Source organism: Vibrio sp. 10N.247.311.12 (genome assembly GCF_041467515.1).
Taxonomy (GTDB): domain Bacteria; phylum Pseudomonadota; class Gammaproteobacteria; order Enterobacterales; family Vibrionaceae; genus Vibrio; species Vibrio crassostreae_C.
In genome coordinates, this window is sequence record NZ_JBFSUV010000008.1 from 1 (window position 1) to 115343 (window position 115343).

The following is a 115343-nucleotide window of genomic DNA, read 5'->3' on the forward strand; positions in this document are numbered from 1 at the left end:
CAAGCAGAGTAAAGGTGTATTCACCCAACGTACTCGTAGAGAAAGCAATCGTGAACACTGGAACTTCAGTGCCCGAACCATTGGTAATAAAGCCGATGTAAGTACCCGGATTAGCCGAATCTTCTTTTATCTCAACCGCAAATCCATTCGATTTCAGTGCACCGCCCACATTAAACTCTGTTGGTTCAATACGGAAACTTGCTACATCATCACTGCCTGCAGTAAAGGTAATCGTCTCGGTTGCGCTAACTGTACTTCCGCTGGGCGCAGAGCCGTCAGTTAGATTAGTTTCAGAGAGAGTAACAGGCGGAACCAAATCAATGATTGGATCTTGGCCATCGGTAATACTTAACTCAAGCGTCGAACTATCAGTATCCCCATCACCATCTTCGGCTAAAAATGAGAACTGTTTGACGATAGTTTCACTGCTTGAGTGGTCGATATCACGAGTGACTTCAAAACTGAAGTCACCGTTTAATGAGATAGTGACGACACCTTCAGTAAAACTGAAAGTCTGGGTAGCATCGGGGAGCAGGCTTTGATCGAGTGAGTAATCAACACCGTCGTAGTTAAACGATTGAATTGTAGAACCATCTGCGCCTTCAAAATTGAACAGGTTATACGAAACAATGGTATCACCCGCTAAAGTGGGTTCCGTTACTGACTCAACCTTATCAACGAGTTCAACGACATCGTCTTTAACATTGACGAGAATCTCAGCAGCTTCTGGGGTGTTCGAACCTCCAGACAGTGCAGAGCGGTCACCATCCGCATCAACGGCATAAATTGGCAATGCAAAGGTTAGCAGCACATCTTCAGCACCTTGGTGAGATAGCTCTTCGTATAGAGTGAATTCATAGTTCCCCAATGACGGGCTATCCACTTTAACGTCAAAGACTGTAATTCTAGAACCATTGACCTCAACATAGCCTTCGTAAGTTCTTACACCGTTAGTTTCATCAATCAACTCAAGTAGCACAGCCTCGCCATTTGAAACCAAGGTGCCATTAGTATTAAATTCAGTGGGTTCTAGCTCATAATGGTCAATGATGTCACTTTCAAAAATGTCCGCGGTGATACTGCCAGTGCCAGACACTGGCGCCGTGCCCTCTTGTGAGCCGCCAACAATGCCCGCTTCATCAACATCAATACTGTCAACATTAGTAATAACAGGGCTATCGCCATCAGTAATGGCAATATTGATGGTATTGGTTATAACATCTTGGTCAAAATCGGTAATCGTGATTGGCAAAGCGAACGTCAGTGAATCGGTACCCACTTGTTCTATCGGATTAGACTGCTCGAATTTATAGGTGCCATCGGTATCTAGAGAGATAGTGAGAACAACCTCACCTCGACCTTGGATGGACAGAGTAATCGTTGTTCCATCGTCAGACAGTCTCGCAAGCGTGTTTTGATTGTCACTGAGCAACCCATCAAACTGGTCGAGTGCACTTGCATCAAATACAACTGATTGAAGATTATCACTACCAATATTGGAGAACGTTCCTTCGATTGCCGCGCTGCTAGTTTCAACGTTAGTGATATTGACACTTTCAGCTGACGGATCTATCCCATCAACCACGGTAACTTGCGCATTGATTGGTGTTGCTAATGGGTTTCCGGCGGAGTCTTCACCTTGAATATCAAAAGTGATGTTAATTTGATCGCCTGTATAAGAAACCTGACCACCGCCAACCGACGGTACATGATCAATCGGTTGAGAAATCGTTGTGGTTAGAGAAAGCTCAATGTTATTGCCAACACTGACGGCATCAATGTCGATACGTAATACTTCGTCGGTACCTTGAACACCAACGATAGAATTGGTCGTCGCGTCATACGTGAAGATAACGGACTGACCACTTGAAGTAATGTCGCTGTTTAATTCACTAAGTAGTGAAGCGAGGGATAAAGTTTCTGGAATGAAAGAGTCAGGGGCGAGAGATAAACTACCAGCAGTAATCGTTTCTGTCGTTGTTATAGATTGGGGATAGGTATTGCCAGATATGGAGCCTTCAGTCAGTGTTTCACTGATTGATTGGCCACCTGATGAACGAGTGATAGATCTGAATTCTTCTCTGTCTTCATCAACAGTTTGTTCTGCTAGACCAGCGGTCTCAAAGAAAGTCGATGGATGAGTTTCAGTGTAGTTATAGTCAATCGTCACAAAGCCAGCATTTGCAGAACCTAGTCCGCCACCAGCAGCCGTTGCTTCTAAGATTTGAGTCGGATCGGCACCACCTAAAATGGCTTCTTGAATTGCAGCAAGGTCGTCTTCAGTAAAGGTTTCTGCATCTGATTGCTGTAAGTCAAAATTAACCTCACCAGCTATTGGGGCATCTACCCATGCAGCGTTGTCATCAACACAACCGACGCAATTCTCTGCAACCGGAATCGAATCATTCTGAACGCCTAATACAAGCTCTGACTTGTTGGCCGTAATCACGATCTCATTTTCACGGATGGTATCGCCAACTGAAACTTTTCTTGCGCTGCCGTCTGGCTTAACTACGACTACATCTCCACTCGTTGCTTCAACTACCGCAACCTGGCGCGAAACTTCAATATCCATACATCCCCCGTTGTCACAAAGCACTATTTTTAAGCGCTGTGAAAATTATTTGTAATAGCAATTTCAAGTTTTAATTGAACGCATACTTAGCTCTCATCAATGGCAATCCATCGTTATGCCCAATCGGCTTGAAAAGAGAGAAGTATTTCACCTGTTTTTTTATAGTTTACTTACCCTTAAGCCTAGTCTTCCCCATAAAAAATGCCATGTCTGTGCGAAGAGACATCTTTTCGCAAATCCAAGTATTCTTTCAAGGCTTAAAAACCCTAGTAAAAAGTTAGTAGGATGCTGATTAATATGCAAATGAGCGCGCAATATAAATACACATCTTCGTTTTATAAATATATACAGTAACAAAGTGGATAAATCATTAGCGAATACAGGGCATTAATAGCGGTAAGCTCTGCATCCTTAGTAAAGCAGAGGCAAGTCCCATCTTTGAGACACCTCTCAGAATCAATGTGATGATTTTTCGCTCACAAATCATGAGATAGACCGTAGAATACGAGCCTTTTAGCCTATTAGTTCACAGCCAAGAAAAGACTACTTACTGAGATGCGAGAATAGAATTTTTGTTGCTCGGCAAAACAAAAAAGCCCACTAAGTTGAAACTTAGTGGGCTTTAAAATCAGTATGTAGCGTTACGCTTTTAACAATCAAACACTATGATTTAGCGAGGCGATTTGCCGTCCAAACATAAAGCAGCTCAAGTGCGATAGTTGCACCAGCCAGTGCTGTAATCTCGCTTTGGTCATACGCTGGAGAAACTTCTACAACGTCCATACCAACCATGTTGATGCCCTGCAAACCACGGATAATTTTCAGAACTTTATCTGAATTCAAACCGCCGCATACCGGAGTACCTGTACCCGGAGCAAAAGCAGGATCCAGACAATCGATATCAAACGTTAGGTAAACTGGCTTATCACCAACAATACCTTTCACTTGAGCAATGATATCGTCCACACTCATGTCGTTCGCTTGCATCGCGTTAATAACGTTAAAGCCGTGGCCTTCCTGCTTGTACTCTGTACGAATACCAATTTGCACTGAATGTTCAGGCGAAATTAAACCTTCATTTGGCGCATGGTAGAACATAGTGCCGTGATCGTAACGACTGCCCTGACTGTAAGTGTCAGTGTGCGCGTCGAAGTGAATCAGAGCCATCTCACCGAACTTCTTGCCGTATGCTCTTAACAAAGGCAGTGTAATGAAGTGATCGCCACCTAAACCTAACAAAGTTTTACCACTGTTTAGAATCGCATCAGCAGCCGCTTCTAAACGCTGAGTTAAATCTTCAGCATCACCGCAATCAAACACAAGATCGCCAGCATCAATCACCGAGGTATGTTCAAATACATTGAAGTCCCAAGGAAATTTTTTGCCTTCCCACGCCAAGTTTACAGACGCACGACGAATCGCATCAGGGCCCATACGAGCACCCGGTCGACCAGACGTCGCCATATCTAACGGCACGCCCAACACAACCACATCAGCATCGTTATCAATTGGGTTCTGTACCAATGGACGACGCATAAACGTCATCGCATTGGAATACAGCGAGTAATCTGGTTTGGTAAATAGATCGTTCATTAAAAATCCTCAAGATAGGTGTAACCCATCAAGCCTTGCTCTAACTCTTCAAGTACGCTTTGCTGCTCTTGCGCTGGTACTTTCGCCGTTACTAATTCTTTGTAGTTCTGACGAATTAGGTCCATATCGATATGAACATAACGCATCATGTCTTCAACCGTGTCGCCTTCGTTGATGTAGTCGATATTCGCTTGACCACTTTCATCAACATTCACCACAACACTGTGCGTATCACCAAATAGGTTATGCATATCACCCAAGATCTCTTGGTATGCGCCTACTAGGAAAAAGCCCATCAGGTAAGGTTCGTCTGGGTTCCATGCTGGAACTGGCAACGTTGTTTCAATGCCCTGGCCGTCAACATACTGATCGATCGTACCGTCAGAATCACATGTGATATCCAGTACTACCGCGCGTCGCTCGTCCGCATTGTCCAAACCACTTAGAGGCAATACAGGGAACACCTGATCGATACCCCAAGCATCTGGCAACGATTGGAACAAAGAGAAGTTCACGAAAAACTTATCAGCCAAACGCTCACTCAACTCATCCAAGATTGGACGGTGGTAGCGGTTCTTAGTACTCATACGAGAGCTAAGTTCATAGTTAATACGCAAAGACATCTGTTCTGCCCAAGCACGGTGCTGAAGGTTCAGCATGCCTGTCGCAAATTGGTTGTGTGCTTCTGCGATATCACTTTGCGTGTCGTTGTAGATCTCAATCAGCGCGCGGTCATCATTACCTGCATCTAACTCCAAGAAGTTCTTCCACATGTTGTTTAGCAACAGTGGTGCGTCTGCTTCTGGCGCAGCCATATCTTCCGGTGAGTAGCTTTCAGTACCAATCACGTTGGTGATCAACACAGCATGGTGCGCAGTCAGTGAGCGACCAGACTCCGAAATAATCACAGGTTGTGGCTGATTGTAGAGTTTACAAATATCCCCTACTGTCATCACGATGTTACGAGCGTACTCAAGCAAGCCGTAATTCATTGAGTTTGAAGATTGGCTACGCGTGCCGTCGTAATCGACTGCCAAGCCACCACCAACATCTAAGAACTTCAGTTGAGCGCCAATATCACGCAGTTCACAGTAGAAACGAGTCGCTTCACTCACGCCATTTCGCACGTCACGAATGTTTGCCATTTGTGAACCTAGGTGGAAGTGCACGAGTTCAAGTACATCCAGCTGGTCTTCGGCTTTCAAGCGTTCGATAACAGTAAGCACTTGTGATGCAGACAAACCGAATTTCGACTTCTCACCACCACTTGCTTGCCATTTACCTGCACCTTGAGAAGCAAGACGAATACGTAAACCCAAACGAGGTTTTACGCCAAGTGCTTTCGCTTCAGAAAGAACAAGATCAAGCTCAGACAACTTCTCTAGAACGATAAAGACTTTGTGGCCTAGCTTTTCGCCAATCAGTGCAAGGCGGATGTATTCTCTGTCTTTGTAACCGTTACACACGATCACAGAGCTCGCTTTTTGAGCCAACGCCAGTACCGCTAATAGTTCAGGTTTGCTGCCCGCCTCTAGTCCTAGCTGCTTTTGCTCTAATTGAGCTTGGCTCGCTAAGATCTCATCAACCACTTCTTTTTGTTGGTTAACTTTAATCGGATAAACAAGTAGGTAACGATTGTCGTACTGATATTCGTCGATCGCTTGGTTAAATGCGTTACAGATATTGTGCACACGTTGATGCACTATTTGAGGAAAACGCACAAGAGCAGGTAAACCAATATTTCTTTGCTCTAACTGTTTTACGATCTTACTTAGTGGGACTTGATGATCCGTCTCGCTCGGTGAAACATACACCTCACCGTTATCATCAATTCCATAAAAACCTTGGCTCCAGTGCTTTACATTATACTCAGCACGGATGCGTTCCAAATTAACCGAATTTTCCAATTCTAGAGACCTCACACTATAGGGCCATCGACAGAAGATACCTCTTTGGAATAGCGAGGTATAACCCAACAAAAAGCGTTCAAAAACGATTTGTTGGCTGCATTAACCGATATTATTAAGAGCGAGTCCAACCATTGATATTTGTGGTGACGATTACGTTTTTTTATCGACAGATCGACTTAAAATGACAGGTAAGGAATTACAAGGTTTTAGGGTAAAAAACAGGCTGAAGCGCATTAAATATAAAGCAATTTCTCACATTAAATTAGGGAGAAAAAATGTGCAGAAACCAAAAGATTTTTAGTAAATTGAGTGAGGTTAAGTCAGAGTTGTGACAAATATAAGCACTTCACAATCTGAACTCTCGCTATCACCAACACAGCTTGTGTCCCGCGATTCGATGCCGATAAACACTTCATTCTTCCTACTAGAACTCGCTCACTTCAATGTTGTAACCGCTCAATTTTTGAACTTTTCTCGCGCATATCTTGTATTCGGTTCAATCTTCTTGTAATTTTAACTGACCAACCAATCGGTCAGCCTTCGAATTTAGGGGATACTATGAGCCATAATCTAGACCTTGAACCAAACACGTCGAGCACCAACGACATGGATCAAATATTCAACCGACAACAAGATCACTACCGTAACAACGTTAATCCAACACTTGATCAGAGACGAAATGATCTCTCAGTCTTGAAAAAACTATTAATGCGCTACCAAGAGCAGTTAATTGAAGCGGTATCAGAAGATTATGGCCATCGAGCAGAGCACGACAGCTTAATTGCTGACATCACCCCTTCCCTACACCAGATCAATTACAGTGATAAAAACCTGAAGAAGTGGTTGAAGCCTTCACGTCGAAAAGCCGGCTTGATGCTAACACCAGCCAAGATTACTGTGCATTATCAGCCAGTAGGTGTGGTTGGTATCATCGTGCCTTGGAACTTCCCAGTCATGCTCTCTTTAGGCCCTCTGATCACAGCGTTAGCAGCGGGCAACACGGCGATGCTCAAGATGTCGGAGTTTACTCCAGCGACCAACCGAATTTTAAAAGCGATGTTGGCCGAAGGCTTTAGTGAAGATCAGGTTGCGATTATCGAAGGCGAAGCTGACGTTTCCGCTAAATTTAGCCAACTGCCGTTTGACCATATCCTTTTCACAGGCTCAACCGCTGTGGGTAAACACGTTATGAGAGCAGCGGCTAACAACTTAACACCAGTTACCTTGGAATTAGGCGGCAAATCTCCAACCATCATTGCCCCTGACTTTGATGTAGCTGACGCTGTTGAACGTATCTTGTTTGCCAAGAGTCTAAACGCTGGCCAGATATGTGTAGCGCCTGATTACATCTTATTGCCGCGAGAAAAATCAGACGAGTTCATCACAGCCTATAAGCGTTATTTCAAGAAGCTTTATAAAGCCGGTATTGAGAGCAAAGACTTAACCTCAGTGATCAACATGCGCCAATACAATCGCTTGAAAGGTGTCATTGAAGACGCACAAGCCAAAGGCGCGGTTATTCACACGGTAACCGAACAAGCACAAGACGATGTAAACCACAGAATGACGCCGCACCTTCTCACCGAAGTGAACGATGAGATGCTCGCGATGCAAGAAGAGCTGTTTGGTCCTGTTTTGCCTATCGTGCCTTATGATTCCATCGAAGAAGCAATCAATTACATCACAGAGAGAGAACGCCCACTGGCTCTGTACCTAATGAGCCATAATAAAAAAACCCAAGACAAGCTTTTATCAGACACGCACTCTGGCGGCGTGTGTATTAATGATTCTTTGGTGCATGTGGCTGCAGAAGACGCACCATTCGGTGGCATCGGCCCTTCAGGCATGGGACACTATCACGGCATTGAGGGCTTCAAGACCCTTAGCCATGCCAAAACCGTTCTAAGTAGAGGAAAAATCAACTTCACCAAGTTAATGCATCCTCCTTACAACAACCCAATCAAGAAACTGATGTTCAAAGTACTCAATAGATGATCACCAAAAGACAAAAAATCCTAGATGCTGCACTCCTGCTCTTCTCTCAACAAGGGCTAGAGGGCACATCTACCGGACAAATAGCGAAAACAGCCGGCGTGGCAAAAGCGACGTTGTTCCACCACTTCGAGAATAAATCTCTATTGATTGATGAACTGTTTCGCGAGCTGAAGCTAGAGCTATTCTCGACCCTTCAACCGCACACTGATGTGGCTGTAGAAGATCGCTACCAAACCTTTAAGTTCATGTGGATCACAGGAATTGAGTGGGCATTAGAGAATCCGGTTGCGATGAAGTTCTTCACCAATGTTCATTTCGACCCAACGACTCAAACTCGAGAAGTGATTGTTTCACAGATGTTCGCATCGCTAGACGAGATCATTTTGAAAGGGCAACAAGATGGTGAATTGATGGTGTTGGACATTAACCTTGTTAGACACTTCATTCATAGCCACTTTCTGATTTGTGCAAACTGGCTGATTGAACAAAGCGAGTCTCCACCAGAGCAAACATCGAAGTACATCAACGATAGCTTTGATATGTGTTGGCGCGCCGTTGGTGGGCAAACCAAGTAGCTTTAGCTTTAAGCCCAAGGCTCTAAGCTCTAAACCCTAAACCCTAAACCAAAAAATATAAATTCTAGATTCAATTTATTTCCAATAATGATCACTAAAGCGCCACACAGGTGCTTTAATTATTTGAACACAATTCAATCACTTGGACATAGACTCGAAGCAAATATTGGCTTCGGCTCTGCGTGAATACCAGGGTGCATTCATCTTGGTCAGTCATGATAGCGACTTTGTTGAGGAAGTCGGCGTTAGCCAAAACCATATCCAGCTTTAACCTTCGTAAATTCGTTCACTTAGTTTAGTTAAGCGAGTATTCTTCCGGATACTCGCCTTTCTTGATTGAGACAAGTAAACTACGCGCCTCGAACATCTATTCATAAGGCTAAGGTTTGCATACTCTAGAACAATTAAAATCAGGGCAACTTAAAGGTATTAAGCGCTTAAAACTGTCAGAAAGTCTCACCGAGTTTCCTCTAGAAATCATAGAGCTTGCAGATTCTCTTGAGATCCTAGACCTTTCAGGTAATCAGCTGTCAGACCTACCAGCCGAGTTATCACAGCTGACTAACCTGCGTATCATCTTCGCGTCGAATAACCTGTTTACGCACCTGCCTGATGTTCTAGGGTCACTTCCTAAGCTCGAAATGGTTGGCTTTAAAACCAACCAAATCAAAACCGTCAGCGAGCAGTCTCTGCCTACTCAACTACGTTGGTTGATCCTGACCGACAATGAGATTGAGGCCCTGCCTAGCTCACTAGGTGAAAGACCGCGACTACAGAAACTGGCATTGGCGGGTAACAAGATTCGCGTGTTACCAGAAAGCATGGAAAACCTATCCAACCTTGAGCTAGTTCGCCTGTCTGCAAACCAGTTGACTGAATTCCCAGAGTTCCTTATCAAGCTACCAAAACTGGCTTGGTTAGCGTTTGCGGGTAACCCGTTTTGCAAACACCCTAGCAGCTTAGATAGCGTGCCTGCGGTTAGCTCTCAAAGCTATTCACTGAATCAAGTACTTGGCCAAGGCGCATCTGGCGTGATCTCGCATGCAAGCTGGCTAAACAGCGACTTCGATTTTCCACAGGAAGTGGCGGTTAAAGTGTTTAAAGGCGAAGTCACCAGTGACGGCTACCCACATGATGAACTGGAAGCGTGCTTGCAGGCTGGACACCATAACAACTTGGTAAAATCTATCGCCCAAGTAGAGGAACAAGATTACCTAGCTTTGGTGATGGAACTCATTCCAAACAGCTACTACAACCTAGGGCTACCACCAACACTCGAGACTTGCACGCGTGATACTTTCCCAGAAGGTTTCGAACTTTCAATTGCTCAAATCAATAGCATTACAGAGCAGATGATTGATGTGTTTGAACACCTTCATGCCAATAAAGTCTCTCATGGTGATCTATACGCTCACAACACTTTAGTGAACGAACAAGGTCAGATGATCTTTGGTGACTTTGGCGCTGCGACTATCTACGGCTACCTAACTGAAGAACATCAACAAGGTATTCGCCGAATTGAAGCTCGCGCATTAAAGTACTTTATTGAAGACCTACTGACGATTTGTGCAAAGCAAGATCAAGCCCGCGAGCTTTATACTCGATTGGCGAACTTCGAAGCTTAATAGAAGTATTCAGTCAGATTGAAGACAACAAAGCCAACATCACTGTTGGCTTTTTTATATGCTAATTAAACGAACCAGCGTTTAGCTTTCAACTTGAACAAGCTTCAAGTACGAATGCAGCTCTCCGCTCTTATACTCAACCGCAGAGTGAATATTAAGGTCAGCACGAGCCACAACAGCAAACTGGTAGCAGTTCTCACCCTTCAGAATCTCGACGTGTAACAAACCGTCTTTTAGTTGCCACTGCCCTGTTGTTTCAAATCGGTCGAACAAACGATATTCAATCAAAGAACCGTCAGCATTGAAGTGCACTTCAGTGATGTAACCGCCGGGGCAGCTCTTCACCCAAACTCGATTCTCGATATCACTGACCGTAAAGTTACGCCTTGTGTCACGCCACGCTAGAAAGCCTTCGCTATCATAAAGAGCAATGTCGAGATCAGTTCTAGAGATTAACGGCTGCTCATTTTGCTCACGACAATAAAGTTGAAGCAAAATTTGCTGAACTGTTTCGCTCTGTAATTCACTCATTGTGGCTTCCCTTTATCATTGCTCTGTGTTAGACGCAGTATTGATCAACAAATTCTATTTAAAGCGGGCTACACAAGCTCGTAATAAACCACATACAGTTGAGAGATACCCGGGTAGATATCTTGAATCACGTCTTTCAGTACTTGCAGCGTCATGTTCTCTTGCTGAGCATGGAACTCACCTAAGTCATCAAACAAAATTGGCTCAACGCTGATGATCTTAAGATTACAGAACACACGGTCTTGCTCTAGCGTCGATACTTCCACAACACTGCCTGGCTGGTAGTCTCGCTCAGATTCATCACGAATAGTAATCGTCTTCTTGCCAGATAGGATGTCAGTTTCAAAACGTTCGAAGAACGTCATAGTGGTCGGTGCGGTCATTTATTTCGGTCGCTTTACATTTAAAGGTTAGGTAAATGTTTATATACCAGAATGCGTGTTCAAGCGAATAAAAATTAGGTGCGGGATGCGAGATGCGAGATGCGAGATGCGAGATGCGAGATGCGAGATGCGAGATGCGAGAGAGTATGGCAAAGCCAAATTACAGGCAATAAAAAAGGAGAACCGAAGTTCTCCTTTTCTTAAACCTTTAAGCTAACTCTAAATTATAGAGATGCTTTCGCTTTTTCAACTAGAACAGCAAATGCTGCTTTGTCGAATACTGCGATGTCAGCAAGAATCTTACGGTCGATCTCGATAGATGCTTTCTTTAGGCCATTGATGAAACGGCTGTAAGATAGACCATTTTGACGAGATGCCGCGTTGATACGTGCAATCCAAAGTTGACGGAATTGACGTTTCTTGTTGCGACGGTCACGGTAAGCGTATTGACCAGCTTTGGTAACTGCTTGGAAAGCTACGCGGTAAACACGTGAACGTGCTCCGTAGTAACCTTTAGCTTGTTTTAGAACTTTCTTATGACGTGCACGAGCTTGTACACCACGTTTTACGCGAGGCATTATGCTTCTCCTAAACTAAACGAATTTATAAACTAAAAAGAATTAAGCGTATGGCATCATACGTAGAACTTGAGCAACTTCACATTTAGGAAGGATCGAGTTCGGACGTAGCTGACGCTTGTTCTTAGTAGTACGCTTAGTCAGGATGTGACGTTTACCAGCGTGCTTAAACTTAATACCACCAGCAGTTTTCTGGAAACGCTTAGCAGCACCTTTGTTGGTTTTCATCTTAGGCATGATGAATAACTCCGCATTGTTGAGTTGTTAATAACATAGTAATTAGGGCGAATAAAACCCCGCAACCTGAGGCTGCAGGGTTCAATTACTTGCAAAGCCGTTAATTACTTCTTTTTAGGGGCCAACACCATGATCATCTGGCGACCTTCAATTCTCGTTGGGAAAGATTCGACTACTGCAAATTCTTCAGTATCCGCTTTCAAACGATTAAGAACGTCAACACCGATTTCTTGGTGAGCCATTTCGCGGCCACGGAAGCGAATTGTTACCTTCACTTTGTTGCCGTCTTCTAGGAAACCAGTCAGGTTGCGTAGTTTTACCTGATAGTCTCCAATATCAGTTCCAGGTCGGAATTTAATTTCCTTGATCTGAACCTGCTTTTGCTTCTTCTTCTGCTCTTTCGCAGCTTTGCTCTTCTCGAAGAGGAACTTACCGTAGTCCATCACACGACAAACTGGCGGCTCGGCGTTAGGGCTGATCTCTACAAGATCCATACCAGCTTCATTTGCAGCTTCCATCGCTTCAGCGATTGATACTACACCAACAGCTTCGCCGTCTGCGCCAGTTAGACGCACTTCACGAACGCCACGAATGTCACCGTTTAAACGGTGCTGGTTTTGTTTGGCCGGTTGTTGGCCACGTCTTCCGCCTTTAATAGCTATTCCTCCAGATTGAGCTTACGGCTTGAAACCTCGGCTTGGATGTATGAAATAAAGTCATCCACTTTAAATTTGCCAAGGTCCTTACCTTTACGTGTACGTACTGCAATTTCGCCGGCTTCCATTTCTTGGTCACCACACACAAGCATGAACGGTACACGTTTCAAAGTATGTTCGCGGATTTTAAAGCCAATCTTCTCATTTCTCAAGTCTGCTTTGACTCTAAATCCACTTTTTTGCAGTTTTTTCGTAATTTCTTGTACATATTCAGACTGTTTGTCTGTAATGCCCATTACAACTGCTTGTTCTGGCGCCAACCACGTTGGGAAGAAGCCAGCGTATTCTTCAATAAGAATACCAATGAAGCGTTCTAGTGAACCTAAAATCGCGCGGTGGATCATAACTGGCGTGTGACGCTCGTTATCTTCACCTACGTAAGTAGCACCTAAACGTTCTGGTAATGCAAAATCGAGCTGCACTGTACCACATTGCCAAGCGCGGTCCAAACAATCATGCAAAGTAAATTCAATCTTAGGTCCGTAGAACGCACCCTCGCCTTCTTGAATCTCGTATGCAATGTCCATTGCCTCTAGCGCTTGCTTAAGGTCAGCCTCTGCACGGTCCCACATTTCGTCTGAACCTACACGCTGTTCTGGACGAGTAGATAGCTTAACAACGATACTTTCGAAGCCGAAAGTTGTGTAAGTATCGTAAACCATTTCAATACAAGCTTTAACTTCTTGTTGAACTTGGTCTTCAGTACAGAATACGTGAGCATCATCTTGAGTGAAGCCACGAACACGCATAATGCCGTGAAGTGCGCCAGACGGCTCGTTACGGTGACATGAGCCGAACTCAGCCATACGTAGCGGTAGATCACGGTAAGATTTCAAACCTTGGTTGAAGATTTGAACGTGACCAGGACAGTTCATTGGCTTGATAGCGTATTCACGGTTCTCTGAAGAAGTAGTGAACATCGCTTCAGCGTACTTATCCCAGTGACCAGAGCGTTCCCAAAGAACACGGTCCATCATTAATGGGCCTTTAACTTCTTGGTAATCGTACTCAGTCAGTTTTTGACGAATAAATACTTCTAGCTCACGGAAGATAGTCCAACCGTTGTGGTGCCAGAACACCATGCCTGGTGCTTCTTGCTGCATGTGGAATAGGTCAAGCGCTTTACCGATTTTACGGTGGTCACGTTTAGCCGCTTCTTCTAGGCGCACAAGGTGAGCTTTAAGTGCCTTCTTGTCGTGGAATGCAGTGCCGTAGATACGTTGAAGCATCTTGTTGTCACTGTTACCACGCCAGTATGCACCCGCTACGTTAAGTAGAGTGAAGTGCTGGCAGAAGCTCATGTTAGGCACGTGTGGACCACGACACATATCGATGTATTCTTCGTGATGGTACAGGCCTGGACGATCGTCTTTAGAAACGTTCTCGTCCAAGATTTCAATCTTGTAAGTCTCGCCGCGAGCTTCGAATGCGTCGCGCGCTTCCTGCCAGCTAACTTTCTTCTTAACAACCTGGTATTTGGTCTTCGCTAGCTCTTTCATGCGCTTTTCGATCTTTTCTAGATCGTCTTGCGTTAGAGAGTGCTCAAGATCGATATCGTAGTAGAAACCGTTATCGATAGTAGGACCGATCGCCATTTTCGCTTCTGGAAAAAGCTGCTTAACCGCGTGGCCTAAAAGGTGAGCACAAGAGTGACGAACGATTTCAAGGCCATCAACTTCATCTTTAGCTGTGATGATTTCTAGGCTTGCATCGTTTTCGATAAGATCACAAGCATCAACACGCTCGCCGTCTACACGACCAGCAATGGTAGCTTTCGCAAGACCAGGACCGATTGATAGGGCAACATCTAGAGTTGATACAGGGTTGTCAAATTGACGCTGACTACCGTCAGGAAGAGTAATAATTGGCATTATTTGTCCTTTACAGTGGTGTTGCACACCAAGCAACACATGAAAATGTTTAATATATGTCTTTCAATCAACGAGTACGCTGATTGGGGATATATGCATAATAAATATACCCACATAGAAGCAAATACAGATGCCCTATTTGTAGGTATCCGAGCATTGTAACGAAATAATATAAAATGACAATGATGCGCTGTGGGTATGGCGCCGAAGCCGCCCCTCTCCCCTGCAGTCAAATTCAGGCAATTCGCACGCCTATCGTGTTATAGACGCAATAAGTCTTCTTTCATAGGATTGATGAAGCGAAACAAAAGAGGTAAATGTAGGGTATTGATATTCTGAGCCTCAACCATTCTTTTTACTCTGAACAAAAATATAGACTCATAAGAGTAATTTTTGGGAGTATTTTCGTCAGTGGTTTGGCAAATGACTTATTGGCAGGGAACACTATTTGGGGCTGTAATACATCTAACCTAGAGATTAAATTTAGCCCCGATGCATTAAATCGCTTCTTCGCACAATTTTGCTGACTTTGATTTAGACAGACTAGTTTCTTTTTTTATCATAGCTGCACATTTTTCACCGATCATAATAGACGGTGCATTAGTATTTCCCGACACAATAATAGGCATGATAGATGCATCCGCTACTCTTAAGCTTTTTAGCCCATGAACTTTTAGCTCATTATCAACGACTGCCATTGCATCATTGCCCATCTTACAAGTACCAACGGGGTGATAGATGGATTGACTGTATTTTGTCGCAGCTTCCAACAATTGTTCATCCGTTTGATACTTTGAACCTGGTACAAACTCTTCAGAAATAACCGAAGATAAAGGACTCGCATCGGTGATTTCTCTCGCTACCTTTATCGCGTTTATTGCAACAGCTTTATCTTTAGGGTGCGAGAGATAGTTAGGTTGGATACTAGGGTGCACGGAGTAGTCTTTGCTGGTGATCTTCACACGACCTCGACTTTCAGGACGCAATTGACAAACCGAAGTAGTAAAGGCCGAAAATGGGTGCACTCCTTCTCCAGGTTTGTCCGCACTGAGTGGCTGCATATGAAACTGTATGTCAGGCCTTGTTAAGTCAGAGGAAGACTGAGTGAAAATACATACCTGACTAGCAGCCAACGTTAAAGGACCTTTGCGAAACAGAGCATATTTAACTCCCACTGTCAGTTTATGCAAAGGTGTTCTCAACTCATCGTTCAGTGTTGTACAACTAGTTTTGTAGACCAGACGAATTTGTAAATGGTCTTGAAGGTTTTCTCCAACTCCAGGTAAATGATGAACGCAATCAACACCTACTGCTTCTAACTCCGCTCTGTTGCCAACTCCAGACAACTGTAATATTTGCGGTGAGCCAATTGCACCAGCACTGACAATAATCTCTTTAGCTGCCGAAACATACATTGCTTTTCCATTGCAAAAAAATTCAACACCTTTTGCTGTCTTATCGACAATATCAAGCTTGGAGGTATGTGCATGAGTCAATATTGTTAAATTATGGCGCTTTCGAGCCGACGTTAAAAAAGCTTTTGCACTGCTGCACCTCAACCCATTAAATGCTGTCTGCTGAAAATAGCCTACTCCTTCTTGGTTCTCACCATTAAAATCATCATTCCAAGGAATACCTACCTCTTGAGCTGCCTCCACAAATCGTTCGGCAATATCCCGTTTCAGTCTAAGATCTGACACTTTCAACGGCCCATCCACGCCATGGTACTTATCTTTTCCTCGGCTTTGACATTCAGACATTTTAAAATAGGGAAGCACGTCGTCATAACTCCACCCCTCATTACCAAGTGACGCCCAGTCGTTATAATCTTCTTTTTGCCCACGTATATATAGCAACCCGTTCAAGGAGCTGCTCCCACCAAGTACTTTGCCTCTAGGCCATTGTAATTGTCGATTATCAATACCTTCATCACGATCGGTTAGATAACACCAATCAGTTGACGGGTTGTGCATGGTTTTAAAATAACCAACCGGGATATGAATCCAAGGATTCCAATCTCGACCACCAGCCTCAAGTAATAACACTGAAACATCTGGATCCTCACTTAAACGACTAGCAATTGCGCACCCAGCCGACCCCGCCCCTACAACAACATAATCAAAGACACCCACATCCTTATGTAACCTTCCCATAACAAAATTTCCTTTGTATTTTCATAAATCGAGACACAGCGTCCCAAAAAACATAAACCAATAACAATAATTAGTAAATATCGAGAGAATATGAATTGTTTTTTGTTGACTTATCGCACACTAATAACAACCCAACTTGGACATTTAACATTTTTTAAACAAGTGTGATTGGGCTATTTACATGAATCAGGATGGGTACATGAGAACTTCAAAAGACAAACCATATAGCCGACGCGACTTTTTTAATGTTGCAAAGCGTGCCGGGCTTACATCAGCTTTATTCGCTGCAGGGACATTAGGGACAGGGGCTACCTTAAGTAGCCTGGCAAATGCGTCGGAAAGCGTATCTCGAACTCGAGAAAAGAAAAAACCAATCGTAGTCTTAAAGTTTGGAGCCTCTGGCTTTAATGAACAAAACTTAGATATCCAAAAGTCGGGACAATTATTTTTCGCTAGAGATCTTGAAGAAAGAACAAATGGTGAAATACAAGTTGAATTCTTTGGCTCCAATCAACTATGTGGGCAATTGGATTGTATAAGAAAAACTCAGCAAGGAATCGTTGACATATATTCCGCATCTACACAAAACTCCGCTGCTGGTGCGCCATACATGAATGTTCTTGATTTTGCATACATGTTCCCTACGCGAGCTTCGCAATTTCATTTTTTTTATGACAAACGAAGCGAATCATTGTTTCGTGAACCATTACGTAAACGCCACAACATTCAATTCCTATTCACGCACTGTGACTTACGTGGACTCATGTTAGGCAACAAATGGAAAGACAAACCCTTGGTTACGTCGCTAGCCGATATTCAAGGCACCAAAAACCGAGTAACAGGAACCCAGTTAGGGCGTATCGCCATGGAGCAACTCAATCTCAACCCTGTACCAGTTGCCTGGGCTGAAACAATTGATGGGCTCCGACAAGGACTACTTGATGGTGCGGAAACTTGGATGAGCGCAGCGGCATATTCAGGAATGACATCAGTAATATCTCAAGCGATCGATTTACGCATGTTCTCTGGCAACGAGAGTACAGCTATGAATTACGACGTTTTTGAAAAGTTAAGCGATAAACATAAAGAAGCGGTCATGGAATCTGCATATTGTGCACAAATTTTTACTCACGGAATGAATGAAGGTGGGTTGTACGAAATTATTGGTGCACAAACTCACCCTAACGAGAATACGCAATTCCGACAAAATAATATCCGCTTTGCTGCACTTTCAGATGAAGAGAGATTTAAGGCTGAACAAATATGCTCACCGGAATATAACCCAGAACCATGGCAAAAATGGCGTAATCGTTTAAATGCTTGGGCAGGCGATATTGATATCTATAAAGAAATTCACGGGATTGCTAGAGAACTCCCTAAAGACGCAGCGGTAGTCAACGTCAAACCACAACGTTGGTGGTTAGGTTAATACTCTGACAACCCATTAAATAAAATTAAGGCATGACATCATGAATGAAATCATCAGCACTGCCGTCCACCCGGCAACCTCAGTCAAAAAGTGTTTGTATTGGCTAGATAACAACATAGAAAAATATCTCATTGTGAGCAGCTACTCTATAATGACTGTCATTATCTTCGTTGAAATAATCAGACGTTTTTTCTTTAGTATTCAGGCTCCGTGGAGCACTAGTATCCCTGTACTACTATTTTTATGGCTTACCTGGGTCGGCGCAGCTGTCAATGTCAAAAACCGTACTCACTTATCGCTCACCGAAATTAGATTACGCCTCCCTTATCAAGCGCAATTTGTATGCCTCATATTAGATGCCGTTCTCTGGCTAGTTTTTGCGGGCGTCGTTCTTTATTTTGCAACGGATCAGGTAAGGATCGCTTACGACAATTTTGCAATTGTTCAAGGAACTGACGATGTCATGCAGTGGTGGTTTTATATGGCAACACCAGTAGGCTGGACATTAATAATCTATCGAGTGATACAGAACTTCTTCCAAGATTGTAAACGGTACATAAATAATGAGCCATTGATAATCCAGACATCATTAGCGGAGAAAGAAGCATGAGTGAAGGTGATTTGATTAGCATTATTAGTGTCATCGTTTTGGTTCTATTTCTAGCAGGCATCCCTATATTTTTAATCATTGGGCTATGGGTTGTTGGGGTTAGTATCGTCATTGACTTTACCCTCGCTAACATCGGTGTAACGCTATTTGAGGGGTTAAACTTTTTCGGCTTACTAGCATTACCTCTTTTCATTCTAACCGGCGATCTAATTAATGCTGCAGGCATTGCAAAACGACTCTCTGATTTTGCGTACTCTATTTTGGGTTCCATTCGTGGTGGTATGGGTATGGCTGCGATTGGAGCTTGTGGGATGTTCGCAGCCATTTCCGGGTCTAATGCTGGGACAACAGCCACAATTGGCTCAATAATGGCTCCAGAAATGAAAAAGAATGGTTACGACGAAAGATTTTCTGCAGCCACAGCAGCATCAGGAGGAACTGTTGGAATTATTATTCCGCCGAGCGTGATATTCATTGTGTATGGCTTCATGATGAACCTTTCCATAACGGATCTGTTTATTGCAGGAATGCTGCCAGGTAGCCTCATGGTATTAGCGATGATGTTCGCATGCCATCTAGTTGCTCGAAAACAAGGATGGGGAACAGTTATTCCTTTTGTCGCAAAGACCAGTTTCAAATATGCAAGACGCGCTTACCTCGGCTTCATTACTATTGGTGTAGTCGTCTACGGCATTTACTCTGGAGCGTTCTCACCAACAGAGGCCGCTGCATTCACCGTTGGGTTCACAATTATCGCAGGCTGTATTCTGACCAAAGACTTACATTTCAAAAACATCCCTTCTGTGATGCTCAAATCAGGGCAGATTACAGGGATGCTAGCACCATTAATCGCGATTTCTGTCGTCATGCAACAATTACTTTCCATGATGGGAGTCGGTGAAATAATTGGTAACGCACTTAATGGATTCGGAAGCTATTACGCAGTCTTATTTATGTGTATGGGGATTATACTTTTAGCCGGGATGCTCTTAGAAAGCTTACCGGTTACCATTATTTTAGCTCCAATTCTCGCACCTATTGCCACAGGCATTGGCGTCGATCCGATTCATTTTTCAGTTATCTTCTTAGTCGGAGCTGCAATTGGTTTTGTCACACCACCGTTCGGCTTAAATTTATATGTCGCAAGTAGCGTAACCGGGATCCCTTATGGTAAGTTAGTTCGGTTTGTCATTCCTTACTTCACAGCGCTATTTATCTCGTGGGTTTTGATTGCTTTATTACCGAGCATTTCATTATTCTTGGTTCAATTTGGCGGCTAAAGTAGATTAACCGAATTTGCAAGCAATGACCCATTGCTTGCAAATTTATCAGAAAAAACAAAGGAGAAGCAGCATGAGCAATAACGAATCGTCAAGTAATTCAGCACTATCACGTGCATTTAAGATTACTGAGTTCATCGCTAGTGAGACACGCCCCGTTACAGCGGTTGATATTGCTTTGTTCCTAAACCTTCCTAAGGCCAGCGTACACCGGATACTCAGTCAACTTGAAGATGAGGATATTATTGCGAGAGATCTCCAAGGTCGCTTCTTGTCTATCGGTTCTCGATTTAAAAAAATGTCTCTAGACGTCCTGTCACATTTTGATGGGCGCGCACCTCGCCAGATGGTTTTAAAAGAATTAACAGACGAAATACAGGAAACCTGTAACTTATCCGTATTAGATGGATATGAATTGTTGTATTTTGAGCGTGTTGAGGCTAATTGGCCTATGATGGTCAACTTAAAATTAGGCTCGAGGTTGCCTCTGCACTGTACTGCTAGTGGCAAGCTATTTTTGGCCTTAATGCCAAGAAATAAACGAAAGCAGATACTTTCGACCCTAACACTAGAACCACAAACAAAACATTCGATTACCAACGTCGACGACCTAAACAGAGAGCTCGACGAGATTGGGATTCGTGGTATTAGCATCGACAATGAAGAGCTCATTGAAGGTATGGTTGCCATTGCAGTCCCAGTTTGTGATCAAGACGGAAATATGATTGCAGGCATGGCAATACACGCACCTACATTGAGGTTGAGTGTTAGTGACTTACTCACTAAAGCCGGTAGGTTGAAGCTTGCAGCAAAAAAACTAGAAAGCCTAATGACATTTCAATCCCAGATTACCGATGAGGCGGTAGAGTAACGTGACACGAATAGATGTATCCCAATAGGCCTAAATACCGAGTTCACAAACGAGCACAAGTTAAAATAACAAAGTAACAGGTAGTATTACTTCAATGACTCTTCATTAATCTACAGTGCCTTTGAGCACCGTGGTCTTCATCTCTCTACTTTTAAAACTCACCTTTCGAACTAAGCTATAGATAAGCAACGGAATGCAGATGAGGTACATATGGAGAAACGGGCTACTTGTATATCGCTCATACGACCTTTACCGCTAGTAATAGCCGCCATGTTTTCTGCGCCAAACGCATGGGCCAACAAAGATTACGGCCCCTTAATCAGTTATACCCAAGCACCACTGCAGTCGGTTCGCCTCACCCCGTCGCTCCGTTCAGGCTTCCCTCTTGAAGAGAATAAGGTTGAAGTATTTACAGCCTTAACTGCTGCGAGTATCTGGGCTAACTCCCACGGCTATCACTTAGACTATTATCAAAACCAACTTCAAACAGGCCTGCGATGGCAATTGACTACAGCGTGGCAAGTAGAGCTCAATTACCGCTGGTTATACGCCGCCAATAATCATCTCGACAAAATCACCATTAACTTTCACGACCTATTTAGCATCGACCAAGCAGGTCGAGATCAGAAAGAGAGACACCAATTCGACATCTATGCACCAGACCATGGCGTCAATAATCGAGACTTCTCCGGCGACACATTGACTAGCGCTTTCACGCTCTACACCCAATATCAGATCATAGATATAGAAAACCATGGCTTATCTTTTGGCGTCTCCCTTTATCATAACAAAGTCAGCCACGGTGCATTTAAGGGAAACAGCACCGAACAAAGCGCTCAACTCAATTATGCATACCAACTCGACATCAATACCTTCTATACAAGCTTAGGATTAGCGAATCAGTCCAGTAGAGAAGTGGAGAATAGCTTTTCACATAAAAAAACGACATGGTCATGGATGGGAGGATATCAACTCACGCTATTTGAAAATCATGAGTTACACCTAGAGTATCGTTGGTATGAAGGCGCAGAAGACGGTGAAACTGAGTTTTCAGAAGCCGCGAATGAAATGATGTTTGGCTATCGCTATCTCATGCAACGCTCGGCAATTGAGATATCCATAATCGAGAACATTTTCAATATGGACAACTCCACCGATGTTGCTTTTCAATTGGCCTATCGGCACCAGTGGTAAACCCATTTCAGGACGGGGCAGATAGTAGAATCAAAAAAGCCGAATGGTTAAGTTCGGCTTGAAAAGTTGTATTGTCTCTATTAATTAATAGACAGAGCGACTGCTAACAGAGAGGGAACTACGCACTCATGATTCTTGATACAGCGTTGCGAATGTCTGAGTCGGCCGCATTAGCAGGTAAGCTGAATGAGATGTATTGGTCGCCGCGGAAGCTCATTGAGCGGTCGATTTCTGCTAGGCAGTGAACCATTGAGCCTTCAACGATGAATGACAGTTCGATCTCTTTGTTGTTCATGAAACCGCCGCTGCGAAATTCAATCTCTTGGTAACAGCCCGAACGAGAAGCAAAGCTGTTGCCTTTCAGGAAGCCCTTCTCTACGTCTGCTTTCACCATTGCCATTCCCGATGCTTCCACACCTTGGATGATTTTAGCGACTGTTGGCAGTGGGTGAACCGAGATAAAGTCGCGGTCTTTAGGATCAATCGCGAAGCCGATATCTAGGTTGGTTTCAACCCACACATGGCATTGGTTCATTTGTGCATTCAATGCGGTGACTGGCGTTTCATCATTTAACTTAAGGCGGAATGGCACCAATTTGGTTTCACCCGGTTGGATAACGAAAGGCTCTACGGCCTGAATACGACCCAGCGAAAAGGTTTCGTAGCTGGTGCTGCCTTCCGTTTCTACTTTTACTTCGGTGTTGAGAACTAAGTTAATCAGGTCGATTTGTTGCTCAACGTCGCCGCCAACAATGTGAACGTTGCCAGACAACTCTCCACCTTGGAAAACTTCAATATTATCTAAGACGGTATCAACCTTTGCTGCACCGATGCCCAACGAGGCCTTTAATTTCTTAAACATATTATTTCCCTTTCTAATTATCTGATTTACGAATAGTTATTGCGTCACAATTTGCGACACTTGCCTCACAGAATCAAGCAATTTGCCCCATCTATGTTGAATAAAGTCACATTGCCCGAGGAAATGTTGAAATCGTGAATAAATCCGTTACTCTATTTGTATAGTCAAATAAGGTTTCATTATGTCGAAAGCGCCGCTCTACCTTCAGATAAAACAGTTTATAGACGACAATATCACTAGTGGTCACTGGCCAGTGGGTTACCAGATAACCACAGAGCTCGAACTCACCGAGCAGTTCAAAGTGAGCAGAATGACGGTCAATAAAGCCATTCGAGATCTGGTGTCTGAAGGCAAGCTCATTAGGAAACCAAGGCTAGGTACTTTTGTTTGTGAACCAGACGAAAAGGCGCAATCTCCGCTGCTTGATATCAACAACATCGCGCAAGAGATCAAAGACCGTGGCCAAACGTATACTAGCCAAGTTATCAAACACAAGAGCATCAAGGCAGATGAAAGCACCGCCACACGGTTAGGTGTGATGATCAATGCTGAAGTGTACTATAGTGAAATCATACACTTTGCCGACAACGCACCGATTCAATTGGAAGCGCGCTGGGTGAACTCTCAAGCCGCTCCAAAATACCTAGAGCAAGACTTTTCAACCTCTACACCTAACGAATACCTTTCAAAAAGCTGCCCGTTGAGTGCTATAGAACACACGGTTGAAGCCATTATTCCAGACTTACAAATCAGAACGTCACTAAAGCTTTCTGAATCAGAGCCTTGCCTTCTTTTAAATAGAAGAACATGGAGCAAAGAACGGCTTATCAGCTTTGCATTGCTCTACCATCCTGGCTCTAAGTACAAATTAAGCTCCAAGATACTTCTAGATTAAAGAACATCATCCTGATCGCCGATCACATTTTTGCAACATCGACTTGATTCAGGTCAGAGTTTAGCCTATTTATTTGTATATACATTTAATGTTTAGCAAAGATCTAGGTGATTATGAATTTGATCCTCAAAAACGCACGAGTGGTCTCGATGAGCTCGGGAGCTGACGGTTATCAACCTTCTTCCCCGCAAGATATCGTTATCGAGAACGGTAAGATCGTATTCCTGTCACACTCAAGCGATGAGTCACTTCATTGTGAAACGGCGAGTGCTAGCCGCTCTGTTGATCACATCATCTACGACTGCAAAAACAAGCTCGTCACACCAGGACTGATTGATTGCCACACTCATCTGGTGTTTGCAGGTAATCGTGCCAATGAATTTGAACAACGGTTAAATGGTGTCTCCTACACCGACATCGCAAAACAAGGCGGTGGTATTTTAGCGACGGTAACGGCGACACGAGCCGCACAAGAAGCCGAACTGGTTGAGATGGCGCTGCCTAGATTAGACGGCCTGCTAAGAAGTGGTGTCACCAGCGTTGAAGTAAAGTCTGGCTATGGTTTAACACTTGATGACGAGCTTAAGATGTTACGTGCTGCTAAAGCCTTAGAAAACCACCGTCGTATTAAAATCACCACCACACTCCTTGCAGCACATGCTGTACCACCAGAATATAAAGAACAGCCAGATCGTTACGTTGATCTGGTATGCCAAGAGATCATCCCTAAAGCCGCAGAGCAAGGACTAGCTGACACGGTCGACGTATTCTGCGAATCGATCGGCTTCAACCTAGAACAAACCGATCGTGTATTTGCGGCTGCTAAAGAACATGGGTTAGTGATCAAAGGCCACACAGAGCAGCTTTCTAACATGGGCGGCAGTGCGCTCGCAGCTAAATACGGTGCACTCTCTGTCGACCATGTTGAATACCTTGATGAAACAGGAGTAAAAGCACTGGCTAAATCAGGAACAGTCGCCACATTATTACCAGGTGCTTTCTACTTTTTGAAAGAGACACAGCAGCCGCCCATTGCCCTACTTCGTGAGCACAACATCCCAATGGCAATCGCGACCGACTTAAACCCCGGCACTTCTCCTTTTGCTGATTTAACACTGATGATGAACATGAGCTGCACCCTATTTGGCACAACCCCAGAAGAAGCATTACGTGGGGTAACTTGCCATGCAGCCGCTGCCATTGGCGAGTCGCAAAACAGAGGCAAAATTGAAGTAGGTTACTCTGCTGATTTGGCTATCTGGAATATCGAGCACCCTGCCGACTTAAGCTATCAAGTTGGTGTTCCTCACCTGCATAAGCGCATTGTTAATGGCGAGGTGTGTCATGACTCAATCTAAATCCAACGCTATCCAAGAGAACGCAACAACCATGCATAACTTTGTGTGGACCGGACGTAATGATCTTGAAGATGGCCCACTCGGTACTCGCGTTCATCACATTACCAAGCAAGTGCAAAGTTGCGAGTTAAGTGACGAGCTGACTGACGGTGGTATCGCCTTGGTAGGCTTTGCCAGCGACGCCGGTGTTGCAAGAAATAAAGGACGTGTTGGCGCAAAACAAGCACCTAATTTGATTCGCCAAGCGTTAGCTAATATGGCTTGGCACTGTGATACACGCTTTGCTGATCTTGGCGATATCGAATGTAACGATGATCAATTAGAAGTGAGCCAGAAGCAGTGCGCTACTGTGATTGCCAATGCGCTATCAACCAACAAAGTGATTACCCTTGGCGGCGGTCACGAAGTCGCTTGGGCTTCTTTCCAAGGCCTAGCTGAGCATCTTCACAGAACTCAATCAGATCACAAACCTAAGATAGGTATCGTTAACTTTGATGCTCACTTTGATCTTCGTGAATTTGAAAGCGACATCGCTGACGTCAAACCAAGCTCAGGCACACCCTTTAATCAGATTAGCGAATACTGCCACACACATCAGTGGCCATTTCATTACGCGTGTCTCGGTGTAAGTGCCGCCAGCAATACCAAAGCACTTTTCAACAAAGCCGACCGACTTGGTGTGTGGTATGAACACGACCGCAACATGACCCAAGTGAACCAAGTCGCTCAACTGGTTAAGTTACAAAAATTCATCGCTGAGTGTGATTACCTCTATCTCACTATCGACCTTGACGTATTTCCAGCAGCGACAGCGCCGGGCGTCAGTGCACCAGCGGCAAGAGGCGTGAGCTATGAAGCACTCGCTCCTTTTCTAGAACAGATTTTCAAACACAGTGAAAAACTCATTATCGCGGACATTGCGGAATACAACCCAGACTACGACATCGATAGCCAAACTGCTCGATTGGCGGCACGTTTGTGTTGGGATATAGCCAGTGCAATGGCCAGCGACTAATCCAGCTATACCGATAACTACAACTACAACTACAACTACAACTACAACTACAACGATATAACGTGAAACAGAAGGAATTCCAAAATGACGGAACACCACAACAGTGACCCTCGTCTCGACACGACTCGCGAAATTCGCGCACCTCATGGCACCACTTTGCGCGCTAAATCTTGGTTAACAGAAGCACCACTGCGTATGCTGATGAACAACCTAGACCCTGATGTGGCAGAACACCCACATGCACTGGTTGTGTATGGCGGTATTGGTCGTGCAGCACGTGATTGGAAATGTTACGACAAGATTGTTGAAGTATTAGAGCGTTTAGAGGACGACCAAACGTTACTTGTTCAATCCGGTAAACCTGTGGGCGTGTTCCCGACTCATAAAAACGCACCTCGCGTACTGATCGCTAACTCGAACCTTGTTCCACACTGGGCGAACTGGGAACACTTCAACGAGCTCGATAAAGAAGGCTTGATGATGTACGGCCAAATGACCGCGGGCAGCTGGATCTACATTGGTTCACAAGGCATCGTTCAAGGTACTTACGAAACCTTTGTCGCTATCGCGAAGAAGCACTTCCAAGGTGAAGTAAACGGCAAGTGGGTTCTAACGGGCGGTCTTGGTGGAATGGGCGGCGCTCAACCTCTTGCTGCAACGATGGCTGGCTTCTCAATGATCGCAGTGGAGTGTGATGAATCACGAATCGACTACCGCTTGCGTACTGGCTATGTAGACAAAAAAGCCACCAGCTTAGATGAAGCGATGGCAATGATTAAAGAGTCAGACACGCCAATCTCTGTTGGCTTATTAGGTAACGCCGCAGACGTCTTCCCAGAGTTAGTTGAACGCAATATCACACCTGATGTGGTGACTGACCAAACCTCTGCCCACGATCCTCTTAACGGCTACTTGCCGCAAGGTTGGACGATGGAGAAAGCCGCACAAGAGCGCTCCATTGATGAAGCAAAAGTGGTGAAAGCCGCTAAGCAATCTATGGCGATTCAAGTACAAGCGATGTTAGACCTGCAATACCGCGGCGCAGCGACCGTGGATTACGGTAATAACATTCGCCAAATGGCACTGGAAGAAAGCGTAGAAAACGCGTTTGATTTCCCAGGTTTCGTTCCGGCTTATATTCGACCTTTATTCTGCGAAGGTATTGGTCCTTTCCGTTGGGCGGCACTATCTGGTGACCCAGAAGACATCTACAAAACAGACCAAAAAGTAAAAGAACTGATTCCAGACAACCCACATCTACATAACTGGCTAGATATGGCGCGTGAACGCATTCAGTTCCAAGGCCTGCCAGCGCGTATTTGTTGGGTTGGCTTGAAAGATCGTGAACGCTTAGGCCAAGCATTCAATGAAATGGTGAAAAATGGCGAACTGAAAGCACCAGTTGTTATCGGTCGTGACCACCTAGATTCAGGTTCAGTAGCAAGCCCGAACCGCGAAACAGAAGGCATGATGGATGGATCAGATGCCGTATCAGATTGGCCTCTATTGAATGCCCTTCTGAACACAGCGGGCGGCGCAACTTGGGTTTCTTTGCACCACGGTGGCGGCGTTGGTATGGGCTTCTCGCAACACTCAGGCATGGTGATTTGTTGTGACGGCAGTGAAGATGCATCACAGCGTATTGCTCGCGTACTTCACAATGACCCAGCAACCGGCGTTATGCGTCATGCTGATGCAGGTTACGATATTGCCAAGCAATGTGCCAAAGAGCAGAAGCTTGATTTACCTATGCTAAACGAAGAACTTCGTCGCCTTTAATGTCTGGAGATAACATGTTGAATTTATTACTTAAGCCAGGACTACTAGGCCTATCTGAACTGCGTAAAATCAGCCGTAGCCCTGTGAACCTGTCACTCGACCCTGCAGCTATCCCTGATATTGAAGCGAGCATGCAGGTTGTCGAGCAAGTGATTGCTGAAGATCGCACGGTATATGGCATCAATACAGGTTTTGGCTTATTAGCGAATACTAAAATAGCCCCTGAAGATTTAGAAGTACTACAGAAAAGTATCGTGCTTTCTCACGCGGCGGGCATTGGTAAATTCATGTCTGATGAAACTGTGCGCTTGATGATGGTGTTAAAAATTAACAGCTTATCTCGCGGTTACTCGGGTATCCGCCTCAAGGTGATCAATGCACTTATCGATCTTGTGAACGCTCAAGTTTACCCATGTGTACCACAGAAAGGCTCAGTAGGCGCATCTGGAGATCTTGCTCCCCTCGCCCACATGAGTACCGTTCTGCTAGGTGAAGGCCAAGCACGCCACAACGGCAAGATCATCACTGGCTTAGAAGCAATGCAGATCGCAGGTCTTGAACCAATCACACTTGCGCCGAAAGAAGGCTTAGCGCTGTTAAACGGCACACAAGCATCGACTGCCTTTGCATTAGAAGGTCTGTTCGCAGCGGAAGACTTGTTTGCGTCTGCAACCGTATGTGGTGCAATGTCTGTTGAAGCTGCACTGGGTAGTCGTCGTCCGTTTGACCCTCGAATTCATCGCGTTCGTGGTCATCGTGGTCAAATGGATGCCGCGCTTGCTTATCGCCATATGCTTGATCAAAAGAGTGAGATTGGTGAATCACACACTTGCTGTGAAAAGGTTCAAGACCCTTACTCGTTGCGCTGTCAGCCTCAAGTGATGGGTGCTTGTTTACAGCAGATTCGTAACTCAGCAGAGACTTTAACGATTGAAGCGAATGCAGTATCCGACAACCCGCTGGTTTTCGCTGACGATGGCGACATTATTTCAGGGGGTAACTTCCACGCAGAACCTGTGGCAATGGCTGCCGATAACCTTGCATTAGCAATAGCTGAAATCGGTAGCTTGTCAGAACGAAGAATGGCGCTGCTGATTGATAGCGCGCTAAGCAAACTTCCACCTTTCTTGGTCGATAACGGTGGCGTGAACTCGGGCTTTATGATTGCTCAGGTTACCTCTGCAGCATTGGCGAGTGAGAACAAAACCTTAGCGCATCCTGCGTCAATAGACAGCCTTCCGACATCAGCAAACCAAGAAGACCACGTATCAATGGCAACCTTCGCAGCACGTAGACTTAGATACATGGCTGAAAATACCCGTGGGATATTGGCTGTAGAATATTTAGCAGCAGCACAAGGGCTAGACTTCCGCGCTCCGAATCTATCTTCTCCTCGTGTGGAAGAAGCGAAACAGATTTTGCGTGAAAAAGTCAGCTTCTACGACAAAGACAGATATTTTGCACCGGATATTGAACAAGCGAACTTATTGCTCAAATTATCCGTTCATAATCACCTAATGCCAGAAGGCACTTTGTGTAGCTTTTAAAGCAAAAACATTCTGAACAACACTCATTAGAGTGTCATATAAACAAGGGCTATCGATTAGCCCTTGTTGCATTGAGCCAGAGGCCATATCTCTCTTAAAGTCGTCACATACCATCCAACGTATTTATCTAATTGACTGATATATAAGCAAAGTTAACTGGATAGACCATTAGATCGAAGTTAGTTAGCTATAATCCACCCCAGATTTGATGACTAATAGCGATACTATGTTTCTGACACCTTACTTTTCTACTGAAGACAATCAATTTCAATTCACTCGTGAACAAGCTAGCCACTTTGCTAAAAAAGTAGCTGCTGACTTCAACCCAATTCACGATGAAGACAACAAGCGCTTCTGCGTGCCTGGCGATCTTTTGTTTGCAGTTCTTCTGCAGAAAGAAGGCATCAGCCAAAAAATGCGTTTTGATTTTTCAGGTATGGTGGGTAACGGTATTGCGCTTAGCGTTGACAACAAATGTGAGAAAGAAAGCTCACTGGTTGACGAGAAAGGCAAAGAGTACCTCCACATGTCTTGTGAAGGTGAAAAGAGCCACGACCAAGCATTCATCGAGCACGTGGTAACAAACTACGTTAAGTTCTCTGGCATGAACTTCCCACACATCATGGTTCCTCTTATGGAAGAACAACAAATGATGATCAACTGCCAACGTCCTCTAGTGATTTACGAGAGCATGGAAGTTGAATTTACTCGCCTAGACCTGTCTCACCCAGAAGTTGAATTCTCTGGCGCGACTTTTGATGTTGAAGGCAAACGTGGCATCGTGACCCTGAACTTCGATTTCAAAGAAGACGGCGAAGTAGTAGGTAAAGGCGTGAAGCGTATGGTAGCAAGTGGCCTTAAGCCATACGACCAAGCTTCTGTAGACGACCTAGTAAACCGCTTCAACGAACGCAAAGAGATGTTTCTAGCTCAGTTCACAGCCGCTGCTTAATCAGCTCTAGAACAAGATCAATAAAGCCCAGCTTGATAATCTCAAGCTGGGCTTTTTTATTTCGATTACTAAGCCAGCACTCAAATCATCACTAAATCCAGCGTCTAACCTTTTGTTTGTAATCAACATATTCTGCGCCGAATAATTGTTCTAGTGCTCGCTCTTCGGGTTTGATTTGGAAGTAATTCATGTAGATTACGAAGCCAAAGCTAAGTAGTACACTGAAGATATTCTGGAAGAAGTAGCCAAAGCAAAATAGCAGGATGAACAACCCTAAGTACATTGGGTTTCGCGTGTAGCCAAAAATTCCACTGTCCACGACGGCTGAAGCGGTTTCTACTTTGATCGGGTTAACGGTGGTTTTCTGTTTTCGAAATTCCAATATGCCGGATATTCCGATCACACCACTCAATGTGACTCCGATTCCTAACACAATCATTCCATAAGGCAATGCCAGTGTCCCTTGGCTCAACTGTTGAGCGCAGAAGTATGATGCTACGAATACAATAATGAACAGTGCAACTGGTGGTACTTTTAATTCTAGAAATTTCATACTTTTCCTTATTAACATTCCTTTGTTAGTTTAGAAAAAAGCCCAGCAATTGCTGGGCTAAATGTATTAGAGAATTTTTGCTAGCGCCTGTAATGGGTGAGCAAGCTTCTCACCTTCAAAACGCTTCACTTGGCTGCGGCAAGAATAGCCCGTCACCAAGCAACGATCTTTTGGTAAGTCCTGCATTTGAGGCTTCCAGCTTAAACCATATATGTCTTTCGACATTTGTAGCTTATCGACTTCGTGGCCGAAAGTTCCCGCCATACCACAACAGCCGACAGGAACGCTGGTTAACGCCGCCCCAAAGTGTTTGAAGATAGTACCCCACTCTTTTTCAGCGTTCGGCATTTTGGTTTTCTCAGTACAGTGAGCAAACAAGTACCACATATCTTCACTTGCTGAGCGTGCTTCGAACTCACCTAGCGATGGCATTAACCATTCATGCACAGTAAGTACATCAAAGTCGCCGCGCTTGTCACCTAAGATCTCGACATATTCATCGCGGTAACAAAGCACAAGAGCAGGATCAACACCGACCAAAGGAATTCCGATATCCGCCACCATCGACAAGAAATCCGAAGTCGATTTCGCCTCACGTGCAAAACGATTTAAGAAGCCCTTGATGTGCAACGCTTTACCATTCGGTTTGAACGGCAGCAGTACCGGAGTTTTGCCAAGTTTTTGAGCCAGAGTGACGAAGTCTTCAATCACCTCGGCATCATAGAAGCTGGTAAACGGGTCTTGAACGATCAGCACATGCTGTTTCTTCTGTTCAGAAGACAAGCCTTCTAAATACTGTAAATCGAAGAGTTGCAGCTCTTTACTCGCTAGACGATTTTTGAGCGTAGGCACCGACATCAATGGTGCATCAACATAACCGACCGTTTTAGCTGTTGCCGTTTGGATCCACTTTTGACCCAATGCAGCGTTGACTATTTTTGGCGCTTTCGCCATCAGCGGCAGCATGGTTTCAATGTTGGCAACTAGATAATCTTTTGCAGGGCGCTGGTAACGCGAGTAGTAGATGTTCAAGAATCGAGAACGGAAACTTGGTACATCGACTTTGATCGGACATTGACTCGCACACGCTTTACACGCCAAACAACCGTTCATCGCCTCATGAACTTCATGCGAGAAATCGTACTCATGGCGTTTGTTCATCGTATTGCGAACACGCTCAATCATAGTCTTAACGGGTGTGTTGTCTTTCAACGCTTCTTGCTCAAGGTCGAGAATATCAACGCCTTGTTCAGTCAGTTGACGCAACCACTCTCTTACCAAGCCTGCGCGGCCTTTGGGTGAGTGACGTCGGTCAGCCGTAACTTTCATTGAAGGACACATTGGCGAGCTAGTATCGTAGTTGAAACACAAGCCGTTACCGTTACATTCCATTGCTTGCTTGAAGCTGTCACGAACTTGTACGTCGATCTGACGGTCGTAGAAACCACGCTTGGTATCGGTGACTTTCACCAATTCAGCGTCACTTTCTAAAGGCGTACAGATCTTGCCTGGGTTCATCTTGTTGTGCGGGTCGAATGCTGCTTTAATACGTCTTAATTCGGTAAACAGCTCTTCACCAAAGAAGTCTGGGCCATACTCAGAACGGAAACCTTTACCGTGCTCGCCCCACATTAAACCGCCGTATTTCGCCACCAGCTTAACTACTTCATCAGAGACTTCATGCATCAATGCTTCTTGCATCGGGTCACACAGATCCAATGCTGGACGAACGTGTAATACGCCCGCGTCAACGTGACCAAACATGCCGTAATTCAACTCTTTTGAATCGAGTAACACTCTAAATTCAGAGATGAAATCCGCGAGGTTTTCTGGTGGTACACAAGTATCTTCAGCAAAAGCGACTGGCTTAGCTCGGCCTTTCGCCGCACCTAACAGACCCACTGCTTTCTTACGCATGTTGTAGATTCGGCCAATGCTCGCCAAATCGCTACAAACTTGAAAACCAATCACGCCGGCTTCTTCGCTTTCAACCATGGTTTCAAGGCGTGCAGTCAGCGCTTGAACTTGCTGTTCAACTTCCGCTTCATCTTGGCCTGCAAACTCAACCATGTTGATGCCAAGCATCTCTTTGTTCGGAACATCAGTCAGCAAATCGCTCACGGTATGCCAAACGATGTCTTGCTTCGCTAGGTTCAATACTCTTGAATCTACCGTTTCAACAGACAGTGCTTTCGCTTCCACCATGAACGGCGCATTACGCAGCGCAGAATCAAACGTGTTGTATTTCACGTTAACCAGTGTGCGCGCTTTTGGAATCTTGGTTAGGTTTAACTTTGCTTCCGTGATGAATGCTAAAGAACCTTCAGCGCCACATAGAACGCGAGTTAGGTCAAAGCTGTCATCTTGTTCGTTGATTGCATTCTTTAGGTCATAGCCTGTTAAGAAGCGATTCAGCGGAGGGAATTTATCTAAGATTTGAGCGCGTTTGTCTCGACAAACCGCCTCTGTCACCGCAAGTGCATGGTGAGCGAATTCACCCTCTACAGGTAAGCCGTGTGATAAATCAGATTCTAGACATGAACCATCTGCGAACACCGCTTGCAGCGACAATACATGGTCAGACGTTTTGCCGTACTTCAATGACCCTTGGCCCGAAGCATCGGTATTGATCATGCCACCCAAGGTTGCTCGGTTACTGGTAGAAAGGTCTGGAGAGAAAAAGTAACCATAAGGGCGAACAGCCTCGTTCAATTGATCTTTAACGACACCAGACTGAACTCTTACCCAGCCCTCTTTCTCGTTAATCTCAAGAACCTTATTCATGTATCGCGACAGGTCAACCACGACACCTTTTGTTAAAGATTGTCCGTTGGTTCCGGTACCGCCGCCACGAGGGGAAAAAGTCACGCGTTCGTAAGCGGATTTAGAAACCACTTTACCGATAAGCACAACGTCTTGCGTTGTTTTAGGAAGGATGACCGCCTGCGGCAATTGCTGATAGACACTATTATCAGTCGCCACAGCCAAACGGCTAGAATATTGAGATTCAATGTCGCCAGTAAAGCCCGCTGTTTTTAGTTCATCTAAAAAGCGTACAACAACTGGATCGACATCAGCATTGAGTTGAAGTCTTGGTAACATTTGCTTCCTGCCCCTACTTCGCTGATCCTATCAGCATTGGGTTATCTGAGATTTTTAATAATTTTCTTTGAATTTCGTCACTTTACTACTATTAAGATCATATAAAAAGGTGATCAAATCAGAATCTCAGTGCAAGAATGGAGAAATAGTCACTTTCGTCTTAATTCAGTAACAATATACTGAATAACATTTTGTTTAAGACATCTCCACGAGCACATCACAATGAAAAAAAACAAAACAGTCACAACTGAAGATATCCTTCTTAAACTATGCCAATCAGTCTCAAGCGTACTGACTTCAGCGACGGCTTCTCAGGTGTCCTATTCAGCCATGGTTCAAAAGATCAACAAGACAAGCCTAAAGCCAGATTTTGGTTGCTTCGTTCTGTTTGACGGCGGCTTTTCTGGTCTCGTTGTTATTAATTTTACGTCCAAAGCAGCGCTAGAGATCTACACCAATTACATGCGCAATATGGGCATGCCTGAAAACGAGCTTGCTGTGCTTCATACTTCAGACGAAGTGGGTGATGTATTGGGTGAGTTGATGAACCAATTAGTTGGCGATTTCACCAATAAAATCCGCAAAGAGCTGCAAACCAACATCACACAAAACCAACCGAAAATGCTGGCTCTGAACAAGCAAGTTAACCTTTCTGTTGATACCAATCTCGACCGTCCACAAGCTCGTCGTGTGACCTTCTCTACCGCTAATAACAACATCTTCTACCTTGAGCTTGCGATGGATAAGACTGAGTTCATTCAATTAGAAGAATTTGAAATCGCAGAAGACGAATGTCCAGATAGCATTCTTGAGGCGACTCAGAAAAAAATGCAAGAAGCGAACAAGCCAGCTCAAAGCTCTGGCAATGATTCTGCGGCAGATCTACTCGATGAACTGGGTATCTAGTTTACGAATGCTCTAGACATATTGAAAAAACGTGTCACTAACGCCATCAATACGCTTGATGGCGTTTTTGTTTTTACCGCCAACTGGGCTCATGCAGTTCAATGTTCACCGCCTTCCTTGTTCATCAAACCAGTTTTGCCTTTCTGTTACCCGCGAAAACATGTAAAATGTTGGACTTTTAAAAATTTGCGGTACTGATTAAATTGTCGATGGATAAGAAAAAAGCCCTAAAGAAAATTGCCAAGTGTCTTGAGCTTGGAAATTCTGCGAACGTCAATGAAGCTGCCAATGCGATAAAAATGGCGCATAACTTGATGCTGAAATATGGTCTCGAAAAAGACGATATTGAATTTATCAAGATGGGGAAAACTCAGTCCAGTCACCTGTTACCTGCAAATATCAGTTCTACACTGCTGCGTGTTATTCGCGGTATCAACACCAAATTTGGCGTAGAAGCCGTATTGCTGAATCATAAAGGCCTCAAGCGTGTTGAGTTCATTGGTGAAGCCGACCGCGCGATCTTCGCAGCGTTCGCTTTCGATATCATTTATCGTGAACTGAATGAACACACCGGCCAATTCAGAAATAGCTTTGCTGGCTCTGGCACAGGGTCCTTAGAAGTGACACGCCGCGTGAACTCGTTTGTTTCAGGCTGGGTTGAAGGTGCGCTTGAAAAGCTCCCAACCATTACTCCCGACGACGAATCAAACAACAAGATCAATAACTACATTGATAAAGAATTCAAAAATATCGACCGTGAAACGTTCAAGCAGCAACTGAGAGAAGCGATGAAAAACCTCACCGCCGATTATGAAGTTGGTTTGAAGAAAGGTCGTAAATTGTCTGTTAATCGACCAGTTGGCGGTACCCAGGCAGCTAAAAAGATAACTAAATCATAGAGCCGATGCACATTGGCTTAGGGTATTGATAGTGATTACTTTAGTCGTATCACTCGCCGAAGAAGATACGACTTAATTGACAACCACATATCGTATTAGACTTAACTATGAGGTCCCATTGTTTATCGTGTCCAATTTTCCCCCCTCATCATTTCTTAGAACACTATTTCTAGCCCTCATCTTTTCCACGATTCAACTGTCCACCACACATTTCGTGCACGCAGCAAGCAGTGATGAATTTTCACTAGAATCACAACCTCAAGATCCAGTTTCTCAATACCAATTGGCTCAAGCTTATGAATCGGGTGTCGACGTTCCTGTTAGCACCAGTGATGCATTGTATTGGTACACGCAGTCAGCAGAAAACGGCAACCCAAACGCGCAATTTAGACTGGGTGAATGGTACTTGGCAGGAACAGGTGTTGAACAAAGTAACAAGCTTGCTTTGGAGTGGTTTATTAAAGCAGCGTTGCAAGGTAACCAGCGCGCACCTATCGAGGTTGCCAAACTCTACGAATCCTCGCTAGAACAAGACCTCCTTCAACCATTAGATAAAGCGCAGCTATGGTATGAAGCAGCCTTAAAAAACAACCCGAATGCAGAAGATGGCTACAACCGTGTTCTAGAAGCGCAATTCAACCAGCAACGTGCAAAACAGATCTCTTCAATTGAACAGCTCGATGACAGCATCGACTCTGAAATAGACACCAGTCAGGGGTTATCTCAGCACGTACAATCTAACCAAGCATCACGCTCTAACCTCTCCAGTTCTAACCTAACTAGCTATGACTATATGATTAGTGCTGCGTTGGCCGTGTTGATTTCAATTATCAGCATTATTGCGACTCTCGTTATCTCAAGAAGAAGACAAGCTCTAGAGTCGGGTGATTCGCGACAGCAACAACAATCACTTGAAGCGCAGCTTAGCTCGCAGGACCTTACGATTAAGCAGCAAAAACGTCAGCTGCACATCATGTTCCACGAATTGAAGAAGCAAAAAAACAGCAAAGGTTTAAGTCATTTGCAGGTGGCTTGCGCGCTATTTGGCTACACGCCTAGCTCAATCCCCGACCAGAAAAGCATCAAGATCCGATACAAACAGCTATCAAAGATCTACCATCCAGATGGTCACGGATGTGACGAAGAAATGAAACGTTTGAACAATGCGCTAAAAACCATTTTACAAAATGTTACAAAACCGTAAACAAACACACATCTTCATTTTCCTAGATCTCAAAGATATCGATTTTATTGGTGTTGCAATCGATCCCCCTCTCAAAAACGGGTAACAAACTATTAACTAATGGGTCTTACTTGTGTCATAATTTGCGCCGAAAATACACCTGACTTAAACGGGTGAGGAGAGAATATGTTCACAATAGAAGGCGTTTGTGATTGGTGCAAAAAGCCAAGCCTAGTTAAAAAGCACGACTACCTAGATGGTAAGTGTCATCATGCATGTAACGAGTGCAATGATATTGCAACCATTGATGTTCGCCAGTTCAATATTGGTGAAATTGAAATGAGAGCAAAACTCTCCCAAGCGACATTGAGATAAGCAACACCGTGAAATATAAGAAAGCGCCTAAGGCGCTTTTTTTGTGCCTGTGGTTTTAGATCTTCTTTCTTCTTTCTTCTTTCTTCTTTGTTCTCTCTTCTATACAGGTATATACAGTACTTTTCTGCAAAAACCAGTGTATACACCTGTATAAAGCTCACATTTATTCAACTTATGATACAAAACAGCAGATTCATTCAAATTTAATTTATCGAATACTTTCAATGATTTAATCATTTACCATCCATAACCTCAGACGAAATCGTCCAATAATCCCGCAAAAAACGCTTGATCTTATAAGTAACTAAAACTACTGTATACACATACAGCATGTATATAAGGACAGCAAAATGATTCAAGCACACGTTAAAGCACAACACTCTAGCCCGCTAGTTCACTGCGCATTTACATCAGTTTCTCGTAAAAGCAAAAATTCAAACGAGGAAGCGTTGTTTGCAAGAATGGCGTTGCTGTCCAATCAACATCAGTGGTTACTGTTTACGGCTCAAACACCAAGACCATCGGCTAAGCAGCTTAAGCAACATAATGTTTGCTGCGACCGTGTTATTCACATGAAAGCCTCTCATCAAATGACTGAGGTAGAGACTGTTGAGAAAGCAATCCGTTCTAAGAATGCGAGTGCGATTGTTGCAAGTGCATCGATTGATCAGTTCAGTCAACAGTACCTAAGAACATTAGGGTTACGCTTTCAATGTGAAGTCTTCTTTATGGATGCAAATTCAGAGCGTATTCACTAAGCCACCTTGCTTAATAACATGTTGGCTTAATAACATTTTGGCTCAAAAACATGTTCCACAAACATAGCTTAATCTTTTAGCTAACAAACTTAATTTAACTTAAGAAACAATTCGCCAAAACACAGTCCAAACATACTGCCTTCCCCTGCCCTACAATTCGCCCATTTTTTAGCGGATTGTTAGGCGGGGGTTTTTATTTAAACAACAGATTTAGCAATCGTTTGCTTTTTCTCTGGAAGCAAATAGTAGATTGGGTATAATGCCCGTCTAATCATGTGCACACCGCACTTCTCTGTATGACGTTTGATAAAAGATAGGAATGTCTAAATGAGCCTTGCTGATCAAGTTCTTGCCGTAAATGATGACCTACCAATCCGTACTGATAAACCTGTCCACAGCGGCAAGGTTCGTTCAGTCTACTGGTTAACTGAAGAAGATAGCCAACGACTAATTAAAGAGAAAGGCTACGATGTAGCACCAGATGCGCCTTTAGCAATCATGGTGATCAGTGACCGTATCTCTGCATTTGATTGTATCTGGCGTGGTGAAGGAAATCTTAAAGGTGTTCCAGGTAAGGGAGCGGCTCTGAATGCTATCTCTAACCACTGGTTCAAATTGTTTAAAGACAACGGACTTGCTGACAGTCATATTCTTGATATCCCTCACCCGTTCGTATGGATTGTACAAAAAGCTCGCCCAGTCATGATCGAAGCGATTTGTCGTCAATACATCACTGGTTCAATGTGGCGTGCATACGCAAACGGCGAACGTGAATTCTGTGGTATCGAGATGCCTGAAGGCCTTGAGAAAGACAAGAAGTTGCCTGAGCTACTGATCACGCCTTCAACAAAAGGGATTCTGAAAGGTATTCCTGGCGTTCCAGAAGCTGACGATGTGAACATCACACGCAACAACATCGAAGATAACTTCGCAGCATTCAACTTTACTCAAGCAAGCGACATCGCGCATTACGAAAAACTTCTTAAAGAAGGCTTCAACGTAATCAGCCAAGCGCTAGCAAAAGTAGACCAAACCTTTGTTGATACCAAATTTGAGTTTGGCTACGTCAACGATGCTCAAGGCAAAGAAAAGCTTATCTACATGGACGAAGTCGGTACTCCAGATTCATCTCGCATTTGGGATACTCAGGAATATAACAACGGCAACATCGTTGAGAATTCAAAAGAAGGCTTCCGTCAGTTCTTGCTTAACTACTTCCCTGATGCCGACATTCTTTTGAATAAAGAGCGTATGCCAGAACGTGAAGCATTGGCTCGTGACAATGAACTTCCACTGGATTCTCTAATGTCTCTGTCTCGCACTTACCTTGATATCGCAGCGAAAATCACAGGTGCGGAGATCGTACTGAGCGAAAATCCTAAGCAAGAGATCATCGATGTACTGCGCGCTGACTATGGTCTAATCGACTAGTCGCTTAATTGCTAATTGCTTAATCGCTTAATCTCAAAATAAAAAGCTCGAAAGCTAATAAGCTCGTAGACTCAAGTTTTAGATACTAAAAGGGCCTCAATATTTGAGGCCCTTTTTACGTGTACGTTTTTACTATTCCTCGAGAGAGATTATAGGCGAGCTGAAGTTACAGCTTAATCGTGAACTCTTCTCCAGAATTACCCGCAATCACTAAATGACTGCGCGATTCAATATACTCGATCTGCTCTTCTTCAAGTGAATATGGCATCACCACTTTGAGCTCATTGATCCCTTCCAGCTTAGCGAGCTTGAGTAAGGTAACAATGTTCGACTCATCACTTTTACGCGTCGACATTGATTTCAATGCCATCTGCCATAAACGATCCTCTGGGGTGCCCAACTCTTTAATGCTATCTCGCCAGACGGTACTGAACACTGGCGCAATTGTGGTGAGTGCTTCCAGAAAAGTCCATTTTTTACTGCATGAGGCGCCAAGAAATGTTGTGTAATCGAACTCTACACGCGTCTCTTCCTGTTTATCCATGATGTCCCCCGACACTTTGGCAACACAATATACTCAATATCTATCAACTCTTTCTTTATAGCAATAGGATATAGAAGAATAGTCTTTTATGACCTTTTGATTGGTTAAAAAGGAATATAAAAATCAAACTTGTAACAAAATAAGCACTGAAAAATCATATATGCATCTATTTGATTAATATTTTAGAGATAAAACTTATCCATCTATTTGATATCAATTATTCGACTCGCTTTTTTGAACTGAATACGCCAACCAGACCATGTCGGTAGCTCCCAACGTTTTGGCGATAACTTTCGGCTACCCGACTGATAATGGACGTAAATCAGCTTTCTTGCGGGCAAGTATTCAACATCGAGTTGCAAGTCGGCAAGGCTCAATGCAAACGGGTATTTTTCCGAAAATTCTGAGTAGAGCCAAGTTGGAATGCCATCGAACGGTATGTCTGCATGATCGAACATTTCCAATTCGCTGACATCAGTAACACCTAGTACTTCAAGCTGCTCTATAAACCATAGCTCAAAGTTAATGTTCTCAATTTCTGGTGTGTATTTAGTTTGTTCATCGAGACCAAGTTTCACATACAACTGCCAGTGTTTGATTTCTTGAGTGCGAGCCTTTGCAAAACCGGGAAGCTGCTCTCCATTTAACACAAGGTCGACGATAGGTTTTAACGATAGTTGCCCTTCAGCGGCGACGAGTTTGGTTGTAATCGTGCGGCCTGCGTACACCAATGCCATCTCGGTAAAAACACCATCATCATTCACAACGGTTTCGCCTTGCTCCCACTCTCCTAGTTCAGCATCAATGAGAAGCTCAAGAGGAATGGGTGTCGTGACCGTCGCTAAGGTCAGTGTTTGCTTAACGCCTCTTCCCGGCAAGCTGTGAGTATCCAACACCAACATCGCTTGTGCATTATCAGGGAAACGGTTCTGACGACCGAGCACCACTTCTAAAACACCATTGGCAAAGGCTTCTTTCCTTTTCAGTCGGCGCACAAACACCAGTTCAGGATGCAGATTCACAATGGTCTTGAGCAATTCAATGCGTTGGAAACGTGACGCGACTTCTAGCTGAGGAAGTTCAAATACCTCCCGCATTTGCTTCGCCAATCCTTGAGCTTCATTCAGAGCCTGTTGGTCGATGTCTAAATGCGGATATTCTCGACCGCGCACAATCTGAATCAACAGGCTTAAATCACACCCTTCCTTCTCTTGTTGCGCGAGCGCTTCAAGATGTTCTGCATTGTTTGGTAACTGATACAAGCGAGCAGGAACGGACAGCGCCGCAGTGAGATCAACCATCGCCTCTTTTAATGCTTTGGTTTTGATTCGAGTAACGATATCGGCATACAAAGCATCAATCGGCAACGGATACAGCTTTTTACCATGCTCGGTAACTTGATGGTCGGCGTTAATCGCTTCCATCGTCAGCAAGGTTTGAGCTGCACTGTTGAGTGATTTCTCTGGAATAGGGTCAAGGAAGGACAAGCTCTCAAGCGGAGATCCACAACATGCTGCGGCCAACATAGGTTCGGTCAGCTCTTCACGCTGCAATTCAGGCGGTGTGACTAACTCTAACGCCGCATGCTCTCCATATAGACGCACACAAACGCCGTCCATTACCCTACCCGCGCGGCCAGCTCGTTGTTTGGCACTCGCTCGTGATATGGATTTAAGCATCAGTGTGGTTCTGCCATTACGCTGAACGGTGCGTCTTTCTAACCCTGAATCTATCACCACACCTATGTCGGGTATAGTTAGTGAGGTTTCAGCAACGTTGGTCGCCAAAATGACTTTTCGTAAACTGTCGCCGTCATTTTTAGTATCGATATTACGACCAGAGAGCGCTAAACCTCGTTCTTTATCACTCACTGATGCATGCAATTTAACAACTTGGATATCTGGATTCTTTGCCAAGGTTTGCTCACAATGCACGATCTCTTTTTTACCCGGCAGGAAAACCAAAATATCGCCACGAGAAGCGATCAGTTGGTGATTCACTTCTTCAGCAATACGTTGCTCTAGATGTCGAATATCGGGTAATACTCTTGATTCATTCGCCCTATTTTCAATAGCAACTTGATAAGTTCGGCCTTCACAGCTTATTCGATTCGCATTCAGATAGTGAGCAAGGCGCTCACCTTCAATGGTGGCAGAAGTGATCACCAAACGATGACTCGCTTTTTGTTTCAGAATCGCCACCAGCAGATCAATATCCCAGCGCCTCTCGTGAAATTCATCCACCACAATGACATCGAAACTAGCAAGTCCATCTTCAGATAACCAACGCAATGCGATTCCGGGAGTCACAAAAACCACATCGGTTTGCTCGCTATATTCAGATTCAAGCTTAATGGCGTAGCCGACCTTGCTACCCAACTTCTCACCCGATTGCTGTGCGAGGTATTTAGCTAATGACGTACAGGCGATTCGTCTTGGCTCTACCACAAGTACTCGCCCATGCTGAGACGCCCACACCGGTAAACGTGTTGATTTGCCCGATCCGGTTTCTGCTTCGACTACGAGGTGAGAACTGCCGATTTGATCGTGGAATGCATTTTGATAAGAATCGATGGGAAGTAGAGACATAAAAAGGAAGCGTCGCGAAAAAATGTGAGCAAAGTATAACGAATTATGGCATTCAAATTCGATAAGTGTGGGACATAGGTAAGAATATCATTTTGTTTGCTCAGATCGGAGGGAAACTATTTACAATTGAATAACTAAACCGTTATCATTTTTCAGTTACCCTTTCTCCCATATTAGGCATCCAATGAACAACGATAAACGCCCTCTGTATATCCCTTATGCTGGTCCTGCTTTACTAAGTACCCCTCTTCTTAACAAAGGCAGCGCATTCTCTGCTGAAGAGCGCAGTTCTTTCAACCTTGAAGGCTTGTTACCGGAAACAACCGAAACAATCCAAGAGCAAGTTGGACGTGCATACAAACAATATTGTAACTTCGAAAGTGATATGGATAAGCATATTTACCTACGTAACATCCAAGACACTAATGAAACGCTTTTTTATCGTTTAGTTCAAAACCACATCTCTGAAATGATGCCTATCATTTACACGCCAACAGTTGGCGCAGCATGTGAGAACTTCTCAAATATTTATCGTCGTGGCCGTGGTCTGTTTATCTCATACCCGAATCGCGATCGTATCGATGATCTACTGAATAATGCGACAAACCACAACGTTAAAGTTATCGTGGTTACGGACGGTGAACGCATTCTTGGTTTGGGAGACCAAGGCATCGGTGGCATGGGTATTCCAATTGGTAAGCTAGCGCTTTACACAGCTTGTGGCGGTATCAGCCCAGCTTACATGCTACCAATCGTGCTCGATGTGGGTACTAACAACCCTCAACGTCTTGCAGATCCAATGTACATGGGTTGGCGTCATCCTCGTATTACAGGTGCCGACTACGACGCATTCGTTGAAGAGTTCATCCAAGCGGTTCAACGTCGCTGGCCAGATGCATTAGTTCAGTTCGAAGATTTCGCACAAAAGAACGCAATGCCTCTACTTGAGCGTTATAAAGATCGCATCTGTTGTTTCAACGATGATATCCAAGGTACAGCAGCGGTAACGGTTGGTTCTCTACTTGCAGCATGTAAAGCAGCAAACAGCAAACTTTCAGATCAACGCATCACCTTCTTAGGTGCGGGTTCTGCAGGTTGTGGTATTGCTGAAGCTATCATTGCCCAAATGGTGTCTGAAGGTATCAGCGATGCACAAGCTCGCTCTCAAGTTTACATGGTTGACCGTTGGGGTCTGCTACAAGAAGGCATGCAAAACCTGCTTGATTTCCAACAGCGTCTGGTTCAAACCAACGAAAACACCAAAGACTGGGAAAGCGATGGCACTGGTTTCTCTCTACTAGACGTAGTTCGCCACGCGAAACCAACCGTATTGGTTGGTGTGTCTGGTGCTCCAGGTCTATTCAGCAAAGAAGTCATCAAAGAGATGAACCTACACAGTGAACGCCCTATCGTGTTCCCACTGTCGAACCCAACAAGCCGTGTTGAAGCGACGCCAAACGACATTATTCGTTGGACTGATGGCCAAGCACTTGTTGCGACAGGTAGCCCATTTGAGCCAGTCGTTCACAACGGCACAACTTACCCAATCGCTCAGTGTAACAACAGCTACATCTTCCCAGGTATTGGCCTTGGTGTATTGGCTGTGAATGCTTCACGCATCACTGACGAAATGCTAATGGAATCAAGCCGTGCACTTGCTACGTGTTCTCCACTAGCAATCAATGGCACAGGTGCTCTACTTCCACCATTGGAAGAGATCCACACGGTATCTAAGAAAATTGCTCTTGCGGTAGGTAAAAAGGCGATTGAACAGGGCGTTGCTCTAGAGATCACTGAAGAAGCACTGCAACAAGCGATTGACCAGCACTTCTGGCAGCCAGTTTACCGTCGCTACAAGCGCACGGCATTCTAATAAAGCGTACTGCGCTTGGAATAAAGAGCGTTAACGACTCTTATATGAGCCTCTGCAATTGCAGGGGCTTTTTTCTTTAAACTGTCTTGTCTTTTTAACTGATTTTTCTCATTTTTATTTGGTATTATCGAGCACTCAAAAATTAATGCTCAGTGAAAGGACCATACCGAGAGTGAAATTTGATTCTCACATTATCCGTAGCTACATAAAAAAAGCTTACAAAAAACTGCAAGGTTTTCTGTTTGGCGCTTTCCTCGTGTTCTTAGTAGGCAGCGCTGCGGTTATTGCGATCGATTATTGGGTTTCATGGCAAGCGGAAGATCGCATCATCTACGATATAGATGAAGTGCCCGAGCTTGAGGTCGCCGTTGTGCTTGGCACGAGCAAATATTTGGGTCGAACACTCAACGACTATTATAAGCACCGAATCGAAGCCGCGATTGAGCTGTTCGACCGTGAAAAAGTCGACCAGTTTCTGTTAAGTGGTGATAACGCTCATCGCTCTTACAATGAGCCGTGGACGATGAAACGCGACTTGCTGAAAGCGGGTGTACCCGATGAACGCATTAACCTCGATTACGCAGGCTTTAGAACCTTAGACTCGATTGTTCGCGCTAAAAAGATCTTCGACACCGACAACTTCCTGATCATTACTCAGAAATTCCACTGTGAAAGAGCACTATTTATCGCTAATTCTTACGATATTCATGCACAATGTTTAGCGGTTTCAGGTCCTACTCATCATTCAGGCACCTCTATCCGTTTGCGTGAAGTTTTTGCGCGTACCAAAGCCTTCTTAGATTTGTATATTATGGGGACAACGCCAAAGTTCCTTGGACCTAAAGAGCCCATTCAATCGAGTCCAAAACCGGAATCATTTCCGATTCCAAACCCTATGACTGACCCCTCTGTAAACCCTGTTGTAGATCCTACAACAAACCCTATTGCAGACCCAGCAGAGACAGATGTGTAGAAAACTACACATTTTGAATTTGTTGCCTCACATTTCCCCACTGTTACACAAAAACACACCAACACGCCTTTATTAACTTAAGTAACATTCTCCCAACAAAGTCTGACCCTACATCAAGCTATATACCTCGAAAATAATAAGCACGACTCAATGAAGTCGTGCACCAATAAAACGAGGATAACAAAAGGAGCGTCTTATGACGGCACTTGTTACTACACTGAAACACTGGTTGTTCACCCGCAACAGCATGATATTAATTGGTAATTTCACGCTATTCGCACTCTTGCTCAACACCCTTCCTTTCGAATCACAAGTCAATACTGGTTTGAGTATTCTCGTGTTCGTTGCGGTTCTATGGTTAACCGAAGCTATTCATGTCAGCATCACCGCTCTGCTCGTTCCACTCTTGGCTGTCTTGTTTGGTGTGTTCAATACGCCCTCTGCATTAGCGAACTTCTCGAACCCAATCATCTTCCTATTCATGGGTGGTTTTGCCCTTGCTGCTGCGCTCAACAAGCAAGAGCTCGATAAGGCGATTGCCGACAAAGTTCTGCTGATTGCAAAAGGCAGAATGTCGGTGGCGGTGTTCATGCTATTCGGTGTGAGTGCAGGCTTGTCGATGTGGATTTCGAACACAGCAACGACTGCAATGATGCTTCCCCTTGTTCTTGGCATCATGAACAAAGTTGACCAAAGTGAAGACCGCAACACGTACGTGTTCGTACTGCTGGGTATCGCTTACTGTGCATCGATTGGTGGTATCGCAACCTTAGTGGGTAGCCCACCGAACGCAATCGCCGCTGCAGAAGTTGGCTTGAGCTTTACTGAGTGGATGGCGCTAGGTCTTCCAATCTCAATGATCTTACTGCCAATCGCGATGATTATTCTTTACGTGATGACTAAGCCAAAGCTTGACCACAAATTCGAGCTAGACCATGCCCCAGTTGAATGGACAAACAGCAAGAAAATCACACTGTCTATCTTCCTTCTAACCGTAACGCTTTGGATATTCGGTAAACCAATCAACGCAATGATTGGCGGATTCTCTAAATTTGATAGCTTGGTAGCGATTGGCGCAATTGTACTGCTTGGCGCTTCTAGAGCGGTGGAATGGAAAGACGTCGAGAAGACAACGGACTGGGGTGTTCTTATCCTGTTCGGTGGCGGTATCTGTTTAAGTAACATTCTGAAAGCGACAGGAACCAGCGTATTCCTAGCACACTCACTAAGCGGATTTTTAGAAACAGCTGGCGTACTGCTTACGATTCTAGCCGTGGTAGCGTTCGTGGTATTCCTAACGGAATTTGCGAGTAACACAGCGAGTGCAGCACTTCTGGTGCCAGTATTCGCAACCATCGCTGAAGCACTTGGTATGTCGCCAGTTATTTTGTCTGCACTGATCGCTGTTGCTGCGTCTTGTGCCTTCATGCTTCCTGTTGCAACACCACCAAACGCAATCGTGTTTGGCTCGGGTCACATCAAGCAGAAAGAGATGATGCGAATCGGTATGGTGTTGAACCTAGTTTGTATCCTAGTTCTGACTCTGTTCGCTTGGATCTTCTGGTAAACACTAACGTTCTATAAGCGCATGCTTACAGGAATGCTCCCCTAAACTGGTTGAACTTCCCCCGGTTTAACCAAGACAAAAATGCCCGTTCAGCGTAAGCAAGCACTGAACGGGCATATAAAAACAAGAAACGCTTTCCCTTTTGGTGGCCCCGCGCCACCTTTTTTGTTTTGGCTTTTGGGAGAAGAACCATAAAAACGCCACACGTCACATATGCACGTGTGGCTTATAAACTCATCAAAACAATTTTCAGATTAGTGACTCAAGATCACCTGGTTTCGACCTGAATGCTTTGCTTGATATAAAGCTTCGTCCGCGCGAGCAATGGTCTCTGTCACTCGCTCTTGCTTCATCTCGGCTACACCAATACTGCATGTCAGTGGATCGCCATGAACCCAAAGGTGCTGGCTGACTAAAAGTCGGATTTTCTCGGCCTTTCTTTGTGCTTCGCCAAGATCAGTCTGTGGGCAAAAAACAATGAACTCTTCACCACCCCACCTCACCAACTTGTCAGTAGCGCTGATCGAACTGCCCACCACCATGCTGAACTCACGTAAGATGTGGTCACCCATTTGGTGTCCGTACTTGTCATTCACGCTCTTGAAGTAGTCGATATCGAGATACAACATACCCAGCTTGCCATGCCCTTGCTTCACATGTTGTGACTGCATTTTCAACCAATCACGAATCGCGTGGCGGTTTAGTATTCCGGTTAATTCATCGCGATGGGCCTTTTCAGAGAACTCAAAGTTTTGCTCTCTCAATGCTCGGTTGACGTTCTTTAGATGGTTGTGTCTCTTTTCAACAATCACCATGCGTTTCCTAGAACGGTGCAATTCTGAAATCAAGAACACGGTGCCCGTCCCCACCCAAACAAACAGTAAGATTAAGAACAAGCTCTCGCCTGTGATGTAAGAGCCTTCAAACTCGATGCTACGGATAACGATTCTATGATGGCCAAGCTTCGCACCAGATGCGGTAGCAAACTCAACCATATTCACATTCGAATACTCGGGTGCTGAGTGCTCTAGCGCAATGTCGTTATCAGCTAACCACCATGTCATTACTTGCAGGTTTTTGATCGGAATCTCAATCACACCACCATCAACGCCCGGAGAAAACTCCATCCCGTTGTACTTATGTGTGTACTCGTTATCCGGAACTGAATAAGCAGGGTTATAGTTACGTAGGTAGGTTCTCAAACGGCCGCTTGAGTCAGCCTCAGCATGGTAATCGATGTTCACTCTAAAAGTGTGATACTGGGAAAGGTCAAGACCTGTGGTTATATCTGGATCGATACGAATCGATAAGCCGCAGTAAGGCCAAGGATACTCTGATTCCTTTAGCTCACAGTTAAGAACATATTGGCCATTTTCATAGGATAATTGAGAGGTACTGACACCCCTGTCAACTTGATCGCTGGTCGCAATAAACTCATATTTATCTGGCGTAATTGCCGTTATCACACGATTTCCGCTCACACGGTAATACTGCACAATGGCAAGTGTTGCGATAACTAGAAAGATAACAATCTTATGGATCCACTTCACGTCTAAGCTTCCGGCTTATATCCCTAGAGTTGGGATTTTACGATATAAAATAAGTTACGTGAATTAGTGAGCTTAATACCAATAATTCACTAAAAAACGTTATATCACGCCTGAACAAAATGTCATACTATATTTTTATGCTTACATTTCATGCTGATTATTTACGCCGAGAATCAAGTATTATTGCGTATAAAAATAGGCTCCATTTGTTATACTCATCGCATAATCATCGTTAACCGAACAGGCTGCTTACAGAGCATTCGAGTCGACGAAATAATAATCAAAATACAACGAGTAATGTCATGTCTTTATTAGCGAAAGGAACACTCAAGAAGATGAGTGCTTCCCTTGATGGTGCGGTAACCTACCGTTTGCCTGTAGGCGAAGAGTTTGTAGAACTAAACCCTCTGATTGGTAAAACCATCAACCTCACTCACACGGGCAATATTTTTTGCTGCTCGTGTGGCAAGAAAACCAAGAAGAGCTACTCTCAAGGCCACTGCTTTGTGTGCATGAAAAAGCTAGCCAGCTGCGATATGTGCATCATGAAACCGGAGACTTGCCACTACGATGAAGGCACATGTCGTGAGCCTCAATGGGGTGAAGAGAACTGCATGGTTGATCACTTCGTTTACCTATCAAATACATCAAGCCTAAAAGTAGGTATCACTCGTCATACACAGATCCCTACCCGTTGGATTGATCAAGGTGCGACTCAAGGCCTACCAATCTTGAAGGTAAAAACGCGTCAGATCTCTGGCCTGATCGAAGTTGAGTTAGCGAAGCACATTGCAGACAAAACCAACTGGCGCACGCTGCTAAAAGGCGATGGCGACGATATGGAGTTGGTAGAAAAAGCCAAAGAACTATTGCCATTGGTTGAAGATAAGATCCAAGAGATCAGAGCGAAGTTTGGTGACGATGCAATCGAGATTCTGAGCGAAAACATCACTTCACTGAGCTACCCGGTTGAGCAGCACCCAGTGAAGATTGTATCGCACAACTTTGATAAGAATCCTGAAGTATCTGGTGTGCTGCAAGGTATTAAAGGCCAATACCTAATCTTAGATACGGGCGTGATTAACATCCGTAAATTTGGTTCTTACGAAGTGGAAGTGTCTGCATAACTTGTAGAACTTAAACGTTTCTTATAGTTAGAAGCGCTTAGTGAATAGCCAAAAAATAAAATGCCCTCAAGTGATGACTTGAGGGCATTTTTCGTTGTCGATCCTATTCGCTTTCGATGACGATTTTAGGCGTTAGAGCGCAACCACATCTCCGTCTACACAATTCTTGCCGTTGGCTTTCGCGCGATAGAGAGATTGATCGGTTAAATTCACGAGTGCATCAATCGTGACACCGTCTTCACAGGCTTGGCTATCACTGATTCCGATACTGACACTCGAATTAAATCGTAACTGTTCATCGATTCTGAATTCAACTTGATTGAACTGTTGGCGAATCTCTTCTGACACTTCGTGTGCTGTTTCAAGAGACGTGTTTGGGATAAATATAATGAACTCTTCGCCCCCCCAACGGCCTGCGACTCCGCCGGCTTTCTCGGCACTGCGCTTGGTAATGTTAGCCAAAGCACAAATAACTTCATCACCTACCATATGACCGTAAGTATCATTGATCGATTTAAAGTCATCGATATCAAGTAGCATACATACAACATGATTATCGGAAGCAAGATACGCTTTCAGCCAATCGTAAATCGCTCTTCGATTGAGCAAATTGGTCATTTCATCGTAATTCGCTTGATGAAGTAACTGTTTCTCCAACATTACTTTTTGAGTCACATCTTCGAGCACCACCTGAACCGCTGGCTGACCTTTCCAAGTAATCGCATTGTCGTAAATATTGAAGAACCGGTGAACCTCGTCGAACCCTATATTTTCAACCACGGTACTAGTTCCTGACAACTCACCAGACACAATCGCTTGATAATGCTTACTGATACCATCCGTATTCTGTTTTGGTACCAATTCAAGAATCGACTCTAGCTCTAATACTTGCTCGATGGACGTGCCGCCTTGCATGTTGACCCAAGATTGATTGACCATCAACGGTTTGAAATCTCGATGAACCAAGATGCCCTGTCCTGATTGCATGATCATATCGTGATACATCTTATCTTGCTCACGCACCGCATTTTGCAACTGAATAGCAGGAGATAGATCGATAACCGTGACTTGCAGTGCAGGTCTTCCCTGCCACTCCGTAACATGGTCGATAGAAAACACTGTGAACTCTCTACCGTTACGATCAACATTGGTATAAGTATGAACCTGAGGATCTCGTTGACCGCTGACCGTTTCAAGGTAATTTTGATAAGCTAAAACATGGTAATCTTCTGAGATTAAATCTAGAAAGCTATCGATATTAGAAAGTAGTTCTTCGGGTGATTGGTATCCATAAATACGAGCATAATTAGCGTCAACACTAACTACATTCATATCTTGAATAGTTATTACACCGTACGTGGATTCGAAATTTATTGAAGACATTGCCAACTCCGCATTATAGCTATACTTCACGAACTGGAGCATAACAACACATCCTGCCAACGCTTCCACACAATCTATCACGCGCTAGGGACATTAATATGCCATCTAGTATATCGTACTGTTGCGGCCTTCTCTACAACTCAATTGCCAACACGAGTTAGTAAAAGTAGACAAGCATCTCAATCCCATTATTCGCGTCAAAAAACAGAAATAGATAACCTATACCAATGTAACCATTATCTTTTTCTACTTTTGGCCTTGAACTGATGAAAGAATCCGCTCCCAACCACTTCAAATCCTGTTCGCTATTCTTTTAAACCTGCGCACTATTCTTTAAACCTACGAACTATTCATTCCAATCAGAGAAATATGAGACTAAGAAGTCGATAGCTAACCGTGCTCTCTGTGGAAGAAAACGACGGTTCTGATAAACAATCCAACTGCTTGTGCCCGCTCCCCAATACTCTTCTAACACAGGGACGAGTTTTCCATTGCTAAGACTGCCATTGAAACTGCTTTTAGGAAGATAAACGATGCCAAGCCCCTCTTCGCAAGCTTTCAGTACAGCGCTTGAATTGTTGCTTTTCCAACGGCCATGAACTCTGACTGCGGTTAGCGGATTTCCATCGTTCTCGAACAACCACTGGTCACTGTTGGCGATAATACAGCTGTGCAGCTTGAGTTGTTCTGGATTCGCTGGAGCACCAAACTCAGCAATGTAATCTTTGCTTGCTGCCGCTGCCATCGGGCGATCAACCAGCTTTCTTGCCACCAATCCTGAATCGTCCAATCGACCATAACGAATCGCGAAATCGATGCCATCTTCGATGAAGTTAACCATCTTGGTATTGAAATTCATTTCTATGGTGAGCTCAGGATGATCTTTAGCAAACTCCATCAGCGCCGCTGCGACATGATTTTCTGCAAACGCGCCTGCAGCACTAACACGTAATGTACCGCTAAGCTGAGTTTGTTGAGACGTGACTTGTTCATTCGCTTGTTGCAGCCCAATGACCAAGTCTTTGCACTGCTGATAATAGGTATGACCCGATTCGGTCAGGCTCACCATCCGTGTTGAACGCGCAAGCAACGCCACGCCAACTCTCTCTTCCAACCTTGAAACTTGGCGACTGACATGACTAGTACTGCAACCCAACTGTTTTGCTGCTGCAGAAAAGCCGTGACACTCGGCTACCGCAACAAACTCATTAATACCTTCAAAGCTGTCCATACTTAATCTACCCGTATCTTATCTTTGCTATATAGCAACAATGTTTTGCCTGTTTCGTATATTATCACCTAATCAGTTTGGAACTAGTATTAGATACAACAAGGCGGCGATAGCTAAGTAACAACGCGATACCTAGCGCCTAACGAAAAGCTTCAGTGCTTAACGAAAAGCGTCAGCACCTAAATAAAAAAAACAGCAGCTCAAAGGGACGAATCATGAAAAAAATACTAATACCTGTAACTAACCACGCAACACTAGGCGATACAGATCAAGCGAATGGTACTTATGCGCCTGAACTGACTCATGCTCTCAAAGAGATCATTGCTGCGGGTTTTGAGTACGACATCGCTTCTATCAATGGTGGCAAAGCCCCACTCTACGGAACGGATATTGAAGGAGATGTGGTTAACGCTGATATCTTGGCGGATGATGACTTCCAGAACCGCATCAACAATACGATTCCAGTAAGCCAAATCAATACTGAAAGCTACGATGCTATCTTCTACCCAGGTGGATTCGGTTTGCTTTCAGATTTAGCAACCAATGAACAGTTCGCTAGCATCGCAGCAAAGCATTATGAAGATGGTGGTATTGTCGCGGCAGTATGTCACGGCCCTGCGGCGCTGCTTCCGATTGTTCTGAGCAACGGCGAGAAGCTACTAAGCTCTAAATCGGTGACTGGCTTTACACGTGAAGAAGAGATCGACTTTGGTACGATCGACGACATTCCATTCCTACTGGAAGAGTCGCTTGCTCGTGGCGCAGCGCGTTTCAACAAGGTTCAACCGTGGCAAGAACTTGTGATTGTTGATGAGCGAGTAATTACTGGCCAGAACCCAACTAGCGCACACGCAGTGGGTGTAGCAATTGTTGAGCAGCTTTCTTAGTCGAATCGCTGTATTGATTAGGTCACAGGCGATAACTAAATAAGCGCGCTGAAACGAAAAAGAGCATATTTCCTACTCACTATTCATGAGAGAAGTATGCTCTTTTCTAATTCTGTCGCTATTAAGTGCTCGTGACTTCTTGCTAATTACTTCTACTAATGGCTTCGCAAGATCCCTTCAAGCACATTGAACAGCAAGTCGATCTCTTCAATCGAGTTGTAATGCATACAACCAATACGCACCACGCCCTGCTCTTCAATACCCAACTGTTTCACCAAACCTAATGCGTAGAAATGTCCGTTCCACACACAGATATTATGTTCACCCAGCTTCTTGGCGATGAACTCTGGAGAATGGTTTTCAAAGGTAACCGCAAAGGTTGGCGTTCTTAGGTTCGAATCAAACTCTGTTTTCCCGTAAAGCTTTGCCCCTTCAAGATCAGACAAGCGTTTAAGGAAGTACTCACTGAGCTGGCTTTCATGCTTATTATAAAGCGCGTAGCTTTGCTCTAAACGAGAACGCAATGAGTCGGTTGGCTCACCGAATTGCGCCAAGTAATCTACCGCCGCAATCACACCTGCAAGGCCTTCAAAGCTTTGTGTTCCGGTTTCAAAACGGCCTGGGCCGATATTGGTTGCAGGCTCAACCTTGTAAGGCTTTAACGTGTGTAGCCATTGAGGTGCAACATAAGCAATGCCCACATGCGGGCCGAAGAATTTATACGCTGAACACGCTAAGAAATCACAATTCAGCTGCTGAACATCGATCAAGTGATGTGGCGCGTAATGAACGGCATCGACATAAACCTGCGCACCATGCTGATGTGCAAGCTCAATAACTTTTGCCATGTCGACAATAGAGCCAGTCGTGTTCGAAGCAAACGTCACCGCGACAAGCTTGGTTTTCTCGTTCAACAGTGACTCAAAATGCGCCATATCCAAACTGCAATCTGACTCGTCGACACGAACCTGGCGAACTATCGCGCCTTTGTCGTCTGCCGCTTGCTGCCAGCTCGATACGTTCGAGTAGTGGTCTAGCGCCGTGACGATAACTTCATCGCCCTCTTTCCAATCGCGGCTGATCGCTCGGCTAAGTTGGAAGGTCAGCGAGGTCATGTTCGCACCGAACACAACGTTGCCAGAAGACTCAGCATGGAGTAGCGCTTGTGCCGCTTCTCTCGCTTGCTGCATTAAACCTGTGGTCTTCTGGCTAGAAAAGTAATGACCGCCTAGGTTTGAATTAAAGTGCCCAAGGTATTCCGTCATGGATGCTAAAACATTTTCAGGAACCTGAGAGCCACCCGGCCCATCAAAAAAGGTCACCGGCTTACCGTTATGGTATTGGCCTAGCGCGCTAAACTGCTGGCGCACATCATTAAGAGTGAAGGACATTGCGCGCATCCTTAGCCGTTAGAACAAACACATCCATGTAACCCATCTCGTCGTGCTCTATGGTGCGAATTGGCTGTGCGTTGTGCCATAGCTTACTGTCTGCAAGCATTGCAACTTCGCCGTCTTCAAGCACTTTTCTAAAGAACGGTGCTTCATGAGAATCTTGGTACAGCATGATCTCGCCACCCACAATGTTATGACGGTTCACACCAATTAACGCGATGTGGTCGAAGCCATCTTGGTGCACGCCTTCTGGCGCAACCTGCGTCTCTTCATAAATGGCAGCGATACGAATTTGGTGGATTTCGATTTCTTGTCCGTCTTCAAGCCCGTTGGTTTCAATAAACAGTTCACACATCTCTTGCATGCCTTGGCTGCTTAGAATTGGTGCTTCAATCGGCTCGAACTGACGAACAACATCACCTTGAAAGTGATTAATGTTTTCAGACTGAACAAAGTTATGTTTGTCTAGCTCAACGACTTGTCCATTACTGAATTGAACCACCGAGTACCTTCTCAATCGAAACTGGCCATCCGCATGCTCTGTACTTGGTAGCTTAGAGAATGAAGGTGACAACTCCTCAACCGCGTGGTTACTGAGGTGGGTAATATGTAGGGTATTTTCGTGAGCATGTAACATCATCGACTCCTTAATGATTGTTAATTTACTTTCGATATTTAACGTTTTGTTTACATAAAGGATACTTGAAGATCTTGTCAAATCAACATTAAACAATCATTTATCCCGTCAGAAATAATAATTCAGATAGTAAAACTAACTTTAAATTCAAAAGCAGTGCATAACACCAGAATAAAAGATGACCAACTCTTAAAACTAGCACACTCCACTAGCTAGTTATAAATCCCTGCAAATTTAAATTTAACGATATTATAAACTAGCAAGCTATGTTTCATATTGTGTCAGCCCTTTCCCTTTAATACGCCAGCCTCCTTGCCTGAGTTCAGGCATCACACTCGCCATCATTCATTTCTATGCTTTTGCACCGCGAAATACGACCTACCTATCAATTGCCAAACTATTGATTATTTACACAACAAACTGAAATTGGTTAATTTATGAGTACGCCAGAAACCAAACGCCTTTGCTTGCGCGTCTGGAACAGGTCGAGTTCGGGGGGAACTCGGCCGCCCTCAAATAGAGTGCTTTCTAATAAAACCTACAATTATAAATGATGCGTTTATTTGGAATATGATGGTCTGCCTTTATGTCCTAACTTAGAATTCGTTAAAAATAGGCGACTATAAAGATTGGGAATGTTCTACACAAAACAGATGAGAGGGTAAGCAAGCTTGAAAGGTTGGTTGCTAAAAGAGCCACCTTTGGTGACATTTACACCAAAAGTCAAAACGAAAATAAGTTAACTAGACTTAAAACGATTCACTTAGAAAATAGGGAATTTAGCTAACACTCAATTTCACTGGACTGATTTTTAAAACCGTTCTTCGAGCGCTTCTGCTGGTACATTCGCTGGTCAGCTAAGCTCAAACACTCAGAAAAATTGACACATTCAAAACTAGATGCGCTTCCAAAACTGAGGCCAGACTGAGGCCAATCAGCACTGCGAATTTGCTCTTCCACCTGAGTCACTCTAAGCTCAATCTGAGAATAGAGAGCCTCAACTTGTTTCTCTTTATCCACTTTCAACAACCAGATAAATTCGTCGCCACCAGCTCGATAAACCATTCCAAGGTCTGTAAATTTTTCTCGCATCATGCGGCTGGTGTATTCTAAAAAGCGATCCCCTTCATCATGACCATAAGTATCATTAATCGATTTAAGGCCATCACAATCGATGAAGACGATACAATAGGAATGATGTACTAATTGTTTACTCGCATCATTAAAATCCAGCCGGTTTCCAAGCCCCGTTAAACTATCCACCCTCGACTGGATATAGGTTTTCTGATGTTGATGTTGTTGAATCCGCAACCATTCAGTCAGTGACAATAAAATGCAGGTACAATCTATTGCTAATGCAACAACAACGATGACTTCTGTCGATCTCTGAGTCGGCAATGGTGCAAAATGCGCAAAAATGTAATATACCAAAGCCGTGCCATAACAAAGACCACCGATCAAATAATATTTAGCGACAAAGTTTCGTTGATAAACCATCAATACGCCAGTCACTATCATTGTCGGCACCCAGATTGCCGCAATTAAATGGGACATAACAAAAGTCAACGAAAACGGGGCAAAGACATTAATAAACCCGATAATGACACACAGCCAACTAAAGGCCTGAAAGGTAAGATTAATACGAATAAAATGCTGCGGAAATCCAAACAATAATCTTGTGTAATAGCAAGAAAAAGCAACCGCAAACGGAAACAATACCATTCCAAAATAAACTGGGTTCCAGCTTTGGCTTGATAATAAGTACCCCCAAGCGCCTGAAGCGGCGAACCATCCCAGGCCATGTAGCCCAACATAACCAGCACAAGCCAGTGTGACTGGATGTTTAGTTTGAAAGTAACAAAAAAGAGCGAAAACTCCCAACGTTAGCATGACAGTAATAGAAGCTAATGTGAGCGTATTGTTGCGGAAAACGTGAATATAAAATGGATATTCAGGTTGAAGAGTGAAGTTAACTGCCTTTGGAAATTTCTTTGCTTCCAAGTAGAGCCAAAGTGTTCCAGATTCCTCCGCATTCAATATTAACGGGAAGCTTTGCCTATGCAGATGCAAGATACTCTTGTTACTTAATTGGCCAAAATCAAGTATTCGCCTTACTTGACCATTTGTTGATTGCCAGTACCCCCAACCTTGATCCAAATAGTTTGCACGGAGTGTAACTATTTGTTGTGACGACTTGATATCGGAGTTGGCCAAATCAACTCTCAACCCAAACGCCCCTTCACCACCAAATATCGTTTCAATCCTTGGAGAGGATTCAATGTGTTTTTTTAATATGGGAAAATCGACTGGATCAGATAACAAAGGCATTTCATACCATCTTACAGCTTCATTAGCTAACACAGATTGTTCCCCGATGACCTGCAGCGGAGAAGCAAAAACCGAATTCAGGCACACAATAAACACATTGATAAAAAGGATTAGAATCTGCATAGAGTTCAAATGATTCCGCGAAATATATAAATATCAATAATAACACATACAAAAAAATAACAACTGAGGAACACTCAACAGTTCAAGTATTAACCAACATTACACCTGTTTGTAATCATGCCGTTCATACTAAAAGTGCGTCTTGTGGTCGCTTATCTGCACGCTAATTTTGATGAATTCTTGCAGCGTCTTTTAACGCAAACTTTTTAAAATAAAACATAGGATTCAGGTTCTCTTGTTTTTCTACTCATCAATGTATACGCAAAAAAGTAAATACTGCTATAGAAACACCATGATCAAGAAGGCCCTAAAAGTGAGCAATATGCATAGCTGTTTGCAAGAGCACTTTCCTTGACTTATCGCTATTGATCTAAGACACAGGATTACAAGACCATCATTTAGTTCGGTTATGTTCTAACGTATAACGATTAATTACACTTCTGCCCTTGTTTAACCTTTTATTGCCTCCATATTTTCCATACAATCCTAAGCGATTATAAATTAAAACAAATTCAATTTCGGAGTCCTCATGAGCGACGTAAAGCACTGTAATTTATTGATTCTTGGTTCTGGCCCTGCTGGCTATACAGCTGCAGTTTACGCTGCTCGTGCAAACCTAAACCCAGTTCTGGTTACTGGTATGCAGCAAGGTGGTCAGCTTACAACCACAACAGAAGTGGAAAACTGGCCGGGTGATGCTGAAGGTTTAACGGGTCCAGCTCTAATGGATCGCATGAAAGAGCACGCAGAGCGCTTTGAAACAGAGATCCTGTTCGACCACATTAACGAAGTCGACCTTTCAAACCGCCCTTTCCGTCTTAAAGGCGATTCTGGCGAGTACACTTGTGACGCGTTGATCATCTCAACAGGTGCATCAGCTAAGTACCTAGGTTTAGAGTCTGAAGAAGCATTCAAAGGCCGCGGCGTTTCTGCTTGTGCAACGTGTGATGGTTTCTTCTATCGCAACCAGAAAGTGGCGGTAGTTGGTGGTGGTAACACCGCTGTTGAAGAAGCACTTTACCTGTCTAACATCGCATCTGAAGTTCACCTAGTTCACCGCCGTGACACGTTCCGCGCTGAAAAGATCCTAGTGAAACGTTTAATGGACAAAGTAGAGAACGGCAACATTGTTCTTCACACTGATCGCACGCTAGACGAAGTTCTGGGCGACGACATGGGCGTAACGGGCGTTCGTATTAAAGATACTCAGTCTGATAAGACAGAAGATATCGAAGTAATGGGCGCGTTCATCGCTATTGGTCACCAGCCGAACACTGAAATCTTCAAAGGCCAAGTGGATATGAAAGATGACTACATCATCGTTCAGTCTGGTCTTGAAGGTAACGCGACACAAACCAGCATCCCAGGCGTGTTCGCTGCGGGTGATGTAATGGACCACAACTACCGTCAAGCAATCACTTCTGCTGGTACAGGTTGTATGGCTGCACTGGATGCTGAACGCTTCCTAGATGGCCTTAACGATAAGTAAATCTGAGATTGCAGATTTGATTATCGGTGCTCTCGCCTCAGTAGATGCAGGGCGTCATCACATTTTGTTGTAAATCCCTAAAGCCCAGTGGTATATCCACTGGGCTTTCTTTTGTATACTACCCGCCCTCAACAAATAATAATTATCATTAAGCCTTCATAATGGATAAGAAAAAACAACGCAGCTTGAACAAGTGGCTTAAGCAACAGAGTAAGTTAGCGAAACGCTGGCTTATGATTGCGATTAGCCTTGGCGTACTTTCAAGCGTGTTTTTAATTGCTCAAGCAGCTCTTCTCGCCTCTATTCTTCACCAGTTGATCATCGAAAATGTCGATAAATCTGAACTGGTTGGTCATTTTGCTGGCTTGGCACTATCGGTCGTTGGCCGTGCGGGCTGTACATGGGGTCGTGAAATCGCAGGTTATCGCTGTGGTGAACAGATCCGTGTTTACATTAGGCAGCTCATTCTCGACAAGCTACGCGAACTTGGCCCTGCTTACATCAAAGGTAAGCCTGCCGGTGGGTGGGCAACGCTGTTGTTAGAGCAAGTTGAAGACATGCAAGACTTCTTCTCTCGTTACTTACCTCAGATGTCTTTGTCGGTAATGATTCCGTTCATTATTTTGGTCGTGGTATTCCCAGTCAACTGGGCGGCTGGCCTTATCTTCTTGCTGACTGCGCCACTGGTGCCGATGTTCATGGCACTTGTAGGTATGAAAGCGGCCGATGCAAACCGTAAAAACTTCAAAGCGCTCCAGCGTCTTTCAGGTCACTTTTACGACCGTTTACAATCCATGACAACCATTCGTCTTTTTGACCGCACTAGCGCTGAAACCGAAGTATTGAAAGGTGCATCAGAGGTGTTCAGAACGCGCACTATGGATGTATTGAAGATCGCTTTCTTGTCTTCTGCTGTGCTTGAGTTCTTCACATCTATCTCGATTGCGATGACGGCGGTTTACTTCGGTTTCACTTACATCGGCGAGCTTAACTTCGGTCACTACGGCGTTGGCATTACGCTATTCGCAGGTTTGTTTATCCTTATCTTGGCGCCAGAGTTTTACCAACCTCTGCGTGATTTAGGTACTTTCTACCATGCGAAACAACAAGCGGTTGGCGCAGCGGAAAGTATTGTCGAGTTCCTAGAAACAGACATCACTAAGGTTAAATCAGGCGACACTCAGCTCGACCCGGCTCAAGGCATCAATATTGAAGCTCAAGATCTCAAAGTGTTAAGCCCTGAAGGTGTTCAATTGGTTGGTCCTATTTCGTTCGCACTTAACACTCGACAGTCGACTGCGTTAGTTGGCCCAAGTGGTGCGGGTAAAACGAGTTTGATCAACGCTATTCTTGGTTTCATGCCTTATGAAGGAAGCTTGAAAATCAATGGCATTGAACTGCGTGACCTAGACTTAGCCTCTTGGCGTAAAACCATTAGCTGGGTTGGTCAAAACCCGTTGCTACTGCATGGCACAATTCGTGACAACGTCACCCTTGGTAAGCACGATATCACTGACCAAGTTGTCGCGAATGCACTTGAGCAGTCTTTTGCTAACGAATTCGTAAATGAGCACGGCTTGGATTATATGATCTCTGATCGCTCTGGCGGTCTGTCTGTGGGTCAGTCTCAGCGTTTAGCTCTGGCTCGCGCAATGATTCAAGACGGTCAGTTCTGGTTGCTCGATGAACCCACTGCCAGCTTAGATACTCGTAGCGAACAGTTGGTAATGAAAGGCATCAATAGCAATATCGAAAGCCGCACTGCCCTACTTGTGACGCATCAACTTGCCCCGCTTCAATCGGTCGATAACATTCTGGTTATGCGCGATGGTGGTCTGGTTGAACAAGGTCATTACTCTCAGCTTTCGACTGCGGGTGGTTTATTCGAAGAGATGCTTAACGCGAACTTAGCTCAACAAGATAATAAGGGTAATTTAGATGCGTGATTTACTGCCTTACCTGAAACTCTATAAAAAGCATTGGTTTGGCCTATCGCTAGGCATGCTATTGGCTTTTGCTACTCTGTCGGCTTCTATCGGCTTGTTAACGCTATCAGGTTGGTTTATTTCAGCTTCCGCGGTTGCTGGCCTGACGATTGCACGTGAAACCTTCAACTACATGCTACCGGGTGGTGGCGTACGTGGTTTGGCAATGAGCCGTACTGCGGGTCGTTGGGGTGAACGTGTTGTGAGCCACAATGCGACATTCAAACTGTTAACTGATTTACGTATCTTCTTCTTCAAGAAGCTGGCTCCGCTGATCCCAGGTCGTATTTCAAACCTTCGTGACGCTGACCTTCTGAACCGTTTGGTTGCTGATGTCGACGCCATGGACCACGTGTACTTGCGCTTAGTAAGCCCTGTGACGGTGGGTGTGTTCGGGATCTTCTTCCTAACTCTGTTCTTAATGTGGTTCGATAGCTCACTAGGTTTAATCTTAGGTTCTATCCTTCTTATCATGCTGTTGGTTTGGCCAATCTTGTTCTACAAGCTGGGTAAACGTAACGGTGGTGAGCTGACACAAAACAAAGCGGATCTTCGTGTCACTACGCTAGATTGGATAGAAGGCTACAGCGAACTGACTCTGTTCGGTGCTGAAGAGCGTTACCGTAATGCGATTCTAGAAACGCAACGCAAGCTGATGGCGAATCAGTTTGTGAACGCTAACCTAACCGGTATGGCGTCAGCAGCACTGATGCTGTTCAACGGTTTGACGCTTGTTCTTATGCTTTGGCTTGCGGCTGACGGTGTGGGTGGTAATGCACCAGACCCGTTCATCGCGCTAATGGCGTTCGCTACTATGGCTAGTTTTGAACTATTAATGCCAATTGCAGGTGCGTTCCAGCATTTAGGTCAAACTCTGTCTTCTGCTCGTCGCTTGAACGAAGTGATTCTGTCTGAGCCTGAAGTTCAGTTTGCTGAAGAGAAGCTCGACATCAACAAGCCACTGGATATTACGTTCTCAAACGTGACGTTCAACTACCCTGACTCTGAGCGCAGTGTTCTGAACGCTGTCGACCTAACGATCCCTGCAACGAACAAGGTTGCGATTGTGGGTCAAACGGGTTCTGGTAAATCGACTCTGATTCAGCTTCTGACTCGCTACTGGGATCCTAAGAAGGGTTACATCTCAATCGCGGGCATTGAACTGACGCAGTGGAATGAATCACAGCTTCGTGAATCAATCAGTGTGGTAAGCCAACGTGTCGACATTCTAAATGGTACTTTGCGTGACAACTTGTTGATTGCAAGACCAGAAGCGACCGATGATCACTTAGCGAATATCCTTAAAGATGTTGGCCTAGAAAAACTGCTTGAGAATAATGCACTTGATAGCTGGTTAGGTGACGGTGGTCGTCAACTGTCTGGTGGTGAGAAGCGCCGTATTGGCATCGCACGTGCGATTCTTCATGATGCCCCTATCCTGCTTCTCGATGAGCCAACAGAAGGCTTAGATAAGCAAACAGAGCAAAGCATCATGACGCTGTTCGAGAAGCACTTCGAAGGCAAGACGGTTATCTTCATTACACACCGTTTGATTGGTTTGGAATCGATGGATTCGATCGTTCTGATTGAACAAGGCGAGATTGTTGAGCACGGCTCTCACGAGACACTATTAAACGAAGAAGGACGTTACTTCCAACTTCGTCAGGCAATCTAGCTCCTTCATAAGTTATAAAGAAAACCATTCAAAGCCCGAGTTCATACTCGGGCTTTTTGTTGTCTGTAATTCTAGTATCGAGCAACCATTCCCCCTTAAACGGTTGTTCATGCGCTGATTAGTTTTGCCCTTTCCTACAAAAACTTACCATTTATAAAGCAACGAGTTGCACATAATTCAAGTCGTAGCACATTACTATGATCATCTTTCTAGGATAATACGTATCGATCAACCTCATGGAATAACCTCCCCCTAAAATAATGGAGAACAGTGTATGTCTTTACGATTAATCGCAACAACGATAGCGCTTGTAGGTGCTAGCTTTACCGCTCAAGCGAGCTCGGAATGTGAAGTATCGATTGATGCTAGTGATCAAATGAAATTTTCAACTGACACATTAAGCGTTCCAGCGAGCTGTAAAGAAGTGAAGCTGACGCTAAACCATACTGGTTCTATGCCAGCCCAATCAATGGGTCACAACGTCGTTATAACAGACACTGCGTCGCTACAAGCAGTGGGCATCGATGGTATGTCGGCAGGTATCGACAATAACTACGTAAAACCTGACGACAGCCGCGTTTACGCCTTCACTCGTGTTATCGGTGGTGGCGAGTCAACCTCAATCACTTTCAGCACAGAGAAAATGACAGCCGGTGGCGACTACTCTTTCCTATGTTCATTCCCGGGCCACTGGGCAATCATGAAGGGCAAATTTGAGTTTAAATAACTCGTTAGTCTAGATTGTACAGATACATCAAAGCCCCAACCTAGGTCGGGGCTTTGTTATATTGGCTTCGATTACAGCTTGAAGCGGCTGATTTCGCTTTCTAGCTCGTGAGACAGTTCAGAAAGCTGCGCAGCTTGCTCTGCAGCTTGGTGTGCTTCGTCTGCTAGCTCGTTAGATACGTCACGGATTCCTTCAGTGTTACGAGTAATCTCAGACGTTACTGACGCTTGCTCTTCTGCAGCAGAAGCAATCTGTGTTGCCATGTCGCTGATGCGTTCAACAGCAGCATGGATTTGCGTTAGGCTTGCAGCCGCTGAGTTCGCGTCATCAACACTGGTTTCAGCAAGAGTACGGCTATCGTTCATGATGTTAACCGCCTTGCCTGTTGTACCTTGCAGCAACTCAATCGTTTGTTGAATTTCTTGCGTTGAACCGTGTGTACGTTGGCTCAGAACTCGAACTTCATCCGCTACTACTGCGAAACCACGACCTTGCTCACCGGCACGTGCTGCTTCAATAGCGGCGTTAAGTGCAAGTAGGTTTGTTTGTTCTGCAATACCTTGAATGTTAGACAAGATAGCGTTGATGCTGTTGCCGTGCTCTTCAAGTTCTAGAATCACGTTGGTTGCGATTTGAACTTCTTGAGCCAGGTTTTGGATAGAGCTTTGAGTCTGTGTCACTTGACCAGTACCGTGCTCACACGCGCCAACCGCTTCAGATGAGTTCTGTGCAGTATGGTCTGCGTTACCTGCGATCTCTTGTGTTGCTGCAGCCATTTCGTTAACGGCTGTTGCTACCATGTTGATCTCGTCTTGTTGCATTTGGATACGAGCACTACGTTCTTCAGCTTGAGAAGCCGTTTGACGTGCTTGGTTGCCTAGCGCAGCAGATACTTCGCTTAGCTTGATCACCATGGTGTGCATGTTACCCACAAAGCGGTTGAAGTTTGCTGCAAGCTGACCAATTTCGTCGTCGCTCTTAGGCTCAAGGCGTTGAGTAAGATCGCCCTCACCTGAAGCAATTTCTTCAAGTGCTGCTGAAACGCGGTTTAGGTCGCGGAATAGGAAGCTTACTAACCAAGACACGAGTACGATTACGATGAGCGTAATAACGACAGCAGTGATGATCAGCTGAGTAAGTAGCGTTGAGTGGTTCGCTTCTTCTGTTGCTTTGTCCATCTGAACCGCGAAGATCCAGTTAGTGTTAGGCACCTTCGTGAAGTAAAGCAGCTTGTCTGCGCCGCGCTCTTTGATGATCTCGATGCTACCCGTACGCACTGCGTTTTCGATGATAGGCATAGAGATATCGTTTGAAAGCTGGCTTACCGGCTTCAAGCTTAGTGCTGAATCTGGGTGTGCTAGGAATGTGCCGTCAGAGGCATCAATTAGCATTGCGTAAGCGTTGTCACCAACATCAAGGCTGATTACATCGTTAACCAACTGGTCGATCAGTACGTCTGCACCAACAACACCAACAAGTTGGCCGTTGTGGCGAACAGGTTCTGCGATCGTTACTAGAAGTGCTTTGGTGATTGCATCTTGGTAAGCCGTAGTAATGATTTGCTTACCTGCAGCGTTTGCTTCTTGGTACCAAGGACGTTGACGAGGATCGTAATCTGCACGATTACGTTCAGGATGTGAACGGTACATTCCACCTTCTGGAGTACCTAAAAAGATATCGTCAAAGCCACCCGCTACACGAGCTTGTCTAAGGAAAGGAACAACATCATCCTCTCGTGAAAAGTCATTAAATGCTGATGCGATATCAGTACGGATATCAATCCAGTTTTTAATACCTTCAGATGCTGCTTCAGATACGCTTTCAGCTCGTAGGTATACGCCATTACGAGTCTGTTCAAATAATTGGTTTGCTGACAACCAAGTCAACGCTGTAGCCATAACGACAACAGCAGATAGGCTAGCGCCTATCAACTTCTGCTTTAGTGTTAGTTTCATGTCAAAGTTTCACGAGTGGTGGGAAATCTCGCGCATACTACCCAATATTAGTATTAAATTCGAGCGATTTTATAATTTAATATCGGAATATAATTTTAAGCAAACCATAAGCTTACCTAATGTCAATTCCTTGGCTTGTCGCCAAATTTAAGGCGGCATTATCTCTACGGTTATTAGTATTTTTATCGCACTTCACATGTTAAAAAGAGACAAGAAAACACGGTAAAGAAGAAACAAAAAAGGCAGAAGAGTTTCCTCTTCTGCCTTCATATTATTTACCACTCTACTGCGTATAAATTGCAGTAGATTTCAGCTTACAAAGCCTAGCGTTTTTCTGTACGCATACCCATTAGCAAGCTCACACACATCAGTAATAGAATGATGGTGAATGGCAATGCTGTAGAGATTGCACCCGCTTGTAGAGCTTGTACTGCTTCAGTACCACCAACCCACAATAGAGCCACAGCAATCGCACCTTCTAGGAACGCCCAGAACACACGTTGAGGCACAGGCGTATCAACTTTACCACCCGCGGTGATGCTGTCGATTACTAGAGAGCCTGAGTCAGACGATGTAATGAAGAATACTAGAACCAATACAACCGCAATGATTGAAAGCAGAGTCCCGAACGGCAGTGCATCAAACATTTGGAACATTGCTAGTGATACATCTGTTAGGCCGTCTTGACCAAGAATACCAACGTTATTCACGATTTGGTCAATCGCCATGCCACCGAATACTGACATCCAAATGATAGTCACTGTAGTCGGTACAATCAGTACTGCTGTGATGAACTCACGAACCGTACGACCTTTAGAAACACGTGCGATAAACATACCTACGAATGGAGACCATGAGATCCACCAAGCCCAGTAGAATACAGTCCAACCGTGCATCCACGTTTCATCTTCACGACCGTGAGGGTTACTCAACGGAATGATGTTTTCAATGTATGCCATCAATGTCGTTGGGATAGAACCTAAAGTCACCGCGTAGCCGATTAGAGCCACTAAGATAAGCAGTAGGAAAGCCACCAACATGTTGATGTTACTGATAACTTTAACGCCACCATCAATACCACGAAGTACTGATACTACCGCCAATAAAGTCACCGCTGTAATCACAATAACTTGCAGACCTAGGCCCGCTTCAATGCCGAATACATGCTGAATACCACTTGCCGCTTGTTGTGCACCAAGACCTAACGATGTCGCCAGACCAAATAGCGTTGCAAGTACAGCAAGAATATCAACAATGTGACCTGCCCAGCCCCAAGCTCTATCACCTAAAATTGGGTAAAAGATAGAACGGATAGAAAGAGGCAATCCCTTGTTGTAAGAGAAAAACGCAAGTGACAGTGCTACTACGCCATAAATCGCCCAAGGGTGTAGACCCCAGTGATACATGGTTGCGCCCAATGCCAGTTTTGCAGCTTCTGGTGTGTTTGGTTCAACACCTAACGGAGTTTCAAACCAACCCGTGAAGTAAGCCGCTGGCTCTGCCACACTCCAGAACATCAAGCCGATACCCATACCTGCGGCAAACAGCATCGATAGCCAAGAGAAGAATGAGTAATCTGCCGTCGCATCAACACCACCAAGGCGGATTTTGCCGTACGGAGAAACAATCAAACCTAAGCAGAAAATTACGAAAATATTACCCGACCAGATGAAAAGCCAATCAAACGAATTGATAATCTGGCCTTTAACGCCATCTAGCGCAGCCTTTGCTGAAGCGGTATCTGTAATAAGAACACCGATCAGGAACAAAGCGATAAGTCCCGCACTAATACCAAATACTGGGTTATGAACATCAAAACCCCATTTTTGGACGTTATCTTGACCGACAGTGTAATCCGTACTGTCGATACTGTATTTATCTATACCTTTAGTCATTATCCCTCTCTACGGAATTCTATTAGGGTCTATTGACCTCGTATTCCTTACTTACCTGCGACTTAATTACAAACTCGAACCTACGATCCAAGTAGTACAAGCTGTTGTCACAATAATTCAAATACTTGGATGTCTGAAGTTTAGCAGGTTAACTTGTTGTTTTCAGTAAACTAGAATCGGCTCGATGGAATTTCAAACAATATTCACGTAATTACTCAAGTTTATGACGAAAAAAAGGTCGACCCTGTCGACCTTTTTATCAAAAATACTTTTAACTCAAAGCATTTTGGTGCTTAACCAATTGATTTTCAGTTCGTAAACCTAGCAATAAGCTTAGGCACATAAGCAATAATATGAAGGCAAATGGTAGCGCCATCGATACCGTTCCAGCTTGCAGTGCTTGAATAGATTCCGTACCACCAACCCATAGTAGAACCGCTGCAATCGCGCCGCCCATCAACGCCCAAAATACACGTTGTGGAACCGGTGCATCCACTTTACCGCCAGAGGTAATGCTATCGATAACCAATGAGCCTGAATCAGAAGAGGTGATAAAGAACACCATAATCAAACCAATCGATACCACTGAAAGCACAGAGCTCATTGGCAGAGCATCGTAAGTATGGAAAAGAGAAAGTGTAATATCTTGCAGATCATTCACACCAATCTCGCCCACCTTGTTCGCCACTTGATCAATCGCGATGCCACCGAAAATAGCCATCCAGATGATGATTACTGTCGTTGGGATGAACAATACAGCAACGATGAATTCACGAATCGTTCGACCTTTAGAGATACGAGCGATGAACATGCCTACGAATGGTGACCAAGACATCCACCATGCCCAGTAGAATACCGTCCAACCTTGCATCCACGTTTCGTCATCACGACCGTGAGGATTGCTTAAGGGAATGAAGTTTTCAATGTAGCCCATTAGCGCGGTTGGGATTGCTTTAATACCCGCCATGCCACCAGCGATGGTAACGAAGATAAGTAAGCCCAAAGCAACCAGCATGTTCACATTACTCAGAAGCTTTACACCACCGTTGATGCCACGAACCACGGACATTGTCGCTAAGAAAGTAACTACAGCGATAACAATCAGCTGCATGCCAATACCGCCATCGGTACCAAATACATGGTTAATGCCACTTGTTGCTTGTTGAGCACCTAAGCCCAATGAAGTTGCAAGGCCAAATAGCGTTGCAAGCACAGCGACGATATCAACAATATGACCAAACCAACCCCAAGTTCTATCACCCAAGATAGGGTAGAAAATAGAGCGGATTGATAGAGGTAAACCTTTATTGAAGGTGAAGAAGGCAAGCGCTAGAGCAACAACCGCGTAAATCGCCCAACCGTGCAGACCCCAGTTGTAGATGGTTGCACCAAGAGCCAACTTCGCCGCTTCAGGAGAGTAAGCTTCAACACCTAGTGGTGTTTCATACCAGCCAGTGAAGTAAGCTACTGGCTCAGCAACACCCCAGAACATTAAGCCAATACCCATTCCTGCGGCGAATAACATCGACATCCAAGATAGGTTTGAGTGCTCTGCTTTGGCATCATTGCCACCAATACGTATCTTGCCATACGGGGAGACAATGAGGGCAAAACAGAAAATTACGAAGATGTTTGCTGCCCACATGAAGAAACCATCGAAGTTACCAATGACTTTCCATTTGATTCCATCAAGCGCCGCTTTTGCGGTTTCAGGGTCTGCGACTAGAAGTGCCAACAGGAAGATAATGATCGCCCCTGCACTGATTCCAAATACTGGGTTATGAACATCAAAACCCCATTTCTGAACGTTATTTTGTCCTACTGTATAATCGGTATTTTCAATACTATACCTATCTTTTACAGGCTCCATGCTTCCTCTCTAATTTGCAGCGCACAGTTTGCAACATTGCATTCGGCGCTTAAATTTCGAAAAGAAGAATATCAACCTGTCGCAAAAATACTAAAAAAACCTCCATAAAGGAGGCATTTAGTAATTAAATTACACATTTAACGTTATTTAGCGTAAGATCAGTCCACAAGCCCGGAGCTGACCGCATATTTAGCAAGCTCTGCCGTAGAGTGAATATCGAGCTTATGCTTAATATTTTGCCTATGGGTTTCTACCGTTCGATAGCTGATATTCAGCGCCTTTGCGACCTCTTTACTGCTCTCCCCTTTTGCGACTAATTTCAGCACAGCCTCTTCACGTCTGCTCAATGGATTCTTGACAGATGGCGTGGGAGTAATCGGCTGAGTAAACAAATTCTGCGTGACTTTTTCACAGAAATAGGTCGATCCTTGATTGACCGTTTTGATTGCCTGTACCATTTTTTCAGCCGAAATCTCTTTCAACATGTAACCGACAGCACCCGACTGCATCACCTTCATGATGTATTCACGGTTGTTATGCATGGTCAGCATCAGGACCTTGGCTTCTGGGTCTTCTTCTTTAATCAGATGGGTGGCATCAATGCCATTCATGATAGGCATGCTGATATCCATCAACACCACATCGGGACGTAAAGACTTAACAACCTCTACCGCTTCTAGTCCATTGCTGGCGGTACCTATCACGCTAATATCTGGCTCGAGTTCCAATCTCGCCATAAAGCCATCCAGTACCACTTGGTGATCGTCAGCAATCACAACTCGAATAACTTCACTCATTCATTAATCCCTCTAGTGTCAGTAACACTGTAATTTCCGTTCCGAGGCCAATCTCACTCATCAATTCAAAGTCACCACCGATGAACTCCACTCGCTCTCTCATGTTACGCAGCCCGATCCCTCGTTTTTCCATCGCTTTATAGGTGTTGAAACCGACACCGTTATCTTGAATCAGTAGTTGCAACACATTACCAATTTGCTGAGCGATAACCGTTACTTTGGTCGCTTGCGCGTGTTTCTCGATATTATTCAGCGACTCTTGCACCACTCGATACAAGGTTGTCGCAGCCTCAGATTTCAACTTACCCTGTTGAGTGCTAAACAAGGTTTCTACTTCAATACCCGAATGCGCCTGAAAATCTAACAACAATGAAGACAATGCCGCCTCTAAACCAATATCATCCAACGAACTTGGACGAAGTTGATGCGAGATGTGCCTCACTTCTTCGATTGCTCGCATCAGTGAATGCTGCGACTTATTCAAATGTGCTTTAAGGTCTTCATTTTGTAGCTTATTACCGAGCAGTTCCAAATGGCAACGACTCGACACTAATAACTGGTTAATACCATCATGCAACTCACGCGCTAGATGCTTCTTCTCGTCTTCTTGGAACATCACCGTCTTATGCGCCAGCTCCTTTAAGTTGTTATCAGCAATCCGATGTTCATGCATGTTAATAGCCAAGGTCAGCACGATGATGACCGCGACCGTTACGCTCAAAATCACCACAATCGAAAAGAACGTGGTTTCAATATTCTTATTTATCGCAGCCTGCATCGAAGCCACTTCTTGGTGTACGTCTTCAATATACAAGCCGGTGCCAATCATCCAGTCCCAACGCTCTAACCAAGCGGCGTAGCTCAGCTTAGACACCACCTCACCCGTCGACGGTTTTTGCCACAAATACTGGTGAAACCCGCCTCCGGTTTGCGCTTCTCTTAACAGAGCCTCTATCAGAAAATCGCCATCTTCATCTTGCAGTTGGAGTAGGTTTTGGCCTATCAATTCTGGCTGAATTGGATGAACCAAGTTGGTCCCGAGGCGATCGTATGCGAAGAAGTACCCATCAGAGCCATATCTAAGTTTAGACAATATGGTTCGAACTTTTTTTTTGGCTTGGGCTTCTTGGATATTTGGATCGTTATAGACGTGTTCTATGGCGTCGAACGCGAGATCAACCGTGTCTTTGAGGGCGTTTTCACGCGACTTGATTAGGCTGTCTCTAAAGATCTCGACTTCTTTAGCGCCTAACGTCTTAGTCTGGTGCAGCGAGATCCAACTAATACTCGCCGTTACCAGCAGCAACGGGAGCAACGTCAGCAAAATCAGCTTGGCTTTTAGAGGCATTCCTTTCCCTCACAAAAAACGGCTTACTGAACATCAATAAGCCGTTTTACTTTAGCAATTTATAGATAGCCGTTGAAACATATCATTCACATTCTTGGCTTCACTCACATTCCATAGAAAGATGGGAAAGCGAGAAGTGATCCAAGTACGAGGATTTGAATCAGAATGAACGGCATCACACCTCGGTAGATGTCCTTAGTCGTCACGCCTTTCGGTGCTACGCCTTTTAAATAGAACAAACTAAAACCAAATGGCGGCGTTAAGAAGGAAGTTTGTAGGTTCATCGCAATAAGGATAGCGAACCATGTCATGTTGATGCCCATCAGTTCAGCAACTGGCGCAATGATCGGCACGATGATGAAACAGATCTCTACGAAGTCGATGAAGAAACCCAGAATCAGAATCACAAGCATGGTAATGATCAGGAAGCCCCATTTTTCACCTGGCAGTTGTAGCATCCACTCTTCAACCAGATAGTCGCCACCAGTGTAGGTAAACGCCATTGAGAATGCCGTTGCACCCAACAAGATAGCAAATACCATCGCCGTTACTTTCACCGTCTCTTTCGACGCCTCGTACACCATCGACCAACTAAATTGACCGTAAAGCAGTGCAAGTATCATCGCACCCGCGCCACCTAATGCGGCTGACTCTGTTGGCGTAGCAACACCTGCGAAGATAGAGCCCAGTACAACAATGATTAACGCTAGAGGCGGAAGAATCGCTTTCAGTGCATTAAACACTTCCTGCTTACGGCTGATGGAGTCATCACGTTCAATAGGTTGAGCCGCTTCAGGGTGTAGCTTTGCGTATATCAAGATATAAACGATGTACGCGCCGACCAGCATCACGCCCGGCCAAATCGCCGCTTGGAACAAGTCGCCTACTGGAACACCTAGAACATCACCCAATAGAATCAATACGATGGAGGGTGGAATGATCTGCCCTAGCGTACCAGACGCACAAATAGTGCCGCAGGCTAAGCCTTTGTCGTAATTGTACTTGAGCATTACAGGTAGGGAGATAAGTCCCATAGCAACAACAGAAGCACCAACCACGCCAGTAGAAGCGGCAAGCAATGATCCTACTAATACCGTCGAAATTGCGATACCACCACGAACCCCACCAAACAATCTGCCCATAGACTCAAGCAACTGCTCAGCAAGCTTGGTCTTCTGTAGAACAAGCCCCATGAAAACAAACAATGGAACGGCCATCAGCACCGTATTTTCCATGATCGATTGAATTCGATATGGCATGAAGGCAAACATCTCAATGCCCTCAGCCCAAACACCAAAGATTAATGCGATACCGCCAAAGGTAAACGCTACTGGGAAGCCAAGTAAAAGTGCAAACAAGGCGACAAAAAACATTACTATTCCAATCATGTCAGCCTCTACTAATTCTTTGTGTGAATATTATTTGCGTGGATAAGGTGCGGATTAAAAATCTTATTCAGTGAATGCAGGATCAAACCTACGCCACTAAGTGCCATCAAAAAGAATGACAGCGGGATCATAGCTTTGATGATCCAGCGATACGGCAGGCCACCGGGATCGCCTGAGGTTTCACCCAGTTCATAACTCTCTTTGGCAACATCGATACCAAACCAAGCCACCAGCAGGCAAAACGGAAGTAGAAAGATAAGCGTGCCAAGCAGGTCAATAATCGCTTGTGCTTTAAAGCTCAGTTGCTCATAGAACACGTCAACTCGAACATGGCCACCAGCCTTGATGGCATAAGGAACACCGAGTAGGAAAACGGCGGAGAAAAGGTGCCATTCCATCTCTTGGAAGGCGATAGAGACATCGTTGAAGGCATATCTCATGACAACGTCATACACGACGTTGGCGATAAGTAAAATAAACAACATACTGGAAAGCCATCCCAGTGCGTCACCGATACGATTAAACAGGCGTTCAATATAAATTAGACTTCGCATTCCCGACTCCATGGAATTTGAAAAGACATCGCGCAGCTGAGGTAACGAGCTGTAGGACGTAGAAAAGGTTCTTGAGCGTAATACAGGATTTATCCTGCTTAGTTATTATGTTTTAAATGAACCCTCGGCTTATTCACTCTTAAATACTCAATAAGAAAAGCTTCGGGTTCATTTAGATTCAGTTCAACAACTGTCGATTATTTCGCTTGGCTATTTAGATAAGCTCTATGTGAAATATCCGTCCATGAACGTACTTGCTCTAGGTAGCTTGCTTGTGAAGCTTGAATCTCTTTTGCTAGCTCATCTTTCTCAGCATGTGCAGCCAGTAGGCGATCGTTCGCTTCTTTCAGAGCAGACATAACCTCTGGTGGGAAATCTTTCACTTGTACATCTGGGTATTCTGTCTTCATTGAAACCCAGTTCTTACCACTTTCGTGCGTTGCTTGTGTGTACATGTCGTAAGCCGCAGTACGCATTGCAACACGTAAGATTTCTTGTAGGTCTTCAGGCAGCTTGTTCCATGTACGCTTGTTCACTAGGAATTGAAGCTCTGAACCCGGCTCGTGCCAACCTGTGTAGTAGTAAGGCGCGATTTTGTGGAAGCCCATTCGTAAATCCAGCGATGGACCTACCCACTCTAGTGCATCAATCGTGCGACGCTCTAGAGACGTGTAAAGTTCACCTGGGGCAATGTTCGTCGGTTTAGCACCTAGCTCAGCAAGAATCTCGCCTGCAAAGCCCGGGATTCGCATTTTCAGACCTTGTAGATCTTCAACGCTGTTGATCTCTTTTTGAAACCAACCCCCCATCTGGATATCCGTGTTACCACCAGGGAAAGACATCAAGTTATGTGGAGAGTAAACCTGCTCCATTAACTCCATACCACCACCGTGATAGAACCACGCGTATTGTTCTGCTGGCGTCATACCGAAAGGCATAGAAGTGAAGTAAAGAGTGTTTGGAACTTTACCTTTCCAGTAGTAAGAGCCTGAGTGACCCATGTCGTATTGACCAGACTTAACCATGTCAAAAACGCCAAGAGGTGCTTTGTGTTTGTTTGCTGAATCGATTCTGATTTGCAGTCGACCATTCGACATCTTCTCAGCCATCGCCGCCATGTTTTTGGTTGCATCACCGAAAACTGGGAAGTTTGGTCCCCAAGTTTCCGCAAGTTTTAAACGGTAAACCTTATCAGCGGCTGTAGCACCAGTAGCGACCAAAGCTAAACAAGCCGCAGCAGTTACTGCAACGTTTTTAAAAACTCGTGTGAGGGAGTTAGAAATTAGACTCATGTTCACGTCCTTTGTTGGGTTAACACTCTTTCTATGAGCATTTTTTATGATTCAACATAAGAGTGCACCGTGATGAGGCAACAAGATATCAGGGAGAGCACGCACGCATGGCGTTAACAAAGTTACGTATTAGACCAAAGGATTAAGTAGAACTACGTAGGAGATGATTGAATAGTGTCGATTTCAAAGGAGTTTGGATATTCACCAAGGCAATGCGTATTGATAAATACCTAAGTATTAATAATTAAATACTCTTAACAATTGATTGCCATTTCGTGATGAAGCTCTATTCATTGCTGTATTTTAGGGAAAAAAATCAAGGCTTTGCTCTCTTGATCTACCTAGCTAACGCCCTAATTTAGTGCTTGCTGATTCGAAGCTCTGACACGAGACAACACTAATCAGTTAAGCCGTATATCGAATTGGAATTGAGATTATAGAGCCTAGGTTTAGGCTTGGATTTGGGCTCGGACTTGGCATAATGTGCCAGATACAAAAAAGCCTCGAAAATCGAGGCTTAAAAACTTAACGAAGCGAATGTAATCCACAGGATTAGATAGCTTTGTAGATAACCTTGTTACCTGCTAGCTGCTCTTTCGCTACTAGGTTTTCTTCAAGAAGTTTTTTCAATGCGCCTGTTGCCCATGAAGCTGCTTTCGCGTCTTCTTGACCAGCTTCTAGGCCGATACCTTTAGGGTTAATGCCTTCAGCATTGCTAACAACGATGTCTAGAACTTGTTGTTGCTTAGGAGTCAGTGCTACTGCAACTTCTTTAGTTGCTGCTACTGCTTTCTCTACCGCTGGTTTTGCTGCTACAGTTTTTTCTGCTACAACTTTCTCTGCGACAGGCTTCGCTTTTTTCGGCGTTGCCACTGCTTTAACTACAGCCGCTTTAGTGCGTTTCTGCAGTTTAGCCTGCACCTTACGCTTATGAGCAAGTCTCATTGAATATTTCTCCAGTTCACTGCTCTTTTCGCAGTGGTGAAAATTTGAAGCGCGATTTATACCAAAAAACAGGAGCTATTTGTAGAGTGAAGCGTCGAAAGTCGACGAAAAATACCGATATTGTCTACTAGCGTCTATTATTTAAACATCGACTTATCAATTCAGGGTCATATACACTGGTTATCCATCCAGACAAAAATATGAAAACTTGGTGTTACCTATGGACACTCGTCACCTTAGTAATTTCTCTTTGCCTTCATTCACTCGCTCGTACCGTATCCTCGCCATTATTTTAGGCTTCATTTGCTTGATCGTTTCGCTCTACAGTGACAATCCAAAGTTACTGATCGTGGGTGCTTTTTGCAGTATTGCGCTTCTGGGAACTGGCTACTATTTGATGCTGCGCAGCCGAGTGATGTTCACACTTACCCCGACTCATTTTCAGCAGCACTTTTACAAAGGGGGTTGGGTTTTAAAATGGAGTAACATCCAAAAAATTGGTCTTTGCACTTATGAACAAGATGGTTGGCATCAACCTCTGCCCTGGGTCGGAATTAAAGTAAAAGATTACTCGCCCTACCTCGATTCGATTTGCCCTAAAATAACTTGTGAATTATTGCTCAGCCAACGAGCACTTTTGTACTTAGGAGCCAAACAAGCAGGCAAAGAGTCCAACTTTGAGGATATGGTTCTCGACTCATCGCATTACCATGCGCGTTGTACTGAAAGTGGCTGTGTCGAACTAAGCCAATACAAAGAGTCGCAGAATACCGACAACGTAAATTTCAACGATAACCAATCACAGGACAACCTTGATTCACCGAATGAGACAAACAGTCCAAACGCGGTGATTAAAAACTATTCTGGATTGCAGGCGATGCTTGCCAACAGAATGAAATATCAAAGGGGCTTCCACGGTTATGACATTTTCATATCAACCCATGATTTGAATATGAGTGGAGAAGAGTTTGTTGGGCTGGCTCGACGCTACTTGGCTGCCGCTGAACGTCTTTCTGATTAAGGTTTACCAGTAAGTTCACACACAATAAAAAAGCTTAGCTTTCAGGACAAAAGCTAAGCTTCATTTTCAATCAATCGACACAAATAATCGGTTGGAAAATCAAAGATTTAATTAGTACAGAGGCATTTCATCTGCGACGAACGGGTTTGATGCACGCTCGCGACCGAATGTCGATTCAGGACCATGGCCCGGAACGAATGTTACGTCACTGCCTAGTGGCCAAAGCTTAGTCTTGATTGAAGCGATAAGCGTATTGAAGTCACCTTGTGGGAAGTCAGTACGGCCAATTGCGCCGTTAAACAACACATCACCCACAAACGCTAAACGAGCTTGCTCACTGAACAGTACAACGTGACCTGGCGTGTGGCCCGGCGTGTGAATCACATCAATCACTTGATTACCAAAAGTGACTTTGTCGCCCTCATCTAACCAAGTGTTTGGTTCAAAAGCTTTACACAGTGGGAAACCAAACATCTGACTTTGATTCTCTAGACCTTGTAGCCAGAAGTTGTCTGCCTTATGCGGGCCCACAATTTCAACCTTCAAGATCTCAGCAAGTGGTACCGTACCGCCAACATGATCTAAGTGACCGTGCGTCAGTACCAAGTTCACAACCTTAACACCGAGTTCTTCAATGATAGCCGCGAGTTGTTGAACATCACCGCCCGGATCGACAACGATGCCTTCCATGGTTTCATCACACCACACAATCGAGCAGTTCTGAGAAAAAGAGGTAACAGGTACAACTTGATACTTAAGAGACATATACAAACCTTAAAGAGCGAATCTGGTGAGCAACTCGAATATCGCTATGTTATTGGCAACAAACCCAACAATAACAAACTAAACAGCAACAAACTGAGCAGCAATAAACCGAATTATTAGAACAAACTGAAATTTGGGCAAACTATGACATTGGATGTCTACTTTGACAAGTGCCTACCGTATCACTCAATAACTCAGCTTAGCTCTACCAGCTGCGAACTGGACCAGTATCAATGTGGATGAAGTTACTACGAGCGTAATAACCAACACCACCTGCTTGCAGACTTTTAGCTACGTCTCTCAGTTCCTTTAAATCAACACCATCGATACGAAAATCGATCGCTTTACCAAGCATGTGATAGCTCTTTTTAGCGACACCACTCGACTTAGAGCGCAACGCTTCGTTGGTTGCTGGAGAGCGGTAGCCAGAGATGATTTGAACTTCTTTTTGAATACCCAGTACATTTTGAATCTGAGTGATCTGATCAAACAGGTTCTTATCCATTGGATGAATCTCATTGCGGCGGAAGTCACGGCACAGTTTGCTAAGGCGTGCCATCTCGTCACCAACATAGTTAGTGCCATCGAAATAACAAGTCTCTAATCGTTCACCAGTGTGAAGATTGTTCATGCTAATCGTTCTTGGTTGATCCGGGTATGAAGCGAAAGCGATAGAAGGAGTAAGAGAGGCGACTACAGCAGTACCACCAGCGTAAGTCAGAAACTGACGGCGTGAAAATAAACTTTGAGACATACAGCAAAAAAACCAATTAGATCGAACGAAAAATGCACGATACATAATGGAATTTGCTGCGTCAACGTACAAAAACCGTGCAAAACGTTAGTATTTGTAACCTTTGCACGGTTAGTTATTGATACTCATTATAATTTTATCAATAGAAGCTTGGTTGTCATTTTTCAGTCAAGATCACCTTTCTTGACCATATTTCAATCAACCGCCCTCTTTATCATATTGGTAGATATCACCGCGGTATTGTATGCCTCCTTCTTCAAACAACACGGTTTGATAAATGATATGCACTGGAATTCGCTTCTTGAGACGAACCTTAGTATTGGGCGCAAGTTCATCATCCTGATTCGGCACTTTCTTTACCTTAGTCGCAAATAACAACTCCGCGAGTTCCTCGGCATGCTCAACACGAATACAACCAGAGCTATAGGCGCGGAAGTCATCGTTAAACAAGCTTTTACTTGGGGTGTCATGGAGATAGATGGCTCGCTTGTTGGGCGTATTGAACTTATACAAACCCAATGCGTTACTAGAGCCTGCTTGCTGGCGCATTCGATAAGGAAAAGAGTTAAAGTTAATCGTTTGCCAATCTATCTCGGTAGTATCGACAGTTTCCATCGAACGCCAACCATCGATCACTTGAAAATTGTGTGTTTCAAGATAACTCTCGTCGGCTTTTACTTTAGGCAAGATATCTTTAACCATGATTTTCCATGGCACGTTCCAAGTCGGATTTAAGATAACCGAATCAAGCTTTATCTCTAAGAGTGGTGTTTTTCTCGATTTTCTCCCAACCACAACTTTAGATTCAAAAACCTCTTCCCCATCTTCCCAATACTTCATATCAAAACTAGGTACATTCACCACAATCAGTGAGTCTCTATTTCTTGGCCATAAGCGGGCACGCTCGGCGTTCAATGCTAGGGAAGTAAGTCGATCATCAAAGCCCATATTGATCCATTTGATCGTGTCTGGCCCGATGATCCCATCATCCGTAAGACCGTGCATGCGTTGGAAAGATTTAATCGCCTTTTGCAGATCTCGATCGAACTTGGGAAAATCGACCGCGATCATCGAGGTATCAACACCAACCAAAGCAATGCGCTCAACAAGAACCGTCTTGTCTGAAAGCTCGTCACCCAAGCGCTTCAAACCTTTCTGTCTATATCGTTCAATATTGAGTTCAGAGGCGGTTTCTAACACCGAATAGGTTGCTTTGAATTGGTCAAAATCCCCAACAGGCGGCGCGTAAGACAACACCATCTCCAATAAGTAATCATTGGCAACGCTGCTTTTTAAGCTCATCAGAATATGCGGAGAAGGCGCAGGTAATTTGGAATGCAACTTGCCCGAGAAGTACCAATCTTTACCGGCAAGCTGCGCATTTTCAACGTAGCTCAGGTAGTAGATAAAAGTATCGGTGAGTAATATGTCCAACTCTTGCCATTGAGCATGGGATTGATAGTGACGAATTTGCTTGAGTTGTCGATCGAAGAGTGGTGCCATTTGAGCTTGTTCGAGAAGCGACAATTGAAATTCAAACGCCTTAACAAGTTCAGGTGAATCCCAAAGAATAGGCAGAGACGAGTCTTGATAAATACTCTGGGTAAGCTCTGGATAAATCAGCATAAAAGAGAGCTCCGAATCAGCCGGAATAAATCGGCTCTCGTCAGAACTCGTATAGCTCCATGCGTGCACAGAAACTAGAACTAATAATCCACAGAAGTATTTTGCGAACATGCTTAACTCCATCACCAACCATCTCATAAGTATGGCAAAGAAATCGGAGTAAGCATGTTATTTTTAAGAGGCTTTATAAATCAGATTGAACTCCAATGGTTATCCCACTGGACCGATGATTGTTGAGTTGATTTCTCATAAGGCTTGCTCTGGCTTACCACACTTCCCGCCCCAGAGCTTAATCGAAACTCACCATCAAGCAGCACAGCGCCAGAAGCGTCAGATAATGCAGACAGTTCTACTAATTCTTTGGTTTCTTTAGACCAAATACCGTAGCAGTTGCCTCTTGGCGAAGTCGCAATAATCCAATCGTCTGACGCCGCAATACTGGCGATATAGTGATTGAACCTTGCCCATTGCTCAGGCTCTGCGTTCAGTGATTCAAACTGGCCGCCTTTAGTATGCATCGCCAATAGCGAAGGATACTCATCTGGTTCACCACGATATTGCTGGCCACAAAGTACCGTTTCAGCACCATCATGGGCTAAATGTCGAATGCTCAGCTTCTTATCCAACAATTCAACCTGATCAAGTAACACACCTTCAGGAGAAACATAACTCAAGCTCGGCAGCATCGAATCGAGGTTTTTCGGTGTTCTACCATCAGTATGAACGCCACCAACGCCGATCGCGAGATTACCATCCGGCATGATGATCACTTCATGTGGGCCGATACCGAAACCAGTGAACTCTTCGACCTTACGATAGCCTTGCGCGACATCGTAAACGCCAATCACGCCTTGACTGGTGTCGGTTTTCCCTTCAGTGGCATACAATAGTGTGCCGTCTAATGAGTAAACGCCATGACCATAGAAGTGGCGGTTGTTACCTTTCACCACCATTTTGATCTGCTGACCGTTTTTATAGTCAAACACCATAAAATAGTCACCAGGACGACGGGCAAAAACCACCGCATGTGATGAGGTTGGGCAGATTGCGACGCCATGGCCACGCTCAGGGATAGGTAGCTGGCTCAGTGGCATGCCATACTCATCAGCCACAACCGCGGAATACTGGCCTCGACCATTAAGCGCACAACCAATCAACTGAGGTTTATTCGATGCGCTTTCACCTGAACGGCTAGCACATCCGAACGGCAGCACAGGCACAGCAGCACACCCAAGTGCTGCTTTCAGTAAGGTTCTTCGTGTAGTATCAGTCACCATCGGTAGCATTAAATCCTATTACCACGCCAAGCTCTATCGCCACTTCTTCATGAATCAGGTACTTCAAACGTTCTAGTTTGTTGTATTGAGTCAGCACCTCACGGTAGCCCTCTTTGCTCTGCAATAACTCAAACAAGCTTGAGTCTGTAGGCCAAGTATCTAGCGTCAATGTGAACTGGTCAGCAACGCGATCAGCTAGGTCGTTTAAGCCCTTCTCTCTCAACAAGCCGTCTAGGCCATTGCCACCGGCAAGGTACAAATTCTGAAGTGCTGCTACATTGGCTTTTAGTTGAGTCATCGAGGTTTGTGCACGCCATGATTCTGAGAAGTAAGGACGCGGATGACCAATTTTCGCCATCGGGCGACTCAGCTTTTTCATGCTGTAATCAAGTTGGTTGGTCAATAAAGCGATGTATTCAGACTCCCAACGAGTCTCGTCTAGCGCTAACCAAGGGTTAACCTGCCATGCCTGTGCAATCGAAGATGACTTAATCGCTAAGTTTTCAGTAATCGCTTGTGATGATTGGCAACCTAGCGCTTTATCTTGAAGCAGTGGCGATTGCTCGTCATAAAGCGACCATTCCAACGCACCTAGCCCTTGAACGGTCACACTCTGCTGCGCGATTTCGTCTTGAGTCCAAGCTTTGTTCTGCTGAGTTAGCTGACGCATCTTAAGACCCGTCGTGTTCTTTTTGTCTGGCCAGAATTGAACATTCCAGCTCTCTTCAAGCGCTGCTGTTGGGCCTCTTTCTTGGCCTTGTAGTGCCATCCAGCTGTTCATGGTGAGCTGCCACTGATTTTCCAACGCATCCAGCTCAATATTGTTGGTTTCACAGTAACCCTGCATCAAGACTTCCAGCTCACCGGCTTGCTTAGCGAATAGCACGGCTGAATCAAACTCTTGTTGATACACGCTACGGCTGATATGAGCAGTCGTGTCTGCTTGATAAGAGACACCGTTAACCTCAGATGAAGCCGTTTGCTCACCCGATGACTGGCAGCCTGCCATGATTAATACCGACAAGGGCATTAACAAAAATTTATGTGCCATGCTGTTACCTTACTTCCTAGTTTTTCTTTTAATTATATGAGTTCAATAAATATGAAACGACCGCTGGCCTCGTATCCCTACAAGTTCAGCGGTAGTCAGTCTTTTGTTAGCGGTTTTCTTAAGTAACTAAGCCGTTGGCTTAACTGAATTCAAGACAGCCTATAATGAGTCCAAAAACGCTAGTAGTGCTTCGCGTTCACTGCTACTCAAAGCTAATACTTTTTGTTTTGCCATTTCTGCTTCACCACCATGCCAAAGTACCGCTTCCATAACGTTTCTTGCGCGACCGTCATGAAGTAAGAAGGTGTGACCATTCACTTCTTTGGTATAGCCTAATCCCCATAAAGGTGTTGTACGCCATTCTTGGCCATTCGCAAGATACTCAGGACGGTGATCTGCTAAACCTTCACCCATGTCGTGTAGCAACATGTCGGTATATGGGCTAATTAACTGATTAGACAATGCAGGCAAGCCTTCACGCTCAGCCGTGCGGAATTCAGCTTGGTGACAACTTTGACAACCAGCGTCTTTAAATAGCTTTTTACCTTGTACGACAGCTGGGCTATCGACATTACGACGAATAGGTACTGCGAGATGCTGCGAATAGAACTCAACAAAATCTAAGATATTGTCACTGACTTCTGGCTCGCCACCATTTGGAAAATCATCACAGGTTGATTGCGCTGATGTGCAGTTTTCATTCGGAAATAAGCTGCTTGTCAGGCCTAAGTCACCGTTAAATGCCGCCGCGTTTTGCTGCATTAAGTTTGGCTGCCCGGCTTTCCAACCGAAACGACCTAGCGCCATTTCATTGGTTTGAACATCAAGAACATAGTTGGCTTTACCCGACACGCCCTGTTTGTCTGCCAATTGCTGCTCTGCAAATCCAAGAATCGTTTCTTGTGGGATACTTTCAAGCAAACCAAGACCAATCATTGGCGGCGCCACTCGAGCTGAAAACTCGGTCTTAGGATGCATCTCGCCGAAAGCAAGTTCAGTAATATTTAAAGTGGGTTTACGCAGAGTAACGACGGTGCCGTCTTTGAATTCAACAGGAACATCCGTGTAGCTAATGTTCACTTTGCCCTCTGGTTTTACACCTTGAAGCGCAAAATCTTGTAGCTGACCGCCGTACGTCGGCTCTGGAATTCCACCATCTCGAATGAAGGCTTGTCGCTGCTCAGGCGTTTCAGCCGGAATGCTTAAACGAACCAACATGGATACTGCGTTCTCATCTCCTTCTTCTGGCGCGTGACCACGACCATCTTTGATGTGGCAGTTTTGACAGCCGTTAGTATTAAATAGTGGTCCTAACCCATCACGAGCATCGGTTGATGACGGTGCAGGAACCCAAGGGTTTCTAAAGAAGCTATTACCTACGCTGAAATCCAAGCGCTTACTCATTGGTAGATTGGCTGCGGGAAGAGAAAAAGCGTTCGCTCCTTCTTTCTTCACGGTCGTTTTGCCGCCAGAGTAGGTTTCATGAGCGTGTAATGGAGATACGAAAAACAGTGCGGTTAATAGTGAGGCTGAGAGATACGACTTCATACATTGCCTTGCTGTGTTTTTGATTTTAGTTTTTATGTGGGTGTGGCTTTCTTGAGGATCAAACAATTAAGGGCTCAATCAGAGCCCTTACATTTGTGTCGGCTCGGGTTCTTAGAACTCGTGATCCGCTGTGTCTGGGTTTAGGCTATCAATGCCAATCACACCCGCAGCACGCTCAATAGCCGCTGTTTGAGACACTAGCGCAACAATTGTTTTGTTTACTAGTGCATTACCCGCAGCGTTGTCAGCAGCGATTAGCTGATCGAAGTGCTGGTTGTTTTTCTCTGCAGACGTTACTAATTCGCCTACTTGTGCACGTGCTAGGTCAAACTGCTTTTGAATCTCTTTCGCAGCTTGCTCATCTTTTTGCTCTACTAGGTCGAACAGGCTTGGGCCGGAAAGCAGAGTACCGTCTTCACGCTTGTATAGACCCGTGTAAACGTTGTAGATGCCTTGCTCGTTGTAGTAGTGAGAGTTGTGCGTGTTATCAGAGAAACAATCGTGCTCGTCTTCAGTAGAGTTTGCTTCTAGTGCAACCTTCATACGCTCACCCGCTAGCTCACCTAGAGACAGTGAACCCATGCCGAATAACATTTTACGTAGGCCGTTTTCGCTAGATTCAGAAAGCAGTTCTTGACGGTAGTTGCCTTTCTCGCCTTCAGCCCACTGCTTTTCCATCCATTCTAGGTCTTGGATAAGTAGCTCAGCAGATGCTTTTAGGTATGCGCCACGACGGTCACAGTTGCCGTTAGTACACTCAGCGCCAACAACGAAATCAGTGTAAGCACGCTCACCTGCACCGCTGTTTGTACCGTTTAAATCTTGGCCCCAAAGTAGGAATTCAATCGCGTGGTAGCCAGACGCTACGTTTGCTTCAGAGCCACCGATCTCGTTGAGATCTGCAATTAGTTCTGGAGTAATGTTGGTTGCGTCTACCGTTGTCTGACCAATTTGGAAAGTTTTATTAGCAACGATGTTTGCGCTAGCGCCTTCGTTACCAAGCTCATATTGGTAATCAGTCGAAACGTAATCGATTAGGCCTTCATCAAGTGGCCATGCGTTCAATTGGCCTTCCCAATCGTCAACAACAACGTTACCAAAGCGGAATACTTCTGACTGTTGGTAAGGTACGCGAGACTCAAGCCAAGCTTGTTTTACTTGTTCGAAGTTGCCAGCAGAAGGAGAAGCTAAGAAGGTATCAATAGAAGAGTTCAACGCTTTTGCTGTAATTACTGAATCTGCAAACACTGCATGCGCAATATCTGCGTAATGTTCTACAACTTGATCTTGAGTTACTGCTGCGAAAGAAGAAGCAGAGGCAAAAATGAGTGACGAAGTTACGGCTTTTGTCACTAAAGATTTAATGGTCATGAAGCATCCTTGTTGAGCTTTAAATTATTATTCGTAGTAATAGTGCAAACCATTATCATTTACACTACGGATTGGAATAATACAAACTTACAATTTTATTGCAAGATAAATACAAAAAAACCTCACATATGTGAGGTCTTTAAACATTTTTATGTTAAGCGTAACAAAGAGGCTAATCAGATATCCAGATTATGCTTACCGTGTGAGACTTTTGCCTTCAGGTAGCTTTCATTACCCGATTTGATATGAGCAGAGGTATTCACCACTTCTTCAATCTCAATACCAAAAGATTTTAGCTCATTGATCTTCTTAGGGTTGTTGGTGACTAAGCGGATTTTTGTAGTACCTAAGGCGCGTAGCATTTCAGCAGCTTCAGTAAAATCGCGTAGGTCATCGCCAAAACCTAGGTGGTTGTTGGCTTCATAGGTGTTCATGCCTTCGCTTTGCAGACGGTACGCATCGATTTTGTTGTACAAGCCAATACCACGACCTTCTTGGCGAAGATAAAGGATCACCCCACCCGTCTCACCCATAATTCTAATGGTTTCGTCTAACTGCTCGCCACAGTCACAGCGAGAAGAATGGAAAACATCACCAGTCAGGCACTCAGAGTGCATACGAACAAGAGGTATGTCTTGTGTCTTGTCTGCTGATTTAAATATCACAGCAACATGCTCTTTATCTGTTTTCAATCCATGAAAAGACAGAAGTTCAGCATCTATACTGCTTGTTACCCCTACTTTGAAATCTATTCTGGCACGCACTTCCGCCATAGCTATACTCACTTGAAAATTCGATGTATTTAACAACACTACATTATATGTCTAGGCAATATTTTGTAGCTAACTATCTAATGATAGACACTATGAGGCTGTTAACAATTTTTTTCAAGGTCGACCTCGTACAAATTGTTATAATATAACAATTATTTTTCACATAAGAAAAAACCCCACATTGGGATGACCAACATGGGGTTATAAATTAATCAGTTGCGGCTAAGACTACGATTTTTTACAGAACGATCAACTTACTTGAGTTTGCTTCCAGATGACAAGCTGAACCCAAGCGTTCTCTAATTCGGTTAACTCTTCTTGAGTAAGCGTAGAAATGCTCGACTTTGCACTGTATTTTTCTGCCCATTTATCAGATCGGACATGAGTATGGAACTCTTTCTTTAAATTTGAGATTACGTTATCCACAGATACATCCTTATATAGCAGTGCTTAGCCTTTATAATCGGTCAATGTTACAAAATACAGGTCAATTGGTAAACAGTAATACACAATTTTTATGAGCTCTTCCTAATACTTTTTACTGATAAATATATAAATAAGAGAAATAATAGGCTCGGTAGCAACCAAAGTAATAGATTTGAAACCTTCATCGCCGGCTTATAAAGTACAAATTCACCAAATCTTTCCGTCATATATCGAGTAATCTCATTATTACTCTTCCCTGCTTTCACCATATTGAACACAACAAGGCGTAAGTCTTTTGCTATTGGTGAGTTGGATTCAATCAGATTTTGGTTTTGACATTGTGGGCAGCGTAACGTTTTCGCCAAGCTAATAGCACGTTGCTGTTGTTCTGGGTTTTCAAACTCAAACAGTTCAACTTGAATACTCGTCTCTGTATTACTGGCAGTAAACAGATCTTCAGCCATGGTTGAAAGGCTAATCACTAAAAGAGCTGACAGCATAAACAAGGTTTGTATTAGAGACTTCATCATCCATTCACACCATCAAAATACATCGCAAGCTCATCTTTCCATACCATTTCATTAATCACGCCCAATAGCTTTTTAATGATCTGGCCATTGGCATCAACCAAATACGTTTCAGGTGTGCCGATTACGCCCAACTCTAACGCTAACTTGCCTTGAGGGTCACTGATCACGGTTAAGTACGGGTTGCCATCGTTCGATAACACGTTAATCGCAGCCCCAGAGTTATCTCGATAATTGAGCCCAACGATGGGAATGCCTTTATCGTGAAGTTGAAGCAAAAATGAATGTTCGGTTTTACATATCCCGCACCAAGATGCCCATACATTAACCAGTTGATAAGGGTCCTGCGTGACATCAGTAAGCGTAACTTTCTGCTGACCACTGACGCCTTCACTATTCACTAACGCACTCGATGTAAATTCTGGAAATGCCCTTTGTTGTTCAGACACCATGGTCGATTGCTGCTTATTATCAAGCGCAAAGACAAATCCCAGCACCACAATCAATGCTAAGGCAATTAGAGTAATTAGCTTGTTACGAACGCTGGTATGCATACTGTGACGCCTTAACGGTTTTCTTTTTACGATGAGTCAATGAGAGCAAAGCGCCGATAATGGAGAACAGCCCACCAAACCAGATCCAGCGCGCATACGCCTTATACTGAACACGAAATGCGTAAGCGGTGGAATCGACTTTCTCGCCCATGGTGATATAAACATCGCCATGCCAGAACCACTTCATTGCAGGCTCACTCATGTTCATAACACGAACTTGGTAGTGTCTTCTTTCTGGCGCGATGGAAAAGCTTTGCTCGCTAGCATCTAATTCGAGTATCGCTTTTTCTGCAGTAAAGTTGGAGGCGACATAGAGCTCGGTATCACGATGAGAGAGCGTCCAGCCCATAAACTCAACCTCTTCACCTGGGCTCAATTTGTAACTTCGCTCAAATGAATGGTAACTGTTCATCGCGGCACCTATCGCTAATACTGCGACACCCACATGCGCCAACGTCATCACCCATACTTTGCGTTGAAACTTAGAGTTGCGCGTTACCGCTAAGCCGTAAACATGAGTCAGGGCTACCCAAAACGCAAGTGACCATGTCATTAGCACCATCACTTGGATCGCTTCAACTTGCAAAACATAAGTTACAAAGCCAAGACAGAGAGACAATAAGGCAATAATTCCAATCACACCTTTCGACGCTTGAGGCTTAATACTCAGCAATGGCGCTAACCCTATCACTCCCATCGCAAGCAGAGCCAATGGCGCAATAAGAAGATTAAAGTAAGGTGCGCCCACAGAGATATTTCCAAGGCCAAGTAATTCAAAAACCATTGGGTAGAAGGTACCAAACACCACCACCGCCGTACCCAGTACAAATATAAGTACCGCCACTAAACTCAAAAAACTTTTACTCGCAAAGCTAGTGATTGGATTCGACTCGAAAGATTCACCACGAACAATAAGAAGAGAAAACGAACTCACTAACACCAAAACCAGTATCAGCAACAGCGCGATACCTTTGGTTGGGTCAACAGCAAAAGCATGAACGGAAGTGAGGACGCCAGATCGAACAATAAAAGTACCGAGGATACTTAAACAAAACGTAATGAAAGCAAGGCTAAGTGACCACTTCAGCAACTGTTGCTTGCCTTTAGCAACACCCAAACTGTGCAATAGAGCGGTTGATGTTAGCCAAGGTAATAGGCTGGCATTTTCTACCGGGTCCCAGAACCACCAACCACCCCACCCTAACTCGTAGTATGCCCACCAAGAACCAAGAATGATCCCTGCGGTTAAAAAGATCCAAGCGACCAAACAACAACTGCGACAATGAGCGACCCAATCGAACTCAATCGGATCCACCAGCAAAGCGGCCACAGCAAATGCCAAGACCACAGAGAAACCAACATAACCCAAATACAACAGAGGCGGATGGAATATCAAACCAACGTCTTGCAGCATTGGGTTAAGGTCACGCCCTTCAAGTGGCAAGGTCGAATTCAGTTCAAATGGGTTCGAAGCAAATAAGGTAAACCATGCAAATATCGCGAGTAACACATTCATCACCCACAATACGCGGCTCTGATACTCAGAAGAATATTGCTTTTGTAGGGCAATCACACCCGACCAACAGCTAATGGTTAAGACCCAAAATAGCAATGAGCCTTCATGTCCAGCCCACACAGCGGCCATTTTGAAGAAGGTGGGTAATTGAGTATTGGAGTGTTCTGCAACATAGAGGATGGAAAAGTCGTCACCTACAAAGGCATAGCCAAGTAAAACGATAGCGCCAATGGAAAACAAAGCGCTAGAGAGGGAGAAACTGCGAATTAAAGCCACATTTTGTGCTTGTTTAGTTAGCATTTGATACATCGAATACACAGCGATAATGCTGCTGAGAACAGCGACCAAAATTAAACTAAACAGCCCCAAAGAACCGACCATATCACCTCAATCAGGCTCTACCTAAGCAGAACCAAGTTAAACCATTATTGGCATTGATTGCTCAACTAGCTGATGTAACTCAACTAGCTATTGCCACTCAGCGAAAAGAAATTTAGTGAGCAGATGTTTAGTATCCAACATCCACTCACTTATAACCTTGAGCGAAATTAAGCTAACGTTAATTGTCCTGCATAAAGGACAAACGTTCTTAGCATTAATACGCCCATCAGACTCAATGAAGTAACAGAGAAAATATACACAGTACTATGGCGAACCGATGCTGGTGTCACGGCGTTAAGCAACAAGGGTAAAACCATACCCACACCAATTACGCCATACCAGAACCAACTTGCCCAGAAACCACCGCCAATCGCGTTCCATACTGCCTGCTCACTTTGACCACCAGCAAATATCAACCCAGTGAAGAAAGTAACAAGGACAAACAGTTCAAACATAACAACAGGACGTTCGAAGCCGTGGATCCAAGAAATACTCGCACTATGCGGAGACTCCTTAAAGACCAACACACCAAATAAAATACATGCCGCCGCTCCCGAGGATAAACTCGAGAATAAGAACAATATCGGCAACACTGGGTTATTCAGCATTGGGAAGGTATTTAGCGCAGAGAGTAAGAAGCCAGTGTAAGCCGCAAGTAATAGCGCAAGCACAGCTAAGAACATTTCAAAAACATTCTCAAAAGATTCTAATTTGCCAATCCAGTTACTGACAAAATCGAGTCGCCCTTTTAACCATGCTTGATCACTCAAGAATACGGCAATCTGATTTCGGAATATAATGCCGATCCAAACAAATAGGATCACCATATACACTTGGAATAAGATCACACCCATCGACATCACTGACGTCGGATTATAAAAGATCATGATCTTCCAAAATGATAGTGGTTTCGTCAGGTGGAAAACCAAGATCAATAAACCTGAGATGATCCCGAATGGTGCTAGAAAAGCCGTTGCCTTTAATACACCATTATTCGCTGGATCGTCCTCAATCACCTTTCTCTTAAGGTAAATCGAGATCATCACTGCACCCGCTGACATACCCGCCAAAAACAGATAGATAGCAATGATCCAGTCCCAAACCACGGTACCTGATTGAAACGCTGTATCCCATGCACTCATAATCAAATCTCCCCTTTTTGGTGTGGCACTTTATAGAGTTTTGGCTGAGTACCTAGATAAGCCTTATCTCTGTAAACCACTTCAGATTTAAGTACCTGGTTTATCTCGCTCTTAGGGTCATTTAAGTCGCCAAATATCAGCGCATTGGTAGGGCAAGATTCAACACAAGCAGGTAATTTACCTTGCGCAAGATTAGTATCGCGGCAGAAGTTACATTTGTCGGCCGACTTATTCTTAGGATGGAAGAAGCGCACTTGATATGGACAAGCTAGCAGGCAATAACCACAGCCGACACACTTCTCTTTATGTACATCAACAATTCCTGTCTTCTCATCTTTATAGGCGGCGCCTGTTGGGCAAACCATCACACAAGGTGCATTATCACAATGTTGACAAGAGTTACGAGTGAAACGGTAATCAACATTTGGATATTCACCTTGAGGTTCGCTCTTTATGATTTCTAAGCGCGATACGCCTTCAGGCACTTTGTTTACTTCACGACACGCCTCAGTACAAGCAGTACAGCCAATACAAGCGGTTTCGTCATGAACCATTCCGTAACGCTTGGTGCCATCTTCCTGAACATTAGCCAGCGTTTTGCGGCTTGTAACCGCTGCAGTACCTGCAACACCAGTTGTGAAAATAACGGCACCCGCGCCAGCTAAAAAGTTTCTTCTTGAGCAGCTCATAGATTACTCCCCTTCTTTCTTCTGGTTGAAGTCTGAATGGCAATCCACACACAGCTTGATGGTTTGCTTTTTATCTAAGCCAAGCACCTTCGCTTCACTCGCATGCACATCGTGACAGTTTGAACACGTTAAGTTTTGTGCGTGTACGTCATGAGTCCAACTCGCTTCGCGCAGATCATCAGGCTTATGACAATCTATACATTGGCTGTTGGCATCTAGGATTAAGCTAGGATCGAGGAAAACCTTTTCGGTTCCGGGTTGTGATTGAGCCGCGCGATACTTCACCACCTCAGGTGCACCATCACGGTGATCGGGGCCAATAGAACTATGACAATCTGTGCAATTCACTTCACGGCCAAGCAAAGCGTGCGCACTCTCACCATGTGAACCAAATACCGTTTCTTTAGAATCTTTATGGCATTGGACACACTTGTAATCTTTGTCACGTATTAATTCGACTTCATGTCTTGTTGACTCTCCTACTGGCGTAACAGCAGGCTCTGCAACAGCATGAATGGAATAACCATAGAGGCAGAATGCTAGAAGGGATTTAAGCATTATGACTATGGCCAATTTAATATTGCCCATTTTATCCTTTCCTTATACCGGCATTATTTAACTCTCAACTAAATAATATTCCGGTTAAACAAAAGTACCCTTAAACGATATTATTACCGCTTAAATGATATCAATTCTTATTTTGGATAAGCCACAACGCTTTCTATATTTAGAATATACCCCTAATTAGGTAAAGCGAAATATACAAAGGGTAATATGTGAACACAATCACCCTATTTATAGTGAGGGCATGTCGGGTAATTATTTGTTATATATGATAATAATTCTCAATAAGACCAGTCTAACTTGATGTCCACATACCCCTTTAGGGCTATATAAACTTCAACGTGATTGAAGTCACTGTCATTAATTGATCTAAAACAAGCAAACATCCGACACGTAACAAAATGTGTTTATTTATGAATTAATATAAACAGCAATTCTCCAGTTCTTAATTTGAATAGCAAACTCACAACGCTTGGTATAAAAATCAGTATATTGGAGATATCACTGTGAAAAAGCATTGGATACGTAATTCCGTCACAGCATTATTAATGGTTAGCGCATCACTAGTAAGCGCGACCAGTTTTGCTGCGTCTGAACAAAAAGAAATTGGTGATCCTCGTAACGACCAGTTCGAGCAAAACCACCCAGATCAATACCATTCATGGAGACAAACGTCAGAGAGTGAAACTATTGAAGATGCGCTAAAAGAAGATCCAAATATGGTGATCATGTGGGCTGGCTACGGGTTCGCAAAAGACTACAACAAAGCGCGCGGCCACTTCTATGCGATTGACGATGTAAGACAAACCTTGCGTACTGGCGGTCCGACCGACGAAAGCTCAGGCCCTATGCCAATGGCGTGTTGGAGTTGTAAAAGCCCAGACGTAGCACGTGTTATCGAAGAGCGTGGTGAAGACGGTTATTTTGAAGGTAAATGGGCACGTCTTGGCAACGAGATTGTGAATCCTATTGGCTGTGCAGATTGTCACGATACCCAAAGCGAAGGCTTTAAAAATGGTGAGCCAGCACTGAAGGTGACACGCCCTTATGTTGAACGTGCATTTGAAGCGATTGGTAAAAAGTTTGATGAGCAAAGCCGTTTAGACCAACAAGCTTCTGTTTGTGCTCAGTGCCACGTGGAATACTACTTCACAGGGCCAACTAAAGGCGTGAAGTTCCCTTGGGACAAAGGGACTCGTGTTGAGCAAATGGAAGAGTATTACGATCAGATTAGTTTTAAAGATTGGACGCACAAAGTATCTAAAGCGCCAATGCTGAAAGCACAGCACCCAGGCTTCGAAACATGGCGCGAAGGCATCCACGGTAAGAACAAAGTCGTTTGTGCTGACTGTCATATGCCGAAAGTGACCAAAGAAGATGGCACCGTTTATACCGACCATAAAGTGGGTAACCCATTCGACCGCTTCGAAGATACCTGTGCAAACTGTCACACTCAATCTAAAGAGACCATGCTTAACATCGTTTCAAGCCGTAAAGCGCAAGTGCTGAACATGAAGCTGACTGCTGAGAAACAAATCGTAGCCGCTCACTTTGAAGCTGGCGCAGCATGGGAAGCGGGTGCGACCGAGCAAGAGATGGAACCTATCCTACTGGATATTCGTCATGCTCAATGGCGCTGGGACTACGCTATTGCATCTCATGGTGTTCATATGCACGCCCCTGAAATCGCTCTAGAAGTACTAGGTACTGCCGTTGACCGCGCAGCCGATGCTCGAACTAAGATTGTTCGTCTACTGGCGAAGAAAGGCATCACTGATCCAATCGAGATTCCAGATATTTCGACCAAAGAAGCGGCTCAAAAAGCGCTTGGAATGGACATGGATAAGATGAACGCTGAGAAACAACACTTCTTAGACACGGTTGTTCCTAAATGGGAAGAGCAAGCTGAAAAGCGTGAAGCCAACTACGAATACTAGTTTCTTCAATTAGACCATTAGGTAAAAACCAGTCACACTATTATGGTGTGGCTGGTTTTTTAGGTTTGGGGCAATACACATCAATATCTCCTCCCCAATCCACTCGCCAATTCAAGGAATAGACAATGAAAACCTTACTTTCACTTTCAACATTATGTATCGCACTACTCAGTTCAGGCGTTTACGCTTCTGAGCGTGCTGAGACTGGGTGGGAATTAATAGAGAAAGGCGCATTAGTGGTTGATGTCAGAACAGCTGCAGAGTTCCAACAAGGGCATCTAGACAACGCCATCAACTACCCTCTTTCTGAAGTGGCTACTCACTTCGCTAAGATAGATAAAGACCAACCGATCGTTTTGTATTGCCGCAGTGGTAATCGCTCAGGACAAGCTTATCAATTCTTGCAAGCTCAAGGGTTTACCCAAATCCATAACGCAGGTGGCCTGATTGAAATGCAGGAAAGTAAATAACTAAAAACAAACGATTAACAACTAGCGATTATGCCAAGCCTAACGGATCATTTGCTTAGCTTGGTTGATCGAATGGATGATAGAGACACGATCAATGCCTTTCTGGTTAGAATCGAGAATTTGAGTCCAAGCATCGATCGCTTGTTGGTAGCGCATACTGATGAAGTGATCGGTCGCTATCAACATCAATGCCGTACGATCGTTGGGATCAAGCTCCATGGATTGATTTAAGAGCACTTTCACATCATCACTCATCGCCTGTGAACTTAGGTAATACAAGGCGCTCGCTTTAGCTGCATAAAGCCCTGAAGGCGCCTGTGGGTCTAAACGAATCGCATAGTCGTAACAGGTAAATGCAGCATCAAACTCCCCTTTCTGCATATACACACCACCAAGCTTAAACCACAAGTCGGATTGATTCGGATCTTGCTTGAGTCTTTGCTGCAGCTCATCTTCGAAATCTGTTGTGGTGTAATTTTCGTTGTCATTGGAAGGAGGCTGAGGCAGCTCTTGCTTCATTTGAAACCAGATAATACCACTGAGTAGCACTGCGGTGAGTGATATAAGAAGGTTCCCCTTAAGGCTACGACTGTTTTTGTTTGATGCAACGACAATCACCACCAAAAATAGGCTCATCAATAACAAAGCAACAAGTAACCAGATATCCATTTTACTCTCCCTTTTTATCCGCCCATTCACTCTACCTCTTTCACCACAAAGCAAACTTGATCAAGTTATAGCTATTGGCATTTAACGATTTTCCACAAACCACAGGCAATAAAAAACCGAGCACTTAGGCTCGGTTTTTTCAATGATAAGCTTAATTACTTAGCGTAATCGAGATTACTCAGTGTCTTGCTCGCTATCACTTTCAGAGTCAGAAGCATCTGATGCTTGCTCTTCGCTTGATTCAACAACGTCAGCGTTAATAGTTTCAGCACCAGCCTCTTCAGCTTCGCCTTCTACAATCTCAGCTTCTTCTACTTCGTCGATACGTTGTAGACCTACAACGTTCTCGTCTTCAGCAGTACGAATCAGTGTTACACCTTGAGTGTTACGACCAACTTGGCTCACTTCCGCAACGCGAGTACGTACTAGCGTACCTGCGTCGGTGATCATCATCATTTCATCGCCTTCTTCAACTTGAACAGCGCCAACGACTGGGCCATTACGTTCAGAGACTTTGATAGATACTACACCTTGCGTTGCACGGCCTTTTGTTGGGTATTCAGCTAGCTCAGTACGCTTACCGTAACCGTTTTGAGTCACAGTTAAGATATCGCCTTCGTTAGAAGGAACAATCAGTGAAACCACTTGATCGTCTTCTGGAAGCTTCATACCACGAACACCAGAGGCAGTACGGCCCATTGCACGTACTTTGTCCTCGTTAAAGCGAACAACTTTGCCCGATTTAGAGAACAGCATGATGTCGCTATCACCGTTAGTGATGTCAACGCCAATCAGTGAATCGTCGTCACGTAGGTTAACTGCGATTAGGCCGTTAGCACGTACGTTTGCGAATTGATCCAGTGATGTCTTCTTAACTGTACCGTCACCCGTTGCCATGAAGATGAATTTCTCGTTAGAGAACTCAGAAACTGGCAGGATAGCCGTAATACGTTCACCTTCTTCTAGAGGAAGAATGTTCACGATAGGCTTACCACGAGCAGTACGACTTGCTAATGGTAGTTGGTAAACTTTCAGACGGTATGTCTTACCACGAGTAGAGAAACATAGGATGTTATCGTGAGTATTAGCAACAAGCAGACGCTCAATGTAATCCTCATCTTTCATCTTAGTTGCACTCTTACCTTTACCACCACGACGCTGAGCTTCGTAGTCGCTTAGGATTTGGTACTTAACGTAACCTGCGTTAGAAAGCGTTACTACAACGTCTTCTTGAGCAATCAGCTCTTCCATGTCGATGTCATGAACTGCCGCTGTGATTTCTGTACGACGCTCGTCGCCATAGATTTCACGTACTGCTTCAAGTTCTTCACGGATAACTTCCATCAAACGCTCAGTGCTTGCAAGAATGTGCATTAGCTCAGCGATTTCTTCTAGAAGAGCTTTGTACTCGTCTAGAATCTTCTCGTGCTCTAGGCCAGTTAGGCGGTGAAGACGAAGTTCTAGAATAGCTTGTGCTTGTGTTTCCGTTAGGAAGTATTGACCATCGCGGATGCCGTATTGGTCTTCCAACCAATCAGGACGAGCCGCATCAGTACCTGCACGCTCAAGCATTGAAGCAACGTTACCAAGATCCCAACCACGAGACACTAAACCAACTTTAGCTTCTGCTGGTGTTGGCGCGCTCTTGATCAGTTCAATGATTTCATCAATGTTAGCAAGTGCTAGAGACAATGCTTCAAGGATGTGTGCACGGTCGCGTGCTTTCTTCAATTCGAAGATAGTACGACGAGTCACAACTTCGCGACGGTGGTCTACGAAGCACTTAAGCATGTCTTTGATGTTGAACAACTGTGGTTGACCGTTATTCAACGCAACCATGTTGATACCGAAAGTCGTTTGCAGTTGAGTTTGAGCGTATAGGTTGTTAAGAACCACTTCGCCTACTGCATCACGCTTACATTCAATAACAATACGCATACCGTCTTTATCAGACTCGTCACGCAGTGCACTGATGCCTTCTACTTTCTTATCTTTAACCAGTTCAGCAATCTTCTCGATCAAACGAGCTTTGTTTACTTGGTAAGGGATCTCAGTAACGATAATGGTTTCTTTACCATTCTTCTCTACTTCGATATCCGCTTTTGAACGCATGTAAACCTTACCGCGGCCAGTCTTGTAAGCATCTACGATGCCTTTACGACCACTGATAAGTGCTGCTGTTGGGAAGTCAGGACCAGGGATATAGTCCATTAGCTCATCAATAGTGATATCTTCATTATTGATAAATGCTAAACAGCCATCAACAACTTCACCAAGGTTATGTGGTGGGATGTTGGTAGCCATACCTACTGCGATACCAGAAGCACCGTTTACCAATAGGTTAGGAATTTTTGTAGGAAGTACTGCTGGAATTTGTTCTGTACCATCGTAGTTCGGTACGTAATCCACAGTTTCCTTATCAAGGTCAGCCAGGAGCTCGTGAGCAATTTTCGCCATACGAACTTCGGTATAACGCATTGCAGCCGCGGAGTCGCCATCGATAGAACCAAAGTTACCTTGGCCATCAACTAGCATGTAACGCAGTGAGAACGGTTGCGCCATACGAACAATAGTATCGTATACAGCACTATCACCATGTGGGTGGTATTTACCGATTACATCACCTACTACACGAGCAGACTTTTTATATGGTTTGTTCCAATCATTACCTAGTACATTCATCGCGAACAAAACGCGGCGGTGTACAGGTTTTAGGCCATCACGCACATCTGGAAGGGCACGACCAACGATGACGGACATCGCGTAGTCTAGGTATGAACCTCTAAGCTCATCTTCAATATTTACGGGCGTGATCTCTTTCGCTAGATCGCTCATAGAGCCATTTTCCCTCTATAGTCAGATCGTATTTTTGAATACGTATAAGACCGAAAAATATAACACAAATTTACCTACGGAGGCATCACTTTCCCTCTCCTTTTACCATCTTGTGACCCTTGTAGCCAATCAATTGATGAGAAATTGCACCTCCGCATCATATCTTGCTGAAACATGGTCACTTTACATCCAATAAACTAGCAAAATTGTAGATCTTCTGGTCAGCGCGAAAAGGCAAGTTATAATGCCTGCAATTTCATGGATGCATTATTTAACTTGGAAATGCCGATTATGACTAAATCACAGAACGTAGACCCAGCAGAAATCAAGAAATTCGAAGACATGGCGTCACGCTGGTGGGATCTAGAAGGCGAATTTAAGCCACTACATCAAATCAACCCACTGCGACTAAATTACGTATTAGAGAAGACTGAAGGCCTATTTGGTAAGAAAGTCCTCGATGTTGGCTGCGGCGGCGGTATTCTTGCAGAAAGCATGGCGGTTGAAGGTGCGATAGTGACAGGCCTAGACATGGGTAAAGAACCGCTAGAAGTCGCGCGCCTTCACGCATTAGAAACGGGCACCAAGCTCGATTACATCCAGAGCACTATCGAAGACCACGCAGAACAGAACCCACAGACGTACGATGTGGTAACGTGCATGGAAATGCTTGAACACGTTCCTGACCCACAATCTGTTATCACTGCCTGTTCGAAATTGGTGAAACCGGGCGGCCACGTGTTCTTTTCTACATTAAACCGTAACTTCAAATCTTACCTGTTCGCTATTGTTGGTGCAGAAAAGCTACTTAAGATTGTTCCTGAGGGCACTCATGAGCACGAGAAGTTCATTCGCCCTGCTGAACTTATCAAGATGGTCGATAACACTCCGCTGCAAGAACTAGGGATTACAGGGCTGCACTACAATCCTCTTACGGACACTTATCGTTTAGGCACAAATGTAGACGTAAACTACATCGTCCACACGCAAAACTTTGGCTAAAAAATATCGGTAGCCCTACCGTAAAACCTTTTGTAAAAAAGACGAATGAAAAGAGTTGCAATTACCATAACTTTGCGACTTTTTTCAGTCTAAATTTCGTGCGCTAGCTTCCATTTTGACCACCTCGATTTAAATTTAATCGCCTAAAATCAATCGCCCATTTTGGCCAAAGATCAAGGAATTTTTTTTTATGGGCGTGCAAAAATAAAGCATCATTAAAAGGCGACTTTTATACAATCAAGTCACATATAACCTCATCAGTTAGTGGTCACTTACAGTTTTTTTTCAATCCACCACTTATCCACAAGCAACCCCATTTCTTTACCTTGAAAAATATCAGTTGTAGCACTATCTTGTAACCCAACAAACAAATGACCCCTATATGTTGTGTTTGAACTACAATGTATGGGTAGACCAAGATCACAAAGCCGAAACGTAATTTACAAAAATTACACAGAAATACACAAAAACACGGCCTTGTTCAGTTTTGTTAGGGAAATTAAGCAGAATGAACCAACAACTTACTGTTACCAAGCGTAACGGGCGCAAAGAAACGATCGATCTAGAGAAGATCCATCGCGTGATTACATGGGCAGCTGAAGGCTTGCACAATGTTTCTGTATCACAAGTAGAATTGAAAGCTCACATTCAGTTTTACGATGGCATCACCACTACTGACATTCATGAAACTATCATCAAGTCAGCAGCGGATTTAATCTCTGAAGAGACTCCTGATTACCAATATCTAGCAGCACGTCTGTCTGTATTCCACCTACGTAAAAAAGCGTACGGCGAATACGAGCCGCCTGCACTGTATGACCACGTTGCAAAACTGGTTGATATGGGTAAATACGATAGCCACCTTATGGAAGATTACACGAAAGCTGAATTCGAAGAGCTTGACGAGTACATCGACCACAAACGTGACTTAGACTTCTCTTACGCAGCGGTTAAGCAGCTCGAAGGTAAATACTTCGTGCAAAACCGTGTAACGAAAGAAATCTACGAGAGTGCTCAGTTCCTTTACATTTTAGTTGCTGCGTGTCTATTCGCTAAATACCCGAAATCGACTCGTCTTGACTACATCAAACGTTTTTACGACGCATCGTCTACGTTTAAGATTTCTCTACCTACACCGATCATGTCTGGTGTACGTACGCCTACTCGTCAATTCAGTTCTTGTGTACTGATCGAGTGTGGTGACAGCCTTGATTCAATCAACGCGACAGCAAGCTCAATTGTTCGTTACGTATCTCAACGTGCTGGTATTGGTATCAACGCAGGTCGTATCCGTGCACTTGGTTCTGAAATCCGTAATGGTGAAGCGTTCCACACAGGCTGTATCCCTTTCTACAAATACTTCCAAACAGCAGTAAAATGTTGTTCTCAAGGTGGTGTTCGTGGCGGTGCAGCAACGGTATTCTACCCACTATGGCACGGTGAAGTTCAGTCTCTATTAGTACTGAAAAACAACCGCGGCGTTGAAGAGAACCGAGTTCGTCACATGGATTACGGCGTACAGCTGAACAAGCTTATGTATTCTCGCCTAGTTCAGGGTGGCAACATCAGCCTGTTCTCACCTTCAGACGTACCTGGCCTTTACGATGCGTTCTTCGAAAACCAAGACCGTTTTGAAGAGCTATACGTTAAGTACGAAAACGATCCTTCAGTGAAGCGTGAAACGGTTAAAGCCGTTGAGCTTTTCTCTCTGCTAATGCAAGAGCGTGCTTCTACTGGTCGTATCTACATTCAGAACGTTGACCACTGTAATACACACAGCCCGTTTGATTCTGAAGTAGCGCCTGTTCGTCAATCGAACCTATGTCTAGAAATCGCGCTTCCTACTAAGCCACTTTCTAACGTAGAAGATGACGAAGGCGAAATTGCACTATGTACGCTTTCAGCATTCAACCTTGGCGCAATCAATGAACTGGACGACCTAGCAGAGCTTTCTGAGCTGGTTGTTCGTGCTCTAGATGCACTGCTTGATTACCAAGACTACCCGCTTCCAGCTGCATACAAGTCGACAATGAACCGTCGTACTTTAGGTGTAGGTGTAATCAACTACGCATACTACCTAGCGAAGAATGGTGTTAAGTACTCTGATGGCAGCGCGAATGGCCTGACTCACCGTACTTTTGAAGCAATTCAATACCACTTGCTAAAAGCATCTGTTGAACTAGCGAAAGAGCAAGGCCGTTGCCCATCTTTCCACGAGACCAACTACGCGAAAGGCCTACTGCCAATCGATACTTACAAAAAAGATATCGACTTAGTCTGTGAAGAGCCACTGCACTACGATTGGGATTCTCTACGTGAAGAGATCATGGAGCACGGTCTGCGTAACTCTACGCTAACAGCGCTTATGCCTTCTGAGACATCGTCTCAAATCTCGAACGCGACTAACGGTATAGAGCCACCACGTGGTTACGTATCAGTGAAAGCATCGAAAGACGGCATCCTTAAGCAAGTGGTTCCAGATTTCCTAAATCTTAAAGAGAACTACGAGCTACTTTGGAACATTGGTTCTAACGACGGTTACCTACACCTAGTGGGTATCATGCAAAAATTCGTTGACCAAGCTATCTCTGCAAACACTAACTATGACCCAAGTGTTTACGACAGCGGTAAAGTACCAATGAAGAAGCTGCTTCAAGACCTACTAACAGCGTACAAGTACGGTGTTAAGACGCTTTACTACCATAACACTCGTGATGGTGCTAAAGACGACCAAGGCGATGCAGTTCAAGTGCCGGAAGAAGATTGTGAAGGCGGCGGTTGTAAGATCTAAACCGCAATAAACATTAAGACCCCAGAGAAGAGTTATCTTCTCTGGGTTTAAAGCATTAACAGGGTCCGTTTTATTACGGGTCTTTAAAGGATTTGAGGCATTTATGGCTTACAGTACTTTTTCTCAGCAAAAAAATGACCAACTAAAAGAACCAATGTTCTTGGGTCAGTCGGTAAACGTTGCACGTTACGACCAACAAAAATTCGAAATCTTCGAAAAGCTTATCGAGAAGCAGCTTTCTTTCTTCTGGCGTCCAGAAGAAGTAGACGTGTCTAGCGACCGTATCGACTACAACAAGCTTCCTGAGCATGAAAAGCACATCTTCATCTCTAACTTGAAGTACCAAACGCTTCTAGATTCAATCCAAGGCCGCAGCCCTAACGTTGCCCTACTTCCATTGGTATCTCTACCAGAAGTTGAAACTTGGATTGAAACTTGGTCTTTCTCTGAAACGATTCACTCTCGTTCTTACACGCACATCATCCGTAACATCGTGAATGATCCAGGCGTAGTATTCGACGACATCGTTGAAAATGAAGAGATTCTGAAGCGTGCTAAAGACATCGCTTTCTACTACGACGACCTAATCAAGCTAACGGCTGACTACCACCGCTACGGTGAAGGCAACCACAGCATCAACGGCGAAGACGTTAAGATTTCACTTCACGACCTGAAGAAGAAACTTTACCTATGTCTAATGTCTGTAAACGCACTAGAAGCGATTCGTTTCTACGTAAGTTTCGCATGTTCATTTGCATTCGCTGAGCGTGAGCTAATGGAAGGTAACGCGAAGATCATCAAGCTAATCGCTCGTGATGAAGCCCTTCACCTTACTGGTACACAGCACATGATCAACTTGCTACGCAATGGTCAAGATGATTTTGAATTCATGCAGATCGCTGAAGAGTGTAAGCAAGAGTGTTTCGACCTATTCAAAGAAGCGGCTGAGCAAGAGAAAGAGTGGGCAGAATACCTATTCAAAGATGGCTCTATGATTGGTCTGAACAAAGACATTCTTTGCCAATACGTTGAGTACATTACCAACATCCGTATGCAGGCTGTTGGCCTAGGTACGGCTTACCCAGCAGCAACGTCGAACCCAATTCCATGGATCAACGCTTGGTTGTCTTCAGATAACGTTCAAGTTGCTCCACAAGAAGCAGAAATCAGTTCTTACCTAGTTGGCCAAATCGACAACGAAGTAAAAGCTGACGACTTTGAAGGATTTGAGCTGTAATGCCAACAATCAAAATCAACAAACTGACTTCAATTGAATCTAACCCTTCAAACACTCTGTTGGAAACAATGGAACAAGCTGGGTTAGAGCCAGAATACAACTGCCGAGATGGTCACTGTGGCGCTTGCCGCTGCACGTTGGATTCTGGTGAGGTCGAGTACGTTGGTTTTGCTATGGCTTACACGCAAAGTAATGAGATATTGCCTTGTATCTGTAAAGCAAAGACTGAGCTATCGCTGAGTAACGTTATTCATAGAAACAAGCAAAAACGCGCATAAGCCAGCTGGCTTTAGGTCACTTTGTTCGAATATCGTCAATAAGAATCAAAAAAGGGTCCGCTTCCTTTAGGAATGCGGACCCTTTTCTATTTATGTCTTTAGGTATCTAAAGCGACTCGTCTATCACTTAACCAAATCTTCCTGTTGGCTTGTGTCATACAAAGCCAAACGTTTATTGCTGAGTCAGGTTAAGAGTCACAGAGCCAATATAACAAGCGCTTCGGCACTCTCCACAGCCGTTACACTTATCTTTGTCCACTGTAGGCAACTCTCCTACTTCGATGTGTATTGCACCAGCTGAACACGCCGTTTGGCATGCTGAACAGTCCATTTGCATGTAATTATTGCAGCTATCCGCAAAGCTCGGCTTGAGGTCGATATAAGGCGTGACCGTTGAATGAAGTGCGTCGGTCGGACACACTTCAGTGCATTTGTTACACATAGAACAACTGTTGTAATCCAAATTCAGCAGCGCACTGCCCTCTAGCATCTCAATAACGCTATTTGGACACGATTGTTCACACAATCCACAACCGTCGCAAAGACGCTCAAACAGCACCTCATCGACCGCTCTTGGCGGTCTTGCATGCAAGCGCTGTGATATCTCTTCATAATTCGCGGCTGCTTTAACCGGTTTAGAAAGTCGAGTTAAGAAACCGCGTCTATTTGAATTTATTTGTTCAGACATTAGTCGATATATAACTTTTTAGTAGCAACGTTTAAATTATATTCAGATATTAAGTACTTAAACCAATCTATTACATCAACCGATAGCTTTTTATAAAAAGATAACTCTGATGCTTTATTTAGTTTTTCTAAATAAACAGAAGACCAAGTTAATAAGTGACCCTCAAGCAATTCACCGGCTGAATTAATATTATTATTTTCTAACAAATACGCATGAGCGAATAACATTAAACCAAATTGATCTTCCGGCTCTCTTAACCCAGTGTCTAATTCAATCTGATTCAATTCTAAAAACTGGCGATACTCAACCGTAGAAGCACCAAACACAACGCGGTCTTTATCTAGGTACACAGAACCCCAAGGCGGAGCTGGCATGTCTCCAACGCCTTCAAACAGGCGGCTGAACTCTGCTGCGAGCGCATCTTCGTCTTCGCTTCTTAATGCCTGCAAGCATTCTTCAGAGAGTACTTCGCTCTCAACCAAAGCTTCGACAATGGTGATTAACTGTTCTTTACTTGTCGCTTGATAAAATAGCGAACCCAACAATTTATGCGTATCGATAATCATTATTATTTATACCGTTATAGGTTTAAAGATAATTATATTAATTAACTCATTTCATTCTTTGATCTATTTTATACATTCAATTCATAAACTTTAAATTCCACACTTATTTGATGCCAATCAATCAATAATTCGAAATAAATACATAAAGAACAAACTACCTATAAAGTGCTCGCTATCAATAGCAAAAGGCATCTTAGAATGACGAATAAGAAAGAATCTGGGGTAATGAATCTTACTCGAAGAGGCTTCATGAAAGCTTCCTCTGCAGTAGGTAGTGCAGCTGCACTTGCGGGCGGTATTGCATTACCTTTCAAATCCAAACCAGTAGCGGCTGCAGTTGCTGAAAATGTGGATGAGAAAATCGTATGGAGTGCATGTACAGTAAACTGTGGCTCTCGCTGCCCACTGCGTATGCATGTACAAAACGGTGAAATCAAATACGTAGAAACAGACAACACAGGCACTGACGAATACGGTCATCACCAAGTTCGTGCGTGTCTACGTGGTCGCTCGATGCGCCGCCGTGTTTATAACCCAGATCGCCTAAAGTACCCAATGAAACGTGTGGGTAAACGTGGTGAAGGTAAGTTTAAGCGTATTAGCTGGGAAGAGGCTTATGATGAAGTCGCTGGCACCATGCAACGCCTTATCAAAGACTACGGTAACGACACTATCTACCTAAACTACGGTACAGGTACGCTGGGCGGCACGGTTACTAAATCTTGGCCACCAGCTCAAACGCTGATTGCTCGTCTAATGAACCTAAGTGGTGGTTACTTAAACCATTACGGTGACTACTCAACAGCGCAAATCACGAAAGGCTTGAGCTACACCTACGGCGGTTGGGCAAACAACAACTCTTTCTCTGATTTAGAGAACACTAAACTTAACATTCAGTTTGGTAACAACCCTGCTGAGACACGTATGTCTGGTGGCGGCCAGATCCACCACTACGTTGAAAGCAAAAACAAATCAAACGCAAGAACGATCATCATCGACCCTCGCTACACCGATACTGCCGGTGGCCGTGAAGATCAATGGATCCCAATTCGTCCTTCTACAGATGCGGCATTGGTAGCGGGTCTTGCACACGTGATGATCACTGAAGACCTTGTCGACCAACCGTTCCTAGACAAATACTGTGTCGGTTACGATGAGAAGACCCTTCCTGCATCAGCGCCTAAAAACAGCGACTACAAATCTTACATCCTAGGTTTAGGTGAAGATGGCGTAGAGAAGACACCAGAATGGGCTTCTAAGATCACGGGTATTCCAGTTGACACCATCGTTAAGCTTGGCCGTGAAATGGGCACAGCGAAACCATGTGCGATTCACCAAGGTTGGGGCTTACAACGCACTGCGAACGGTGAACTAGCGTGTCGTGCAATCGCGATGCTGTCACTGCTCACTGGCTCTGTGGGCGTATCAGGCGGTTCAACAGGCGCTCGTGAAAGCGACATCAACATTCCATTTGTCCGCTTCCCTACTGTGCCAAACCCAGTTGAAACGTCTATTTCAATGTTCATGTGGACAGACGCGATTTACCGTCACCATGAAATGACCGACATCACTGATGGTGTTCGCGGTGCAGAGCGCCTTAAGAACCCAATCAAGATGATCTGGAACTACGCAGGTAACTGCATCATTAACCAACACTCAGACATCAACAAGACTCACGCGATTCTTCAAGATGAAAGTGCGTGTGAAATGATTGTCGTGGTTGATAACCATATGACGTCTTCAGCGAAGTACGCCGATATCATCCTGCCAGACTTAACAACGTCTGAGCAAGACGACTGGTGTATGGACGGTAAAGCGGCGAACATGCCTTACTTCATCTACGCGCAGAAAGCGATTGAGCCTCAGTTTGAAGCAAAATCTATCTACGAGATGTGTACTCAGCTTGCGAAACGAATGGGCGTAGAAAAAGAGTTCACCGAAGGCCGTACTCAAGAGCAATGGATTGAGCACCTTTACGCAGAAACTCGTAAGAACGATCCAACACTGCCAACCTTCGAAGAGATGAAAGAGCTGGGTATCTACAAACGTAGCTACGACCACCACTACATCGCTTATGAAGATTTCCGTAAAGATCCTGAAGCGAACCCACTGACCACACCAAGTGGCAAGATCGAGATCTACTCAGAGCAACTGGCTGATATCGCGAAGACTTGGAAGCTGAAAGAAGACGAAGTGATTCACCCACTTCCGATTTACGCGGACTCTTTCGAAGGTCATAACGACCCACTAGCAGAGAAGTACCCACTTCAGCTAACCGGTTTCCACTACAAGGCTCGTACTCACTCGACTTACGGCAACGTTGCAGAAATCAAAGCAGCAGCACCGCAAGAGTTGTGGATCAACCCAATCGATGCAAAAGAACGTGGTATTGATAGCGGCGACATGGTGAGTATTTTCAACGACCGTGGCGAAGTACATATTCCAGCGAAAGTGACACCTAGGATTCTTCCTCGAGTTGTCGCACTAGGCGAAGGTGCATGGTACGCACCAGATGGTCAGAAGATCGACCATGCAGGCTCTATCAACGTGCTGACGACTCAGCGCCCGAGCCCACTTGCTAAGGGTAACCCTCAGCATACAAACCTAGTTCAAATCAAAGCGCTAAAGAAAGCATAAGGTAGGTTGGAATGAAACAATACGGCTTTTACATTGATTCAAGTAAATGCACGGGTTGTAAAACCTGTCAGCTTGCTTGTAAAGATTATAACGATCTAGACATCAAAACGAACTACCGTCGCGTATACGAATATGCCGGTGGTGGCTTCACTCAAGATGGTGATACCTGGGTTCAGAAAGATGTCTTTTCTTACTACCTATCTATCGCTTGTAACCACTGTACTAACCCAGCGTGTGTGAAAGTGTGTCCTTCGGGCGCAATGCACAAACGTGATGAAGACGGTTTGGTTGTGGTTGATGAGAGCGTATGTATTGGTTGTCAGCACTGTAGCAATGCGTGTCCTTACGGCGCACCACAATACAATGCTAAGAAAGGTCATATGACGAAATGCGATGGTTGTTACCAACGTGTTTCTGAAGGCAAACAGCCTATCTGTGTTGAGTCTTGCCCACTTCGTGCATTGGAGTTTGGTGAAATCAATACACTTCGCGAGAAGTACGGCTCTGGTGCGGATGTGGCTCCACTGCCATCTTCAACAGAAACGCTACCAAACATCGTGATTAAGCTGAACAAAAACGCGAAGCCGACTGGCGATACCAGCGGTCACCTAGCAAACCCGAAGGAGGTGTAAGATGATTTTTCATGAGTGGTCTTTAATCTTCTTTACGGTGCTGGCGCAAACTGCGGTTGGTGGTTACTTACTGATTGGCGCACGTGCACTGGTACTTGGTCATGACGAAGAGAAGCTGAACAGCTACAAGGTTCCAATGTTTATCCTATGGGTACTGATGGGTCTTGGCTTCATGTTCTCGACAACGCACCTTGGCTCTCCACTGCGCGCGTTTAACGCTTTTAATCAGCTAGGTTCGGCTTGGTTGTCTAACGAAGTGTTCTTCGGTGCGGCATTCTTCGCTGTCGGTGGCCTGCAATGGTTACTGTCGGTAGTCAAGAAAGGTGGCGTTGCTATCCAGAAAGCACTGATGGTTAGCGCGATGGTACTGGGTGTTATCTTCATGTACGCGATGATCAACGTATACATGATCAACACAGTACCGACGTGGGACAACATCTACACACCACTGAGCTTCATCATGACGATGGTTGTGGGTGGCTTGCTGTTATCTCAGTTCGTGATTGTATTCGCAAACGACAGCCGCTTTACGGTTGACCGTAACATCACCATGTTGGCTGTTATCGCTGTTGCTATCAGCTTGCTTGTGACAGTAGGAAAACTGAACCTAATCGGAGACATCCAAACTTCAGCGGCAAAAGCGTCTGAGTTAGTCGATGGTTTAGGTAGCTATGTGATTCTTCAAGTGGCACTGCTAATGGCAAGCTTGTTGATTTGGATTCTACCTATGCTGAACAAAGCAAAAGTGAACCCAGTTAACCTTGGCTTAGCACTAGTATTGTTCTTGGCTTCAGAGTTAATCGGCCGTGGTTTGTTCTACAGCCTACATATGACAAGCGGTTTGTAATCGAGTTCTTACAGACATGAGTTGCGTGTAAACATCGCTGCTTGTTTGGTTATCTAGAAGGCTAGATAAACAAAAGGCCCAACACCTATTTAGATGTTGGGCCTTTTTATTTCGTTTTTTCTAGCGTTTTTAATACAGACTTAGCGAGTTCGCTTACATCGTTAGCTTACATAGCTACTTAATGATAGCCGCTGGAATAAACATGTCTTTTAATCGCTTAACCGAAGAATAAGTACCAAACATCGGTTTGTTATCTAAATGCCTTCTCAGCATATCGGCGGCAACGGTCTTAATCACGTTGCGTTGGTCTTCACGCGAGTACTGACGATAAAACTCAAGTACCTGCCCCCACTCGCCTGCTTCAGTCGACAATGCAACGCTGAATGTGTTGCCTTCCAGCTTACCAGTCACCAAAGCCAATTCAGTTCCGCACTTATCTCTTGTTGCTCCAGCCAGCGCAAAGGTCGCGGCTAATGGATCGCTCTTTTCAAGTTCGCTCTCTTTTGGCTCAGCCATCACCCATGAGTGTCCGAAGCAATCTTCTATCTGCTCATTCAATTGCAGCCACGCTGACAGTGAACCTTTGGTCGACACTTCAGACACAGATAACGTCTTCTTTTTTTCCGCCATGATGTGTCCAATATGGTCAATCATCGGCTCATCAACACTAACGACATTACTCTCTAGCAGCTTGTAAACCATCTGCAGAAGCTTAACGCGAGTTTCTAAGTCTGCCTTAGGACCAAACAGTTTGACCTCAATGAACGGCAGATAAGAGCGATAACCAAGTTCATAACCTTCTGGCAGCTTTAGTTGATCCAAAACATCAGAGATACCGGACTCAGACAAACCAAACGTAAACAGTCGACTGCATTCAGAGGCAACCACTTGAGGGTAGGTACACGACAAGTCAGGAAGAATCTCAAACGTCACCATGCGCTTGAATTCACTTGGTACACCCGGCGTGAAATAGAAAGTCGCATCGTTAATTTTCAGTTTGAAGCCACAAGCCGTCCCCACAGGGTTATCGACAATCTCTGAACTCGCAGGTAACAAAGCTTGTTTAAGGTTGCTGTCTGGCATTGGCATGCCACGTCCAGAGAACATCTCTTCCATACGAGCAAGCCATTCAGGGAACATGACGAGTTTCTGCTCGGAAGCAGCTGCAGCGGCGGCAGCACTCATATCATCGGTTGTCGGGCCTAAACCACCATTAACGATAACCACATCATAGTTAAAGCTCAGCATCAGCAGTTCTTCAACAAGAGCATTCATTTGATCACCCACAGTTGAGCGCTTAGCAAGCGCAAAACCATGCTGATAAAACTCAGCAGACATCCAAGCTGCGTTTGTATCTACAATGTCTCCATGAAGAACTTCTTCACCTGTGCTTAACATTGCGATTTTCGTCATATTTCTATCCCTTGTTGTCATAAAAAGACACGGCATTATTTACAAACTGGTCTATGGTTGAATTTGGAGCAATTCGCCTTTTCACTAATATTAATAATGTTAAACCTAAGGTTTTCTTAGGAAAAGCTATAAATTATTAGTTCCCTAAATCAGGCATTTAATAGATAATTGTGACCCTGATCAATTCCAAACTTTCTCATGGAGACCCTTGTGGCCAAATCACCGTTACTAGCAAAGGTTACTGCCGCATTTTCAATGCTAATGTCAGTTAACTCGGTCGCAAGCCAATACGACTTCGACCAGCCAATCAACCTTTCTTACTCGGATGAATGTGCTCAAGATTACTGTTTTAATGACAACTTGTACACCTACAAGCCTAGTACCAATTACGCACTGAGCGAGTCGAGTGATGAGTACGACTTCTCAATCCAACAACCAAAACACATGTTGGTGAGTCAGGAGAAAGATTGGGATTACCTAATGGGTCAAACCTACACCATTCTTGGCTTGAGTGTCGCGACAGTGGGTCTAATGACTCTGCTCCCTGAAAGTATTACTAAGTGGGATGATGACCAACGTGATATCAGCTCATTAGGTAAAAAGTGGAAAGATAACGTTTCTGCTGGTCCAACATGGGACCGTGACGAACACTTCCTAAACTACGTAATGCACCCATATTTCGGTGGTGTTTACTACACCGCAGCTCGACACGCAGGTTACGACGAGTTTGAGTCATTCTTATACTCTTGGACTATGTCGACGTTCTTCTGGGAATACGGCGTAGAAGCGTTTGCAGAAGTACCTTCATGGCAAGATCTCTTCATCACACCTTTCTTCGGTGCGGTTGTCGGTGAAATGATGCTAGAAGCAGAGCAGGATATCATTGCTTCAGGTGGCGAAGTGATGGGCTCTCAAACCATGGGTGATGTGTCGCTATTCTTCCTTAACCCTGTTGGACACATTCACTACTGGGTAAGTGACGCATGGGGCGGTGATGCAGAAGTTAACCTGAATACTAACCCTTGGTGGGATAACCAAGACGCTGCACGTTTTGCTTACGATGCTGGCGCACCATACGACTCTCAGTTTGTTGGTATGAACTTCAAAGTAACGTTCTAATTCGTCTCTAGTACTACTCAATATAAGTTATTGAATATAAGTTGCTGAATCATCAATCACAGTGACAACTCTTCTAAAAAGCGGCTCTCTAGCCGCTTTTTTTGTGCCCTACTCTTCATTCTCTTTTTTTGCATCGAAGCTTAGTTTCAAAAATTGACCTAGGTCAAACATTGTTCGATGTAACCTTCTACACTGAAATTAAAGAACTTTATCGCGTGATATCAAACATTTAATTAGCAAAGAATAATTGAAACCTTGGGGGCTGATATGAACAGTACATTTATCGTAAACTTTATCGGAAAAGCATCACCAGCAACAATCAAACAGCTTGCTGCGGTTACTAACGAAAACGACGGCAAATGGCTCATCAGTAAAGTGAACTTTATTGAAGACCAAGTCGCAGGCGTACTAAAGGTTCAACTTCCAGCCATCAACGAATCGATTGTAAAAGAAGCGTTCAGCGCCAATCCAGATCTCATCGTGCAGTTTGTCGATTCCGATCATACACACAATGTTCAAGACACGGTCCATCACTTGAGACTCGACTCTAACGACCGAGCAGGTATCGTCAACGAAGTGACTCATGTATTGGATAGACAAGGAATCAGTATTCTCGATATGGATTGTCACCGCGTCTTTATCGCTGGTGGCGGCGGTGTTAGCTCAAGTCTATTCACATCAAAAATCGCCGTTAAGCTGCCAATCGAAGTACAGATCGACGACGTAGTTAATGAACTCGAAACGCTCAGTGAAGATACTCGTGTGATGATTGAAAGCTAAATAAACAAAATTAAAGAACAAAAAAGAGCAGCTCATTAGCTGCTCTTTGTATTGCTCTGAACTTGTGATTCAGTTACTTAACTGACCATTGTGATAATGAGCGTTTGAAGTCTTCATAGCCGAATTCATTTAGCTTCTGAACTTCACCACTGCTACGTTCACAGTAGATTGAAGGCATTTTAAGGCCATTGAACCAGTTCAATTTCACCATTGTGTAACCCGCGCTGTCTAACAGATGCAGCTTTTGACCAATCTTAAGTGGCTCATCAAAGCTCGCTTCGCAGAACTGATCGCCCGCAAGACATGAACACGAACCAATCACGTAGTCATGGCTGCCTGTTTCTGATGCTTCCAATACTGATGCGGGCTCATTGTAGATAAGCGTGTCAAGGCGGTGCGCCTCAGTCGCTGAATCCACAATCGCTGTTTTCTTCACGTTCTCAACAATATCGACCACTGTCACAACTAGGTCGGTTGTTTTAGTGATGATCGCTTCACCCGGCTCAAGATACATCTGCACACCGTGCTTTTCAGAGAAGGCTTTCAGCGCAAGACCGAGTTTTTCGATGTCATAGCCAGGCCATGTGAAGAACACACCTCCGCCCATGCTCACCCAGTCCAACTTATCTAAGTGCTCACCAAACTGTTCTGAGATTGAATCAAGCAGGCCGATAAACGCATCGACGTCTTTGTTCTCACAGTTCATGTGGAACATCACACCATTAATCTCATCGAAAATTTCTGGTTTGATGTGGTCAGCTTGCACGCCCAAACGCGAGAATTGACGTGCTGGATTCGCCAAGTCTTGCCCTGCGTAGCTCACGCCCGGATTTAAACGTAAACCCAGTGAAGCTTTACCTTCAACAATATGACGGTAAGCAACAAGTTGGCTTTGAGAGTTGAAGATCATCTTGTCGCAGATGTCAGCAACCTCTCTCACGTCATCTTCACTGTAGCCCACACTGTAAGCATGAGTTTCACCGCCAAAAGTTTCGTGACCTAATTTCACTTCATAAGGGCCAGAACTAGTAGTACCGTCTAGGTACGGTTTGATGATGTCAAACACGCCCCAAGTCGAGAAGCACTTAAGCGCAAGTACCAATTTCACACCTGAAATCTCTTTCAGTTGCTTGGCTTTTTCTAAGTTCGCAATCAACTTGTCTTCGTTGATCATGAAATATGGGGTTTTTAGTTCTTCTTTCTTAAACGTCATTTTTGTAAACACTCAAGCAGCATCTATAGATGGAAAGGTAAATTAACAATTTTGGTGTGATTTATTTTGATTTTGTCCTGTCCGAGCGCAGTGAGTTACAAAATCAAAATAAATGATACCAAAGCTTCAAGGCTATCATCATCGAAAAGGGAACAATCCATGTCCCCTTTAATTAGCAATCAAAACAAGAAATCAGTTCTTATTTTTTCAGCTCATGAATCACTGGAAGACCTTGGCCTGCTTCAAGCTCTTGAACATGCCAATCTAGACCAATTTCCGGCATAGTTGCTAGGAACGGATCTGGATTTAACTGTTCCATGTTGAACACGCCTTTATCAGCCCATTCGCCACGGAAGAACTGAAGTGCAGCGGTAATCGCTGGAACACCAGTTGTGTAAGAGATCGCTTGGTGCTCTACGTCTTCGTAAGCCACTTCGTGGTCTGCGTTATTGTAGATGAATACGCTACGCTCTTTACCATCTTTCTTACCTTGAACCCAAGTACCGATACACGTTAAACCAGTGTAACCCGGAGCTAGAGATGTTGGATCCGGTAGTAGTGCTTTAAGAACATGCAGAGGCTGAACCACAGTACCATCGTGCAGTGTTAGCGGATCTGGGCTAAGAAGACCGATATCACGCATGCAGTTGAAGTAGTTCAAGTATGCATCACCAAAGCCCATCCAAAATTCGATACGCTTAGCTGGGATGAACTCTTTCATTGAACGAACTTCATCGTGCGCCATTGAGTAAACTTTGTGAGAACCACAGTTCGGGAATTCAAACTCGAGCATACGAGAGTGACAAGGTACTTGTTTCCACTCTTCATTTTCCCAGTAGAAAGAATCGCCTTGGATCTCAAGCATGTTGGTTTCTGGGTCAAAGTTTGTCGCAAACTTCTTGCCGTGGTCACCAGCATTCACATCCATTACATCAATTGAGTCAATCTCATCGAACAAGTGCTTAACCGCGTATGCAGCAAAGATTGATACCACACCTGGATCGAAACCAGCACCAAGAATACCTGTGATGCCTGCTTCAGCGAACTTCTCACGGTAGCCCCACTGCCAATCGTAAGCTTGTGGTACTTGTTGGCCTTCAGAACATAGGTCAACCGCTACCGATGTATCTAAATAAGAAACTTTAGATTGGTAACATGCTTCCATGATTGCCATGTTTACCCAAGGAGGACCAGCGTTGATCACTAGATCCGGCTGAACTTCTTTAATCAAAGCAACAAGCGCATCAACATCATCAGCGTCTACTGAACGTGCTTCTAGTTTCTTAGTTGAATCTTTAAGGTTGTTTTTGCCCTTGATAGATTCGATGATTTTTTCACACTTCGCGATTGTGCGAGAAGCGATTGTGATATCACCCAGTACTTCGTTATTTTGTGCTGCTTTGTGTGCAACAACCCAACCAACGCCGCCTGCACCAATTTGTAGAATAGCCATAGTATTAATTACCCTTGTTGTTCTGCTAGCTCAGTGGCTAGAGTTTGAATTTTGTTAATTAGAGATTTGAAATCTGATGTCTTTAGGCACGGATTCAAGATAGTGAATTTAAGCGCACTCTTACCATCCACGACCGTTTCACCGAGTACTGCAACACCACGAGTCAGCGCTTCCAGTCTTAGCGTTTGATTCAATTTGTCTAAATCTAGCTCGCCGTTGGCTGACGGCTTAGATCGGAACAGCACTGTTGATAGTGACGGCTCTGCGAGTAGCTCTAAGTCAGCTTGGTTTTGAATCAGGTCTGCCACTTCTAGCGTTTGCTCAAGAAGATGGTCGTACATATCACCCAACTGCTTTGGTCCAACGCTTTGCATCGTCATGAAGACTTTCAATGCATCGAAACGCTTGGTGGTCGCAATAGACTTATCGACTAGATTTGGCAGTTCATCGTGTTCGCGGTTTAGGTAATCTGCGTGATGTAGAAGGTACTTAAAGTTCGCTTTGTCTTTCAACAATACCGCGCCGCAGCTGATTGTTTGATAGAACAATTTGTGGAAATCGACACTCACAGAGTCCGCTTTTTCGATGCCTTGTAAGCGAGCCTTGTGGCTACTCAAGATAAGCGCGCCACCGTATGCACTGTCGACATGGAACCAAAGGCCTTGCTGACTTGCGATTTCTGCAATCGCATCAAGGTCATCGATAGCACCATGATCGGTTGTGCCCGCAGTACCAATCACAGCAAAAGGAATCAGACCTTGTGCTTTCAGTGCTTTCACTTCTGCGTCTAGCAAGTCAGGCTTGATAGTGCCGTTTGCATTGGTATCAACACAGCACACCGCCGCTTCGCCTAGCCCTAGTAGAGAGGCTGACTTTTGAACCGTGAAGTGAGATTTCTTTGAACATAAGATACGCAGCTTGCTCG

General features: G+C 44.4%; 94 protein-coding genes (1 of these 94 running past the window's edge). 41 read left to right on the plus strand and 53 right to left on the minus strand.

Going from position 1 to position 115343, the window contains the following annotated elements; translation table 11 throughout:
* From AB6E30_RS05380 to speA, 3 genes are all read right to left on the minus strand, one after another.
* The coding region (locus AB6E30_RS05380; RefSeq protein WP_372102862.1) for a retention module-containing protein at positions 1-2575 on the minus strand (2575 nt) is incomplete at its 3' end.
* Positions 2576-3238: 663 nt separating this feature from the next.
* Complete coding sequence (gene speB, locus AB6E30_RS05385) at positions 3239-4168, minus strand: agmatinase (RefSeq protein ID WP_372102864.1); 930 nt, start codon at positions 4166-4168, stop codon at positions 3239-3241.
* Positions 4168-6075, minus strand: a complete 1908-nt coding sequence (speA, locus tag AB6E30_RS05390) for an arginine decarboxylase (RefSeq protein ID WP_372102866.1) — start codon at positions 6073-6075, stop codon at positions 4168-4170. The genes speB and speA overlap by 1 nt, the downstream gene beginning before the upstream one ends.
* Positions 6076-6636: 561 nt before the next feature.
* Here speA and AB6E30_RS05395 point away from each other — a divergent pair.
* The 3 genes from AB6E30_RS05395 to AB6E30_RS05405 all read left to right on the plus strand — a co-directional run bounded on the left by AB6E30_RS05395 (position 6637) and on the right by AB6E30_RS05405 (position 10273).
* Positions 6637-8073 (plus strand): coniferyl aldehyde dehydrogenase, encoded by a 1437-nt coding sequence (locus tag AB6E30_RS05395; protein WP_372102868.1) that lies wholly within the window; start codon positions 6637-6639, stop codon positions 8071-8073.
* On the plus strand, positions 8070-8648 hold the full coding sequence (locus AB6E30_RS05400; RefSeq protein WP_017066051.1) for a TetR/AcrR family transcriptional regulator: 579 nt from the start codon (positions 8070-8072) through the stop codon (positions 8646-8648). The genes AB6E30_RS05395 and AB6E30_RS05400 overlap by 4 nt, the downstream gene beginning before the upstream one ends.
* Before the next feature lie 386 nt (positions 8649-9034).
* On the plus strand, positions 9035-10273 hold the full coding sequence (locus tag AB6E30_RS05405; RefSeq protein WP_372102870.1) for a leucine-rich repeat-containing protein kinase family protein: 1239 nt from the start codon (positions 9035-9037) through the stop codon (positions 10271-10273).
* 81 nt (positions 10274-10354) lie between these two features.
* Here the strand turns inward: AB6E30_RS05405 and AB6E30_RS05410 are convergent, their stop codons facing one another.
* The 7 genes from AB6E30_RS05410 to AB6E30_RS05440 all read right to left on the minus strand — a co-directional run bounded on the left by AB6E30_RS05410 (position 10355) and on the right by AB6E30_RS05440 (position 16742).
* Complete coding sequence (locus AB6E30_RS05410; protein WP_017063604.1) at positions 10355-10804, minus strand: hypothetical protein; 450 nt, start codon at positions 10802-10804, stop codon at positions 10355-10357.
* A 68-nt stretch (positions 10805-10872) separates the two neighbouring features.
* Positions 10873-11187 (minus strand): N(4)-acetylcytidine aminohydrolase, encoded by a 315-nt coding sequence (yqfB, locus tag AB6E30_RS05415; protein WP_136978283.1) that lies wholly within the window; start codon positions 11185-11187, stop codon positions 10873-10875.
* Positions 11188-11411: 224 nt separating this feature from the next.
* A complete protein-coding gene (gene rplT, locus AB6E30_RS05420; protein ID WP_004733517.1) occupies positions 11412-11765 on the minus strand; it encodes a 50S ribosomal protein L20 in 354 nt (117 codons plus the stop codon).
* 42 nt (positions 11766-11807) lie between these two features.
* Positions 11808-12002 carry a 50S ribosomal protein L35 gene (rpmI, locus tag AB6E30_RS05425; RefSeq protein ID WP_004738430.1) on the minus strand — a complete coding sequence of 65 codons (195 nt, stop codon included), beginning with the start codon at positions 12000-12002 and terminating at the stop codon, positions 11808-11810.
* A gap of 104 nt (positions 12003-12106) precedes the next feature.
* On the minus strand, positions 12107-12658 hold the full coding sequence (gene infC, locus AB6E30_RS05430) for a translation initiation factor IF-3 (protein ID WP_076654893.1): 552 nt from the start codon (positions 12656-12658) through the stop codon (positions 12107-12109).
* Positions 12659-12660: 2 nt separating this feature from the next.
* Complete coding sequence (gene thrS / locus AB6E30_RS05435; RefSeq protein ID WP_017059786.1) at positions 12661-14589, minus strand: threonine--tRNA ligase; 1929 nt, start codon at positions 14587-14589, stop codon at positions 12661-12663.
* Positions 14590-15086: 497 nt separating this feature from the next.
* On the minus strand, positions 15087-16742 hold the full coding sequence (locus AB6E30_RS05440) for a GMC family oxidoreductase (RefSeq protein WP_102320511.1): 1656 nt from the start codon (positions 16740-16742) through the stop codon (positions 15087-15089).
* A gap of 199 nt (positions 16743-16941) precedes the next feature.
* Here AB6E30_RS05440 and AB6E30_RS05445 point away from each other — a divergent pair, with 199 nt between their 5' ends.
* The 5 genes from AB6E30_RS05445 (at position 16942) to AB6E30_RS05465 (ending at position 22126) form a co-directional block, all read left to right on the plus strand.
* A complete protein-coding gene (locus AB6E30_RS05445; protein ID WP_198594319.1) occupies positions 16942-18171 on the plus strand; it encodes a TRAP transporter substrate-binding protein in 1230 nt (409 codons plus the stop codon).
* Between the two features lie 40 nt (positions 18172-18211).
* Positions 18212-18781 carry a TRAP transporter small permease gene (locus AB6E30_RS05450; RefSeq protein WP_017059783.1) on the plus strand — a complete coding sequence of 190 codons (570 nt, stop codon included), beginning with the start codon at positions 18212-18214 and terminating at the stop codon, positions 18779-18781.
* Positions 18778-20061, plus strand: a complete 1284-nt coding sequence (locus tag AB6E30_RS05455) for a TRAP transporter large permease (protein WP_017059782.1) — start codon at positions 18778-18780, stop codon at positions 20059-20061. The genes AB6E30_RS05450 and AB6E30_RS05455 overlap by 4 nt, the downstream gene beginning before the upstream one ends.
* 73 nt (positions 20062-20134) lie before the next feature.
* Positions 20135-20932, plus strand: a complete 798-nt coding sequence (locus AB6E30_RS05460) for an IclR family transcriptional regulator (protein WP_372102872.1) — start codon at positions 20135-20137, stop codon at positions 20930-20932.
* 270 nt (positions 20933-21202) lie between these two features.
* Positions 21203-22126, plus strand: coding sequence for a DUF3187 family protein (locus AB6E30_RS05465; RefSeq protein WP_136981915.1), 924 nt, complete (start codon positions 21203-21205; stop codon positions 22124-22126).
* Between the two features lie 118 nt (positions 22127-22244).
* Here the strand turns inward: AB6E30_RS05465 and AB6E30_RS05470 are convergent, their stop codons facing one another.
* Positions 22245-22988: a sporulation protein gene (locus AB6E30_RS05470; RefSeq protein ID WP_280620342.1), complete on the minus strand. Its 744-nt coding sequence runs from the start codon at positions 22986-22988 to the stop codon at positions 22245-22247.
* Between the two features lie 181 nt (positions 22989-23169).
* Between AB6E30_RS05470 and hutC the strand changes: the two genes are divergently transcribed.
* The 6 genes from hutC to AB6E30_RS05500 all read left to right on the plus strand — a co-directional run bounded on the left by hutC (position 23170) and on the right by AB6E30_RS05500 (position 30534).
* The gene (gene hutC, locus AB6E30_RS05475) at positions 23170-23883 is read left to right on the plus strand and encodes a histidine utilization repressor (RefSeq protein ID WP_372083866.1); all 714 of its coding nucleotides are present in this window, start codon (positions 23170-23172) and stop codon (positions 23881-23883) included.
* 113 nt (positions 23884-23996) lie between these two features.
* On the plus strand, positions 23997-25241 hold the full coding sequence (gene hutI, locus AB6E30_RS05480; RefSeq protein ID WP_372102875.1) for an imidazolonepropionase: 1245 nt from the start codon (positions 23997-23999) through the stop codon (positions 25239-25241).
* Positions 25228-26256, plus strand: a complete 1029-nt coding sequence (gene hutG / locus AB6E30_RS05485) for a formimidoylglutamase (RefSeq protein ID WP_372102876.1) — start codon at positions 25228-25230, stop codon at positions 26254-26256. The genes hutI and hutG overlap by 14 nt, the downstream gene beginning before the upstream one ends.
* Before the next feature lie 84 nt (positions 26257-26340).
* Positions 26341-28035 (plus strand): urocanate hydratase, encoded by a 1695-nt coding sequence (gene hutU / locus AB6E30_RS05490; protein WP_102320506.1) that lies wholly within the window; start codon positions 26341-26343, stop codon positions 28033-28035.
* A 14-nt stretch (positions 28036-28049) separates the two neighbouring features.
* Positions 28050-29582, plus strand: coding sequence for a histidine ammonia-lyase (gene hutH, locus AB6E30_RS05495; protein ID WP_372102878.1), 1533 nt, complete (start codon positions 28050-28052; stop codon positions 29580-29582).
* A gap of 226 nt (positions 29583-29808) precedes the next feature.
* Positions 29809-30534, plus strand: coding sequence for a DUF3581 domain-containing protein (locus AB6E30_RS05500; RefSeq protein ID WP_016792117.1), 726 nt, complete (start codon positions 29809-29811; stop codon positions 30532-30534).
* A 91-nt stretch (positions 30535-30625) separates the two neighbouring features.
* Here the strand turns inward: AB6E30_RS05500 and AB6E30_RS05505 are convergent, their stop codons facing one another.
* On the minus strand, positions 30626-31087 hold the full coding sequence (locus AB6E30_RS05505) for an isoprenylcysteine carboxylmethyltransferase family protein (protein ID WP_017066183.1): 462 nt from the start codon (positions 31085-31087) through the stop codon (positions 30626-30628).
* Between the two features lie 66 nt (positions 31088-31153).
* A complete protein-coding gene (locus AB6E30_RS05510) occupies positions 31154-34189 on the minus strand; it encodes an FAD-binding and (Fe-S)-binding domain-containing protein (protein WP_372102880.1) in 3036 nt (1011 codons plus the stop codon).
* A gap of 222 nt (positions 34190-34411) precedes the next feature.
* Between AB6E30_RS05510 and AB6E30_RS05515 the strand changes: the two genes are divergently transcribed.
* The 6 genes from AB6E30_RS05515 to AB6E30_RS05540 all read left to right on the plus strand — a co-directional run bounded on the left by AB6E30_RS05515 (position 34412) and on the right by AB6E30_RS05540 (position 39741).
* Complete coding sequence (locus AB6E30_RS05515; RefSeq protein WP_017059770.1) at positions 34412-35095, plus strand: DUF3334 family protein; 684 nt, start codon at positions 34412-34414, stop codon at positions 35093-35095.
* 209 nt (positions 35096-35304) lie between these two features.
* Positions 35305-35994 (plus strand): DUF2786 domain-containing protein, encoded by a 690-nt coding sequence (locus AB6E30_RS05520; protein ID WP_017059769.1) that lies wholly within the window; start codon positions 35305-35307, stop codon positions 35992-35994.
* 118 nt (positions 35995-36112) lie between these two features.
* Complete coding sequence (locus tag AB6E30_RS05525) at positions 36113-37198, plus strand: hypothetical protein (protein ID WP_372102882.1); 1086 nt, start codon at positions 36113-36115, stop codon at positions 37196-37198.
* Between the two features lie 165 nt (positions 37199-37363).
* Positions 37364-37552: a hypothetical protein gene (locus tag AB6E30_RS05530; RefSeq protein WP_017070242.1), complete on the plus strand. Its 189-nt coding sequence runs from the start codon at positions 37364-37366 to the stop codon at positions 37550-37552.
* Between the two features lie 350 nt (positions 37553-37902).
* The gene (locus AB6E30_RS05535; protein ID WP_017055178.1) at positions 37903-38310 is read left to right on the plus strand and encodes a SulA-like leucine-rich domain-containing protein; all 408 of its coding nucleotides are present in this window, start codon (positions 37903-37905) and stop codon (positions 38308-38310) included.
* A gap of 327 nt (positions 38311-38637) precedes the next feature.
* A complete protein-coding gene (locus AB6E30_RS05540) occupies positions 38638-39741 on the plus strand; it encodes a phosphoribosylaminoimidazolesuccinocarboxamide synthase (protein WP_017055177.1) in 1104 nt (367 codons plus the stop codon).
* Positions 39742-39907: 166 nt separating this feature from the next.
* Here AB6E30_RS05540 and AB6E30_RS05545 read toward each other — a convergent pair whose 3' ends face one another.
* Both AB6E30_RS05545 and AB6E30_RS05550 read right to left on the minus strand, forming a co-directional pair.
* Positions 39908-40285, minus strand: a complete 378-nt coding sequence (locus tag AB6E30_RS05545) for a hypothetical protein (protein ID WP_017059766.1) — start codon at positions 40283-40285, stop codon at positions 39908-39910.
* Positions 40286-40488: 203 nt separating this feature from the next.
* Complete coding sequence (locus AB6E30_RS05550) at positions 40489-42873, minus strand: helicase-related protein (RefSeq protein WP_372102884.1); 2385 nt, start codon at positions 42871-42873, stop codon at positions 40489-40491.
* 184 nt (positions 42874-43057) lie between these two features.
* Here AB6E30_RS05550 and AB6E30_RS05555 point away from each other — a divergent pair, with 184 nt between their 5' ends.
* The 3 genes from AB6E30_RS05555 to AB6E30_RS05565 all read left to right on the plus strand — a co-directional run bounded on the left by AB6E30_RS05555 (position 43058) and on the right by AB6E30_RS05565 (position 47286).
* Positions 43058-44746 carry an NAD-dependent malic enzyme gene (locus tag AB6E30_RS05555; RefSeq protein WP_017059764.1) on the plus strand — a complete coding sequence of 563 codons (1689 nt, stop codon included), beginning with the start codon at positions 43058-43060 and terminating at the stop codon, positions 44744-44746.
* Between the two features lie 172 nt (positions 44747-44918).
* Positions 44919-45719, plus strand: coding sequence for a vancomycin high temperature exclusion protein (locus AB6E30_RS05560; RefSeq protein WP_017063589.1), 801 nt, complete (start codon positions 44919-44921; stop codon positions 45717-45719).
* Positions 45720-45915: 196 nt separating this feature from the next.
* Positions 45916-47286: a DASS family sodium-coupled anion symporter gene (locus tag AB6E30_RS05565; RefSeq protein WP_137001095.1), complete on the plus strand. Its 1371-nt coding sequence runs from the start codon at positions 45916-45918 to the stop codon at positions 47284-47286.
* 254 nt (positions 47287-47540) lie between these two features.
* On the opposite strand, the gene AB6E30_RS05570 is transcribed toward AB6E30_RS05565, so the two are convergent.
* A complete protein-coding gene (locus tag AB6E30_RS05570; RefSeq protein ID WP_137001096.1) occupies positions 47541-48836 on the minus strand; it encodes a GGDEF domain-containing protein in 1296 nt (431 codons plus the stop codon).
* A 302-nt stretch (positions 48837-49138) separates the two neighbouring features.
* On the opposite strand from AB6E30_RS05570, the gene AB6E30_RS05575 reads away from it, so the two are divergent.
* Positions 49139-49963, plus strand: coding sequence for a DUF2797 domain-containing protein (locus AB6E30_RS05575; RefSeq protein WP_029235797.1), 825 nt, complete (start codon positions 49139-49141; stop codon positions 49961-49963).
* A gap of 132 nt (positions 49964-50095) precedes the next feature.
* On the opposite strand, the gene AB6E30_RS05580 is transcribed toward AB6E30_RS05575, so the two are convergent.
* Together AB6E30_RS05580 and AB6E30_RS05585 are read right to left on the minus strand one after the other, a co-directional pair.
* The gene (locus tag AB6E30_RS05580; protein WP_372102886.1) at positions 50096-51388 is read right to left on the minus strand and encodes a diguanylate cyclase domain-containing protein; all 1293 of its coding nucleotides are present in this window, start codon (positions 51386-51388) and stop codon (positions 50096-50098) included.
* 304 nt (positions 51389-51692) lie between these two features.
* Entirely contained in the window at positions 51693-52577 is an 885-nt protein-coding gene (locus AB6E30_RS05585; RefSeq protein WP_372102888.1) for a LysR family transcriptional regulator, read from the minus strand.
* Positions 52578-52792: 215 nt separating this feature from the next.
* Here AB6E30_RS05585 and AB6E30_RS05590 point away from each other — a divergent pair, with 215 nt between their 5' ends.
* A complete protein-coding gene (locus AB6E30_RS05590) occupies positions 52793-53464 on the plus strand; it encodes a type 1 glutamine amidotransferase domain-containing protein (protein WP_372102890.1) in 672 nt (223 codons plus the stop codon).
* Positions 53465-53619: 155 nt separating this feature from the next.
* On the opposite strand, the gene AB6E30_RS05595 is transcribed toward AB6E30_RS05590, so the two are convergent.
* From AB6E30_RS05595 to AB6E30_RS05605, 3 genes are all read right to left on the minus strand, one after another.
* Positions 53620-54855, minus strand: a complete 1236-nt coding sequence (locus AB6E30_RS05595) for a cysteine desulfurase-like protein (protein WP_372102892.1) — start codon at positions 54853-54855, stop codon at positions 53620-53622.
* Positions 54839-55495, minus strand: a complete 657-nt coding sequence (locus tag AB6E30_RS05600) for a 2OG-Fe dioxygenase family protein (protein WP_372102927.1) — start codon at positions 55493-55495, stop codon at positions 54839-54841. The genes AB6E30_RS05595 and AB6E30_RS05600 overlap by 17 nt, the downstream gene beginning before the upstream one ends.
* A gap of 783 nt (positions 55496-56278) precedes the next feature.
* On the minus strand, positions 56279-57946 hold the full coding sequence (locus AB6E30_RS05605) for a GGDEF domain-containing protein (RefSeq protein ID WP_372102894.1): 1668 nt from the start codon (positions 57944-57946) through the stop codon (positions 56279-56281).
* Between the two features lie 529 nt (positions 57947-58475).
* On the opposite strand from AB6E30_RS05605, the gene trxB reads away from it, so the two are divergent.
* The 4 genes from trxB to azu all read left to right on the plus strand — a co-directional run bounded on the left by trxB (position 58476) and on the right by azu (position 63822).
* Positions 58476-59435, plus strand: coding sequence for a thioredoxin-disulfide reductase (gene trxB, locus AB6E30_RS05610; protein ID WP_050052961.1), 960 nt, complete (start codon positions 58476-58478; stop codon positions 59433-59435).
* A 161-nt stretch (positions 59436-59596) separates the two neighbouring features.
* Entirely contained in the window at positions 59597-61381 is a 1785-nt protein-coding gene (gene cydD, locus AB6E30_RS05615) for a heme ABC transporter permease/ATP-binding protein CydD (protein WP_372102896.1), read from the plus strand.
* A complete protein-coding gene (gene cydC / locus AB6E30_RS05620) occupies positions 61374-63095 on the plus strand; it encodes a heme ABC transporter ATP-binding protein/permease CydC (protein ID WP_102393407.1) in 1722 nt (573 codons plus the stop codon). Before cydD ends, cydC begins: the two co-directional genes overlap by 8 nt.
* Before the next feature lie 274 nt (positions 63096-63369).
* Positions 63370-63822 (plus strand): azurin, encoded by a 453-nt coding sequence (azu, locus tag AB6E30_RS05625; protein WP_017063577.1) that lies wholly within the window; start codon positions 63370-63372, stop codon positions 63820-63822.
* 71 nt (positions 63823-63893) lie between these two features.
* On the opposite strand, the gene AB6E30_RS05630 is transcribed toward azu, so the two are convergent.
* From AB6E30_RS05630 to AB6E30_RS05670, 9 genes are all read right to left on the minus strand, one after another.
* Complete coding sequence (locus tag AB6E30_RS05630) at positions 63894-65777, minus strand: methyl-accepting chemotaxis protein (protein WP_017070254.1); 1884 nt, start codon at positions 65775-65777, stop codon at positions 63894-63896.
* A 323-nt stretch (positions 65778-66100) separates the two neighbouring features.
* Positions 66101-67672, minus strand: a complete 1572-nt coding sequence (locus AB6E30_RS05635; protein WP_017060963.1) for a BCCT family transporter — start codon at positions 67670-67672, stop codon at positions 66101-66103.
* 271 nt (positions 67673-67943) lie between these two features.
* On the minus strand, positions 67944-69542 hold the full coding sequence (locus AB6E30_RS05640) for a BCCT family transporter (RefSeq protein WP_372102898.1): 1599 nt from the start codon (positions 69540-69542) through the stop codon (positions 67944-67946).
* Between the two features lie 158 nt (positions 69543-69700).
* A complete protein-coding gene (locus AB6E30_RS05645) occupies positions 69701-70339 on the minus strand; it encodes a response regulator transcription factor (RefSeq protein WP_017060961.1) in 639 nt (212 codons plus the stop codon).
* Positions 70332-71687 (minus strand): cache domain-containing protein, encoded by a 1356-nt coding sequence (locus tag AB6E30_RS05650; RefSeq protein ID WP_017072488.1) that lies wholly within the window; start codon positions 71685-71687, stop codon positions 70332-70334. Before AB6E30_RS05650 ends, AB6E30_RS05645 begins: the two co-directional genes overlap by 8 nt.
* 104 nt (positions 71688-71791) lie before the next feature.
* Positions 71792-73075, minus strand: a complete 1284-nt coding sequence (locus tag AB6E30_RS05655) for a TRAP transporter large permease subunit (protein ID WP_029235146.1) — start codon at positions 73073-73075, stop codon at positions 71792-71794.
* Between the two features lie 11 nt (positions 73076-73086).
* Positions 73087-73629: a TRAP transporter small permease subunit gene (locus tag AB6E30_RS05660; RefSeq protein ID WP_017063572.1), complete on the minus strand. Its 543-nt coding sequence runs from the start codon at positions 73627-73629 to the stop codon at positions 73087-73089.
* Positions 73630-73826: 197 nt separating this feature from the next.
* A complete protein-coding gene (locus AB6E30_RS05665) occupies positions 73827-74921 on the minus strand; it encodes a TRAP transporter substrate-binding protein (RefSeq protein WP_017060957.1) in 1095 nt (364 codons plus the stop codon).
* 552 nt (positions 74922-75473) lie between these two features.
* Positions 75474-75866: a hypothetical protein gene (locus AB6E30_RS05670; RefSeq protein ID WP_017060956.1), complete on the minus strand. Its 393-nt coding sequence runs from the start codon at positions 75864-75866 to the stop codon at positions 75474-75476.
* A gap of 220 nt (positions 75867-76086) precedes the next feature.
* Between AB6E30_RS05670 and AB6E30_RS05675 the strand changes: the two genes are divergently transcribed.
* Positions 76087-76887 carry a DUF2982 domain-containing protein gene (locus AB6E30_RS05675; protein WP_017060955.1) on the plus strand — a complete coding sequence of 267 codons (801 nt, stop codon included), beginning with the start codon at positions 76087-76089 and terminating at the stop codon, positions 76885-76887.
* Between the two features lie 111 nt (positions 76888-76998).
* Here the strand turns inward: AB6E30_RS05675 and AB6E30_RS05680 are convergent, their stop codons facing one another.
* The 15 genes from AB6E30_RS05680 to nrfB all read right to left on the minus strand — a co-directional run bounded on the left by AB6E30_RS05680 (position 76999) and on the right by nrfB (position 91875).
* A complete protein-coding gene (locus tag AB6E30_RS05680; RefSeq protein WP_102393406.1) occupies positions 76999-77652 on the minus strand; it encodes an MBL fold metallo-hydrolase in 654 nt (217 codons plus the stop codon).
* A 205-nt stretch (positions 77653-77857) separates the two neighbouring features.
* Positions 77858-78406, minus strand: coding sequence for a YcbK family protein (locus tag AB6E30_RS05685; protein ID WP_017060953.1), 549 nt, complete (start codon positions 78404-78406; stop codon positions 77858-77860).
* 198 nt (positions 78407-78604) lie between these two features.
* A complete protein-coding gene (locus AB6E30_RS05690) occupies positions 78605-80143 on the minus strand; it encodes a murein L,D-transpeptidase (protein WP_102320487.1) in 1539 nt (512 codons plus the stop codon).
* A gap of 80 nt (positions 80144-80223) precedes the next feature.
* A complete protein-coding gene (locus AB6E30_RS05695) occupies positions 80224-81309 on the minus strand; it encodes a DUF1513 domain-containing protein (RefSeq protein ID WP_102320486.1) in 1086 nt (361 codons plus the stop codon).
* On the minus strand, positions 81299-82360 hold the full coding sequence (locus AB6E30_RS05700; protein WP_372102900.1) for an imelysin family protein: 1062 nt from the start codon (positions 82358-82360) through the stop codon (positions 81299-81301). Before AB6E30_RS05700 ends, AB6E30_RS05695 begins: the two co-directional genes overlap by 11 nt.
* Positions 82361-82519: 159 nt before the next feature.
* Positions 82520-83908, minus strand: coding sequence for a di-heme oxidoredictase family protein (locus AB6E30_RS05705; protein ID WP_372102901.1), 1389 nt, complete (start codon positions 83906-83908; stop codon positions 82520-82522).
* A gap of 111 nt (positions 83909-84019) precedes the next feature.
* Positions 84020-85279 carry an imelysin family protein gene (locus AB6E30_RS05710; RefSeq protein WP_372102903.1) on the minus strand — a complete coding sequence of 420 codons (1260 nt, stop codon included), beginning with the start codon at positions 85277-85279 and terminating at the stop codon, positions 84020-84022.
* 176 nt (positions 85280-85455) lie between these two features.
* On the minus strand, positions 85456-86052 hold the full coding sequence (gene ribA, locus AB6E30_RS05715; protein ID WP_009848836.1) for a GTP cyclohydrolase II: 597 nt from the start codon (positions 86050-86052) through the stop codon (positions 85456-85458).
* 249 nt (positions 86053-86301) lie between these two features.
* On the minus strand, positions 86302-86478 hold the full coding sequence (locus AB6E30_RS05720; protein WP_017063565.1) for a hypothetical protein: 177 nt from the start codon (positions 86476-86478) through the stop codon (positions 86302-86304).
* An 89-nt stretch (positions 86479-86567) separates the two neighbouring features.
* Positions 86568-87008: a heme lyase NrfEFG subunit NrfF gene (nrfF, locus tag AB6E30_RS05725; protein WP_372102905.1), complete on the minus strand. Its 441-nt coding sequence runs from the start codon at positions 87006-87008 to the stop codon at positions 86568-86570.
* The gene (locus AB6E30_RS05730) at positions 87005-87559 is read right to left on the minus strand and encodes a DsbE family thiol:disulfide interchange protein (RefSeq protein ID WP_372102907.1); all 555 of its coding nucleotides are present in this window, start codon (positions 87557-87559) and stop codon (positions 87005-87007) included. The genes nrfF and AB6E30_RS05730 overlap by 4 nt, the downstream gene beginning before the upstream one ends.
* A complete protein-coding gene (locus tag AB6E30_RS05735; protein WP_017066838.1) occupies positions 87540-89456 on the minus strand; it encodes a heme lyase CcmF/NrfE family subunit in 1917 nt (638 codons plus the stop codon). The genes AB6E30_RS05730 and AB6E30_RS05735 overlap by 20 nt, the downstream gene beginning before the upstream one ends.
* Positions 89457-89623: 167 nt before the next feature.
* Positions 89624-90598 (minus strand): cytochrome c nitrite reductase subunit NrfD, encoded by a 975-nt coding sequence (gene nrfD / locus AB6E30_RS05740; RefSeq protein WP_372102909.1) that lies wholly within the window; start codon positions 90596-90598, stop codon positions 89624-89626.
* A 2-nt stretch (positions 90599-90600) separates the two neighbouring features.
* The gene (nrfC, locus tag AB6E30_RS05745; protein ID WP_017060985.1) at positions 90601-91287 is read right to left on the minus strand and encodes a cytochrome c nitrite reductase Fe-S protein; all 687 of its coding nucleotides are present in this window, start codon (positions 91285-91287) and stop codon (positions 90601-90603) included.
* A 3-nt stretch (positions 91288-91290) separates the two neighbouring features.
* Positions 91291-91875 (minus strand): cytochrome c nitrite reductase pentaheme subunit, encoded by a 585-nt coding sequence (gene nrfB / locus AB6E30_RS05750; protein WP_008222036.1) that lies wholly within the window; start codon positions 91873-91875, stop codon positions 91291-91293.
* Positions 91876-92357: 482 nt separating this feature from the next.
* Here nrfB and nrfA point away from each other — a divergent pair, with 482 nt between their 5' ends.
* Positions 92358-93788, plus strand: coding sequence for an ammonia-forming nitrite reductase cytochrome c552 subunit (gene nrfA, locus AB6E30_RS05755; protein WP_372102911.1), 1431 nt, complete (start codon positions 92358-92360; stop codon positions 93786-93788).
* A 125-nt stretch (positions 93789-93913) separates the two neighbouring features.
* Positions 93914-94258 carry a rhodanese-like domain-containing protein gene (locus tag AB6E30_RS05760; RefSeq protein WP_372102913.1) on the plus strand — a complete coding sequence of 115 codons (345 nt, stop codon included), beginning with the start codon at positions 93914-93916 and terminating at the stop codon, positions 94256-94258.
* A gap of 39 nt (positions 94259-94297) precedes the next feature.
* On the opposite strand, the gene AB6E30_RS05765 is transcribed toward AB6E30_RS05760, so the two are convergent.
* Positions 94298-94927: a tetratricopeptide repeat protein gene (locus AB6E30_RS05765; protein WP_372102915.1), complete on the minus strand. Its 630-nt coding sequence runs from the start codon at positions 94925-94927 to the stop codon at positions 94298-94300.
* 174 nt (positions 94928-95101) lie between these two features.
* A complete protein-coding gene (gyrA, locus tag AB6E30_RS05770) occupies positions 95102-97762 on the minus strand; it encodes a DNA topoisomerase (ATP-hydrolyzing) subunit A (protein ID WP_372102917.1) in 2661 nt (886 codons plus the stop codon).
* Positions 97763-98020: 258 nt separating this feature from the next.
* Here gyrA and ubiG point away from each other — a divergent pair, with 258 nt between their 5' ends.
* From ubiG to yfaE, 4 genes are all read left to right on the plus strand, one after another.
* Positions 98021-98764: a bifunctional 2-polyprenyl-6-hydroxyphenol methylase/3-demethylubiquinol 3-O-methyltransferase UbiG gene (ubiG, locus tag AB6E30_RS05775; protein WP_170926849.1), complete on the plus strand. Its 744-nt coding sequence runs from the start codon at positions 98021-98023 to the stop codon at positions 98762-98764.
* A 508-nt stretch (positions 98765-99272) separates the two neighbouring features.
* A complete protein-coding gene (gene nrdA, locus AB6E30_RS05780; protein WP_017060992.1) occupies positions 99273-101555 on the plus strand; it encodes a class 1a ribonucleoside-diphosphate reductase subunit alpha in 2283 nt (760 codons plus the stop codon).
* Between the two features lie 103 nt (positions 101556-101658).
* Entirely contained in the window at positions 101659-102792 is a 1134-nt protein-coding gene (nrdB, locus tag AB6E30_RS05785; protein ID WP_017063554.1) for a class Ia ribonucleoside-diphosphate reductase subunit beta, read from the plus strand.
* Positions 102792-103070, plus strand: coding sequence for a class I ribonucleotide reductase maintenance protein YfaE (gene yfaE, locus AB6E30_RS05790; RefSeq protein ID WP_137001112.1), 279 nt, complete (start codon positions 102792-102794; stop codon positions 103068-103070). The genes nrdB and yfaE overlap by 1 nt, the downstream gene beginning before the upstream one ends.
* Before the next feature lie 172 nt (positions 103071-103242).
* Here yfaE and napF read toward each other — a convergent pair whose 3' ends face one another.
* Positions 103243-103758 (minus strand): ferredoxin-type protein NapF, encoded by a 516-nt coding sequence (napF, locus tag AB6E30_RS05795; RefSeq protein WP_372102919.1) that lies wholly within the window; start codon positions 103756-103758, stop codon positions 103243-103245.
* Complete coding sequence (locus AB6E30_RS05800) at positions 103758-104324, minus strand: molecular chaperone (RefSeq protein ID WP_017060995.1); 567 nt, start codon at positions 104322-104324, stop codon at positions 103758-103760. Before AB6E30_RS05800 ends, napF begins: the two co-directional genes overlap by 1 nt.
* Positions 104325-104522: 198 nt before the next feature.
* Between AB6E30_RS05800 and AB6E30_RS05805 the strand changes: the two genes are divergently transcribed.
* Genes AB6E30_RS05805 through AB6E30_RS05815 form a run of 3 tightly spaced genes read left to right on the plus strand, consistent with a single transcriptional unit; the run spans position 104523 to position 108440 of the window.
* Entirely contained in the window at positions 104523-106961 is a 2439-nt protein-coding gene (locus AB6E30_RS05805) for a DmsA/YnfE/YnfF family dimethyl sulfoxide reductase (protein ID WP_017069171.1), read from the plus strand.
* A gap of 11 nt (positions 106962-106972) precedes the next feature.
* A complete protein-coding gene (locus AB6E30_RS05810; protein ID WP_004733360.1) occupies positions 106973-107593 on the plus strand; it encodes a DMSO/selenate family reductase complex B subunit in 621 nt (206 codons plus the stop codon).
* Between the two features lies 1 nt (position 107594).
* The gene (locus tag AB6E30_RS05815) at positions 107595-108440 is read left to right on the plus strand and encodes a dimethyl sulfoxide reductase anchor subunit family protein (protein ID WP_372102921.1); all 846 of its coding nucleotides are present in this window, start codon (positions 107595-107597) and stop codon (positions 108438-108440) included.
* A 174-nt stretch (positions 108441-108614) separates the two neighbouring features.
* On the opposite strand, the gene AB6E30_RS05820 is transcribed toward AB6E30_RS05815, so the two are convergent.
* Entirely contained in the window at positions 108615-109853 is a 1239-nt protein-coding gene (locus AB6E30_RS05820; protein ID WP_017069172.1) for a CinA family nicotinamide mononucleotide deamidase-related protein, read from the minus strand.
* A 210-nt stretch (positions 109854-110063) separates the two neighbouring features.
* On the opposite strand from AB6E30_RS05820, the gene AB6E30_RS05825 reads away from it, so the two are divergent.
* Both AB6E30_RS05825 and AB6E30_RS05830 read left to right on the plus strand, forming a co-directional pair.
* Positions 110064-110972: a DUF3943 domain-containing protein gene (locus AB6E30_RS05825; RefSeq protein ID WP_017069173.1), complete on the plus strand. Its 909-nt coding sequence runs from the start codon at positions 110064-110066 to the stop codon at positions 110970-110972.
* Positions 110973-111239: 267 nt separating this feature from the next.
* The gene (locus tag AB6E30_RS05830) at positions 111240-111752 is read left to right on the plus strand and encodes a glycine cleavage system protein R (RefSeq protein WP_372102923.1); all 513 of its coding nucleotides are present in this window, start codon (positions 111240-111242) and stop codon (positions 111750-111752) included.
* Positions 111753-111825: 73 nt separating this feature from the next.
* On the opposite strand, the gene nspC is transcribed toward AB6E30_RS05830, so the two are convergent.
* The 3 genes from nspC to AB6E30_RS05845 form a co-directional block, all read right to left on the minus strand.
* Positions 111826-112965 carry a carboxynorspermidine decarboxylase gene (nspC, locus tag AB6E30_RS05835; protein ID WP_372102925.1) on the minus strand — a complete coding sequence of 380 codons (1140 nt, stop codon included), beginning with the start codon at positions 112963-112965 and terminating at the stop codon, positions 111826-111828.
* Positions 112966-113164: 199 nt separating this feature from the next.
* Positions 113165-114418: a carboxynorspermidine synthase gene (locus AB6E30_RS05840; protein ID WP_017061002.1), complete on the minus strand. Its 1254-nt coding sequence runs from the start codon at positions 114416-114418 to the stop codon at positions 113165-113167.
* A gap of 8 nt (positions 114419-114426) precedes the next feature.
* Positions 114427-115343: the 3' portion of a pyridoxal phosphate-dependent class III aminotransferase gene (locus AB6E30_RS05845; RefSeq protein WP_170962429.1), read on the minus strand. Its footprint extends 2023 nt past the window's final position; only the last 917 of its 2940 coding nucleotides appear in the window; its start codon lies off the right edge, out of view; it ends in the stop codon at positions 114427-114429.

What these genes read in the sequence shown, in the direction of transcription:
- AB6E30_RS05515 (WP_017059770.1), top strand. Translation starts at nt 34,412, where the DNA reads ATGAAAAAAAACAAAACAGTCACAACTGAAGATATCCTTCTTAAACTA.
- AB6E30_RS05540 (WP_017055177.1), top strand. Translation starts at nt 38,638, where the DNA reads ATGAGCCTTGCTGATCAAGTTCTTGCCGTAAATGATGACCTACCAATC.
- yqfB (WP_136978283.1), bottom strand. Translation starts at nt 11,187, where the DNA reads ATGACCGCACCGACCACTATGACGTTCTTCGAACGTTTTGAAACTGAC.
- AB6E30_RS05800 (WP_017060995.1), bottom strand. Translation starts at nt 104,324, where the DNA reads ATGATTATCGATACGCATAAATTGTTGGGTTCGCTATTTTATCAAGCG.
- AB6E30_RS05555 (WP_017059764.1), top strand. Translation starts at nt 43,058, where the DNA reads ATGAACAACGATAAACGCCCTCTGTATATCCCTTATGCTGGTCCTGCT.
- AB6E30_RS05650 (WP_017072488.1), bottom strand. Translation starts at nt 71,687, where the DNA reads ATGCCTCTAAAAGCCAAGCTGATTTTGCTGACGTTGCTCCCGTTGCTG.
- AB6E30_RS05840 (WP_017061002.1), bottom strand. Translation starts at nt 114,418, where the DNA reads ATGGCTATTCTACAAATTGGTGCAGGCGGCGTTGGTTGGGTTGTTGCA.
- AB6E30_RS05665 (WP_017060957.1), bottom strand. Translation starts at nt 74,921, where the DNA reads ATGAGTCTAATTTCTAACTCCCTCACACGAGTTTTTAAAAACGTTGCA.
- AB6E30_RS05605 (WP_372102894.1), bottom strand. Translation starts at nt 57,946, where the DNA reads ATGCAGATTCTAATCCTTTTTATCAATGTGTTTATTGTGTGCCTGAAT.
- cydC (WP_102393407.1), top strand. Translation starts at nt 61,374, where the DNA reads ATGCGTGATTTACTGCCTTACCTGAAACTCTATAAAAAGCATTGGTTT.
- AB6E30_RS05700 (WP_372102900.1), bottom strand. Translation starts at nt 82,360, where the DNA reads ATGGCACATAAATTTTTGTTAATGCCCTTGTCGGTATTAATCATGGCA.
- nspC (WP_372102925.1), bottom strand. Translation starts at nt 112,965, where the DNA reads ATGACGTTTAAGAAAGAAGAACTAAAAACCCCATATTTCATGATCAAC.
- AB6E30_RS05670 (WP_017060956.1), bottom strand. Translation starts at nt 75,866, where the DNA reads ATGAGACTTGCTCATAAGCGTAAGGTGCAGGCTAAACTGCAGAAACGC.
- AB6E30_RS05685 (WP_017060953.1), bottom strand. Translation starts at nt 78,406, where the DNA reads ATGTCTCAAAGTTTATTTTCACGCCGTCAGTTTCTGACTTACGCTGGT.
- ribA (WP_009848836.1), bottom strand. Translation starts at nt 86,052, where the DNA reads ATGGCGGAAGTGCGTGCCAGAATAGATTTCAAAGTAGGGGTAACAAGC.
- AB6E30_RS05520 (WP_017059769.1), top strand. Translation starts at nt 35,305, where the DNA reads ATGGATAAGAAAAAAGCCCTAAAGAAAATTGCCAAGTGTCTTGAGCTT.
- AB6E30_RS05445 (WP_198594319.1), top strand. Translation starts at nt 16,942, where the DNA reads ATGAGAACTTCAAAAGACAAACCATATAGCCGACGCGACTTTTTTAAT.
- AB6E30_RS05760 (WP_372102913.1), top strand. Translation starts at nt 93,914, where the DNA reads ATGAAAACCTTACTTTCACTTTCAACATTATGTATCGCACTACTCAGT.
- AB6E30_RS05580 (WP_372102886.1), bottom strand. Translation starts at nt 51,388, where the DNA reads ATGCTCCAGTTCGTGAAGTATAGCTATAATGCGGAGTTGGCAATGTCT.
- AB6E30_RS05590 (WP_372102890.1), top strand. Translation starts at nt 52,793, where the DNA reads ATGAAAAAAATACTAATACCTGTAACTAACCACGCAACACTAGGCGAT.
- hutG (WP_372102876.1), top strand. Translation starts at nt 25,228, where the DNA reads ATGACTCAATCTAAATCCAACGCTATCCAAGAGAACGCAACAACCATG.
- AB6E30_RS05630 (WP_017070254.1), bottom strand. Translation starts at nt 65,777, where the DNA reads ATGAAACTAACACTAAAGCAGAAGTTGATAGGCGCTAGCCTATCTGCT.
- AB6E30_RS05810 (WP_004733360.1), top strand. Translation starts at nt 106,973, where the DNA reads ATGAAACAATACGGCTTTTACATTGATTCAAGTAAATGCACGGGTTGT.
- nrfF (WP_372102905.1), bottom strand. Translation starts at nt 87,008, where the DNA reads ATGATGAAGTCTCTAATACAAACCTTGTTTATGCTGTCAGCTCTTTTA.
- AB6E30_RS05695 (WP_102320486.1), bottom strand. Translation starts at nt 81,309, where the DNA reads ATGGTGACTGATACTACACGAAGAACCTTACTGAAAGCAGCACTTGGG.
- AB6E30_RS05815 (WP_372102921.1), top strand. Translation starts at nt 107,595, where the DNA reads ATGATTTTTCATGAGTGGTCTTTAATCTTCTTTACGGTGCTGGCGCAA.
- AB6E30_RS05830 (WP_372102923.1), top strand. Translation starts at nt 111,240, where the DNA reads ATGAACAGTACATTTATCGTAAACTTTATCGGAAAAGCATCACCAGCA.
- AB6E30_RS05655 (WP_029235146.1), bottom strand. Translation starts at nt 73,075, where the DNA reads ATGATTGGAATAGTAATGTTTTTTGTCGCCTTGTTTGCACTTTTACTT.
- nrdB (WP_017063554.1), top strand. Translation starts at nt 101,659, where the DNA reads ATGGCTTACAGTACTTTTTCTCAGCAAAAAAATGACCAACTAAAAGAA.
- AB6E30_RS05400 (WP_017066051.1), top strand. Translation starts at nt 8,070, where the DNA reads ATGATCACCAAAAGACAAAAAATCCTAGATGCTGCACTCCTGCTCTTC.
- AB6E30_RS05675 (WP_017060955.1), top strand. Translation starts at nt 76,087, where the DNA reads ATGGACACTCGTCACCTTAGTAATTTCTCTTTGCCTTCATTCACTCGC.
- azu (WP_017063577.1), top strand. Translation starts at nt 63,370, where the DNA reads ATGTCTTTACGATTAATCGCAACAACGATAGCGCTTGTAGGTGCTAGC.
- AB6E30_RS05710 (WP_372102903.1), bottom strand. Translation starts at nt 85,279, where the DNA reads ATGACCATTAAATCTTTAGTGACAAAAGCCGTAACTTCGTCACTCATT.
- AB6E30_RS05680 (WP_102393406.1), bottom strand. Translation starts at nt 77,652, where the DNA reads ATGTCTCTTAAGTATCAAGTTGTACCTGTTACCTCTTTTTCTCAGAAC.
- AB6E30_RS05635 (WP_017060963.1), bottom strand. Translation starts at nt 67,672, where the DNA reads ATGACTAAAGGTATAGATAAATACAGTATCGACAGTACGGATTACACT.
- AB6E30_RS05640 (WP_372102898.1), bottom strand. Translation starts at nt 69,542, where the DNA reads ATGGAGCCTGTAAAAGATAGGTATAGTATTGAAAATACCGATTATACA.
- AB6E30_RS05575 (WP_029235797.1), top strand. Translation starts at nt 49,139, where the DNA reads ATGTCTTTATTAGCGAAAGGAACACTCAAGAAGATGAGTGCTTCCCTT.
- AB6E30_RS05510 (WP_372102880.1), bottom strand. Translation starts at nt 34,189, where the DNA reads ATGTTACCAAGACTTCAACTCAATGCTGATGTCGATCCAGTTGTTGTA.
- AB6E30_RS05600 (WP_372102927.1), bottom strand. Translation starts at nt 55,495, where the DNA reads ATGTTACATGCTCACGAAAATACCCTACATATTACCCACCTCAGTAAC.
- AB6E30_RS05645 (WP_017060961.1), bottom strand. Translation starts at nt 70,339, where the DNA reads ATGAGTGAAGTTATTCGAGTTGTGATTGCTGACGATCACCAAGTGGTA.
- AB6E30_RS05450 (WP_017059783.1), top strand. Translation starts at nt 18,212, where the DNA reads ATGAATGAAATCATCAGCACTGCCGTCCACCCGGCAACCTCAGTCAAA.
- trxB (WP_050052961.1), top strand. Translation starts at nt 58,476, where the DNA reads ATGAGCGACGTAAAGCACTGTAATTTATTGATTCTTGGTTCTGGCCCT.
- AB6E30_RS05585 (WP_372102888.1), bottom strand. Translation starts at nt 52,577, where the DNA reads ATGGACAGCTTTGAAGGTATTAATGAGTTTGTTGCGGTAGCCGAGTGT.
- yfaE (WP_137001112.1), top strand. Translation starts at nt 102,792, where the DNA reads ATGCCAACAATCAAAATCAACAAACTGACTTCAATTGAATCTAACCCT.
- AB6E30_RS05730 (WP_372102907.1), bottom strand. Translation starts at nt 87,559, where the DNA reads ATGCATACCAGCGTTCGTAACAAGCTAATTACTCTAATTGCCTTAGCA.
- hutU (WP_102320506.1), top strand. Translation starts at nt 26,341, where the DNA reads ATGACGGAACACCACAACAGTGACCCTCGTCTCGACACGACTCGCGAA.
- rpmI (WP_004738430.1), bottom strand. Translation starts at nt 12,002, where the DNA reads ATGCCTAAGATGAAAACCAACAAAGGTGCTGCTAAGCGTTTCCAGAAA.
- AB6E30_RS05660 (WP_017063572.1), bottom strand. Translation starts at nt 73,629, where the DNA reads ATGCGAAGTCTAATTTATATTGAACGCCTGTTTAATCGTATCGGTGAC.
- AB6E30_RS05395 (WP_372102868.1), top strand. Translation starts at nt 6,637, where the DNA reads ATGAGCCATAATCTAGACCTTGAACCAAACACGTCGAGCACCAACGAC.
- hutC (WP_372083866.1), top strand. Translation starts at nt 23,170, where the DNA reads ATGTCGAAAGCGCCGCTCTACCTTCAGATAAAACAGTTTATAGACGAC.
- AB6E30_RS05500 (WP_016792117.1), top strand. Translation starts at nt 29,809, where the DNA reads ATGTTTCTGACACCTTACTTTTCTACTGAAGACAATCAATTTCAATTC.
- AB6E30_RS05550 (WP_372102884.1), bottom strand. Translation starts at nt 42,873, where the DNA reads ATGTCTCTACTTCCCATCGATTCTTATCAAAATGCATTCCACGATCAA.
- gyrA (WP_372102917.1), bottom strand. Translation starts at nt 97,762, where the DNA reads ATGAGCGATCTAGCGAAAGAGATCACGCCCGTAAATATTGAAGATGAG.
- napF (WP_372102919.1), bottom strand. Translation starts at nt 103,758, where the DNA reads ATGTCTGAACAAATAAATTCAAATAGACGCGGTTTCTTAACTCGACTT.
- thrS (WP_017059786.1), bottom strand. Translation starts at nt 14,589, where the DNA reads ATGCCAATTATTACTCTTCCTGACGGTAGTCAGCGTCAATTTGACAAC.
- AB6E30_RS05410 (WP_017063604.1), bottom strand. Translation starts at nt 10,804, where the DNA reads ATGAGTGAATTACAGAGCGAAACAGTTCAGCAAATTTTGCTTCAACTT.
- AB6E30_RS05465 (WP_136981915.1), top strand. Translation starts at nt 21,203, where the DNA reads ATGTTTTCTGCGCCAAACGCATGGGCCAACAAAGATTACGGCCCCTTA.
- AB6E30_RS05805 (WP_017069171.1), top strand. Translation starts at nt 104,523, where the DNA reads ATGACGAATAAGAAAGAATCTGGGGTAATGAATCTTACTCGAAGAGGC.
- AB6E30_RS05735 (WP_017066838.1), bottom strand. Translation starts at nt 89,456, where the DNA reads ATGGTCGGTTCTTTGGGGCTGTTTAGTTTAATTTTGGTCGCTGTTCTC.
- nrfB (WP_008222036.1), bottom strand. Translation starts at nt 91,875, where the DNA reads ATGGGCAATATTAAATTGGCCATAGTCATAATGCTTAAATCCCTTCTA.
- ubiG (WP_170926849.1), top strand. Translation starts at nt 98,021, where the DNA reads ATGGATGCATTATTTAACTTGGAAATGCCGATTATGACTAAATCACAG.
- AB6E30_RS05595 (WP_372102892.1), bottom strand. Translation starts at nt 54,855, where the DNA reads ATGTCCTTCACTCTTAATGATGTGCGCCAGCAGTTTAGCGCGCTAGGC.
- AB6E30_RS05505 (WP_017066183.1), bottom strand. Translation starts at nt 31,087, where the DNA reads ATGAAATTTCTAGAATTAAAAGTACCACCAGTTGCACTGTTCATTATT.
- AB6E30_RS05705 (WP_372102901.1), bottom strand. Translation starts at nt 83,908, where the DNA reads ATGAAGTCGTATCTCTCAGCCTCACTATTAACCGCACTGTTTTTCGTA.
- speB (WP_372102864.1), bottom strand. Translation starts at nt 4,168, where the DNA reads ATGAACGATCTATTTACCAAACCAGATTACTCGCTGTATTCCAATGCG.
- nrfC (WP_017060985.1), bottom strand. Translation starts at nt 91,287, where the DNA reads ATGAGCTGCTCAAGAAGAAACTTTTTAGCTGGCGCGGGTGCCGTTATT.
- AB6E30_RS05460 (WP_372102872.1), top strand. Translation starts at nt 20,135, where the DNA reads ATGAGCAATAACGAATCGTCAAGTAATTCAGCACTATCACGTGCATTT.
- nrfD (WP_372102909.1), bottom strand. Translation starts at nt 90,598, where the DNA reads ATGAGTGCATGGGATACAGCGTTTCAATCAGGTACCGTGGTTTGGGAC.
- AB6E30_RS05690 (WP_102320487.1), bottom strand. Translation starts at nt 80,143, where the DNA reads ATGTTCGCAAAATACTTCTGTGGATTATTAGTTCTAGTTTCTGTGCAC.
- AB6E30_RS05820 (WP_017069172.1), bottom strand. Translation starts at nt 109,853, where the DNA reads ATGACGAAAATCGCAATGTTAAGCACAGGTGAAGAAGTTCTTCATGGA.
- rplT (WP_004733517.1), bottom strand. Translation starts at nt 11,765, where the DNA reads ATGCCTCGCGTAAAACGTGGTGTACAAGCTCGTGCACGTCATAAGAAA.
- hutH (WP_372102878.1), top strand. Translation starts at nt 28,050, where the DNA reads ATGTTGAATTTATTACTTAAGCCAGGACTACTAGGCCTATCTGAACTG.
- AB6E30_RS05455 (WP_017059782.1), top strand. Translation starts at nt 18,778, where the DNA reads ATGAGTGAAGGTGATTTGATTAGCATTATTAGTGTCATCGTTTTGGTT.
- AB6E30_RS05765 (WP_372102915.1), bottom strand. Translation starts at nt 94,927, where the DNA reads ATGGATATCTGGTTACTTGTTGCTTTGTTATTGATGAGCCTATTTTTG.
- AB6E30_RS05545 (WP_017059766.1), bottom strand. Translation starts at nt 40,285, where the DNA reads ATGGATAAACAGGAAGAGACGCGTGTAGAGTTCGATTACACAACATTT.
- AB6E30_RS05565 (WP_137001095.1), top strand. Translation starts at nt 45,916, where the DNA reads ATGACGGCACTTGTTACTACACTGAAACACTGGTTGTTCACCCGCAAC.
- AB6E30_RS05440 (WP_102320511.1), bottom strand. Translation starts at nt 16,742, where the DNA reads ATGGGAAGGTTACATAAGGATGTGGGTGTCTTTGATTATGTTGTTGTA.
- AB6E30_RS05470 (WP_280620342.1), bottom strand. Translation starts at nt 22,988, where the DNA reads ATGTTTAAGAAATTAAAGGCCTCGTTGGGCATCGGTGCAGCAAAGGTT.
- hutI (WP_372102875.1), top strand. Translation starts at nt 23,997, where the DNA reads ATGAATTTGATCCTCAAAAACGCACGAGTGGTCTCGATGAGCTCGGGA.
- cydD (WP_372102896.1), top strand. Translation starts at nt 59,597, where the DNA reads ATGGATAAGAAAAAACAACGCAGCTTGAACAAGTGGCTTAAGCAACAG.
- AB6E30_RS05530 (WP_017070242.1), top strand. Translation starts at nt 37,364, where the DNA reads ATGTTCACAATAGAAGGCGTTTGTGATTGGTGCAAAAAGCCAAGCCTA.
- AB6E30_RS05535 (WP_017055178.1), top strand. Translation starts at nt 37,903, where the DNA reads ATGATTCAAGCACACGTTAAAGCACAACACTCTAGCCCGCTAGTTCAC.
- nrdA (WP_017060992.1), top strand. Translation starts at nt 99,273, where the DNA reads ATGAACCAACAACTTACTGTTACCAAGCGTAACGGGCGCAAAGAAACG.